Genomic DNA, 115,343 nt, shown 5'->3' with positions numbered 1-115,343 from the left:
AAGATAGGACATGACATGACGCGTCTTGCCGCCCACTTCCAGTGACTCGCGCCCCTGGGCAATGTTGTCCAGCACAGTCTGGTCTTCCTCCAGCGCGTTACGGCGCTGGTCGAAATAGGCGATCTGCTGCTTGGTACCCAGGCGCAGCGTGCCGCTATCCGGTTTCAGCTGCCCCAGCAACAACTGGATCAGGGTACTCTTGCCGACACCGTTGGGCCCGATCAACCCCACCTTGTCGCCGCGCATCAAGGTGCAGCTGAAATCCCGGATCAAAGGCTCTGCACCCGGGTAGCCAAACGAGAGATCCGTGACCTCAGCTACCAGCTTGCCGGAGCTCTCTCCCGCGTCGATCTGCAGTTTTGCAGTGCCCTGCCGGGTGCGGCGGGCCTGCCGCTCTCGCCGCAGCGCATGCAGGGCTCGCACGCGCCCTTCATTCCGTGTACGGCGGGCCTTGATGCCCTGGCGAATCCAGGTTTCTTCTTCCGCAAGTTTTTTGTCGAACAGTGCTTCGTGGCGCTGCTCTTCTTCCAGGACCTTCTGTTTGTCAGCCAGGTAGCGATTGAATCCGCAGCGAAAAACCCGCAACCTGCCCCTGTCCAGGTCCCAGACCTGAGTTGCCAGCCGTTCCGCAAGTGCCCGGTCGTGGGTCACGAACAGCAGCGCGCCACGAAAACTGGAAAGAAAGTTTTCAAGCCATTCGACTGCGGAAATGTCCAGGTGGTTTGTGGGCTCATCCAGGATCAGTAGATCGGGGTCGCCAACCAGCGCCTTGCCCAGCGCCGCGCGCCGCTGCCAACCGCCAGACAGACTTGCGATCTCCGCGTCCGCATCGAGCTCGAGGCGGTCGATGACCATATCGATACGCGGCATCAGTTCCCACGCATGGGCTGCATCAACCTCCACGTGAAGCTGCTGCTGGCGGTCGGCATCGCCCTTTTCTGTCGCGCTGCGGTATCCTGCAAGGAGGTCTCCCTTCGGGCCCAGGCCTGAGGCGACAAATTCATATACGGAAACACCCGGCTGGTCCGGCAATTCCTGTTCGAGCGTTGCCAGAACGGTTCCCGGCCGCAAGATGACTTCACCTTCGTCCGGCTCATTCCCACTTTGCAAAAGGCGCAGAAGGCTGGATTTACCCTCGCCATTGCGTCCAACCAGGCAAATTCGGTCACCCTTGTCCACGCGGACACAAACATTTTCCGCTAAAACCTGAGTTCCGTAGCGTAAACCTACGCCGTCGAGCTGAAGTAACATTGATGGATCTAACTAAACTGGATGAGTGTCAAAACTGTGTGCGAAAAAAATCGCAGGCGCATTTTAAGCTCAAAACGGAAATTGTTTCAGTTTTTTAACCAACCACGACAACAACACACCAGGCCCAACCGCATGCACCCTATCGGCTGCAAAGACACCCTGACTATGTCGTCTGTCCGCCCGTGGCTGACAGCCTTGTTATCGCTTGCCATCCTCACCGGATCTGGCTGGGCAGTCGCACAAAAAAATACTGACCAACTATTCGCAAAAGAGCGGGCGAAAATGCAGCAGGCCCGTAATGCGATGGCACGGGGCGACACCCGCGCCTTCAGCCGGATACAGCGTGAGCTGAAAAACTACCCGCTTGCGCCCTACCTCGAATACTGGCAGCTCGAGAGCGCGCTCGAGAAGTTACACCTCAGCAAGGTCAATGCCTTTCTCGACAAGTATGCGAATACAGCGATTGGTGACTGGACCCGGATACGGCTGTTACGTGAACTGGGGGAACGCGGCCGCTTCGACAAATTTCTGGAGTATTACCGCCCTGAACTGGCTGATACCCGCCTGAAATGTTTCCATGCCGACGCGATTTCGCGTCAGGGCAAGGAGGAAGAGGCCTGGGCCGAAGCCGCGGAGCTCTGGGGCGTGGGCCAGTCCCAGCCTGAGGCCTGTGACACCCTGTTTGCAAACTGGGAGAAAGCCGGCCAGCTCACCCCAGAGCTGGCCTGGAAGCGGCATACCCTTGCAGTCGAGAAGGGAAACCTGTCACTCGCCAGCTACATTGCACGCAAGATGACCGCGGAGCAGCAGAAACACGCGCAGCTGATGCGCGAAGTGCATCGCAGCCCCGCCCTGCTCATGAATTTCGACCGCTTTATCAACGCTGACATGGAGTATCGCGACATCGTTTTGCACGGACTCAAGCGACTGGCACGCTCTCAGCCCTCGGATGCCCTGCAGGCCTGGTACCGGTATGAAGCCAGCTATCTGTTCCCTGACGATGAGCGCAACGCATTGCTGCAGCGTATTGCCACAGGACTGGCCCGCAAAAATGACAAGGAAGGCATTGAAAGCCTGCTTGCAAAAACGGAAAACTTCAAAGATCCCGGCGCCATTGAGTGGATGATTCGACGCTCCCTGCGCGATCAGAACTGGCCCCAGGTAGAGGCCTGGATCGAGCGTCTCCCGGAAGAGCGCAAGGCCGATGACCGCTGGCAATACTGGGCCGCACGCGCAATGGAAAAGCGTGGAGAGCCGCGCGAAGCCGCAGCAAAAGCAATCTACGAAAAACTGGCCAGCAAACGAAGCTTTTACGGCTTTCTCTCCGCGGACAAGGTATCCCGGGAGTACAACTTCCAGGACAACCCTGCACCCGTCGACAAGCAGCAGGTGGCCGATATCGCCACGAAGCCAGAGCTGGTGCGTGCACGTGAGCTGAAGGCCATTAACGAACTCTTCCATGCCCGGCGCGAATGGCGTTACGGGACGCGCGAGATGGAAGCTCCAGAACTTCTTGCAGCTGGCAGGCTTGCCAATGAGTGGGGCTGGTACAGGAAGGCGATCCAGTCAGTCATGAGAGCGCGCCACGAGGACGATCTGGAGCTGCGCTTCCCGCTTGCATACCCGGGCATTGTCGATGAGGCTACCCGTAAGGCGGGCCAGAAAAATGCCCTGGATGAATACTTTGTCTACGCGATAACACGTCAGGAAAGCCACTTCGCCATGGACGCGAAATCGAGCGCCGGCGCCATGGGCCTGATGCAGCTATTGCCTTCCACAGCCAAACAGACAGCAAAAATCCATGGTGTGCCCTACCGGCGCAGTTATGACCTGCTGAAGCCACACACCAACATTACGCTGGGATCTCACTACCTCGGCGGCCTGCTGAAGCGCTTCGACAACAACCGCTTCCTTGCGGCTGCGGCCTACAATGCTGGGCCGACACGCGTCAAACGCTGGCTGGCGCAAAGTGACAGCAAACTGCCCTACGACATATGGATTGAAACGATACCGTTCAACGAGACACGCAACTACGTCCAGAATGTGCTCACGTATTCCGTCATTTACGCCTATCGAAACGGGGAGAAGAAACCGCTGCTAAACAAGCACGAGACCCGGACCTCGATGTAATCTTCCAGAGACACATAGAGATCGAGACACCTGGGAATCGAGACACTCAGAAATCAGAGGCGAACCCCAATCCAATCGCCAAGCTCCTGGGCGGTAAAAGGCCAGCCCAGGACGTCCCTCTTGTCACCGAGGCCCACCACCGGAATTCGCGTACCAAACGCGGTAAAAAGCTCCGGGTCCTCCGCGATATCCACTTCCTGCAGGGCCAGGCCATGGTTTTCAATAGCCGGCCAGATTTCCAGTTTTGCCTTTTCACACAGGGAACAACCCAGCGTTGTGTACAGGACAAGCTTTTTCTTTTTACCGATCATTAGACAACGACTTCCGGATAAGGAGGAGTTGCCTGGCCGGCGCCAACAGGCAGCCGGCAGGCATCGAGGAAATATCAGCTGGAATCAGGGCAGCAGGCCCTTGGTTCGCGCGTAGTAATAGGCGGCCGCACCGCCGACCACCAGTAGTGTTGTGATCAACAGGAAGGCGCCACTACGGGGCGCTGGCTCCTGCGCCGACACGGCGCTATTGGTACCAGCCGCAGCTGCAGTTTGCCGCGCGGCCTCCACTAAAGCAGGCTTCACAGGTTGCGGGCTGGGGGCACCCTTTTCGGCCACCCTTGCCGCATTCTTGGCGCCCTTCACTGTCTGTACCTTCAACTCTGCCATTTCAGCACCGAGCGGGCGCACCGTGGTTTTATCCAGGTCATCCGCGGGCCCAACCATGGAAAACGAGAGCGTGTCAAAGCGCACCTCGTCACCGCGACGCAGGCGCGCCTCGGTCACCCGGCGTCCATTGACGTAGGTTCCGTTGGAAGAACCCAGGTCCACGACAAAAAGCAGCCCGCCCTTGAACTCGAAACGCGCGTGGCGCCTGGAAAGATGTGAGGTGGAGAAAACCAGATCACAGTCACTGGCGCGGCCGATAACCGACTGATCCCGGATCGGGAAAACCTTGCCAGCAATCGCCCGGTGATTTGCGCGCAGTGCCCAGGGCTTGGGGGCAACGATGCCCTTGAGGTCCTTCTTGATTGACTGCGGGTCGACTACCGACAGAACACGCTTGCCGAGTTGTACCTCGTCACCGAGACGGATCTCCTTCGCCTTGATCACCGGCTTGCCATTGATGGCGATATTGCCAGTAGGGCTCACCTTCCGCAGGATAAGGCGACTATCATCTACCAGAATCTCGGCATGTACCTTGTCTACAGAGTCGTCAGCGATGGTCAAATCACAACCAGTCGCCCGGCCGATCGTCACCTTGGGGGCTACAAGCCAGACGCTCTGGCTTGCATCGTTCATATCGCAAAGCTTTAGCATTGTTGGTAGCTACTTTATAGTTATGGTCAAACCCAGTCTAACACGCAGATATGCACGGTCCTGTGAAGTTGTTGGCGGTTTGCGCTGTCCGGCGGGTATACCATGGAAGCAGGATATTTGGGTGACACACAATCGTGATTGCTAGCGAGGCGCAGGACGCCGAAGAACAAGACTACAGCAACGTGAGCAGCGCGCAGGTAGAACAGAACCAGCGTTCCGCAGGCATCACCCACCCCGGTTACCTGCGCGACCACAACGAGGACGCAATCTGGCACGATGACCAGCGTGCCGTGTGGGTCGTTGCAGACGGTCTCGGGGGCCATCAGGCCGGCGAAGTCGCCAGCGCCATGGTGGTCGATTCCATCCGCGTGGCATCGGCCGAAGAATCAGGCTTTATACCGGCCCTGAAGGCTGTACACGACCAGCTGCTTGAACGGGACGAGTCCGAAAACGCCATGGGCTCAACCGCAGTTGTTCTCAGCGAATCGGGCCCTGACTACAGGATCGACTGGGTCGGGGACAGCCGCGCCTACCTATGGCGAATCAACGAAGACGGCCCCCTGCTACAGCAACTCACGACAGACCACTCCTATGTACAGATGCTGGTTGCTTCCGGCGCCATCCCCGCCTCCGAGGCCGCCCACCACCCCAACCGCAATGTCATCACCCGCTGTGTTGGCGGGGTTGGCGGCCGGTCCCTCGAGGTCGATTCGGTCCGGGGCCGCTGGCAGCAAGGCGATAAAATACTCTTGTGCAGCGACGGCCTCACCAGCGATGTGCCGGATGAATTGATCTGCACCGCCATCGCGGATGCGAAGGACAATGCAGGTGCTGTCACCAGGCTTCTCCAGGCCGCACTGGATACCGGCGGCCGGGACAACATCAGCATACAGCTGGTTGATGCCCCGGCGAACATACCGGAACCCACTGATACGCCCGGCAACCAACGACACCACAGTGCAGTGAAAGGCTTTCTGGTGATTCTCCTGCTGGCCGCGCTTGCCGCATGGCTGGTCGCCGGGAGCCTGTGATGGATTACGAGGCGCCGCCCAGCTCCGGTACGCTGGAAATCCCCGGATATCGCATCCTCAAGAAGATCAATCAGGGCGGCATGTCTACCGTCTACCTTGCCATCCAGCGCAGCGTTGGGCGGCAGGTCGCTCTCAAGGTGATGTCACCGGTACTCAATGCCGACCCGGTTTTTGGCGAACGCTTCCAGCGCGAGGCCAATATTGTCGGGCAGCTGTCGCACCCGAACATTGTCGGCATCCATGACATCGGCCGCTACCGGAGCCTGAATTACATCGCCATGGACTACCTGTCCGGCGGCTCCATCTCCGACAAGCTCGCTACCGCAATCATCGAGCCACTTGAAGCGCTGCAGTACACCCGTGAAGTCGCCATGGCACTCGACCACGCGCACAGCAAGGGTTACGTGCACCGCGACCTGAAGCCCGAAAACATCCTGTTCCGCGAGGACGGCTCCACAGTCCTGACCGATTTTGGCGTGGCACGGGCTATCGCCAAGACCACCCGTAACACAACCACCGGTATGGTCGTGGGCACCCCGCATTACATGAGCCCCGAGCAGGCACGCGGAGTCGCAGTGGACGGACGTGCCGACCTGTACAGCCTAGGCGTGGTTTTCTACGAAATGCTTACCGGCACGGTGCCTTTCCAGGCGGACGAGGCCGTAGCAATTGCGATCAAACACCTTACCGACCCGGTTCCACGGCTTCCCGCGCGCTTTGCGCTCTACCAGAACCTGATCAACCGGTTCCTGGCGAAAGACCCGGAAAAGAGATTCCAGCGCGGACTGGAGGTCGTGGATGCAATCGATCAGCTGATCGCGGCAATGGCCGGCAAAGCACCGAGCCAGGTCAGCCACCTCAACAACACCTCGATCGGCCTGTCCAGCCTGGTGCGCGCCCTGCTACTGACCTTGCTGGCAACCGTAACCGAACGTATGCGCGGCGCTTTCAGCTACCTGGCGAAAGACCCCCAGGACCAGCAACCGCAACGGGCGGAGCAGGAAACCCTGATGCGGATTCAGGAAATCATCCGCCACGCCCCGCGCAAAAGGAGTCGCCTGAGGGTCGCCCTCACCTCCGTTGCCGTGGTGGCATCTGTCTGGCTATTGCTGAGTTCCGCAAAATACTTTTTCGGCTGGCAGCCCGGCGGCCCGGAAGTTCTGGACCGCCATCTGGCGCAAACCGGTGACTGGCTATACGGCGACGAGAGCACTTTGGGTGGCGCAGAAATCCCGCCCCCGGGCCAGGCAACCCCGGTATCCGCCGTGGGCCCTGTGAATGGCGAGCCGCAAGACAGCATGCTCGCCGCGGGCGTAACTCCCCTCGAAAGTCCATCCGCGGGCGCAGCAGTTGAAGGCACGCCAGACAACCAGGCGGAAAGCACCGACCTCAGCGGCGTCGTGGTGCGTGCACCCTCAATCCCGGATACAGCCCAACCGGCGAACCGCGTGGCAACCGCGCCGGACCCCGCTATCAAAGCGCAAATTGCAGCGACCACTGAAGAAACTCGCCCTGAAGACACAGACCCTGCGGCCGCTGAAACATTGGCCGCTACCCCCTCAGGCGACGGTAGCGCCGCAAACGACGAAACTGGCAGAGACGAGGTTGCAAGCAACGAGGCCGCAAGAGACAAGATAGTCACAGCGCCTGCCGAGGCCGCGGCAGACCCGACCTACCGCCTCACCGTCAAGCCGACACCTGCAGGCGCGCGCGTTCGCATCATGAACATTCGCGAGCGTTACCAGCCCGGCATGGCGCTTGCGCCCGGACGCTACGAGATCGAGGTGTCGGCAGACCTGTTCCGCACCACCCGCAAGTGGGTCACCCTGTCCGACGACAACCTGCAACTCCCAGTGAATCTCGAACCGGAAGCCCGGCACGGCAAGCAAATTCAATCCCGCCTGGCCAGTGGTGGCCGCGGCCCTGAGATGATCGTCATCCAACCGGGCGCGTTTGAACTCGGCAACGAGCGCCGCGCACCGGCATCGCCGCAGAAGCCGGTAAAGATCCAGCAACCTTTTGCCCTGTCAAAAACCGAAGTGCGCTTTGCGGACTACCGCCGCTTTGCCGAGGCCACCGGCCGGCCGCTGCCGGCAAATGCCAACTGGGCTGGCGACGACCGCCCGGTGATCAACGTCAGCTGGGAAGACGCAAAAGCCTACACAGAGTGGCTGTCGAACGAGACCGGGCGCAACTATCGCCTGCCGTCGGAGGCAGAGTGGGAATACGCCGCCCGCGCCGGGCGGCAATCAATTTTCTGGTGGGGAGAGCGTGATGCACGCGGCAAGGCGAATTGCAGGCGCGGCTGTGACAGCGACTTCATCACGCTTTTCGGCGCAAAAACAGCACCTGTCGGCTCTTTCTCGGCCAATCCGTTCGGCCTTTACGATACCGCCGGCAATGTCGCTGAGTGGGTACAGGATTGCTACTGGAGCGGCCACGACCGAAACCCCGGTAACGGCGCGCCAGTAGAGATCCGGGACTGTCGCCTTCGGGCGGTGAAAGGCGGGTCCATGCGCGACCCCCTGCGCAATATCAGCGCGGACTACCGCAAGGGCCTCGACGCCGAAGCACGCCAGAAAGACGTGGGCTTCCGGGTGTTACTGGAGTTGCCGGACTCGGACGGCTAACGGCTAGAAGACCCGCCCGCGCAGGCGCTCGGCAGCATCGCGCACAAAGTCTCCATACTCGGCCTCCAACGCATCCATCTCCTTGAGATATTCAAGCTTCTTGCGGGTTTTGAGTTTCTTCCATTCCTCGAGAATCGGGATGTGCCCGGTTTTTTCCGCGAGGGTAAACATCGCGACAAACTCGCTTTTTTCTGCTTCGGTCACTTGCAGGCTGGCCATCAGCGTACTGATGCGAATTGCCCCTTCAGTGAGACCGACTTCCTCTGAAAGAATCGCCGCGGCCAGGATCTGGATACTGTTGTTGACCCGCTCGCGCTGGGCCTCAGCCGCTTCCTCGATGGCCTTGAGCTTGACTGCCTGCAGCCGGCGCAATTTATGCAGCTTCCACAGGTAATAACCGGCGACTGCACTCAACACAAAAATGATTGCGGCCGCAACGATTAACAGGCTATCGGGTATCTGGTTCATAGAATTTCAAAATTGTTGGTTGGAAAAATACCTGCCCGGGCGATAAGTGAATCTATTCTGCGGGCTCCGGCAGGGTCAACTCTTCTTCCGCTGTCACCGGCGCCTGCTCCAGCGCCTTGTGTGCCCTGTGCGCCTTGGCCCCCAGCTTTTTGAGGTTATCGACGCGTTTCAGTACATTCCCGGGGCTCGTTTCCATGCGCTTGCGCGCCGTATCGTAAGCTGCCTGCGCCGCATCCAGGCGCCCGCCGATTTCATCAAACGCCTGTAGCACCATCACAAACTGGTCGTGCAGCTTGCCTGCTTCACTCGCAATTTTTTCCGCATTGCGATTCTGTTTTTCATTGCGCCAGATGTTTTCCACCATACGCAAGCTCGCCATCAAGGTAGTCGGGCTGACCAGAATCACATTCTTTTCATGGCCGTCGCGGAACAGCGTCGGGTCCTTTTGGAGCGCCAGCATATAGGCCGCCTCGATGGGCACGAAAATGAAAACGAAATCCAGGCTGCGAATGGCCTCCAGCTGCTCGTAGCCTTTCTTGCTGAGACCGGCGATGTGGTTGCGCACGGAAGTCAGGTGCTGCTTGAGCGCAATCTGGCGCTCTTCTTCCGACTCGGCATTACAGTAGCGCTCGTAATCTACCAGCGAGACCTTTGCGTCAATCACGATATCTTTCTCGCCGGGCAGGCGCACCACCACATCCGGCTGCTTGCGGGCACCACCTTCACTGACCGACAGTTGGGTTTCGTATTCGCGCCCTTTCTGCAGGCCGGAGTCCTCCAGGATTCGCTCGAGCACCACTTCACCCCAGTTACCCTGGACCTTGTTGTCTCCCTTCAGGGCCGTTGCCAGACTGAGCGCATCGTTACTGATCTTTTCGGTCTGCTCCCGCAGCGCCTTTATCTGCCCGACCAGGGTGTTGCGCTCCGTGTTTTCACGATCGTAAACGTGCTCCACCCGCTTGCGGAAATCCTGTAACTGGCGCTCAAGCGGGTCTATCGTCTTGCGCAGGTTGGCCTCACTGCTGCGGTTAAACGCCTGTTGCTTCTCTGTGAAAATCCGGTTGGCCAGGTTCTCGAACTGCTCACCCATGGAGACCCTTGCCTGCTCCAGCAACTGGTGCTGCTCCCTGAGGCGAATCTCCTGCTGCTCGAAGCGCGCCTCGAGCGCACGTTTTTCCGCCAGATTCTCTGCCAGCTGGCGCTGCTGCTTCTCGACTGTCACACCGAGTTCCGCGGCCCGGTCCGCCGTCACCTGCGCACGGGCGAGGTCCTGTAATGCCACTTGCAGCTTCTCACGCAGCCGGCTGCCCTCCACTTCAGCACCTGCAGCGCGAGTTTCAGCCCCGTCCAGGGTCGCAGTCAGGGATTCAAGGTCCCGGCGGAGCCCTTCATTTGCTGTATTTTTTTTAACCAGAAACACCCAGAGGGTTATTGTCACCATCAGGGCAAGCAGCGCCACCCCGACCACCAGGATTGACAGCGGGTATTGAAATTCGAGGCTCAGCAGCAGTTCCTGCATAAAAATTCCACAGCATTTAAAGTATCGCGCTATTCTACCAAGCTTGCGGTATTCTTGACATGTAGGCAGTGGATGCCAGCAGACGTGTTTCAGTGGCAGGTTTTCAATGACACAGGCCAATCAGGGCAAGGCGCCACCGGCGAGCATCCTGATCTTCGATTCCGGCGTTGGCGCCATCAGCATCGGCCGGGAGATCAGGCAACGCCTTCCGGATGTGGTTTTGCATTTTGGAACCGATCCGGCGTTCTTTCCCTACGGCGACAAGCCTCAAGGGCTTTTGACCGAGCGAATCGTTACCGTCGCTTCCGCGATGGTTGCCCACGTAACTCCGGACATCCTGGTGATTGGCTGCAATACCGCCAGCACCGTGGCGCTGGATGCGCTGCGGGCGGAACTGTCCTGCCCGGTGGTTGGCGTTGTCCCCGCCATCAAGCCCGCCGCTGCAGCGAGCCACAACAAGGCTATCGCCCTGGTCGCCACCCAGGGAACCGTCAGCCGGGACTACACCAAAAACCTGATCCGGGAATTCGCAGCAGACACCACTGTTGTTAACGTTGCAGCGCCTGAGCTGGTGCAACTGGCCGAACAGAAATTGCGCGGCATCCCTGTCGACAAGTCAGCCATTGCGCCCGTCATCGATCGGATTTTCAACAACACCGAAGGCACCCGAATAGATACAGTGGTGTTGGCCTGCACCCATTTCCCCCTGCTTCGCGAAGACCTCGCCGCACTGGCACCGAGGCCGGTATGCTGGATGGATTCCGGCCAGGCGATCGCACGCAGGGTAGAATGGTGGCTGACCCAGGTCGTGAGTACGAACAAGCGCAACCATGGCCTGCTGCTGAGTACGCTCGATAACACGCAGGACGCGCTGGCCCTATTCCGGGAGTTTGATTGCCGCGAACACCAGTTGATTACTGTAGCCTGAGCCCCGCTCGCACCGCCTGTATCGATAGACAACAACGATAAAATTGAAAGGAAGAGGATTCACCAGCTCGATGGTACGCCCCGCTTTTGACCTGCAAAGACTTATCCCCGGCTCCAGCAGCAGCGACTGCATCGTGATCACCGCGACCAATCGTTTGCGCAACCGGTGCCAGCAGTATGTCGGTTCGCGCCAGCAGAAAAGTGCCTGGTACCCGGCGCCGGTCTTTTCCCTGCAGGAGTGGCTGGAAAACGGCTGGCAAATGCTGCAAAACCAGATGTGGGGGCCGGCATTGAAACAGGTCCTCAATCGCGAACAGCGCCTCCAGCTCTGGCAGGACACGCTTCCGCAAGCCCTGTCCAGCCTCCTCAACAGCAGTGCAATTTGTAAAAACGCCGACGACGCGACTGCCGCACTGCTGCAATGGCGGTTTGATCCTGCCCGGCTTTCAACTGTGTTCCCGGCCCAGACCCATGGTGAACTGCCCCTCGGGGGTTGGTACCAGTCGTTTGCGGAAAGTGCAAATGCACTGCAGGGCTGCACCCCGGACCAGAGAGATACACTCATCCTCGAAGCGTTTGAGCAAAAACTGCTACCCCTGCAATCAGGTATTACGCTGCTGGGGTTCGACCAGATTTCCCCGCTACACAGCGCCATCCTCGAGGCCGCCGCCGACAAGGTGGAGCATGCTGAGCCGGTTCGGCTTATACCGGAAAGCATTACCGCCCAGGGGTTCAACAGCGAAGAAGAGGAGCTTGAAGCCGCAGCCTGCTGGGCTTCCGACGCTCTTACGCAAAACCCATCTGCCAGCGTTGGAATCGTGGTCAATAATCTGGGGCAGAAAAGGGACCAGGTCGCGCGGATATTTGCCGGCGTACTGGAGCCACAAAGCTTCAATCCCGCCCAGCAACGCTACACCCTCCCTTTCAACTTTTCGGCCGGTGTACCCTTTGCCCGCACGGGCATTGGCCAGCAAACCCTGCAATGCCTCGAGCTGTTGCGCGAGCGCTGGCAACCCGACTCGCTCATGAGCACACTTTACAGCCCGGCAATCTGCACCGGTGATGCCGATCTGCACCTGGCAACCACCCTGTGCAACACCCTCGCCAGGTCCCAGCAGGTGCAGGTCACCGGCTCACAGCTGCGCTACGAGGCGCAGAGGGTAGCGGAAAAGCTGGGGAACGACAGTGACCTCCCGGCCAGGCTAAACCGCATTTACACCCTGCAAACTAACTGGAAAGGGGCTCCCCTTGCGCAGTGGGCGTCGCGTTTCAGTGACACACTCCTGGCCCTGGGCTGGCCCGGGCAGAGAGTCGCGGACAGTGAGGAGTACCAGCAATTACAGCTGTGGGAATCGGTACTGGCCGACTTCAGCGCGAGCCAGGCAACGCCTACCCCGGTCTCACTGGAAACCGCACTCAACCAGCTGCGCCAGCTATGCAACCGTACCCCTTTCCAGGCCGAGACCGCGGATAGCCCGGTCCAGGTGCTCGGTGTCCTCGAGGGGGCTTCGCTGCATTTCGACCACCTGTGGCTGGCCGGCTTTGGCCAGAACGACTGGCCCGTTCCGCCCTCTCCCAACCCGCTCATTCCCATCGAGTGGCAGGCAGAAAACGGCTTGCCCCGTGCCAGCCAGGAACGTGAACTCCAGCTCGCGGAGGACCTGACAGATGGTTATCTGGGCGCGGCACCAGATATCCGGCTGAGTTTCTGCGCAATCAAAGACGAGCAACACCAGCAGTTGAGTCCGCTTTTTGGCGGGATCGAGTGCATCACCAGCGGAAAACACCGTAATGCCATCTCGGAGTTCTCAGCCGAAATTAGCAGAGGCGCTGCCTACGAAACCCTGAACGATGCACAGATGCCGGCATTGCCCCAATCCGAGAAAGATCCGGTGCGCGGGGGGGCAGGTGTACTCAAGGCGCAGGCGGTCTGCCCGTTCAATGCCCAGGTTCATTACCGGCTGGGTGCACAGCGCCACCCTGAGCCACAACCGGGCCTCGGACCCGCTGACCGGGGCAACATGGTGCATGAGATGCTCGCGCACTTCTGGGCAAACACACACTCCTACAATGCACTCATGGCACTTTCGCCGGAGCAGTTACAGCAGCAAATGCGGGAAGCAGCCGAGGGCGCCATTACCGCACTACGCCCGAAACTACCGCAGCTTGCCGAACCCTTCTGGGAAATCGAATGCGGCAGGCTGTTGCGTGTGCTGGATGAATGGATACAGATCGAGAAGCAGCGCCCGGTGTTTTCCATCGCCAAGGTCGAGGAGCGGGACAGTCTTTCCATCGCAGGCCTCAGGTTCAGTGTGCGGCTCGACCGTGTCGATACGCTCGGGGACGGCAGCCAGCTCATTATCGATTACAAGACCGGCTCACCCACACGCTCGGCCTGGTTCAGTGATCCACTGCGCGATCCGCAGCTGCCGCTCTATGCGGCGGTGCAGCCGAACGCTTCCGCCATTGCATTTGCGCGCCTGAAGCCCGGGCACTGCAGTTTCACCGGCACTGGCGACCTCAGCGAGCCGATCGACGGGATCGATGAACCGGAAAAAGCCGCTCGGGACAAGTCCCTGTCAAGTTGGCAGGAGGTCAAGGGCCGCTGGCACGCCCAGCTGGAGACCCTCGCTACAGCGTTTGCGCACGGCGAGGCTTCGGTACACTTCCCGAATCCCGCCGATGAGAAAAAACAGACAGAACTCTGGGCCCTGAACCGATTCCCTGAGCGGGACACGATCGCCGCTGGAGGTAGCAGCAATGACTAAACCAGCGGACTTTCTCGCCCGCGAAGCGGCACTCGATATCAGCAGCAGCTTCGCGGTCTCAGCGCCCGCAGGCTCCGGCAAGACCGGACTCCTGACACAACGTGTACTGAAGTTGCTGTCCGCCTGCGAGGCACCGGAAGAAGTGCTCGCGATCACTTTTACGCGCAAAGCCGCCGGCGAGATGCGGGAGCGCATCATCGGTGCTTTACAGGAAGCGGCCAGCACTTCGGAAAAACCGCAGGACCCGCATGCTGCAATCACCTGGGAACTCGCCTCGAATGCGCTCGCCCGGGACCGGAAATTCAACTGGCAGCTGATAAAATCCCCGCATCGCCTGCGCCTGCAGACAATTGATGGCCTGTGTCGCGCACTGGCTTCGCAACTGCCCGTCGAGAGCGGGATGGGCGCGCCGGGCGAACCACTCGAACAACCGGAGTCCGCTTACGAACAGGCCGTGATGTCACTGTACGATGACCTCCGCGATGAAGAGGAAGATGGCCCGCTCCGGCGCCTGCTTGAGCATGTGGACAACGACCTGCCCCAGCTTTCCGCCCTGCTGGTAAAACTGCTGGCCAATCGCGATCAATGGCTGCCAACCCTGATGGCAGCGAGGCACGAGGACGCCAGGGCCTATTTCCAGGCCGTGATCGAGGATATGGCAAGCGAAGCGCTCACCAGTTTTGCGGATGTGCTGGCGCCCTTTGCAAGCGAGCTCGCCCTGAGCGCAGATTTTGCCGGCAATACCCTGAATGACAACGAAAAGAAAAAAGAAGATCCCATAACGCTGTGTGCCGGAATGGTTGCGCTGCCCGCTTGCGAAGCCTCGGCCCTGCCCCTCTGGCATGCACTCATCAGGCTGATATCAACCACAAGCGGAGAAATGCGCAAGCCCGGTGGTGTCAATGTCGGTATCGGTTTCCCTGCAACCGACAAGGAGCGCAAGGCCGCATTCAAGGAGTTGCTCGGCCACCTCGGCGTGATTGACGCACTGCCTGCATTGATGCAAGAAGTCAGAGCACTGCCCCGGGAAATCCTGGAAGAACAGTGGCAGGTATTACAGGCGCTGACAGAAATACTGCCACGGCTGGTGGCCAAACTCACCCTGGTTTTCAGGCAGCTGGGTGCAACCGATTTTATCCAGGTCGCCCAGGGTGCGCTCCAGTCGCTTGGAGACCCCGACGCACCCACTGACCTGACCCTCAAGCTCGACGCCAATATCCGCCATATACTCGTCGATGAATTCCAGGATACCTCGAGTAGCCAGCTCGAATTACTGCACCGCCTGACCGCCGGGTGGCAGCCGGGTGACGGCCGCAGCCTGTTTATTGTCGGGGACGGTATGCAGTCCTGCTACGGCTTCCGCAATGCCAATGTCGGCATATTCCTGAACGCACGGGAAAATGGTGTCGGCGAGCTGCCGCTGAACGCCCTCGACCTGACCGTGAACTTCCGCTCCCAGCGCGGAATCGTCGACTGGGTGAACGAGTGCTTCCGCCATGCTTTTCCGCCTCGGAACAATATCGGTCGCGGCGCCGTGCGCTACTCCGACTCCGTTGCATTCAGGCCCCCCGGCGAAGGGAACCCGGTCCGTTTTCACGGGCAATACAATGACAGTGAGCGGCTTGGGGAGGCGCAAAAACTGGTTGAGCTCGTGCAGCAGGCGCGCACGGATCACCCTGACGACACCATCGCCATATTGGCCCGCAATCGTCCTCACTTGCGCACGATCCTCGCCTCACTGACCGCCGCCGGACTCAACTACTACGCAGCCGATCTTGCACCGCTTGCCAGCAGGATGCTGATCCAGGACCTGCTCAGCCTGACCCGTGCGCTGCAGGATCCCGCTGACCGGATTAGTTGGCTGGCGATCCTGCGAGCGCCATGGTGTGGGCTAACGCTGGCAGATCTGCATTGCATTGCCGGAAGCCAGCAACAGGAAGCGCACCCATTGGATCCCGATGCCCGCCCCATCCTGCTGGCATTGCAGGATCAGGCGCGTCTCGACAGGCTGAGCGAGCATGGCCGGCAGTCCATCCAGCGATGCCTGCCGCTGATACTGCAAGCCTGGAACGAACGGCAGCGCAAACCGCTGCGCCAGACCATTGAGGGGTTGTGGGTTGCGCTTGGCGGACCTGCGGCCACCCTGAACCGGGATGAGCTGGAAAACGCCGGAGACTTTTTCCAGTTACTGGAGAAGCACGATCAGGGCGGCGTCATTCCGGAATGGAAGAAGTTCGAGCGCGCACTCGAGAAACTGTACGCGCGCCCCGCCGTCAATGCAGACCCGCAACTCCAGGTCATGACCATCCACAAGTCCAAGGGGCTGGAATTCGACCATGTCTTTATTCCGGGGCTGGACCTCGGTGGCGGCGGCAGTAAGGACGACCTGTTGCGCTGGGGCGAACGCATCGGGAGTGACGGTGCGGCCCAGTTCCTGCTGGCACCGAAAGCGGCAAAGGGTGATGAAGACCCGCTGTTCCGCTACCTCGGATACGATGCTGCAGAACGCGAACGGCTCGAGGCAACACGGGTGCTCTACGTTGGCTGCACCCGTGCGATCAAGAAACTGCACCTGTTCGCCTGCCTCGAAATGGATGTAGACAAGAAAACCGGCGAAACCCGCACCAAAGCACCCGGCAACAAATCGCTATTACACGCCATCTGGCCAACGCTCGCCGGCGAGGATGGGAATACGTTCACGCAGTATTGCGAACTGATGGACGCCAGCAGCCAGACGGAGCAAAGCCTGGTGGAGCACCAGAATAACCTGTTCCGGCTGAAGGCCACATGGAAACCTCCGGAATTCCCACAGAGTGATCTGCTCGCTGCACACCGGAACAGCTTTACCGGGGATCGGGAGCCCGAGAACCCAGAGAACCTGCCGCCCCTTGGCTCCATCAGGCAGGAATGGATCCGCCATGCGGGAACCGTTGCCCACAGCCTCTTTGAAATTCTTGCGGCCCGCCCGGCTAACGAGTGGCAGGAGCAGGCAGTCGAGCCCTTGCTTGCACTCGGCAAGATCCGGCTGCGACAGTGTGGTTTAAGCGGCCAGGACCTCATGAACGCGCACAAACGGGTGCAACGCGCGGTTTTCGGGATTCTCGGGTGCGATCGCGGACGCTGGATTCTTGACCCAAGCCACCAGGACGCGCGGAATGAGCTGGCGATCTATGCCGGCGGCAGACAGCTGCGGAGGTCCGTTATCGACCGGACATTTATCGACCGCAGCGATGGCACCCGCTGGATCATTGACTACAAGGTTACCGAGCCCGGCAGCGGTCAGGAACCAGGAGATTTCTTCGCTGCTGAACTCCAGGAGTACAGCCCGCAACTGGAGAGGTACCGGCGCCTGTTCGCCGGGCTTGGTGAGAAACAGATACGCTGCGCACTATACTTCCCGCTGCTGGGGCAGCTGCTGGAACCATAGCGCGTCGTGCGTAAAGACTCGTGCCCAGAGTCAGCGGGGAAAGAGTCAGCGGGGAAAGAGTCAGCGGGGAAAGAGCCAGCGGGGAAGTAGTTACAAAAGAAACACTCGCAGAGCCCACAGTCGATCCGCTAGGATAGATCCTGTGCCGCCGCAAGCGGCTGATTTAAGAGTAAGAAACGGAATTAGAAGATGTCCACGCAGCAGTATGACGACATTAATGTCGTATCACAGGAAGTTCTTGTCAGTCCCGCGGATCTCAGGGCCGAGCTGCCGCTGAGTGAAAAAGCGGAGGCCTCGGTCGCAGCAGGGCGCAATGCCATTCGGCGAATTCTGGATCGCGAAGACAAGCGGATCATGGTGGTGGTGGGCCCCTGCTCCATCCATTGCCCCGAAGCAGCACTGGACTATGCCCGCCGCCTGCGCCAACTCGCCGATGAAGTCAGCGACTCCCTGCTGATCGTGATGCGCGCCTATTTCGAGAAACCGCGCACCACGGTTGGATGGAAAGGCCTGATCAATGACCCGCACCTGAACGACTCATTCAAGATTTCAGAGGGCCTGCACATCGGCCGCAAGCTTTTGCTGGATATCGCAGAAATGGGGCTGCCAATCGCAACCGAGGCACTGGACCCGATCTCCCCGCAGTACCTGCAGGACCTGATCAGCTGGTCTGCAATTGGTGCCCGCACCACGGAATCCCAGACGCACCGTGAAATGGCCAGTGGCCTTTCCTCCGCGGTCGGCTTCAAGAATGGCACCGATGGCAGCCTGACCGTGGCCATCAACGCCTTGCAGTCTGTGGCCAATCCGCACCGCTTCCTCGGTATCAACAAGCTGGGACAGGTTGCCGTCATTCATACCTCCGGTAACGCCTACGGCCACGTCGTATTGCGCGGCGGTGACAACAAGCCCAATTACGATTCCGTCAGTGTCGCCGTCTGTGAGCAGTCATTGCACAAAGCGGGTATCGTCCCGAATATCATGATCGACTGCAGTCACGCCAACTCCAACAAGAACCACGAGCTGCAGCCGCTGGTAATGGACAACGTAACCCACCAGATCCTGGACGGTAACCAGTCCATCATTGGCATCATGGTTGAGAGTAACCTGAAGGCGGGTAACCAGAGTATTCCCGACGACCTTTCCAAGCTTGAGTACGGCGTGTCCGTTACCGACAAGTGCATCGACTGGGAAACCACGGAAAAGACGCTCAAGTACATGAACGAGCAACTGAAAGAAGTGCTGCCCACACGAAAATAGCAGCGCGCCACCCGGAAGCGGCCGTAAACACCGGCAACGAAAAAGGCGGACCATTGGTCCGCCTTTTTCGTATATCGTGTTCAGCACTTACTGATCAGTAATAAGCCTGTGACTTATCGGTGTGATCGGTAATGTCGCGGACACCGGCCAGCTCAGGAATCTTTTCCTTCAGGGTTTTCTCCACGCCCTCTTTCAGGGTCATGTCGACCATGCCGCAGCCCTGGCAGCCACCACCAAACTTCAACACCGCGAAGTTGTCTTCCGTCAGCTCCACCAGGCTGACGTTGCCGCCATGGGCCGCGAGGCCAGGATTCACATCGTTGTACAGCACATAATTGATGCGATCCTCGATGGGGCTGTCATCGGTGATCTTGGGCATACGGGAATTCGGCGCCCGAATGGTCAGCTGGCCACCCATCTTGTCTGAGGCGTAGTCCACGCGCGCTTCGTCCAGGTAAGGCACGCTGCGACCCTCGAAATAGGCACGCATGCCGTCCAGCTCCATGACTACATCGTCTTCCTTTTCCTCGCCCGGGCGACAGTACGCAATGCAGGTTTCCGCGCTTGGCGTACCCGGATTGGAAACGAACATACGGATCGCAATACCTTCACAATCCTGCTTTTCCAGCAGGTCCCGCAGATACTCCTGCGCGGATTCAGTAATGGTTACATTTACTTCGGTCATACAAAGCTCTGCTACTGGGTAAAACCCGATTAATTTAGTCGGGTATTCTACGCCCCTTCGCGGCCAAATTAAACTGCCCTGAGAAAAGGGCGATCCCGGCAAGGATTCACTGCGCGAACCGCCGAAACTGCGCGACCGTGCAATATTTGGCGTGATCTGCTGGCCCTGTGGCGCATTTTTGCTAACATAGCGCGCCCGGCGGCGTGCCGGGAACCGGATAGTTACAAGGAAATTGCCCATGAAGCACCGCGAGCAGCGCCTGGCCCAGTTAAAGACGTCCCTCGAGCAGCGCATTATCATGCTGGACGGCGCCATGGGTACCATGATCCAGCGCTGCGGGCTTCAGGAAGAGGACTACCGTGGCGAGCGTTTTGGCGCCCATGGCATTGACCTCAAGGGCAACAACGACCTGCTGAGCCTTACCCGCCCGGACATTATCCGCGATATTCACGCGGCTTACCTCGATGCCGGCGCAGACCTGATCGAAACCAATACTTTTAACGCCACCCGACTGTCCCAGTCGGATTATGCGCTCGAAGACATTGTCTACGAGCTGAACGTGGAATCTGCCCGCCTCGCCCGTGAAGCGGCAGACGCAAAATCGACCCCCGAGCGGCCGCGCTGGGTCGCCGGGGTACTTGGGCCGACTTCCCGCACCGCCAGCATCTCTCCCGACGTCAACGACCCCGGCGCCCGCAACGTCAGTTTCGATGAGCTGGTCAGCAACTACGAAGAGGCGACCCGCGGCCTGATTGAGGGCGGTGCCGACATCATCCTGATCGAGACGATCTTTGATACCCTGAACGCGAAGGCCGCGATTTTTGCGGTGCAGGGCCTTTTCGAGTCACTGGGGTTCGAGCTGCCAATCATGATCTCCGGCACCATCACAGACGCAAGCGGCCGTACCCTTTCCGGGCAGACGGTCGAGGCCTTCTATTACTCGGTGGCGCATGCCAAGCCCATTTCCGTTGGCCTGAATTGCGCCCTTGGCGCGAGCGAACTGCGCCCTTACGTTGAGGCCCTTTCCCGCGTCGCAGAATGCCATGTGTCCGCGCACCCGAACGCCGGCCTGCCGAACGAATTCGGCGAATACGATGAAACCCCGGAAGAGACAGCACAGATCGTTGGTGAGTTCGCAACCAGCGGCTTTCTGAATATTGTCGGCGGCTGCTGCGGCACCACCCCTGAACACATTGAGAAAATTGCAGAACGCGTGGCATCGGAGAAAGCCCGCGTACCGCAGGAATTACCGCAGGCGCTGCGCCTGGCCGGGCTGGAGCCATTTGTTGCGGGTAAGGAGTCGCTGTTTATCAATGTCGGCGAGCGCTGCAACGTCACCGGCTCTGCACGCTTCAAGCGCCTGATCCTGGAAGAGGATTACACCACCGCCCTCGAAGTTGCCGCCGCACAGGTCGAGGATGGCGCTCAGATCATCGACGTCAACATGGACGAAGGCATGCTCGACGGGCCTGCCGCGATGGAGCGCTTCCTGAAGCTGATTGCCTCCGAGCCCGATATCGCCCGGGTGCCCATCATGGTGGACTCCTCCAAGTGGGAAGCCATTGAGGCCGGCCTCAAGTGCATCCAGGGCAAGCCGGTGGTCAATTCCATAAGCCTGAAGGAAGGCGAAGCGGATTTCCTTGAGAAGGCCCGCCTCTGCCTGCGCTACGGCGCCGCCGTGGTGGTGATGGCCTTCGATGAGACTGGCCAGGCGGACACCCTCGCCCGCAAGATCGAAATCTGTGAGCGCTCCTACCGGCTTCTGGTGGAAACAGTCGGCTTCGCCCCGCAGGACATAATCTTCGACCCGAACATTTTTGCCATTGGCACCGGCATCGAGGAACACAACAATTACGCGGTCGATTTCATTGAGGCCACACGCTGGATCCGAACAAACCTCCCGGGTGCGCAGGTTTCCGGCGGCGTTTCCAATGTTTCCTTCTCTTTCCGCGGCAACAATCCGGTGCGGGAGGCAATCCATTCTGTCTTCCTCTACCACGCGATTCGCGCTGGCCTCAATATGGGCATCGTCAATGCCGGCCAGCTGGCGGTTTACGACGAACTGCCCGAAGAATTGCGCAAACAGGTGGAAGCCGTCGTACTGAATACCAGTCCGGACGCCACCGAGGCGCTGCTGGATATTGCGGAAAAGTACCGCGGCGATGGCAGCAGCAGTACCCGCAAGGAAGACCTGGCGTGGCGCGAGCTGCCAGTGGAAAAACGTCTGGAATACGCACTCGTAAAAGGCATTACAACCTATATCACCGAGGATACGGAAGCTGCACGGGCCAATGCCGACAGGCCTCTGGACGTGATCGAAGGCCCGCTGATGGACGGCATGAACGTGGTTGGCAACCTGTTCGGGTCCGGCAAAATGTTCCTGCCGCAGGTGGTCAAATCCGCTCGCGTGATGAAGCAGGCGGTCGCCTACCTGCAACCCTATATCGAAGCGGAAAAGAGCGAGGGCAGCCAGAGCAACGGCCGCATCGTCATGGCAACCGTAAAAGGTGACGTCCACGATATTGGCAAGAATATCGTGGGCGTAGTGCTGCAATGCAACAATTACGAGGTTATCGATCTGGGTGTGATGGTTTCCTGCGAGGAAATCCTCAAGACCGCGCGTGAACAGGACTGCGACCTGATCGGCCTGTCCGGCCTTATCACCCCCTCTCTGGATGAAATGGTGCACGTTGCTGCGGAAATGCAGCGCCAGAATATCGACCTGCCTCTGATGATTGGCGGCGCCACTACCTCCAAGGCACACACCGCGGTAAAGATTGATCCGCAATTCAACCTGAACCAGACTGTGTATGTTGCCGACGCGTCACGCGCAGTAAGCGTGGCCTCCAATCTGCTGTCGGACACGCACCGCGAGGAATTTGTCGGCGATGTGCGTGCCGAGTACGAGAAAGTTCGCGTACGCTCCGCCAATCGCAGCGCGAGTGGTACCGAACTGGCCTACCCCGAAGCAGTGGAAGCGCAACCGGCCTTCAACTGGACCGGTTACCAGCCTCCCCTGCCCGCAAAGCCGGGACTCACCGTGATCGACGACCTGCCCCTGGAGCGGCTCATCGACACCATCGACTGGACCCCATTCTTCATATCCTGGGATTTGGCTGGCAAGTACCCCGCCATCCTCGACGATGCCGTGATTGGTACTGCCGCGACCGAGCTGTTCGAAAATGCAGAACAGATGCTGCGCGACATGATCGAACAGAAGCGCATCAAGGCGCGCGCTGTCGTCGGACTGTGGCCGGCCAACTCCGATGGCGATGACATCGTGATTTACGAGGACGAAAGTCGCAGCGTTGAGAAGGCGAGAATTCCCTGCATCCGCCAGCAGATACAAAAGCGCGGTGGCGACGGGTTCTGCCGCTCGCTGGCGGACTATATTGCGCCGGTCGAATCCGGCGTTGCGGACTATATCGGCGGATTCGCGGTGACGGCTGGCATCGGCGCAGAGGAGCTTGCGCGCGAGTTCGAACGGAAGCACGATGATTACAACAGCATCATGGTGAAGGCGCTTGCGGACCGGCTGGCGGAGTCCTTCGCTGAGTACCTGCACCGTGAGGTGCGCAAGCACCTGTGGGGCTACGCCGCGGAAGAATCACTGGATAATGACGCACTGATCCGGGAGAAATACCGCGGTATCCGGCCTGCGCCCGGCTACCCCGCCTGCCCGGATCACTCCCAGAAAGCAAAACTCTTCGAATTGCTGGAGGCTCACGAGCACACAGGTATCGACCTGACCGAGCATTTCGCGATGACACCGGCAGCTTCCGTAAGCGGCTGGTACTTCGCGCACCCGGATGCCCGCTATATCAATGTCGGCAAGATTGGACGCGATCAGGTTGAGAGTCTCGCACAGCGCCAGGGCCTTACCGCCGAAGAAGTCGAGAAGTGGATCAGGCCAAACCTGAATTACTAACCAAACACAGACGACAGGCAGCATGACGGAAAAAGGGAACGGTAAACGCGGATTCTGGGCGCTGGTCGGCAGCGTCCTGGCCGCTGCAATCGGTGTTCAGTCAGACCGCAACCGACAAAGGGATTTTGAAAGCGGCAATATCAAAACCTTTGTCATCGCCGGCATCGTATTTACCGCACTATTCGTAACCGGTCTGGTGCTGCTGGTTCGCTTTGTGCTGTCGTCCATGGCCGGCTAGGCCGTCGCAGAAACACGGAAAAGAAGCACGAAAAAGAAACGCGGAAAAGAATTGGGCAGGCAGGGAAAGCGCCCGGGACCCCAGACCTGTTACAGCCAGCCAACCGGGCGGCGGCTCAGCCAGGCAACACATCACCTGCAAGCCGTGAGTTACGCGAGGCGCTTACTGGGAAGCCACCCAGTAAATGCAGGTCACTACAAAAACCGCTACCAGCGTGACCGCGGCCACCGCATCGGCAAAGTTATCACTCGCAGTTGGCAAAGTTACATCTTCACTCATTTGAGCACTCCCTATATCGCTTATTTTTATATTTTCGGGCTCTCGCCGCGGGGCCAGGGGCCACAACGACCTCCTAAGTGAATCAAATACCGGCGTGGCGCGCAAGCGAACTCCACGCAAATCCGCACAGAAATCACGCAAAAATCCGGGCACTTCGGCATCAGCCCGCCCGTGGCAGCGCGCCCTCGCCCCCTTATAACCTTTAGGAATTACACTATCGAAAAAAGATAGTATTTCTAGCATAAGGGTGCTGGTATGTTATGCGGCGTCGAGCTGTACCTGACGTGCGCCCTGAGGAGCGACGGCGGCGGCCCGACCCGGAGCTTTACCAGGGAAACCAGCATCTATGTATGTTTACGATGATTACGACCGCAAGCTGGTCACCGAGCGCGTAGCACAATTCAGGGACCAGACCAGCCGTTTTCTCGCCGGCCAGCTGGCGGAAGAAGAGTACCTGCCTCTGCGCCTGCAAAACGGCCTTTATATTCAGCGCCATGCGCCCATGCTGCGCATTGCCGTGCCCTATGGACTGATCAACAGTCGGCAGCTGCGCCGCCTGGCGCGCATCACCCGTGATTACGACAAGAATTATGCCCACTTCACCACTCGCCAGAACCTGCAGCTGAACTGGCCGAAACTTGAGAAAGTCCCGGATATTCTTGCAGAGCTTGCCGAAGTGGAAATGCACGCAGTGCAAACCAGCGGCAACTGTATCCGCAATACGACAACCGATCCGTTTGCCGGCGTAGCACAGGATGAGATTGGGGATCCGCGCCCCTACTGTGAACTCATTCGCCAGTGGTCGACCTTCCACCCGGAATTCGCATTCCTGCCGCGCAAGTTCAAAATCGCGGTCAGTGGCTCAGAGACCGATCGCGCGGCCATTCAGGTGCACGACATCGGTCTGCAGCTGGCGCGCAGGGATAACCAGACCGGTTTCCGCGTATTTGTCGGCGGTGGCCTGGGCCGCACCCCTGTCATCGCGAGCGAGATCAATAGCTTCCTGCCGGAAAAACACCTGCTTTCGTACCTCGAAGCGATCGTGCGGGTCTACAACCTGCTCGGCCGCCGCGATAACAAGTACAAGGCACGTATCAAGATTTTGGTGCGCGCGATGGGGCCTGAGAAATTTGCGGAAAAGGTCAACGCCGAGTGGGAGAAGACCCGCGATGGCGTACAGCAGTTGACGCCCGAAGCCATAGAATGGGCGCACGACTTCTTCACCGATCCCGACTACCGGGCATATAACCGCGAGCAAAGTGATGCCGAGCTCGCGCTACTCGCGAATGACAACAAGGCTTTTGCGCGCTGGCTGGAGCGCAACACGGTACCGCACAAAAAGCCGGGTTACCGCGCCGTCACCCTGTCGACAAAACCGACCGGGGTTCCGCCAGGCGACGTGACCGACAGCCAGCTCGAAGCCATCGCGGACCTGGCAGAGCAATTCAGTTTTGGGGAGGCGCGCATTACCCACGAGCAGAATGCCGTGCTCTCCGACGTTGCACAGGAATCGCTGTTCTCCCTCTGGGAAGCAGCCCGGGCAAAAGGATTTGCCACCCCGAATATTGGCACCCTGACCGACATCATTTGCTGCCCCGGTGGTGACTACTGCGCACTGGCAAATGCCAAGTCCATTCCCGTTGCCGAAGCAATCCAGCAGCGCTTTGACGACATGGATTACCTCTACGACCTCGGAGATCTCTCACTGAACATTTCCGGTTGTATGAATGCCTGCGGCCATCATCATGTTGGCAATATCGGCATTCTCGGCGTAGACAAAAAGGGGGAGGAGTATTACCAGATCCAGCTCGGCGGCGATTCCGGCAATGACTCAAAGCTTGGCAAGGTCCTGGGCCCCAGCTTCTTCCGGGAAGATGTACCGGATGTAATCGAAAAAATCCTCGACCTCTACATCGAGAAGCGCCAGCCGGAAGAGCTTTTCGCGGATACCTATCACCGCATCGGCCACGCGCCGTTCAAGGAGCGCATCTATGCTGCAGGCTGAATTTGCGATTGTCGGCGGCAAGGTCGGCCACTTTGACTGGGTACTGCTGGACCAGGAAGGTCTGCAGGCTTCAGAGCCTGCGCGCCCGGAACTGCTACCCGTCCAAAGCCTGGAAAGCCACAGTCACCTTTTTGACGGAAACAGCAAGGGGGTTTGGTTGGATGAAGCTATTGCCCCGGCCATGCTTGAGGAAAATATTCAGCTGAAGAACCGGTTGCTGGAGTGCCCGGTGATCGCGATCCAATTCAATGCTTTCACCGACGGACGCGGCTTCAGCGTGGCACGCATGCTGCGGGAGCAGTACGGCTATGCCGGCCAACTGCTCGCCACCGGTGCCTTTATCCGGGACCAGTTAAGCTATTTGGTGCGCTGCGGCTTCGATGCTTTTGCTCCGACTGCTGAACAACCACCAACGGCAGAGCTGCTCGCGGAATGGTGCGGATCCATGCAGGATTTTACCGTGTTCTACCAGGATGCCGCGGACGGGGCCGGCCCGCTGTTCCGGCAGCGCTTCAAAACAAACTGACCCCTGCTCCGCCGCCGCACGCAGTCCGGAAGCTCGCTCACACCACCGAGCGGGCTCGTAACGCTTCAATCTCCGCGGAATCCATCCCCAGCACCTCCGTCAGTATTTTCTGCGTATCCTCGCCGAGGGTCGGAGGGGCCTTGTCGTATTGCAGCGGCGTTTCAGAAAAACGCGCGGGGTTGGCCACCGTGCGCACGGTACCCGCCACCTGATGGGGCTGCTCGACAACCATGTCCCGGGACTGCACCTGCGGATCCGCGAAGACTTCGTCGATCCGGTTGATGGGCCCACAGGGGACATGTGCCTCACTCAGTTTTTCCAGCCACCACTCTGACGACTGGCGCCGGGTCGCAGCCTCCACAAGCGGAACCAGGATATCCCGGTGCTGCACGCGGCTGGCGTTGGTCGCAAACCGGTCGTCCTCGGCCAGTGCCTCGACGCCGGCAATCGCACAGAACTTCTCAAACTGGCCATCATTGCCCACCGCCAGCATAAAATAGCCATCCGCACTGGGCACCGCCTGGTAGGGCACGATATTCGGATGCGCCGTACCCTGCCGCTCAGGCACGATGCCCCCGGTCAGGTAGTTCTGTGCCTGGTTTGCCAACCAGGCCACCTGAGTATCCAGCAGGGCGAGGTCGATATGCTGGCCGATACCGGTACGCTCACGATGTACGACCGCTGCCAAAACTGACGATGCGGCATACATCCCCGTCATCAGGTCCGCCACAGCGACCCCTACTTTCTGCGGACCGGAACCGGGATCACCTTCCGGCACGCCAGTGATGCTCATCAGGCCACCCATCCCCTGGATCATGGCATCGTAACCTGCCCTGCTTGCATAGGGCCCATCCTGGCCAAAACCGGTCACAGAACAATAGATGATTGCCGGACTGACCTCGCACAGGCTGGCATAGTCCAGCCCGTATTTTTTCAGCCCACCCACCTTGTAGTTCTCCAGCAGCACATCGCTTTCAGCCGCAAGCCTGCGAATAATCTCCTGCCCTTCTGGCTGGGTAATGTCGATGGTCACGGAGTGCTTGCCGCGATTGGCGGCAAGGTAATAGGCAGCGTCCGCGGAATCCTGACCGTCGCGGTCCTTCAGGTAAGGGGGGCCCCAGCGGCGCGTATCGTCGCCGGTGCCGGGGCGCTCGACCTTGATGACCGTTGCACCAAGGTCTGCGAACACCTGCCCCGCCCAGGGCCCGGCAAGAATACGACTCATATCCAGTACGCGCAGATGGGACAGTGGCCCAGCCATATCAACCTCTCAGATCCATATTTTTTTGAATTTTTGTTTCCTGTTTTCGCCATATCTGGCGATTTCAGTCTGCCAATCCCGCAGTCTATATTTCCGATAGCAGCGCTCCAGCACCCTGCTGGCGCATCCCCGGAATATCGGTACAATTCCATGATCGAAATAACCACAACAACCGATATCACGGAGCGGGCATCGACCATGGCCAACAGCAAGACCGAGCAGGGATTCCGCACATTTGCGGACTTCTACCCTTACTACCTGCAGGAACACAGCAATCTGACCTGCCGCCGCCTGCACTTCATCGGTACCGCCATTGTCATCACACTGATGGTGACCATCGCTGTGACGGGCAACCTGAAACTCCTGATTGCACTGCCGCTGGCAGGCTACGGGTTTGCCTGGAGCGGACACTTCTTCTTTGAGAAGAACCGCCCTGCTACCTTCAAGTACCCGCTGTATAGCCTCTGGGCCGACTTCGTTATGTTCAAGGACATCCTGGTCGGAAAGATCGAGCGCTAAACCGGCAACCGCCGCACCTCAGCGCGTCAGAAAGGAAACACCACCGGCAGTAATGTCAGCACCACCAACGCATAGGTGATGGAAACAAAAATGCCCGCCCGGGCAAAATCCCGGGTGTGGTAGCCACCGATGTTCTGCACCATCAGGTTCGTCTGGTAGCCGAAGGGCGTCAGGAAGCTCGCGCTGGCTCCGTACGCCACCGCCATGACAAATGGCATCCAGCTCACCCCGAAACTTTCCGCCAGGCTCCAGGCCAGCGGGAACATCAACGCCGCTGCGGCGTTGTTCGTCATAATTTCAGTCAGCACCAGAGTTGCCAGAAACACGCCGACAAGTGCGGCCACCGGGCCCCACCCGGCAAAGCTGGAATGCAGGCTGTCCGCAACCAGCTGCACCAGGCCGCTATTGGTCAGCGCCTGCGCGATAACCAGCGCACCCGCGATAATCAGCCACAACTGAAACGGGAAACGCCGCTTGATCTCTGAAGTGGACACCATGCCGGTACCCACCATTAGCCCGAGCAGGCCAACCAGCCCTTTCAGCAATGGAAACCATTCCAGCGCCGCGCCGAGAATCACAAACAGGAAACCGATACCCAGCCAGAGGTTTTGCTTGCGCGACAGGTCCTGCGGTAACTGGGTACCGCTGATGATGTAGAAATTCTTGTCGATATTGCCGTGCTTGATGAAGTCCGGCCCTACCGCCAGCAACAAGCCGTCGCCGGGCCTGAGCGCAAGCTCCCCGAGCTTGGTATAGAGCCTGTCACCGCCGCGGCGAATCGCAATCACCGCCGCATCGAACTGCGAACGGAAATTGGTTTCGCGCAGGGTTTTGCCCTCGATACCGGCGTTCGGGCGCACCACGACTTCCGTGAGATTCAGGGTATCCAGGTCTTCCTTCTCGGCGAACAACTCGATCCCGTCCAGCTGGCGCAGCCTCTCCAGGTGCTGGATATCGCCGCTGAATATCAGCCGATCCCCCTCTTCTATGATTTCCGCCGGGGAAACCGGGCTCAGGCAATGGCCCGAACGAATCAACTCCACCAGGAACAGGGTTTCCAGGTTGCGAAGACCCGCTTCCGTAACGGTCTTGCCGTGCAGAGTGGAACCGCGACTGATCTTGGCCTCGATCAAATAATCCTGCTCGGCTTCTTCTTCAGTCGCCAGTGTGGGCAGCAGCCGGTTGGTCAGCAGCACCACCAGGATGCCGCACACCACGGCCGCGAGACCTATCGGTAGAAAAGCAAAGAAAGAAAGCCCGGGCTCCCCCTGATCCAGTACAAAGCTGTTAACGATCAGGTTGGTCGAGGTACCAATAAGGGTCATGGTACCGCCGAGAATCGCCGCGTAGGAAAGCGGAATCAGCAGGCGTGACGCAGGATAGCGTTTCTGTTTGCGCACAGCGCCCGAAAGTGCGGCGACGATGGCGGTGTTGTTCAGGAAGGCCGACCCGAGTGCCGTAACACCGGTCAACTTCAACAGGCTCGGGTAATAGCCGCCGGCGAGTAGCTTGTCGGATATGGACTTGATCCAGCTGGCCTTTTCCAGCCCGACCGAAACCATGATCAACACCAGCAGAGTAACCAGCCCCGGGTTCACCGCCTTGCCCAGCATCTCCTCCGTCGAGACAGCGCCACTCAGGTAGCTGCCCAGCAACGCGACCGCGAAAATCATGGACGGGCGAAAGCGGCTGAATATCAGGGCCCCGATAACCAGCAGAAACAGGCTGGCAACAACGAACTGGTACGACGTCATGGCGGTTCTTTTATTAATTGACCGGGCTATTATCGACGCTGACCCAGCGCTGGCAAGCAGCACACGGCAATAATCGCGAGACTGCTCACAATTTATACTTTTTCAGTCGCTTTGCGATCGCGGTGTGGGAAGTACCGAGTCGCTCGGCCAGCGCGCGGGTGCTGGAAAACTGCGGTTGCAGCGCCCTGAGCACACTGCACTCGACCTGCTCGATCACCGCCTTCAGGCTCCTGCCTTCCAGCCACTTGAGCCAGGGAAAGTCCGCCTGCTGCCGTGGCAGGGATAGATGACGTGGCAATATCTCCACAGCGACGCCCCCTCCGCTTATTTCCCCATGCGCAGCCTCGATCGCCGCATCTACCACCGCCTGCAGCTGGGTAAAATTACCGGGCCAGTCATACGACCGGACGAGCTCCGCCGCAGCAGCGGACAATACAAAGCCACCACCCCTGTCATCCAGCATCGCCTCGACACAGGGGATAATCGCGCTGCGACAGAAACGCAGCGCCGGCAGCTCCACCACCCGCCCTTCCAGTCTCGCCATCAGGGCCGGCGAATACTCCTGTTGTGTCAGGGGGAGCGCAGACGTGGTGATAATCGAGATACCCCGGGCGACCTTATCCAGCTGCGCCAGCAGCGCCGCCTGCGCGGCATCGGAGAGTGGGCCGGCATTGTCGAGCACCAGAACCCCGGCTGCGCCACGCGCCAGACTGCCGCGCGGCAATGCCATTTCGCCCTCCGCCAGGTTCAGGTAGAACAGGCGCGCGCCCGATCGACTGTGGGCCGGGTTAAGGTAGAACATCTGCCTTGCAAGCACCGTGCGCCCGCTGCCCGGCTCACCGATGATCAACACAGGGCCACCTTCGCGGGCGTGCCTTACGAGCGACTCACAACAGGTGCGCCGATCACCAAAAGACCACAACCGCTGCGGTGCCTGTTCCACGAAATCTGCGGGCTCCCCGTGCCTGCGGCGCAGGGTAATCACCGCGCCCGCTGCGCCCTCACTCGATCCGTCACTCGCTCCCTGCCCGGAGGGCAGCCCGATAGGAGTCCAGCTCATGATGAAGGCATGGCCGCGCAGGGAAACCGGCATACCGAACCGGGGGCCATCCAGGCTTTTCAGCATCCTGCGCACCTCAACGCCCGGCAGGAACCGCTCCAACCCAATACCCGCCACCTTATCGAGACTGAATCCGAAAGCCCTTGCCGCTGCGAGATTGGCGGCCAGCACCTGGCCACTGCGGTTTACCGAAAGCACCGGATCTTCCAGGTTGTCCAGCAAGGTATTGAGCTCGAAAGCGCGTCGCTCACTGGGCATCAGTGTGACCCGGCGCATAGCCCGCACACCTTCAAGCCCCAGAACCGCCCGCTCGATACTGCGGAACTGCGCCTGCAGCAGGCCCGGCGCGTGAAGATATATAGTGCTGCCGTCCTCGCCGCCCAACTCTCCAGACGTGACGTTTATCCGAAAATCGGCAAATATCGCCATAATCTCTTGCAGGATACCTACCCGATTTTGACAGGAAACCTCTACACGCATAGACACTCCGGCACGTTTTCGTTACAAGCAGTCTACGAAGTGCGCCCTGCGACCGTCAAACCGGACACCTTTTCACTCCCCCATCAGCCCGCATCGGGCTAAAAATGAAAGGGAGATAACGATAAACAGGTTCCACCAGGTAGCACTCAAAAGGTGCCGCTGGCAGGTACCGGCAGTACGGAGAATTCGGAAATGGCCACATCAGTCATGAATGCGAATGTCAGCGGCGGCAAAACCGCCGAGAAAGGTAAACTCAGCAAATATGTTGCCCGCACACCGGATGACAGTGGCGAGATCCACTATTCCGCCGTCGAGCACCACACCTGGGAGCGCCTGATCACCAATCAGTTGAAAGTGGTGGAAGGCCGCGCCTGTGACGAATTCATCCATGGTCTGGACCTGCTGAAGCTTCCGATCGACCGTATTCCGCAGCTGAATGAAATCAGCGCGGTACTCAGCCGGCATACCGGCTGGCAGGTAGAACGTGTACCGGCCCTGATCGGTTTTGAAACCTTCTTCCGGTTGCTGGCCAACAAGCGCTTCCCGGTCGCCACCTTTATACGCACCCCGGAAGAGTTTGATTACCTGCAGGAACCCGATATTTTCCATGAAATTTTCGGTCACTGCCCGATGCTCACCAATCAGGCATTTGCAGACTTCACCCAGACCTATGGAGAACTCGGCCTGCGCGCGAGCCCCAAGGAGCGTGCCTACCTGGCTCGCCTGTACTGGCTCACTGTGGAGTTCGGCCTGATCGATACCGATGCCGGCCTGCGCATCTATGGCGGCGGCATCCTGTCCTCACCCAAGGAAACGGTCTATGCCCTGAGTGGCGAACCTGTAGTGAAGCCCTTCAACGCAATCGATGCCCTCCGGACCCCCTACCGCATCGATATCCTGCAGCCGATCTACTACAAGCTCCAGGACATGCAGCAGCTGCAGGAACTGACCCGCATTGACCTGATGGTGCTGGTACACCAGGCCATGGAGCTTGGCCTGTTCCCGCCAATGTTTGAGCCCAAGCCCCAGGCCAAATCTGCCTGATGCCAGGCACTGATCCAGAAACCTGACCGAACCCTGGCCCCGGCGCGATTTCCCCGCGCCGGCGCTATCCACTACTTCTATTTACAGACCTCCACAGGCCATCCCTCGCCCCCTGACAAAACTTCTTCCCTCCCCGCATCCACTGGGAAGGAAATTGGTACTCCAATCTCGGATAACTTCACTACACTGAAATACAGGTGAAACCCTGTTCTAAAAATGCGCCTTGAATTGGGCTATTTGAGGCAAAACTCCCGCTGTAACGAGATTTGTAGAACGATGTCCTCACTCGACGCTATCGATATAGAACTTCTTGCCATCCTACAGTCAGATGTTAGCCTCTCCATCGAAGAGCTAGCGGAACGCGTCGGGCTGACCAAAACACCCTGCTGGCGCCGGGTACAAAAGCTGGAAAAGAGCGGCGTCATCCGGCGCAAGGTAGCGCTGCTGGATGCGGAAATCCTGGGCCTGCCGGTATCGGTCTTCGCCCAGGTCAGGACTAACCAGCACAATGCCGAATGGGCGGAATCCTTTTCCAGGGCTGTGGCCGAACTGCCGGAAGTTGTTGAGTGCTATCGCATGGCGGGCGAATACGATTACCTTCTGCGTATCGTTGTTGCCGACATCCAGGCGTACGACAATTTTTACAAGCGCCTGATTCGCCTCAATGGCATCACCGACGTCGTATCCAATTTTTCCATGGAGCAAATCAAGAGCACCACGGAATTACCAATCCCGCGCGACGGGGACTAGCTCGCACAACAAGCCCTGAAAACACAAAAATAATGCAGGCCGCCTGAATGGCCGCTGCAAGCTTGAGGTAGTTATGCAAGACCTGGACGCGTTACTCGGGAAGATCCGATCCTCTGTCATTGGTGAAAGACTCCCGGTAAACACCCCTTTTGGCGAACGCCCGCTTATTTATGCCGATTACACCGCGTCCGGACGTGGGCTCAGCTTTATCGAATCATTTATCCAGAACCAGGTGCTCCCCTGGTACGCCAACACCCACACCGAGACTTCCGCGACCGGTCGCCAGAGCACGAGCTTCCGCGAGCAGGCGCGCATGGCCATTCGTAAATCGGTCAATGCCGGCGATGAGCATGCGGTAATCTTCTGCGGCTCCGGTGCAACAGCAGCCATCAACCGCCTGATCGACAATCTCGGCCTGCGCGGCAGTAGTGTGGAGCGCTTCGGCGGCACCCCAGAACAGATTCCGGAAGAGCGGCGCCCTGTCGTCTTTATCGGCCCCTACGAACACCACTCCAATGAACTCCCCTGGCGTGAATCGATTGCCGAAGTCGTCAGTATTCCCTTGAATGCGGTTGGCGAGCTGGACAAGGCCGCGCTCGAAGCCGCGCTTTTGCAGTACGATGACCGGCCGCTGAAGATTGGCAGCTTTTCCGCGGCCTCCAACGTCACGGGGATTCGCACCGACGTGGACAGCATTACGGAGCTTCTGCGCAAGCACGGCGCCCTGTCCTTCTGGGACTACGCCGCTGCGGCACCCTATGTGCAAATCGATGCCCGGGGCAACGGTGACAGCACCTGCAAGGACGCACTGTTTATCTCCCCGCACAAGTTCATTGGTGGCCCCGGCACCCCGGGCCTGCTGATTGTGAAAAAATCCCTGTTGCGCGAGGACATGCCAGCGATGCCCGGCGGCGGCACGGTTTCCTGGGTATCTCCCGGCTCACATACCTACCTGCCCCCCGGCGAAAGACGCGAGGAAGCGGGCACCCCGGGTATTGTGGAATCCATCCGCGCGGGCCTGGTGTTCCAGCTGAAAGACCGGGTTGGGGCGCACAATATCGAAGAGCTGGAAGCGCGCTGGCTGGCTTATGCGCTCGACAAATGGCGCAACAACCCAAACATAGAAATCCTTGGCGGAACCGAACTCAAGCGCGTCAGTATCATATCGATGCACATCTTGAGGGACGGCAAGCCACTCCATTACGGTTTTGTGGTGGCATTGCTGAATGACCTGTTCGGCATCCAGGTGCGTGGTGGGTGCTCCTGCGCGGGCCCCTACGGCCACCAGCTGCTGCATCTCACACCGGCACAGAGCGCCGCGATCGAGGAGGCCGTACGCAATGGCGACGCCATCCTGAAGCCGGGCTGGGTACGCCTGAACTTCAACTATTTCTTCGATGAAGCCACTGTCGATTACCTGGTCCAGGCCATTGACCTGATCGCACAACATGGCTGGCGCCTGCTGCCCTACTACCAGTTCGATACCGGCACTGGCGTGTGGCGCTACCAGGGACAGGAAGCCAGCCCGGCAGTCAGCCTGGACCTGTTCAATGAAGTCACTGCAGGCCGCAACGACATGACCTACAGCCAGCTACTCGCGGAGGCAGAGCAGCTGATGCTCGACCCACAGGGAGAACCCTGCACGCAACCACGCCTCTCCGGCAACGGCGAGGACCTGCGCTGGTTCAACTGGTAAGCCTCGTAACTCAGCTCCCGCGTCGCGTCCTTCGCCGGACGCTCTGCGGGGCTGTTAATCCTCGGGCATTGCGCATAAAATTTCCCTATCCAGCAGTCAGTAAAGGAAAGGAAGCCCTTTGCTCGAAGCCTCTCTATTCACTTCTTTTTTCCTGATTTTTACAGGTGCCGCGCTACTCGCGACCATCGCGTTGTTTAGCCGCCAGCCGCTGCTCGTTGCTTACATTGCGCTGGGCGCATTGCTTGGCCCGTACGGTGTTGGCGCCATCGACAACGTCGAACTGATGTCCGAGATGTCTCATGTAGGCATCATTTTCCTGCTGTTCCTGCTCGGTCTCGACATGCAACCGCAGGCGCTGATGTCGGTACTGCGCAAGGCGCTTGTGGTCGGCACCATCAGCAGCATCGTTTTCCTGGCCATGGGCTATCTGGTGGGGAAAGCGTTCGGTTTCTCTGAGGCAGAATGCTGGATTATCGGTGCGGCCATGATGTTTTCCAGCACCATCATCGGCATCAAGCTGCTGCCTACCACGGTGCTGCATCACAAGCACCTGGGGGAAATGATGGTGGGCCTGCTCCTGCTGCAGGACTTCATCGCAATCCTCTGCCTGATGATACTGATCAGCGGCGGCGGCGATGCCCTAAACCTGCGCCAGCTTTCCGCTGCCGTCGGCGCACTGCCTTTGCTGTGCATCGGCGCCTGGCTGCTGGTCCAGTACCTGCTGTTGCCGCTGCTCAGCCGTTTTGACCGCTTTCACGAGTACGTTTTTCTGGTCGCTATCGGCTGGTGTATGGGCATGGCGGAACTTGCCGAAGTGATCGGCCTGTCCAAGGAGATCGGCGCCTTTATCGCCGGCATCTCCCTCGCCACCAGCCCGATTTCCCAGTACATAGCCCTCAACCTGAAGCCGCTCCGGGACTTCTTCCTGGTCCTGTTTTTCTTCAGTCTCGGCGCACAATTCAATCTTGGCATGCTGCCAGAGATCATCGTGCCCGCCCTGGTCACCGCGGCGCTGGTACTGGTGATCAAGCCAGTGACCTATCGATTCCTGCTCGGCCACCAGAGCGAGCGGCCGTTACTGGCATGGGATATCGGCTTCCGCCTCGGGCAGATCAGCGAGTTCTCCCTACTCATCGCCTACCTCGCCACCACCAGCAACCTCATCGGCAGCGAGGCGTCCCACCTCATCCAGGCAACGGCGATCATTACATTCCTGATTTCGTCCTACATTGTTGTATTCAACTTCCCCAACCCGATTGCAATCAAGGAATCCCTGCGCCGGGACTGACCCCTGTTAGCACCAACGGAGAAAATAATGGCAACGTCAGAGCTGAAGGAATACATCGCCGGCGACACCACGCTGGAGGCTTTTATCGCACGCCCTGCCGCCGGCCAGGGCCCGCACCCGGCAGTACTGATTGCCCACGACTGGAGTGGCCGCCGCGCGTTTGCCTGCGAAAAAGCGGAATACTTCGCCGAACGTGGCTTCGTGGGCATCGCCATAGATTTTTATGGCAAGGGGATTTTCGGTGCAGACGGGGACGTGGAGCGCAACAGCAGTTTGATGACGCCACTGGTGGAAGACCGGCAACTGATACGCGACCGCGCGCAGGCCGCGCTGCAGATGGCAAAAGCTCTGGACGGCGTGGATGACGGTCGTGTTGCCGCCATCGGATTCTGCTTCGGCGGCATGTGCGTGCTCGAGCTGGCCCGCAGCGGTGCGCAGTTCAATGGCGCCATTTCGGTACACGGCCTGCTCGGTCAGGGTGACGGGGTTAAGACAGAAACGGTGAGCAGCAGTGTTCTGTGCCTGCACGGTAATGACGATCCCATGGTGCCACCTGAACAGGTATCTGCATTCCAGCAGGAGATGTCCGATTCCGGCGCCGACTGGCAGATGCATATCTACGGCGGCACCATGCACGCCTTCACCAATCCCGCCGCCAACAACCCGGACTTTGGCACTGTCTATAACCAGTGCGCGGAGGCGCGCGCAATGGCCTCCATTGACCGTTTCCTCGAGGAAGTTTTGGCCTGACCCGCAAATTTCTGCGGAAAAAATGCAGAAAAACAGGAGAAAGCCCGCAACAGGGTGGGTTTATGCCACACGACAGGGCATTCGCGTAAAGAATCGCTGCCAGCCCCACGGCGAAAGGGTATCATTAGCTCCCGAAATACCCGTGATCTGCCGTTTGAGTGAGTAGAGAGATAGATGAGTAAGAACCAGCCCCTGGCCCACTGGGACGACCTGCTGTTGCTCGACAAGCAACTGACCGACGAAGAGCGTATGGTGCGCGATGCCGCACATGAATACTGCCAGAGCAAACTGATGCCGCGTATCCTGGAAGCGAACCGCGACGAGATCTTCCACCGCGAGATCATGAGCGAGATGGGCGAGCTGGGCCTGCTGGGCTCCACCATCGAGGGCTACGGCTGTGCCGGCCTGAACTACGTTTCCTACGGCCTGGTTGCACGCGAGGTGGAGCGCGTGGATTCCGGTTACCGCTCCGCCATGAGCGTACAGTCCAGCCTCGTCATGTTCCCGATTTCTGCCTACGGCAGCGAAGCGCAGAAAGAGAAGTTCCTGCCCAAGCTTGCGACCGGTGAGTGGGTCGGCTGTTTCGGCCTCACAGAGCCAGACGCCGGTTCAGACCCGGCCGGCATGAAGACCCGCGCACGCAAGGTCGATGGCGGTTACCGCATCAGCGGCTCCAAGATGTGGATCACCAACAGCCCGATCGCCGACGTCTTTGTCGTGTGGGCGAAAGACGACGAGGGTGACATCCGCGGCTTTGTCCTGGAAAAAGGCATGGAAGGCCTGAGCGCACCCAAGATCGAGGGCAAGTTCTCCCTGCGCGCCTCTATCACCGGCGAGATCGTGATGGATAACGTCTTTGTACCGGAAGAAAACCGCTTCCCGGACATCAAGGGGCTGCGCGGCCCGTTCGGATGCCTGAACCGAGCGCGCTACGGCATCTCCTGGGGTGCCATGGGCGCTGCAGAAGCCTGCTGGCACGCCGCACGCCAGTACGGCCTGGACCGCAAACAGTTCGGCCGCCCACTGGCACAGACCCAGCTGTTCCAGAAGAAGCTGGCAGACATGCAGACCGAAATCGCCCTGGGCCTGCAGGGCTCGCTGCGCGTTGGCCGCCTGATGGATGACCACGAGTGGGACCCGACCATGATATCCCTGGTCAAGCGCAACAACTGCGGCAAGGCACTGGATATTGCGCGCGTTTCCCGTGACATGCACGGCGGCAATGGTATTGCCGACGAGTTCCACGTAATCCGTCACGTGATGAACCTCGAGGCCGTTAATACCTACGAAGGTACACACGATGTACACGCCCTGATTCTGGGCCGTGCACAGACCGGCCTGCAGGCGTTCTTCTAAGCCCCGGAAACAGCATGGATGCGCTGATCTTCTGGTCCGACCTGGTCGGCACCGCGGTATTCGCCTTTTCCGGGGTGCTGGCGGCCGGTCACAAGAGAATGGACCTGTTCGGCGCAGTCGTGCTTGCCTGTGTCACCGCCACCGGCGGTGGCACTATTCGCGATATATTGCTGGATGCCCCGGTCTTCTGGGTGCACAACAATATTTACCTCTGGATCTCCGGTATCACCGCCCTGGTGAGCTTCTACCTGATCCGCTATTTCAACATCCCGCGAAGGGTCCTCGCCATTGCCGACGCCATGGGGCTTGCGGTTTTCGTGGTTATCGGCGCGGAAAAGGCCCTGAGTCTTGGCGCCTCCCCCCTTATTGCAGTCGTCATGGGTATGGTTACCGCCACCTTCGGTGGCCTGATCCGGGACCTGCTGTCCGGTGAGATACCGCTGCTTCTGCGCCGCGAGATCTATGCCACTGCTGCCCTGCTCGGCGCCGCCGTCATGGTATGGCTGGACCTCTATACCAGTGTGCCCGGGCCCATCATTGTCGCCCTTGCCATGGCCGTTACGCTCAGTATCCGGCTCGCCGCCATGCGCTGGGACCTCTCGGCGCCAACTGCCCGTTTCGGTCACAACCGCGATAACTAGCCCGGCGCAGCGGGCGTGATAAACTCCGCCATAGATGGAGCGGAAGTGGTTTTCCGGCCGTGATTTTGTCGAGGGAGTGCAGCAAGTGCAGGTTTTTAGAGTTCTGACAGTCGCGTCTGTGGCACTGTTACTGGGTTGCCAGGCAGATACGCCGCCGCCCGAAATGCCAGCTCCGCCCGTCACCGAGGAAGCCCGGCCTGCCGTGGAAACACCGCCTGCCGCGGCGCCGGATAGCAGTACCTCTGCCCGGGATCCCGCCCCCGCCGGTGAGCTGGAAGCCGAGAACTGCTGGTTCGCCACCGCCAGCAGCTGGCCGGAAACGCGCTGCTACACCATGCAGGTGCCAGAGGATCACCTGAACCCCGGGGGCCGCAGTATCCGTTTTCCCGTAGTGCGTTTCGTTGCCGACCGGCCAGACCCGAATAAACTGCCGCTGTTGCACCTGGGCGCCGGCGGACCCGGCTCCGGCATGGGCATGGAGCCCCAGAACGCCAGCGACTGGCTGTGGATCAATTATGCCGAAATGACCACCGACCGCGGCCGCGACCTGATCGTGATCGATCCGCGCGGTACCGGCATGGCAGAGCCGCGCCTCACCTGCGATGAGTTCATCAAGGATGCACGCACCGCTTTTGCCAGCCCGCTCAAGCCGGATGAAGAGAACCGGGTCTTTGCCCAGAGCCTGGATCGCTGCTACCAGCGCCTCAGCAAGAGCGCGGACCTGAGCCACTACCACAGCAAGGCCGTGGCACAGGACATGGAGGCCCTCCGGCGCGAATTCGACATTGAGCAATGGCATCTCTACGGCGTGTCCTACGCAACACGCTATGCCCTGACCATCGCCCGGGATTACCCCGACACCGTAGCCTCCATGATTCTGAACAGCGCTGTATTTCCCGACATCCGTTACGTGCAGCGCTCCGCGGAAGATTTTGCCAATGCGTTCAAGCGCGCATTCAAGTATTGCGACGACGATGCGGAATGCCGCAAGGCAGGGACGAACCTGCAGTCCCGACTCGAATCACTGGTGGCGGAGCTGGATGAAAACCCGCTCACCGTGCGCACCAGCCTCGAAGAGCACAGCGACAATTTCGATTTTGTGCTGACCGGACAGCGACTGCTGCGGGTCATGTTCCAGGCCTTTTACGACGAGCGCTTCTACCGCAGCCTGCCAACTGTCATCGCGGCCCTGGAAAAGCGTGAAGCCGATCCGGCCGAGCCCATGGTGCGCAGTTTTATGCAACTGATCCTCGACCCTACCTTCGGTGATGCTGCAGGCGTTAGCCATTTCTGTTTCGAGGAAGCACCCTTTATCGATTTCGAGATGGCTGCCGAAAACGCGGCATCGAGCGGCAGCCTCGGCAGCGTCGCCGCCAGTGACCTGCACCTGATGCAGCTGCAGTGCCGTATCTGGGCCATTCCCACTGCCTCCCTGCAGGAATCAAAGCCGGTGCAAACAGACGTACCCACCCTGCTGATGCACGGCGCGCTCGACCCGGTACTCGCCATTGAGGCTGTGGAGGATGTACGTGATCAACTCTCCCGGCACACCTGGATCCGGTTCCCGAAACTCGCCCACGACGTGATTTCGGTAAGCGACTGTGCCGAGACCGCAGCGGCCGAGTTTCTCGACGACCCCGAAAGTGTCAGCGCTGAAAAGACCCTGGCATGCCGGCTTAAAGAACTCGGGAAAAGCGGCACAGACGCCGCTGGCAGTAACTGACAAACACAAAACAGCCACAAGACAGGCCCGCAAGCATGGAACAGTCCACTCTGGTCACTAGCGCACAGCTCGCCCTGATGCTCGACGACACGAACAGCGATGTGCTGGTGCTGGACTGCCGATTCAATTTGCAGGACCCGATCGTCGGACGGCAGGCGTTTCTGCAAGATCATATCCCCGGTGCCCGCTTCGCGGATCTTGAGCGTGACCTGTCGGCACCGGCCGCGCGCTATGGCGGTCGCCACCCCCTGCCAGAACCCGGCGACTTCGAGCGCTTCATGCGCACAGCCGGCGCAGGCGAGAACACTACCGTTGTGGTTTACGACGATCAGCGTCAGGTATTCGCAAGTCGGGCCTGGTGGCTGCTGCGCTATTTCGGCCACAACCGGGTCATGCTACTCGATGGTGGCTACAGCGCATGGCAGGAGGCCGGGCTCCCTGTCCAGAGCGGCCAGGAGCACCCAACGCCGGCAGGTAGTTTCCGCGCGCTGCCGCAACAGGGCTGGACCCTGGCACACGATCATATTCAGGCCCATATCGATAATCCGCCATGGCAGCTGGTGGACGCGCGCGAGCCGCGCAGGTTCGAGGGGCTCGAGGAGCCCATGGATCCACTGGCGGGACATATTCCCACTGCGGTCAACCGGCCGTGGCAGGCCATGGTCGATGAGCAGGGATTTATGAAGGACAAGGCGGCGCTTGAATCATCGTGGGAGGAGATTCCACCGCGGAGAGAAATCGTTTGCTACTGTGGCTCCGGTGTCAGCGCCTGCGTGAACCTGCTGGCGCTGCACCTGATCGGGCGGGAGGCCCGCTTGTATCCGGGCAGCTGGAGCGACTGGTGCGCTCACATTCTCTACCCCACCTCTCCGGAAAAACCGGACAACCCCGCAGAGCCAGATCAGTCCGGACGGTAGCAGGCGCCGGTGCCCGCAAGACCGCAGTAACCTTCAGGGTTTTTGCCGAGATACTGCTGGTGGTCTTCTTCCGCGTAAAAGAAAGTCGGTGCCGGCAAAATCTCGGTTGTAATCTGACCGAAGCCCTCACCACCCAGCGCCTCCTGAAACTGCGCCAGGCTCTCGGTTGCCGCATCCTGTTGCGCAACTGACGCGGAAAAAATACAGGATCGGTACTGCGTCCCCAGGTCGCCGCCCTGACGCATTCCCTGGGTCGGGTCGTGCTGCTCCCAGAACAGCTTTAGCAGATCCTTGTAGGTAACCTGGTTCGGGTCAAATACCACCAGCACCACTTCCGCATGCCCGGTTCCGCCGCTGCAGACCTCGTGATAACCCGGATTCGGGGTGAAGCCGCCGGCATAGCCAACCGCAGTTACATAAACGCCCGGCTGCTGCCAGAACAGGCGCTCCGCCCCCCAGAAACAGCCCATACCAAAGATCGCCGTTTCCATGCCTTCGGGAAATGGCGCCACCATCGAATGACCGTTGATAAAGTGCTTTCCGGAAATATTCATCGGTGTAGCCCGGCCCGGCAGGGCCTCGGCTGCGGTGGGCATGACCTGCTTGTCGAAATGCATCGTCTAAAACTCTCCAGTCAATATCTGCTGCAGTAACCCGCTGTTATTGCGCCGCAATCATAAGGCATCCTGAAGCATTCCAGGGATGCGGGACTGACCATTCTTCGTATACCGCATCGAGCTTTTTCTCCGCCCGCGCCGCCAGTGCCCGGAACGGGTCCCGGCCCGGGTCCACCAGCACAATCAGTTCCACACCCGCCTGCAAGGCTCTGCGGGTCAGGTTGAACAGTGGCGCAGTCATCTTGTCCCAGAAGCAGATATCGGTGCCGATGATCACATCGAACGCCGCCAGGTCCTCTTTGCGCAGCTGCTCATAGCGGCGCTGCCAGGTCTGTATTTCCACCCCGTTCAATTCGGCGTGGTACTCCGCGAAGGGAAACACGCTCGCATCGGCATCCAGCGACACAACCTCCGCATCAAAGTTTTTCGCGCAGTAGATACCGCCCAGCCCCCAGCCACAACCAAGGTCCAGCACCCGCACACCCTTCGGTAGGGGAAACTCCCTGAAATAGTCCATAGTGATACAGGAGCTTTTCCAGAACTTGTTGCCATGCAGGCTTGGATCGCCGGATTCACGCCTGAGCCGACGCATATCCGGGTGGGAATTTTTCCTGACGGTCAGCCCAAAAATTTTTCGGGTGTGTGCATCCACGACGTCCCTGCCCCTTTCCTTGAAGTATTTTATTGTGCTGAAGGCATGGGCTGCCAATGCCAAGGAGCACTACGCCAAACCCGCAGTAGCAGCACAAAGTCAGCTATTTTTTAGCATGCTGTTCCCAATACATAGGCGATGATAATCGAAGCTCCTCGGGCACGAAAGGCTGGTGGTACAGCATCACGAGGGCAACAACGTCGCAGTTGAGAGGTAACCCCGAAGATGTCATCCAGGCCCTTGCGCAATCCCCTACTTTTAGCTCCTGCCCTCCTGCTTGCCTGCAACGCTGCACACGCCGAACTGCGGCTGTTCGAAAACGATGAGGAAAGTGTGACCTTTGATGTCACCGGCTGGTTCAGCGGCCAGAGCTCATGGGCGGAAGGCGACCAGTTCCTGGCCGATGGCCCCTCCCGGATTGGCTGGCGCCTCAGTGTCGATACCTGGAACGACTGGCATGCGGGTGCCTACATCGAATGGGGTACGCGGTTACTCTCTGCCAACCGTACCGTGGCGCTGCAGGGTGCCGCGCAGGCATCAGTCGACGCCGGCAATGACCCAATCTTTTTGCGTCAGGGCAACTTCTTCGCCCAGCACGACAAGTGGGGCGATTTCCGCATCGGCAAGCAATGGGGTGTCTACTACGACGTGGCGGGCATCACGGACTGGTTCCGCGCGTCCGGCGGCCTTGCAGCCGGTGTGTACAATTTTGGCGCTGACGGCGGCGCATCCGGTACCGGACGGGCAGACAGCGCCATTACCTGGCGCCAGTCATTCGATGTACTGCCGGACGGGCAGCTGCACCTAGGCCTGATGTACGCCAGCCACACCGCGGAGATCGATTTTGATATCGAGATACTCGATATCGAAATCGAAGGTCTGGAGGAAAGCCTGCGCCAGACCCGCTTGATCTGCGGCGAAGGAGAATGTGAGTTTGCCTCGGTCAAGGCCATTTCAATTGGCTACAGCCTGGACTGCTGGGATGGGCTCTACTTCGGCGTGGCCTACAATGAGGCAGAAATCGACCTGACCTCGGATCGTGGCAGGTTTATCGACTTCACCGATCCCGACAATATCATCGAAATTCCCGTCGCATTCTCCTTCGACCGCGACGATACCTCGCTCATCTTCGGGGCTATGTACAACAGTGAGCCCTTCCAGAAGGGGTTCTTTGGTGCCATTGTATTCGGTGAAAGCAAGAACCATGAGCTGACCGGGCGCGTTGTCGATGATGCCAGCAATATTTTCGATGCGACTTTTTCCGAGAGCATGTTCAGTTACGGCTGGGATGATTGCTGGAGCGCCTACCTGGGACACAACCTGCTGCAATCGGACGACAGCGAACTGGAGGATGTTTCGAACGGCTACGAACTGGAAATCTACATCGCCGGTGTGAATTACAACTGGAACAAGCGCGCGGCCCTGTTCCTGGAATACGTGCTCGACGACAGCAATACCCTCGCCAACACCCCGGGCGACATCATTTCACTGGGCATGCGCATAGATATCTGATCCGGACAAGCGCGGGCCGCTATTGACCCGCCGGCGCACCTCGCTACACTGCCGGAACCGGTTTAGAGAGGCAATTGTGTGATCAGGATTATTTTTGTTGCAGCGGTGGCGCTGCTGGTGTGGATGGCGGTACAGAAATTCAAGGCCTCGCCACCGGCCATGCGCAAGAAAATGCTGCTGCAGTGGCTGCTGATCGCGTTCGCCGGATTGATCGTGCTGGCGGCCGCAACCGGTCGTATCCACTGGATTGGGGCGGTCATTGCCGCGCTGTTGCCGCTTCTTGGGCGTGGTATGCAACTGCTGGTGCAGGTGGCCCCTTGGCTTGCCCCCTGGCTGGCCAAACGTGCAAAGGCCAGTGAAGACACAACAAAACCCCAGCACCCGCCTGCCGGCAGCATGGACCTTGCGGAAGCGCGCAAGGTGCTCGGGGTTGACGAAAATGCAGACAAAGACGCTGTCATAGCCGCGCACCGCCGCCTGATGCAGAAACTGCACCCGGACCGCGGCGGTAACGATTACCTCGCGGCGCGAATCAACGAAGCCAAGCGCGTCCTGCTCGATTACCTCAACCGTTGATCGTGGCCAGGCCGACCTGCATAGAATGCGGCAAGCCACTCAATGTTTGCCTGTGCCGCTTTGTGCTGCAACTTGAGCACACAGTCCCCATCACCATCATCCAGCACCCGGCGGAGGCAAAGCACCCGAAAAATTCGGTCGCCCTGCTCTGGCGCAGCCTGACGCATTGTCGCGTAGTCGCCGGCGAGCGCCCCGACGACCTGCTCGGCGAAATAGGTGCGCGCTATCCGGAAAGGTCCCTGGCACTGCTGTACCCTGAGACCCCGGACCAGCCTGCTCCCCCCTCAGCGCCCCAACGGACCACGGACATCCACCTGCTGGTTCTCGATGGCACCTGGCGCAAGACCCGGCGCATGCTGTATGAAAACCCTACAACCGCCGCCCTGCCGCGGCTGCAGCTGCGCTCACCTCAATGTGGGCGTTATCGCATCCGCAAGGCAAGCGATCCACACCAGCTGAGCACCCTCGAGGCCTGCGCCCTGGCAATTGCGCAGCTGGAGCCGCAATTTGATGCGGCGCGCCTGCTGAAAGCTTTTGACGACTGGCAGGCACACCTGCTGGAGCAACGCGGTTGAGTCGCCGCTTTTTCACCCAACAGTGCCCGTTTTGTATCCCGCCCGGCAGACACCTCCCCTCGCCTGCCCATAACCGCTAAAATACACGGCAATCCGCGCAAATAAAGAAAGTGAAAGGCCCCGCGGAGCCGCCCCCGGAGACCGTCTGAATGACACCCCATAACGCTTTTGAGTTTGTACGCAAAGCCCAGATTGAATCCCTCGGCGTCGATGTCGAAGAATACCGCCACAAGGTAACCGGCGCCCAGCACCTGCACATAGCCGCGGACAACGACGAAAACGTATTCCTCGTTGCGCTCCGTACCGTGCCCTCCGACTCCACCGGGGTTGCCCATATCCTTGAACACACCGCGCTCTGTGGCAGCGAAAAATATCCGGTGCGCGATCCCTTTTTCATGATGATCCGGCGTTCCCTGAATACCTTTATGAACGCCTTTACCAGCAGCGACTGGACCGCGTACCCGTTCGCCAGCCAGAACCGCAAGGACTTCGACAACCTGCTCGATGTCTACCTGGATGCCGTATTTTTCTCCCGCCTGGACGAATTGGATTTTGCCCAGGAGGGTCATCGCCTGGAGTTTGCGGAAACCGACAACCCGGACAGTGAACTGAAATACAAAGGCGTGGTCTTCAACGAGATGAAAGGCGCCATGAGCTCGGTGGCATCCCAGCTCTGGCACACGCTGTGTAAATACCTGTTCCCGACCACCACCTACCACCACAATTCCGGTGGCGATCCTGAGTCCATCGTCGACCTCACTTACGAGCAGCTGGTGCACTTCTATCGCACCCACTATCACCCGAGCAATGCCATCTTCATGACGTTCGGCGATATCCCTGCGGCTGAGCACCAGCAAGCCTTCGAGGAGCGCGCGCTGCATCGTTTCGAGCGCCTCGACAAGACCATTTCCGTCGGCCTCGAGAAACGCTACCAGGCGCCGGTTTCTGTGCAGGAAGCCTATCCGCTGGGCGAACACGAGGATTCCGAGGAAAAGACCCATATCGTACTCGGCTGGCTGCTCGGTGACGGCACCAGCCTGGAAAACACCCTGACGGCGCACCTGCTCTCCGGCGTACTGCTGGACAACAGCGCTTCTCCGCTGCAGCACTACCTGGAGACCACACCACTGGGCACGGCACCGTCTCCCCTGTGCGGGCTGGACGACTCCCAGCGCGAATTGCTGTTTGTCTGCGGCATCGAGGGCAGCGAGCGGGATCGTGCAGACCAGTTCGAGCAGGAAGTGCTGGCACTGCTCGGCAAGATTGCACGCGAGGGCGTGCCCTATGAGCAGCTGGAAGCCAGCCTGCACCAGCTGGAGTTACAACAACGCGAAGTGGGTGGCGACAGCTACCCCTATGGCCTGCAGCTGATCCTTACCGCCCTGACCGGGGCAACGCACCGCGGTGATGCCATCGGCCTGCTGAATATCGATCCGGTCCTTGCGGACCTGCGCGAGAAAATCAAGGATCCCACGTTTATCGCCCAGAAGGCTCGGGAACTGCTGGTGGACAACCAGCACCGGGTCAGGCTGGTGATGGTGCCGGACAAGCAAATCGCGCAACGCAAGGAAGATGCGGAAGCGGCGCAGCTCGCGCAGATCAAAGGCACGCTCGATGACGCGCAGAAGGAACAGATCATCGAACGCGCCAGGGCACTGGCGGAGCGCCAGCAGCAGGTGGATGACCCGGAAATCCTGCCCAAGGTCGGTGTCGAGGACGTGCGCCCGGAAACCCATGACCCGGAAGCAGAGAATGTTGAACTGCCAAACGGCAAACTGGCGCGCTACCCCACGGGCACCAACGGGCTTGTCTACCAGCAGATGGTTTGCGCCCTGCCCGACCTGACCGAACGCGAGCGCCAGCTGTTCCCGTTCTATTCCGCAGCGCTGACAGAGCTCGGCGTTGGCAGCAAGGATTACCTGGCGGTGCAACACTGGCAGGCGGCGGTCTGCGGTGGCCTGCACGGCTTTTCCACTACCCGCGGCGGTGTAACCGACACCAGCGAAATCCTCGGCAATTTCATTTTTTCCGGCAAGGCACTGGGCAGTAACCAGACCGCGCTGTCAGAACTGATGGATGCGACCCTGCACGATGTGCGCTTTGATGAACTGCCCCGCATCCGCGAACTGCTGCTGCAGACCCTGGCCGGGCGCGAGCAGTCCGTGGTCGGCAATGGCCACGCCCTCGCCATGGCAGCGGCCTGCGCGGGCATGAACAGCGTTGCCGCACTCGGCCATGAAAGTGGCGGCCTCAAGGGCCTGAAGAACCTCAAGCAGATTGTTGCCGGGCTCACCGAGCAGAAGAACCTGGAGGACATCGCCGCTACCTACCAATCGATCCACAACAAAATTCTCGGCGCCAAACGCCAGTTCCTGCTCATCGGCGAACAGGAAAAGCTGGATGAATACAGCCGCAGCCTGGAAAAGATTCGTGCAGACGGCAGTAACGAAGGCGGATTCAATCTTTCGTTCGAGCCGCGCACGGTCAATGAGGTGTGGGTAGCCAACAGCCAGGTCAACTTCTGCTCGCGCGCCTACGCCACCGTGCCCATGTCACACCCGGATGCAGCGCCGCTGGCGGTGCTGGCCGGCTTCCTGCGCAACGGCTACCTGCACCGGACCATTCGCGAGCAGGGTGGCGCCTACGGTGGTGGCGCGAGCCATGACAGCAATATCGGCGCATTCCGCTTCTATTCCTATCGCGACCCACGCATGGCGGAAACCCTTGCCGACTTCGATGCCTCGCTGGAATGGCTGCAAGAAACGAAACACAACGAAAGCCAGGTAGAAGAGGCGATTCTTGGAGTAATCGGCGGGATCGACAAGCCGGGCTCCCCGGCCGGCGAAGCCAAGCGCCACTTCCACTCCGAGCTGTTCGGGCGCACCCATGCGCTGCGCACGGAGTTCCGCTCCCGCGTGATCGGTACAACGGTAGAGGACCTGCAGCGCGTGGCAAAAACCTACCTGCAACCGGAACGCGCTAACACGGCCGTAGTAACCGGCACCGCAGGCCGCAGCGCCGGCGAGGTGCTCGGGCTTGCGCCGCAAGTGCTGGCGCTACAGGACTAGGGCAGATGGCCAGGGGCAACAAGGACAATATCTACTCGAACCCGCTGGGGGATGTCACCGGGTTCCAGTTCGATAACAAGGTTGTGGACGTCTTCCCGGACATGATCCAGCGGTCTGTACCGGGTTACACCACCATCGTGGCGATGATAGGCACTCTGGCGGAGCGCTATGCGCAGTCAGGCAGCCAGTGTTATGACCTGGGCGCGTCCCTCGGCGCTGCGACCCTGGCCATGCGCCACCGCATCCCGGCTGCCGACTGCAAAATCATCGCGGTGGACAACTCCGAAGCCATGGTGGAGCGCTGCCAGACCGTAATTGCGGCGGACTCAGCCCCGGTACCAGTGGAACTGCTTTGCCAGGATATCCAGGATGCCCGCATTGAGAATGCTTCGGTCGTGGTCCTGAACTTCACCCTGCAGTTCATCGCCGTCGAACAGCGCAAGGCAATCCTGCAAAAAATCTTCGAGGGACTCAGGCCTGGTGGTGTGCTCATTATTTCCGAGAAGGTCATTTTTGAAGACGCGGCACATGGCGAGCTGATGATCGACCTGCACCATGCCTTCAAGGCTGCCAATGGTTACAGTGCTCTGGAAATCGCCCAGAAGCGTACCGCACTGGAGAACGTGCTGATCCCCGAGACACTCGGCCAGCATCGCGACAGGCTGCGCGAGATCGGCTTCAGCAGCGTCGATGTCTGGTTCCAGTGCTTCAATTTCGCCTCGATGATTGCCATCAAATGATCGACTACAGCGACCTCTACCGCTTTTTCGCCCATACCCCGGCGCTGCGGCCCTGGCTGGCCCACCTGCCGGCACAGATCGCGGAGGGCTTCAGCCCCGACCGCTGGGGTGACCTGCCCGCATGGGAATCCACCCTGGCCTCGCTGCCCCGGCTCGAGGCCACTGAGGTCGAGCTCAAGGATGCCGTGCGCTGTGCCGGCAATTTGAGCGAGGAACAGAACCGCCAGCTTGAAACAATCCTGCGCGAGCTGCACCCCTGGCGCAAGGGGCCCTGGCAGATTTTCGATGTGTTTATCGATACCGAGTGGCGCTCCGACTGGAAGTGGGACCGGGTGCTGCCGCATCTCGATCCGCTGGACGAAAGGCTGGTCCTGGATGTCGGTTGCGGCAACGGCTACCACTGCTGGCGCACCTTTGGTGCGGGCGCACGCCAGGTTATCGGCATAGATCCGAGCCCGAAGTTCGTGGCCCAGTTTTACGCATTGAAACGATACCTCGGCGCGCACGCGCCGGTTGACCTGCTGCCGCTCGGCATCGAGGATGTCACACCGGAACTGCGTGCATTCGACACCACTTTTTCCATGGGCGTGCTGTACCACCGCCGCTCCCCCATGGACCACCTGCGCGAGCTGCGCGGCACCCTGCGCCGCGGCGGCCAGCTGGTGCTTGAAACCCTTGTGATAGAGGGCGACCTCGGGGAGTGCCTGATACCGGAGGGCCGCTACGCACAGATGCGGAATGTATGGGCGCTGCCAAGCTGCGCGACCCTGGAAAGCTGGTTGCGCAAATGTGGATTCAGCAATACCCGCACCGTAGACCTGTGCAAGACCACCACCAGTGAACAACGCCGCACGGACTGGATGACGTTCGACTCCCTGCAGGAATTCCTGTCCAAAGACGACCCGGACCTTACGCTCGAAGGCCATCCGGCGCCGCTGCGCGCCGTGATCACGGCCTACGCCGACTAGTGGCGCGTTACACCAACCGCGTACAAAGCAAAACAGCAACATTAAAATAAAAATCGAGGAGTAATCGTGAGTACACCGCAAGCGGCCATATTCAACGTCAACCCGCCCATAGCCCATGCTTTCGAAGGCGTACTGCGGGACGCCGGCAGCGCACACGAGGTTGCGGCCATCGCGGCCGGGCTGCACGAGCAGTTTCCGGAGCGGGTGCTGGTCGCGTTCGGTAAAAGCATGAGTGCAGCGCTCGGCATGCAGCCGCCACTGGAAGACTTCCACCCGGTTATCGGCAGCGCTACCGCGCCGGCCTCCCAGGGCGACTTGATGCTGTGGATCCAGGGCAATGGCGTGGACGAGGTTTTCGACTCGGCACTGGCCGTCCGCGACCGCCTGGACAAGTTCGTCAAGTTCAACCTGGAGCAGCGCTGTTTCCGCTACCGTGACAATCGCGACCTGACCGGTTTTATCGACGGCACCGAAAACCCCGTGGGCGAAGAGGCCCTGCAGGCGGCGGTCATCAGCGAAGGCCCCGCTGCCGGTGGCAGCGTGGTACTGAGCCAGCGCTGGCTGCACAACCTTCACGCGTTCCACGCAATGCGGGTCTCGGAGCAGGAGGAGGTCATCGGCCGCACCAAGCCGGACAGCATCCAGCTCAGGGGCGACGCCATGCCGGTCGACTCCCACGTAAGCCGTACCGATGTGGAAGTGGATGGTCAGGCGATGGCAATCTTCCGCAAGAGCATGCCGTTCGGTGACAGCGCCAGGCACGGCCTGTATTTCCTGGCCTTCGCCTGCGAACAGCGGCGCTTCGAGGTGATCCTGCGCCGCATGTTCGGGCTCAGCGGCGATGGCATTCATGACAGACTGACCGAATTCAGTCACCCTGAGAGCGGCGCTTACTGGTATGCTCCGCCCGCGGAGCAGCTGCGCAGCCTGCTGCCCTAGCCCGGCAAACCATGACCATACGGACAGCCGGGACGCACGAGAACGAGTTTCCAGGATGTATGTATGAGCCTCAGTGTTTTCGAACTCTTCAAAGTGGGCGTAGGCCCGTCCAGCTCCCACACCGTCGGCCCCATGGTGGCGGCCTACCGTTTTGTGCAGGAACTGGTTGACCAGGGCCTGCTGCACGAGCTGGACCGGGTCCAGGTGCACCTCTACGGTTCACTCGCCCTGACCGGCGTTGGCCATGGTACCGATATGGCGGTTCAGATGGGTCTGGAAGGCCAGCAGCCGGACCGTATCGATGTGGACCAGATCGACACCCGCCTCGAATCCATCGGCCAGAGCGAGCAGCTGCGCCTCGGTGGTGTGCGGGATATCCCGTTTGTCCGCGACCGGGACCTGGTGTTCCACATGAACGAGTTCCTGCCGCAGCATTCCAACGGCATGACCTGCGTGGCAATGCGCGGCAATGAGGAGTTGCTGCGTCGCAGCTACTTCTCCATCGGCGGCGGCTTTGTACTGGCAGAAGACGAGTTCGAGAACAAGGCGCAGAAACTGCGCCCCCTGCCCTACGACTTCAATTCCGGCGCGGAACTGATTTCCCTGTGCCAGAAACACAACATGACCATCGCGGAACTGGCGCTGGCCAACGAAAGGGCGTTCCGCCCGGAAAAACGCATCTACGAAGGCCTGTGGAATATCTGGCAGGTGATGGATGCGTGTATTGACCGCGGCTGCGCACAGCATGGCGTGTTGCCGGGTGGGCTGAACGTCAAGCGCCGCGCAGCAAGCCTGTTTGCGGACCTCAAGCGCCAGCTGGCGGGTGAACCGGCCCAGGGCCTCGCGGTACTGGACTGGGTGAGCCTGTTTGCGCTTGCGGTCAATGAAGAAAATGCCGCACGGGGCAAGGTCGTCACTGCCCCCACCAATGGCGCGGCCGGCGTTATCCCGGCGGTCATCGCCTATTACATGCGCTTTGTACACGACGACAAGCTGCACGGCAGCGCCCAGGATGCGGTATGCACCTTCCTGCTGACAGCCGGCGCTATCGGCATGCTGTTCAAGAAGAACGCTTCGATCTCGGCTGCGGAAGTGGGCTGCCAGGGCGAAATCGGTGTGGCCTGCTCCATGGCTGCGGCGGGCCTTGCCGCAGTACTCGGGGCAAATACCCTGCAGATCGAAAATGCCGCGGAGATCGGCATGGAGCACAATCTGGGCCTGACCTGCGACCCGATTGGCGGCCTGGTACAGATTCCCTGCATCGAGCGCAACACCATGGGCGCGGTGAAGGCGATCAATGCTGCGCGGCTGGCGCTGCGCGGCGACGGCTCGCACGTGGTGCCGCTCGACAGCGTGATCGAGACCATGCGCCAGACCGGCATCGATATGCAGAGCAAGTACAAGGAAACATCCCAGGGTGGCCTTGCAGTGAACGAGATCAACTGCTGATCAACCCTTCGGCAGAGCCTTCTTTGTATAAATATCAAAGCGGTTGGACTTGCCCTTGAGTTCCAGCGCAGGCGCCTTGCCCGCCAGGTGGGGCGCGCCTTTCGGTCGCTTCACCACCACGCGATAGATGCAGGCCTGCAATGCCGCCGGCAACAGGTCATCCGCATCTTCGTCCATGCCCACCACATGGTGGAAAGCCACCATGTCTTTTTTTACCTTGGCGCTCTTTTCACGGCTCGGGAACATCGGATCCAGGTAGATCACATCACAGGAGTCCGCCGCACAGGACTCAAGCCAGTCCCGCGCGCCCCCCTGTTCCCCACCCTGTTCCCCACCCTGTTCCCCACCCTGTTCCAGAGTCATACGCGCGCCAATGGCGGCCAGTTCCGGATCGTCGCACTGCTGCAGACGCTGTAACCCATCAGCCAGCAATCGATGCACCACCGGGTTGCGCTCCAGCATGGTTACCCGGCACCCCAGGGAGGCAAAGACAAAGGCATCGCGGCCGAGCCCCGCTGTGGCATCTACCACATGAGGCAGAAAACTGCCGCGGACTCCAACCGCCTTGGCTATCTGCTGACCCTTGCCGCCGCCAAACTTGCGCCTGTGATCGGATGCGCCCGCGGTAAAATCTACATATACCGGCCCCGCAGAACCTGCGCCGGTCTGTTTGAGGGACAGTTTGCCGTCGATGACTGCGAGCACAAAGGGAAACGCCGTAACGTCGTCAGGGGATACACCCGGGAGCGGTTCCAGGCTGTGCTCCGCGGCAAAAGTGGCAAGCCATCCGGCAGAGTCGGTCAATACTGCGAGGGAGTCCTTCACACCAGATCTCGGTTTATGCGCGGGACTGGATTCTAGCGCAATTCAGCGACTTGCGGCCTTCCCGGCCCGTCCCAATCAATCAGGCTCCCGCCAGCCATTCAAGCGCGTCGTTGCGCTCGGCCAGGGCAAACGGGCGCACCTCCGCACTGACAAAGTGATCGAGAATCCGCGGTAGCACCCCGAAAACAGGACTGTCCGAGAGCAGTGCGATGCGTCGAATGGAACGATGGTGATCCCTGACAAAATTGAGGTGATCGATCAGTGCGGCGAAACTCTCCCAGCCATCGAACTGCTCCGCGCTGATCATCAGCCCCTTGAGATTGCCTTCGTCAAGGATATGGGGATCCACCATGGACGCCAGCGACCGAAAGTCCGCGGCCTGCAGCGGACCCTGCGGGGCGACTTCGAGAATACTGTTATCCCGGTGCCAGTGATGAATAATCATTTTCCAAGCCAGAACGCAAAAGGCCGCGGTCATCCGCGGCCCCTGCTTACATCAATATTATCCGAAGCGCGCTGGAGACCTCAGGACTGAGGGTCTTCGGTTTTCTTCTCCAGTTCTTCCGCCGCCTCGTTCACGTTGCCGCGTACCTTGTCAACGGCATCCTCCACCGCTTCACCGGCGTCCTCAGCGGCCTCCTTGGCCTTGTCCATTGCGTCGTCTGCCGCGTCTTTCGCTGCTTCAGCGCCTTCCTCGATTACGTCACCGGTAGACTCTGCCGCATCCTTCACATCTTCCTGCATCTGGTCGACAGCGCCTTCAAGCTCGGTGGCGGGCTGCTCTTTCTGCGGCTCCGGCTGCACCGGTTCTGACACCTTGGTATTCTCGCGCGTCATCATGAAGTAGCCGGCGATGATCAGGAGAATTATCAGGGGTAAAAGTAACTTGCGCATAATCAATTCCTTCCCAGGATCCATTCAATAGAGAAACTATAACCTGCAATTAATAACATCCAAGCACTGAATTGCTAACCAGTAAAATTTTTCTACGCCTTTATTCATATCCGAAATAAGCGCACTGGCCTTTACTTCAATATATCCCTAACATGGGCGAATTTATCGCGGACGCTTTAAATTATGTGGAAATTGCCTGGCCAGGTATGGCTGATCGGATTTTTGCAGGTCATGAGTAACGCCGCGATACCACTCATGGTATTTCTCGGCGCCCTGATTGGTGCAGAGCTTGCTCCGGACCCGACTCTGGCCACTGCGCCGATTGCAGTAATGGTGGTTGGCACCGCGCTGGCCGCGGGCATAGTGCCATCCCTGATGCGGCGCTTCGGCCGCAAAGCGGTGTTTGTATTTACCGCCACTGCCGGGCTGCTCAACTGCGCACTGCTCGCGTTCGCAGTGCAGTCCGCTTCCTTCCCCCTTTTCCTGTGTGGGAGCGTGGTGCTCGGCATGTCTGCCGCGGTGGTACAGCATTATCGCTTCGCCGCAATGGAACAGGTGCCGCTGCACCAGCAGGCACAGGCCGCTTCCCTGGTACTGCTGGCCGGCATTGGCGCCGCCTTCGTGGGACCTGAGCTGGCAGTCGCCGGCCAGGAGCTGACAGGCACCCGCTACGTCGGCAGCTTCCTGCTCATCGGGTTTTGCTACATCGTGGTCCTTATCGGCCTGCAGTTCTTTGTCCCCGCCGCCAACGCGGAGTCCACCCCCGCCGAATCCAATACCGAGGGTCGCAGCTTCCTGCACGAGCCCCTGTTCTGGTGCGCCGTTGCTTCCGGGGCCATCGGCTACAGCGTGATGTCCTTCGTCATGACGGCCACCCCGATCAGCATGCATCACATCCATGGCCACAGCCTGGAGACGACAAAGTTCACCATCCAGAGCCATATTGCCGCCATGTACCTGCCGTCCCTGTTTTCCGGCTGGCTGATTGGCCGGCTTGGCATCCGTGGCCTGATCCTGCTCGGCGTTGTCGCCTACGTCCTGAGTACCGCGGTTGCTGCGCTCGATACTTCTGGCGCCGGCTTCTGGACCGCGCTTGTGCTGCTTGGTGTCGGCTGGAATTTCATGTTCGTCGCAGGCACCACTCTGCTCCCGCGAACCTATGGCAATGGCGACCCTTACCGGGCACAGACCATCAATGAATTTACGATTTTCTCCACCCAGGCCGTGGCGTCGCTCAGCGCCGGGCTGGTCCTGAATGCGATAGGATGGCAGGGCATGGTGATCGTCAGCCTCGCACCGCTGGCCCTGATCAGCCTGATGGTATTGCGCTACCGGCAACGACCGGGCTGGCAACTCAATCGCGCGGGGTAAAACTGGCGAGCACGGGTGTCCACTGGGCCTCGGGCACAACAGCTTCACAGCTCTTGACCTCGAGCCTGCCCAGGCCGTCATGGGTTGCGAAAATCAGGTATTCACCACCCGCTTCCAGCTTGCGGTGGCAATCGCTGAGGGTGATACGGAAAGCGACAGTTTCGCCGGCACTGCCCTTCCACACTTTCCTGGTTTCAGCGGCGTATATATATCCCTGAACCGCGGTGATTCCCGGCTGGGAGAGCCCCTCATTCCGTTCCCGGTGAATTTCAGCAATCCTGACCTGGGCAACCAGCGCTGCGCTGTCAAAGTAGCCGGGAGCGGGCTCGGCGCGCGCGAGCAAGGCCGCACTGCCGACGAGTAAGGCAAGAGGTGTCGCGAGGTAGTTCTTCATATCTGTGCCACCTGTATCCGGCGTCCAATGCCAGCTTTCCAGAGATTGTCGAAGTACTACATGCCGGGGAACCGGCTCTTCAATGAATTCTTTTTTGCTTTGCGGGCGTGTTGGCTGCGCTCAGCTGCTCTACAGCGCCCGAAACGGTACGGCGCAGGCATCGCGCCTGCACCGCCCTTAGTTTTAATGCAAGCCGCCTTTACAGGGGAAGCAGTTCCAGCTCTACGCGGCGATTCGCCTGCCGGCCAGCATCGGTATTGTTCTGCTCTACCGGGTAACGTTCGCCATAACCAACAGCCTGAATACGGCCAGCGCTGATATTGCGTGCCATAAAGAAGTCCGCTACCGCGCCTGCGCGTCGCTCGCTCAGCGCCTGGTTGGTGACGTCAGAGCCGGTGCTGTCAGTGTGGCCACCAACCCGGATGGCAGTGCGATCAAATTCGTTCAGGACCACAGCCACTGAATCCAGGGTGCCGTGGAAGTCAGAACGAATCTCGTGACGACCAGTGGCAAAGGTAATGTTACCCGGCATGATCAGGCGGATGTTGTCACCCTCACGCTCAACCTGGACACCGGAACCCTGCAGGCGCTCGCGCAGCAGCATCTCCTGCCTGTCCATGTAGTAGCCGATACCGCCACCAATCGCGGCGCCGCCAAGGGCACCGGTCACAGCGCCCTTCTTGCGATCCTTGTCACTGGCAGTTGCTGCGCCAATGACGGCACCCGCCACAGCGCCAATACCGGCGCCCTTGGTAGCGTTGCTTGTCTTGGTCTGGCCGGTATACGGATCCATGGTGGTACAGCCGGCAATGGTGCTCAAAGCGGCAATCAGGACCAGTTTCTTCATCCGTGTCTCTCCTAACACTTCATTTATGGATTATTTGGAGTACCGGGCCGCATGCTAAGCCCGGCAAGATGTACCGGGGCTGAACGGCCCAATTGCCGGCAAGAGTATTGCTTCTTCCATTTGAATACCAGCGTATGCGACGCAAAATGCAAACCCCGCATCGCAAAAATACAAACATAGACAGCTGCCGCAGTGCCTGCCGGAAAACACGTGGCAAGACGCGCTACGGCTATTCACAGCTTCTGTGGATAACTCTGTGCATGATTCCCGAAAAAATCCCCATACGCCACGCAATACGTGGCATCCAGCGGATTGCGCAGAAATTCAACACAAAATAAAACACCTAAAAAACAAGGAGTTATGGCTCCCCACGGACGTTCAAAACTTCAGCATTCCGTACGGGAAAAACGCGCCAGAATAGTGCCTCAGGTGTGGAAAAATAATGTCAAGCCTCGATTACGGGCAGCATCCGAATTTTTTATAAGGTTTTTAGATAAAAAAATTCAATACGCACTACGAATGGAATAACGGCGCTTTTGGATCCAAACCTCTTCTCAGGCGCGAATTAGACCGATCAATAGTGTGGCGGGCGCTCCTCCTGGCCGCCGCCTCCCTCTCCACCACTGCCAAGCTGAAGCTCCTTGAGCTTTTCGGAGAGATGCTGGACCTGTGCCCGCAAGAGCGCCACCTCACCATCTTGCCTGGTAACCACATCATCCAGCGCCTGCAGGGTATCCTCCTGGAACAGCAGCCGGGTCTCCAGTTCGGCCACCCGCGCCTCCAGTTGCTCAGCTTTGCTCTCGGTCATTATTGCTGCTCCATTTATACTGCTTTTTCAATCCCGGCTATATCAGGCCTCGTAGCTGGCGCACGAGCTGCATCGCGCGCTCATCCATCAGCAAACTCTGCCCCAACCGGGCGGTAGTGTACCCAATACCCAGCCCCTGTTCCGGGTCCGCGAAACCGACACTGCCACCAGCGCCTGGATGCCCGAAAGACAGTGCAGAGCCGTAATCGAGATCCGGTCGTTCACCCTGCAGCATAAAGCCGTAACTGAAGGCCAGTTCCGCCTGCAGGGTTGCATCTTTTGCGCTCGATTGCGGTGTCAACGCGAGCTCCAGCCCGCGTGCGCCGAGCACCTCACCACTGCTGGCCATATCGCCATAGATGCGGGCCAGGTCGCGCGCACTGAAATGCCCATTGGCCGCCGGGATCAGGGCTTCTCGCCAGGCGCGGGAGTTTGTGCCAAGCATCAGGGATACCGGGTTGGTAAAAGCCTTTGCCACCATCCCCTTCCTGTCCGCCCTGATGGCTTCGGCAACCAGGCCACCACCCTGCCCCAGCGCAACTTTCAGAGGCTGCACATCCGCCACAAGTGTCGAGCTGTGGCCGACAGCACCAAAACCGCCATCTAGCTCCAGGGGCTCCGCCATGCTCGCCCTGTACAGGGCTTCCAGGCGCCTGCCTGTCACCCGTTGCAACAATTCGCCCAGGCTCCAGCCATAGAGGAACGGTGAATAACCCTGTACCCTGCCGGGCTCCCAGTAAGGTGCGGTCTGCTCTATCTCCCTGACGGCGTCCGCCCAACTGTAGATCAGACCATCTGGCACCTTGCGCTGGAACGCATTCAGCCCCGAGCGATGTGACAAAAGCTGCCCGACAGTGATTTCCTGCTTGCCGCCAGCCGCAAACTCCGGCCAGTAGGCGCACACCGGCGCATCCAGTGACAGGTTCCCCTGCGCCACTTGCTGCAATACCAGTGCGGCCAGCACCCCCTTGCTGGCGGAAAACACATTCACCAGTGTCTCTTCCGAATACGGCAGGCTGCCGTCGCGGTCGCGTGTCCCCGCCGCCAGGGACACGATCAGCTCACCATGGTGAACCGCGGCAAACGAGGCGCCGGTATCGCCTCTCTGGGCAAAGTTTTCTGCAAAAGTGCTGTACAACGCCTCCAGTCCGGGGGCGCAAAATCCGTATATTTCCAATGAATATTCCTGCTCAGCGGATTCGGGCTGCGACTAGCTCACATCGTCTTCCGGCTCTGCCAGATCGTTGGGCAACTCCGCACCACACTTCAGGCAAAAGCGCGCTTCCGTCTCATGGTTGCCCCTGCCACAGGCCAGGCAATTGAGGAGCATGGTGTCACGTCTCAGTTCTGAGGCCATCTGCGAGGTTATGATCCCGGTGGGAACCGCAATGATGGAATAACCCAACAGCATTGTTGCCGCTGCCAGTCCCTGACCAAAATTGGTCTGTGGCGTGATGTCCCCGTAGCCGACCGTAGTAATGGTCACAATCGTCCAGTAAATGCTCTTCGGAATGCTGGTAAAGCCGTTTTCCGGCCCCTCCACCGCGTACATCACCGAACCGATAATGACGCACATAATCAGTACCGTGCCGAAGAAGACCATGATTTTTCGACGCGAATGCCACAGCGAGCGCAACAGTAAATTGGCGTCCTTCATATAGCGCAATAACTTGAGGACCCGGAAAATACGCAGCACGCGCAGGAGGCGAATCACCAGCAGGTAGCTCGCCTGCGGGAAGATCAGCGAAATATACAGCGGCAGTATCGACAACAGGTCGACCACACCATAGAAACTGAAAATATACTGCTTGCGATCGCGGGCGCTATAGATCCTGAGCGCGTATTCAATCGTGAAAAGAATGGTGAATACCCATTCGGCCATATAGAGGCCGCGGCGGTATTCCTCGGAAATAGCGTCGATTGTGGCGAGCAGGATCAGGACCACGCTGATCACGATCGCCCAGATCAGCGCGAGATCAAAAAACTTACCGGCAGGCGTCTTCGTCCCGAAAATAATCGTGTTGAGGGTTTCGCGCATTCCCTTCTGCGGCATATCACTTCACCGGTATCACTATCGCAGCGCCAAGCTTAGAGATTTTTCGGGTACCTGTAACCCCCTGCTGGACAAGTGCGCACCTGAGCGCAAGAATGCGCGCTGGCATCCAGCAACCCCTATCTGACTGAAATTTAAGCAGACCCCATGGCAAAAGATACCAGGCTCGTATATTCCACCGACGGTGGCCGGGTAAAAGAAGAAAAAGCCGCTCCGGCCCGACACAAGGGCGACGGTATTGTTCGCATCCAGCGCGAGACAAAGGGCCGCAAGGGCAAGGGCGTCACCTGCGTGCGTGGACTCGAGGGTACCGACGCGGAATTGAAGCTGATGCTGGCAGAACTGAAAAAACGCTGCGGCTGTGGCGGCGCCCTGAAAGATGGTGTGATTGAAATACAGGGAGACAAACGCGCCGAAATTCAGGCGCTACTGGAAGCCAAGGGCATGAAGGTAAAACTTGCCGGCGGCTGAGCCGCGTTTTCTCCAGTTTGCTCCTGGCTCGCCCCTAGTTTTCAGCGGCGTAGCTAACGAGGCGCAGGGGCTTGATACCGTGTGCCTTTTCAACCCCCATACACAGGCCGGCCAGCTCTGCGAGCGCCAAGCTGTACTGCTTCCAGACAATTGCCCGCACCGCTTCGCAGCGCCCCGACAGGTCCCGGAGAAAACCGCCCAGGCTTTTGGTTGACAGCGCCTGGCTCATCACCTTGAGCTGGTCATTCTGTTCGGAGAGCAGTCCCGCCAGATTCTGGTGAGAGCCTCGGGTGAGAATCGGGAGTCTGGCGCCAACTTGTATCATCTGGCCGATTTCGTATTGCACTGCCCTTGCCTGCTTGTCGGCAAGGCCCAACATCGCTTTTTCATCGTCCTTCGCGATGCCGCCTTCCGCCACGCGCGCCATCAACAGCGCGGTACGGCCGAAGTCTCCGAGCCTTGCTTCCGATTTTTCCAGCAGCCCATAAGCCCTGACAAGCTTAACGAGGCGCTCGCCGCGAGCCCTGGTCTCACCGGACTCCAGCGCCAGTGCACGCCAGATCCTGAGAAAGAACATCCGGTGGATCTTTTCAATCTGGATGCCCAGCTCATCCGTATTGCGCGTACTGTCCAGGGCAAGTTCACGCGCCTCGTCCGGGACAATGGAGCGCAACCGGAAAACCGCCGGATCGATGCTGACCTGAGCCAGCAACAGGCGCCGTCCCAGCCGGCGCAACTCGGACACGCTGCGCTCCTTGGCAAGGAGACGCTCGAGCTCGCGCAGGTCAACGAGCTTGTTGCGCAGCCAGTCGATTGCGGGCTGCAACCCCATCGAGCGCATATCTGCATCTGAGGGGAGATCCATCAGCAGGAAACGCTCCGGGGTTTCCTTGTTGAAGAATACATCGAGGATTTTTCGCGCTTTGTCGAGCTGAGCATCACCCCTGGCCATCTGCTGGTGATCCACCAGGTCCAGGCCCTCGCGGTACACGCCCTGCGCTCTGTACTCCGCTAGGGTCAATGCGGCACAGAGGCCAGCAAAGTCCGAAACCAGTCGTGCCGGCGCAAAATCGCCAAGCAGAAGCGACTCGCCATTTTTTTCTTTTCCGGAAACCGCTTTGCCCTGCATCGCAGCATCCAGCCAGGCGATCCCGCTGTCATCTGCACCATTCTGCAAAGCATCCTTCGCGGCAGGTTGCTGCCACTTTTTGTTAAATCGGGTCAACACCGCCTGCGGCAGGTTTGCATAGAGGCGTCCCTCGCCCAGGTGCTGGGCGTTCTCTGCCAGAATGTCGGATTCACAGCGCTTTAGCATGGCGAATTTTGCCGGCATCGCTGCAAGCACCTCCGCGCCTGCGACCCGCGCAGCAATAGCGCCCTGATATCGATGCAGGCTGGTAGCCATGGCCTCACAAGTTCGACCATCCACCGCTGCAAGGCGCTGCAAAAATTCGGTGTGGCGTCCGGTCTTACCGTTCCTATGCTGCAGCGCCGCGGCCAGCACCGGCCGTACCCTACCGCTCCAGGGCGCCAGCGCGGCGGCAACCGCCGTACAGAACTCCTTGCCCGTGGCGACCCCGAGAAACGCCGCACCCACATACAGGCAGATATCACCACTCCGGACGCCACTGCCCGCCGAGCGCTCACAGAAAACCCGGGAGCCATTCACCATGCGAATCTCTGCAGGAACCACCAGATCCGCGCGGTCCGCAAGCACGGAAACAAGCAGGTTCAGGCCCGGGGCGTTACCCGAGTCCAGGGCCTGGAATACCTGCTTCTGCGGTTTGGCCCGCCAGAAGGGCCGCGCGGTCAGGCCCGCAGTAGCGGACGCGACGAGGATCCGCCCCACGATGAGCGCCTTCTCCAGCCCGGTCTCTTGCTGATGCGTCAGGCGAGTACTGGTGAAAAGCTGCTCAATGCGATTGAGCGGGCTTTTTATAGCTTTGGTCATCGCTTTGGTCGGAGCGGTGGCCGTAGCTGCCGTCGCAGCTGCGGCCGCTACCGGCTTGCCTGCTTGGGACTCTGTTGCCATTTTCACTTCAGCATTCATTGGACGAGACACATCATTCGTTGAGGTGGGTGTTTAGGTAGCTTTCGAGCTTAATCATTTTGCAGTGGCGGGAAAGCGCACTGGTTCTCAGGTGCGCGAAACCGCCGGTTCATTGGAGTGCTTCCTGGACAGTTTTCACCCAATTGAGCGCAAGCGTACCCACTGCATGGCTGTCGCTCCGCGCCACCAGCACAGGCTCAGCGGCTCCCACTGCAAATCTGCAGAAAATACCATTGCCAACTGGGACGTTCAGCCAAGTCTGCTGGGAGGATTAGGCAACTACTGGCGGCCCTCGCGCTGTTAGTGTTGAGTGGAAAATGCACACACGGATGAAGGATTTCCATGGGCTACCAGAGCCAACTACGTAAAGACAGCTTCCTAGACCAGGTGATCATCGTCACTGGCGGCGGGAGCGGTATCGGACGCTGTATCGCGCACGAACTGTCAGGCCTCGGCGCCAGAGTCGCCCTGGTTGGGCGCAAGGCGGAAAAACTGGAACAGGTACGCCAGGAGATCCAGGAAGATGGCGGCCAGGCCAGTTGCCACATCGGCGACATACGGGATGAGGACCGGGTAAAGCAACTGATCTCGGAAGTACTCGAATGCTACGACCGGATCGATGGGCTGGTGAATAACGCCGGGGGACAATTCCCCGCGCCGCTGGAGCTCACCAGCGCAAAAGGTTTCGAGGCCGTGGTGCGCTCCAATCTCGTCGGCGGTTTCCTGATGGCCCGCGAAGCGTTTATCCAGGCCATGAAGGATAACGGCGGCAGTATCGTCAATATCAGTGCCGACAATGTCGGCGGCATGCCCTCCATGGGGCATTCGGGTGCCGCCCGCGCCGGCATGGAGAATTTCACCCAGACCGCAGCCATTGAATGGGCGCCGCACGCGGTGCGGGTCAATGCCGTCGCCCCGGGCTATATCCTGTCCAGCGGATTCGATACCTACGACCCTGAATTTCTCAAGGCCCTGCTCCCGGGGTTCAAGGAGACCATCCCCCTCTACCGCCTCGGCGAGGAGGCAGAGGTGAGTGCTGCGGTGTGCTTCCTGCTGTCTCCCGCAGCGGCCTATATTACCGGGCAGACACTGCGCGTGGACGGTGGCTCATCCCTCAATGTGGCATCTCCCGCATGGCGCGTCGGCCCCGCTATCCGGCGCAATACCTTTAACGGTTTCCACAGAAGCAAACGCCCCGAGGCAGTTGCCGAGCTGGAAGCCGAAGGAAAACTGTAAAGGGGCAATTCGTGCAGCCATTCGAAAGCCAGATCAACGCCGAATCGGCGGAGTTCGCCTCTAACCGCGCGGCCATGTCAGATGCGCTGGGAGCGATCGTTTCACTTCAGCAAAACCGCACCAAGAACGAAGAACAGCGCGCGCAGCGCTACCGGAACAGGGGCTGGCTGTTGCCACAGGAGCGCCTCGCAAGGTTACTGGACCCAGGCACCCCTTTCCTGGAACTCTGTGCCTTTGCCGGCTACGGCAGCTATGGCGATGAGGACGGCAGCGCCGCCGGTGGGGCAATCTGCGGCATCGGTACCGTGAGCGGTCGGCGTTGCCTGGTGCGGGTGGACAACTATGCAATCAAGGGTGGCACCATCACGCCGACCGGCATGGACAAGGCGTTACGCATGCAGCAGATTGCGATGGAAAACCGCTTGCCGTTCGTTACCCTCGCGCAAAGTGGCGGTGCCAACCTGATGTATGCCAATGAAACCTTTGCCCCGGGAGGGAGGGGTTTCGCAAACCAGGCACGCATGTCTGCCGCCGGTATCCCCCAGGTTACCGTAGTACACGGCAGCGCCACGGCCGGTGGCGCCTACCAGCCCGGGCTCTCGGATTATGTCGTACTGGTGCGACAGCAGGCCACCATGTTCCTGGCAGGCCCTCCACTGCTCAAAGCAGCAACCGGAGAGGAAGCCACCAGTGAGGCGCTGGGCGGCGCGGAGATGCATGCGAGTATCGCCGGCACAGGAGAATACCTTGCCGAAGATGATGCCGATGGCATCCGTATCGCGCGGGAAATCCTGGCAAGCCTCGCGCCATTGTCGGCAGCAGCCCCTGCCCCTGTCGAGGACCCGCCGCTCTACCCTGCAGAGGACCTGCTCGGCATTGTCCCGGCGGACACCAAACAGCCTTACGATGTCAGGGAAATCATTGCGCGTATCGCCGATGGCTCCCGTTACCTGGACTTCAAACCCGAATACGACCGCCAAACCGTGTGTGGCCATATTCACCTGTTCGGTGCACCGCTGGGGGTGATTGGCAATAACGGACCAATCACATCCGCGGGCGCCACCAAAGCCGCACAGTTCATCCAGTTGTGCGAACAGAGTGATATTCCGCTGCTGTTCCTGCATAACACCACCGGGTTTATGGTCGGCACCGAGGCGGAACAGTCCGGCATCATCAAGCATGGATCCAAGATGATCCAAGCCGTTGCCAATGCCAGTGTACCCAAGCTGAGCATTGTCATTGGCGGCTCATACGGCGCTGGCAATTATGCGATGTGTGGCCGGGGTTTTGACCCGCGCTTTATCCTGGCCTGGCCCAACGCCCGCACCGCTGTCATGGGTGGCGCTCAGGCTGGCAAGGTGATGCGCATTGTCACCGAGCAGAAGATGGAGAAGGCAGGCCAGGTAGACGAGGCCGCATTGTCCAAACTCGAAGCCGATACCGCAGCCTTCCTTGACAGCAGTGCCACCGCACTCGCCTGCTCCGCGCGACTCTGGGACGACGGCATTATCGACCCCCGGGATACGCGCAAGATTCTGGGCATGCTGCTTTCGGTTTGCAGGCAAAGCACTGAAATACCCGCGGGCAGGAAAAATACGTTCGGGGTAGCCCGCCTCTAGAATCAAACCACGCTACAAGTCTCCCAAAGACAAGAGGGAAAACCATGTTGTTTACCAATGAGCACGAACAGCTGCGACGCACCGTCAGGCAGTTTGTGGAACAGGAAATCAATCCCCATGTCGAGGAATGGGAGCGCGCAGGCCGCTTCCCTGCGCATGAGCTATTCCGCAAGCTGGGTGAGCTTGGCCTGCTCGGCATTTCCAAGCCCGAGGCCTATGGCGGACTCGGGCTGAACTTCAGTTTTGAGGCGGTATTCCTCGAAGAGCTCGGTGCGGCCTGGTGCGGCGGTGTTCCGCTTTCCATCGCGGTGCAAACCTCCATGGCAACCCCGGCACTGGCCAATTACGCCAGCGACGCCCTGAAAGACGCATTTCTCGCGCCGGCAATTCGCGGTGAAATGGTGGCCGCGATTGCGGTTTCCGAACCGGGCGCGGGATCGGATGTCGCCGCCATCCAGACCCGGGCCCGCAAGGACGGTGATGACTATGTCATCAACGGCAGCAAAATGTGGATCACCAATGCACCCTGCGCCGATTTCTTCTGCGTGCTTGCCAACACTGGTGAAGGCAAACCCCATGAGAACAAATCCCTGATCGTGGTTCCAGCAAAGACGCCCGGGCTCAGCATCGGGGAAAAACTGGATAAGCTCGGCATGCGCAGCTCCGAGACAGCGCCGGTCTACTTCGATGATGTGCGCGTACCCCAGGCGTATCGCATCGGTGATGAAGGTGCGGGCTTCCTGCTGCAGATGCTGCAATTCCAGGAAGAGCGGCTCGCAGGTGCCGCCATCTCAATCAAGGGCCTTGAGTCCTGCATCAGTGAGACCATCGAATACACGCGCGAACGAAAAACCTTTGGCGCTCCGCTGCTGGATAACCAGTCCATCCACTTCACGCTGGCCGAGCAGCAGATGGAAGTGGAGGCTCTGCGCGCACTGACATACAGTGCTATCGAGGCCTATACCAATGGCCAGGATGTCACCACCCTCGCCTCCATGGCGAAACTCAAGGCTGGCCGACTCGCGCGCACGATACCGGATCAGTGCCTGCAGTACTGGGGCGGCATGGGCTATATGAACGATACCCTGGTGAACCGGCGCTACCGCGATTTCCGCCTGACGCCGGTTGGTGGCGGCGCGGACGAAATCATGCTCGGGATCATCTGCAAGCTCATGGGCATACTGCCGCGCAAGCGCCGGGACTGAACATGTTCGACATAGACGCAACACGCCCGGCAAGTCCTTTCTATCAGGAATCCCACCAGCAATGGCGCGAACAGTTGCGCAAGTTCGTCGATCGGGAAATCATGCCGCACATCAATGACTGGGAAGAGTCAGGGGAGCTGCCGGATAGTCTCTGGCATAAAGCCGCCGACATGGGGCTACTGCAGCAAGGCTACCCGGAAGCCTTTGGCGGCATTTCTGAGGGCATCGACAACTTCCACATGATCGTGACCGCGCAGGAACTCGCCCGCTGTGGCGCCGGCGGGCTCTATGCAACCCTGCTGGTGCACGGCATCGCCCTGCCACCGGTGGTGCACTACGCGAGTGACGCCACCAGGGATGCCGTCATCCCTGCGGTGCTCGATGGCCGCGCGCATATCTCACTTGCGATCACCGAACCCGGGGGCGGTTCTGACGTGGCCAACCTGCGCACCCGCGCGGTCGCGGATGGTGACGACTGGATAGTGAGTGGTGAAAAAACCTATATCACCGGTGGCATGCGCGCGAACTGGTTTACCACAGCAGTGCGAACGGGCGAGGATGGCCTGGAGGGCATTTCCCTGCTCCTGATTCCCGCTGACGCAAACGGCGTCAGCCGCACGCCACTCGACAAGAAACAGGGCTGGTGGTGCTCCGATACGGCCACTATTCACTTCGATGAAGTCCGGGTGCCCGCCACCAACCTGGTCGGCGAGGTAAACCGCGGCTTCATACCCATCGTGCACAACTTCAATCATGAGAGGCTCGCCATCGCGGCTTCCTGTATTGAATATGCCCGGGTCTGCCTGCAGGACGCAATCGACTGGGCAGCTGAACGCGTAACATTCGGTCGCCCACTTTCCAAACGCCAGGTTATCCGGCACAAATTCGCAGAGATGCTGCAACGTATCAATGCGAGCCAGGCCTACCTTGAGCTCTGCGCTTGGCAAGACATGCACCTGCAGCTCAAGCCGGCCGATGTCGCACTGCTAAAGGTACAGGCTACGCAGACCATGGAATATTGTGCGCGCGAAGCCATGCAGGTAATTGGCGGTGCCAGCTATATCCGGGGCTGCCGCGTCGAGCGTATCTACCGGGAGGTCCGAGTCAACGCCATCGGGGGTGGTTCCGAGGAGATCATGCGGGACCTTGCGGTGCGTCAGCTCGGTATCTGATACCCGCAACCAATCCGAACGCGGCTCTGGAACCGACTCTGGAACCGACGCTACTTGCGGCCACCGTTCCAGACTTCCGTATCGATGCCCTTGATATTGTATTTGCTGGCATCGAACGACGGCTGATCGATCCCCTGCGCCAGTTGCTCTTCATAGTCCTTCAACAGCTTGAAGGCGACCCCGGACAGCAACGTAACCGCGAAGATATTCAGGGAGGCCATGAACCCCATGGACATATCGGCCATGTTCCACAGCAATGCGAAGTTGGCACTGGTGCCCGTGTCTGCAACGTAGGCGCCAAACAGGATGAACCCGATAAACAACGCACGGTAGATCCAGATCGACGCCTTGCTGTGCCAGATGAAGTAGATATTGGTTTCGGCGTAATAGTAATTGGCGATGATGGAAGTGAAGGCGAAGAAGATCAGTGCCAGCGCGATAAAATCTGCACCCCAGCCACCGACCGCATCACTCAGCGACTGCTGTGTCAGGGTGACACCCGCCACTTCGCTGGTTAGGTAGGCGTCAGAGAGCAGTATGATCGCCGCCGTAGCTGTACAGATCATCAGCGTATCCAGAAATACCGAAGCCATCTGCACATAGCCCTGCACCGCAGGATGCTTGACATCCGCCGCTGCCCCCGCATTGGGGGAACTGCCCATGCCGGCCTCATTGGAAAACAGCCCGCGCTTGATCCCGCTCGCAATCACCGCGCCAAAGGTGCCCGCCCCCGCTTCCCGAATGCCGAATGCATTGGTGACAATCTCCGCAAGTACCCCCGGCAGCTTTCCGATATTCAGGATGATGACCAGAAAGGCGATAGCCAGGTAGCTCAGCGCCATTACCGGCACTACCAGGCCGGCAAACTTGCCGATGGACTTGATCCCGCCAAACACGATCAGCGAAGCGAGAACCGCGATAATGACACCTACCCACATGGGGTCTGTGCCCCATGCCTCGTTGATCGCGTCCGACATGGAATTTGACTGGATCGCGTTGAAGAAAAACCCGAAGCTGATGACCAGGAAGATCGAGAAGAGTACCGATAGCCATTTCCACTGGTGTCCCAGCCCCTTGTCGATGTAATAGGCCGGCCCACCCCGGAAGGTGCCGTCGACCTCACCCTTTTCCTTGAATGCCTGGCCGAGCGTATTTTCGATAAAGCTAGTGGCCATGCCGACAATGGCAACCATCCACATCCAGAAGATGGCGCCCGGCCCACCCGCGGTGATTGCTACGGCCACACCTGCGATATTACCGGTGCCGATTCGCGCCGCAGCGCTGGTCGCGAACGCCTGGAATGAGGACACTCCCCCCTCATTCTCTGCCTTGAAGCTCTGGCGCATCACATGCATCAGGTGCCCGAAGGAACGCAACTGGATAAAACGCGTCTTGACGGTGAAGTAGAAACCGATGGGCAACAGCGCCACAATCAGGATACCCAGCCACCAGATGCCACCGATCCCGCCCCAGGTAATGGAGTTGCCCCATTGGACAATATGCGAGAGTGTTTCCATCTTGGTCTCCAGGCCCCTGTGGCGCGCACCTGACAGGCAGGCGCACGCCCTGTTGCGTAAACGCACGCAACATGACTATCACACGTACAGCAGTCGATAGGACTGCGGCGCAATTAACTGGCGCGCTATAAACCTTAGCCTAGCAGCCCGCCGCAGGGGGATTGAGCCCCTGCCGGCGGACGGGCAAAATAGCCGGACAGAATCCGTGCCTGAATCAAAGTACACTTATGGCAAAGCTCGAAAGCAACCCATCCGATGCGCCTTACGGCAGCTGGCAGTCCCCTGTCTCCGCGGACCTGCTCGCCGGCGCACAGGTCCGCCTCGCAGAGACCCAGATGGTGGAAGACCGGGTCTACTGGCTGGAAACCCGCCCCGCCGAAAAGGGGCGCTGCGTGCTTGTAGAGTTTCGTGATGGCGAGTTTCGCGACATCAATCCGGCGCCCATCAGCATCCGCTCGCGCGCACACGAATACGGCGGTGGAAGCTACCTGGCAACTGCCGGGGAGGTTTTCTTTGTCGCGGGTGAAGACCAGCGCATTTACCGCCTGGCACTGGTACCGGGCGCCGTTCCGGAAGTGCTAACGCCGGAGCTCGAGTGCCGCTATGCGGACCTTACCCTGGATCCGCACCGCAACCGTTTACTTGCCGTGCAGGAACTTGCCGGAGATACCGCACATACAGAAGAAAAAGCGCGGCTCGTTGCCATCGACCTTGCCAGGCCGCAAAGCGCACCGGAGGTGCTTGCAAGCGGCGCCGACTTCTATTCCACGCCGCGCATTTCGCCGGACGGTATGCATTTTGCTTTTTTGCGCTGGTATCACCCCAATATGCCATGGGACGGAACCGAACTTGTTCTCGCAACGCTGGACGCCAAAGGCGCCATCAAGAGTGAACAGGTCATTGCCGGAGACAGTAACGAGTCCATTTTCCAGCCGGAATGGTCGCCACGGGGGGAGCTGATTTTCGTATCGGACCGCAATGACTGGTGGAACCTGTACGCCTGGCGCAATGGTGAGTGTTCCTGCCTGTGGGAACGCCCGGCAGAGTTTGCCACACCGCAGTGGGTATTCGGCATGCGCACCTACGGGTTTACAGGTGAGAACGAAATCCTGTGTTGCTTTACCGAGGATGGCAGCTGGTCACTGGCCCGGCTGAACCTGCGCGATGGCAGCCATGCCATGATCGAAAGCGATTGCCGCGACATACAGTCGGTCAGCTGCAGTCACGCCAATGGTGCGTTTATCGGCGGTAGCGCAACCAGCGCACCTGCCATTTACCGGCTGCACCGTGACACGCCACAACAACCGCAGCCGATTCATTCCAGTGCACGCTTCGAGATAGATCCCGGTTACATTTCCGTCGCCGAGCCCGAAACGTTCGACTGCAACGGGCGCAAAGTGCACGGTTTCCATTACCCGCCAACAAACCGGGATTACCGCATCCGCCAAGACCAGGCACCTCCGCTCATCGTCCTGAGTCATGGCGGCCCCACCGGTGCAACCGAGACTGGTTTGAACCTGAAAATCCAGTACTGGACTAGCCGGGGTTTCGCCGTTTTCGATGTGAATTACTCGGGCAGCACCGGTTACGGCCGCGCCTACCGGGAGCGCCTCGCCGGCAACTGGGGCATCCTCGATGTGGAGGAGGTCTGCGCTGCCGCCAGGATGCTGGTTGAGCGAGGCCTGGCGAACCCGTCGCAGCTTGCGATCAAGGGCTCGAGTGCCGGCGGCTACACCGTACTGGCCGCCCTGACTTTCCACGACACCTTTAACGCCGGCACAGTGCTTTACGGCATCGGAGACCTTTCCGCACTTGCGCAGGACACGCACAAGTTCGAGTCACGCTACCTGGACAAACTGGTTGGCCCCTGGCCCGCGGCTGAGGAAACCTACCGGGCGCGCTCGCCGATCCACCACATTGAAAAACTGGACTGCCCGGTGATTTTCTTCCAGGGACTGGAAGACAAGGTTGTCCCGCCGGCACAGGCACAGACGATGGTGGAAGCACTGCGCGCAAAGCGGATTCCGGTTGCCTACGTACCCTTCGCGGAGGAAGGCCACGGATTCCGGCAGGGCCAGAACATCAAGGCGGCGCTCGAAGGTGAGCTTTATTTTTACAGCAACCTGTTCGACTTTCCGTACACTGGCCCAAAGCCGGATATAGAAATACAGAATGCGGAGTTTCTCCGTGGGTAGGTGGCGCCCGCCGCGCAGGCGCGGCTCTCCCTACATCACTCCCGAAGGTGCAGCGCGCATGCAGCACGAACTGGTTCAGCTGTGGAAAGTGGAACGCCCCAAGGTCACGCAGACGGTCCACGAGGCCGCAAAAAACGGGGACCGTTCGGAAAACGGCGATTACATCTATGGCAAGAAGCGTCTTCGCGAGATTGATTCCCGGGTTCGCTTTCTCAACAAGCGCCTGGAAGAGCTGAATGTGGTGGACCGCCCCCCTGAGGACACCAGCAAAATCTATTTTGGCGCCTGGGTAAAACTGGAAAAAGAAGACGGCTCTCTCGTCGAGTACCGCATCGTCGGCCCCGACGAATTCGACGTCGCCAGGGGCCTTATCTCCATGGACTCACCGCTCGCGCGCGCACTCCTCGGCAAACAGGTCGATGATGACATTGTTGTGCGTACGGAAGAGTCTACACAGGAATATTTCATCGCCGATATACGCTACCCGGAAGCCTGACCCGGCGTGAAAACACGCCGGGTTAAACTCTCCTATAGTTTTTTAGTTATTTGTTGAGAAGTAAACTGGCGAAGTAGTATGCGACAAGGATTGTCCCGCGCCTGTGCCTGCGTCTGTGCCTGCACGATCCCCCTCCTCTTCTGGCACGAGCACTGTATCGCCGATATCACCGATGTCGACAAGATCTATACCCCCCATGTAGAGGCAGACGAGCGTGAGATTGAATACCGCCTTGTCTTTGACGATGACGCAGATGCCGAGGAGCAGGCCTTCCACAAACTGGGCTATGGCCACGCCCTGAATGATGACTTCCTGTTTGAGTTCTATGCCATTGGTATGGATACCAAGGGCGATGGGCTCGACCTGACCGGATTCGAGGCGGAGTTGATCTGGCAGCTGACGGAACATGAGGGCCCGGGGACCAACTGGGGCGTACTGTTCGAACTGGGTCGCAACACCGAGGAAAACGAATGGGAGCAGCGTACTGCCCTGCTCGCCATGCATGAGACCCACCACTGGGCAGCGGTTGCCAACCTGTCGCTGGAGTATGCCTGGGGCAGCGGCATTGAAAACGAATGGGAAGCGGGGTTCGCCGGGCAGCTACGACACCAATACAGCAAACACTTCAAACCAGCGCTGGAGGTCTATTTCGCCAAGGACCAGAAAGGCGCGGGCCCTGTCCTGCTGGGGGAATATGACGTATCCGAAAGCACCGCAGTTGAGTGGCAGTTCGGAGTGATCTTCGGCATGGACCAGGAGACACCGGACCGGCTCTGGAAACTGATATTCATGCTCGAATTCTAAAAGAGGAATGCACAGGTGCCCGCCACTCCTGACGGGCTCCTGGTCAATGCCCTGGTCCTGCTCACTGCAGGACAATTCAACAGATCAGCGCACACCCTGCAGCAGGTGACGGGCAATGATCAAACGCTGGATCTCACTGGTGCCTTCGTAGATGGTGGTAATACGCACGTCACGCGCCATACGCTCCAGCGGATACTCCTTGGTATACCCGGCACCACCATGGATCTGCAATGCGAGGTAGCAAGCCTCATTGGCTTTCTCACTGGCAAACAACTTACCCATTGAGGCGGTAGGCCCGAATGGCAGGCCCGCATCCTTTTCCCATGCAGCCTTCAACAGCAACAGCCGCGCTGACTCGAGCTCGGTGTATTTATCAGCAACTTGCCACTGTAAGCCCTGGAACTGGGCCAGTGTCTTGCCGAACTGCTCGCGCTCCAGCATGTAGGCCCGCGCTACATCCATAGCCTCGAGGCCAATACCCAGGGCAAGGGAGCCAATGCCGATACGACCGCCGGCCAGTTCACCAGCGGCGATACGGAAGCCCTGGTTTTCACCGCCCAGCATATTGGCGGCCGGAACCCGGCAATCCTCAAAAGCCACGAAGTTGGTTACCGAAGCTTTCTGCCCCATCTTGTCCTCAGCCTTGCCGATGATCAGGCCCGGGCTACCCGCTTCCACCACGAAACAGGAAATACCCTTGCCTTTGGGCGCACTGCTGTCGGTCACGGCCCAGACCACAAAACACCCGGCGTATTCACCGCTACTGATATACAGCTTGCTGCCATTCAGTATGTAGTCGTCACCATCGCGGACTGCACGGGTGCGCATCGCCGCGGCATCGGATCCGGAACCAGGCTCAGTCAGGCAAAAGGCACCGGCGGCATATTCGCCACTGCAGATCTTCGGCAGGAAATACTCTTTCAACGCATCCGAGCCAGTCGCCTGAATTACTTCCGCAACCATATTGGTCACCGAAGTGGTGGTTGCCGTCGACGCGCAGCCGCGGGCCAGTTCGGTAATTGCCAGGCTGAAGGCCAGCGTACCCGCACCGGTGCCGCCGTATTGCGGATCGATATTGAGCCCCATAAAGCCAAGCTCTGCCAGCTGATTCAGGCGGTCCAGCAATAACTCTCGATTACCAGTCTTGTCCAGCTCGGCCGCGATCGGCTTCAGCTCATTGTCAGCAAACTGCCGTGCAGTATCCTGAATCAGCTGTTGTTCTTCTGTAAGCGCAAAATCCATAACAATACCAACTGCCTATTTATTTCTCCGGCGAAGCTGCTGCAGCGCCACACCGGCAAGAATGAATATCAGCCCCACGCCAGTGGAGGCCTTGATTTGCTCACCCACGATCAACGCGATAAGCACCAGGGAAATCGGCGGCGACAGGTAAATCAGGTTACTGATCCTGGCCACATGTGATGTATTGGCCAGCGCCGCCTGCCAGAGCAGGAAAGAAATGCCCATCTCGAACAGACCAACGTAAACCGCAGCGAGCCAGCCTTGTAGCGGCATCCAGCTCCAGTCACCGGTGACGGTAAGCGCTAACACGAGCCATGGCAGGCCACACAGGAAACATAGCAACAGGTTTACCGCCGGCACACCCCCCATCCGCGTGTTCAAAAGCCAGTAAGAGGCCCACAGCACAGTACTGGCCAGCGCAAGTGCAACGCCGACAGGTGCATCGAACTTCAGCCCCAGCAGATCGCCGCCCGTTGCAATTACCAGTACACCAAAATAACTGATCAGGCAGGCGGCAAGGTCACGCCCGAGCAATCGGTTGCCGAGCACCGGCACCGCCAGCAGTGCCATGGTGACACCCCAGGAATAGTTCAGGGCCATGGCCTGTTGCGCGGGCAATAATTCGTATGCGGAAAAAAGGACGAAATAATAAAGAAACGGGTTGACGAAACCCAGCACCAGGTAGAACCGCCAGTTTTTCTGCCAGGCCACGCGCACATTTGGCAGTAGCCCCTTGCGCATCACCGCAAAGGCCAGCACCAGCGTGGAGACCAGCGATGCGACGGCCACCAGCTGCAACGGTGACTGGTAGCCGAGCGCGACCTTGAATGCACTCGCCACCGTCGACCAGCCCAGCACAGCCGCCAGGCCATAGATCAGAGCCCTGCGCTCGCGGTCCCTGCCGCCCGCCTCTGCTGCAGCACTACTCACCGGCGAAACTGCCATAGCAACCTTTCCTGTTCGTCAGTCAATTGGCGAGATCGCACTATGACTAGCGCTTGCTCTTGCGTGGCTCCGGATCCGGTACAGCGACAGAGGTCTCACTCTTCACTTCCTGGATTACAACGTAGGTATGGGTCTCCCGCACGCCGGGGATGGACCCCAGCTTTTCACCGAGGAAACGCCGGTACCCCATCATGTCCTTGATGCGAATCTTCACCAGGTAGTCAAAACCGCCCGCCACCATATGACATTCCTGGACCTCGTCGAGCTCGGAGATACGCCGGTTGTACTCTTCCAGGGAGGCGGTATCAGTGTTGGTCAGCGTCACCTGGATATACACTACGAGGCCAGCGTGGACCTTGACAGGATCCAGAATGGCCGCATAGTCACGGATAAAGCCCTCTCTCTCGAGGCGCTTGACGCGCTCAAGGCACGGCGTGGGACTCAGGTTTACCCTGCGCGCCAGTTCTACATTTGCCATGCGCCCTTCCTTTTGCAGGATGCGCAGAATTTGCCGGTCTATCCGGTCCAGGTCTTCCAAAGCTCTCGACATAGCAATATACCCTGCTGGCCTTTAGGAACATGAGCACTATATTTAACCACACTTTTTCCCATTATGGGGATTAATTCTGAGGCTGATACGGCATAATCCAGACCAAAATCCTGTTTGTGTTTTCAGGTTTTGCCACACGGAGCGTGAAATGCCCTACCAGTCAGCAAATGTCATCATCAAGAGTGAGCGTCAAGTGCAGTCCCAGAAAGAATCCATCTTCGATGCAAAAGTACCGAATCTGAATGACCTGAGGGAGCGCGTGCGCGATTACCTGCACGCCGATGAAAACCAGTGCGTTTCAGAACTCCTGACCACCCGCAGGCCCTCAGACAGCCAGCGTAGCGAGATCCTGAAAAAGTCGCGTGACCTTGTACACAAGTCGCGTGAGCACCGCAGCAAGCGCGGCATGCTGGACGCGTTCCTGCAACAGTTCGGGCTCTCCAATAAAGAGGGGGTTGCCCTGATGTGCCTGGCAGAGTCACTCCTGCGCGTGCCAGACGCCGATACGGCTGACAAGCTGATCGCCGAAAAAGTCCACTCCGGTGACTGGAGCAGCCACCGTGGCCAGTCCGATTCCCTGTTCGTGAACGCCTCCACCTGGGGCCTGATGCTCACCGGCGGCATCGTGGAACTCGACCCGGACATCACGGAAACCCCATCCCACTGGATGAAGCGCCTGGTCAGCCGCATGGGCGAACCCATGGTGCGCACATCCATGATGCAGGCCATGAAAATCATGGGCGGCCAGTACGTACTGGGCCGTACCATCGAAGAGGCACTGAAGCGCGGGCCGGCAGAGAATGTACCGGGCACCCGCTTCTCCTTCGACATGCTGGGCGAAGGCGCGCGCACCATGGCAGACGCCAAACGCTACTTTGACGCCTATATGGATGCGATCGAAGTCATTGGCAAGAGCAACAACAAATCCAATGTCGCCGATGCCAACGGCATCTCCATCAAGCTTTCCGCCCTGCACCCGCGCTACAGCTACCTGCAGCGTGAGCGCGTCATGGTTGAATTGCTGCCGATGGTGAAAGCGCTCTGCGCAGCGGCGGCCCGCCATGACATGGGCCTGAATATCGATGCCGAGGAAGCAGATCGCCTGGACATCTCCCTCGACATATTTGAAGCACTCGCCCGTGACAATGACCTTGCCGGCTGGCAGGGCCTGGGCTTTGTACTGCAGGCCTACCAGAAACGTGCGCCGCGTGTGGCGGAATGGCTGATTGCACTGGGCCGCGAAACCCAGCGCAAACTCATGGTACGACTGGTGAAAGGCGCCTACTGGGACAGCGAGATCAAGCATGCCCAGGAAATGGGCCTGACCGACTACCCCGTGTATACCCGCAAGTGCCACACAGACCTTTCTTACCAGGTCTGTGCACAGATCCTGCTGGAAGCGCCGGACGCAATCTATCCGCAGTTCGCAACCCACAACGCCTATACCGTGGGCCTGATCCTCGAACTGGCGGGCAATCGGGACGACTTTGAATTCCAGCGCCTGCACGGCATGGGCCACCTGCTCTATGCCCAGATCGAGGCCGTCCAGGGTCGCCAGCTTCCGGTGCGCGTGTATGCACCGGTTGGTGCCCACAAGGACCTGCTGCCGTACCTGGTACGTCGCCTGCTCGAGAATGGCGCCAACAGCTCATTCGTGAATCGCTTCATGGACGAGAAGACTCCGGTGGACGAACTGGTCCAGGACACCATCAAGCTGAGCGAGGCCTGCGACCCGTACCGCCACCCGCAGATCCCGGTACCGGCGGATATCTATATCGGCCACGAGCCGCTTCCGCGCAAGAATGCAAAAGGCCTGGAACTGACCGACGAACGCGACTCGGATCCGCTGCTCGCCTATGTCGAGAAGAATGCGGGCAAAACCTACAAGGGCGCGTCCATTATCAATGGCGTGCAGCAGGGGGGTGATACCGAAGTACGCAGCCCCGCCACCGGCGAGCTGGTCGGCGAAACTGGCAATGCCAGCAAAGAACAGATCGACCTGGCGCTCAAGGCCGCGAACTCCGCCCAGGTTACCTGGGACCGTCGCGGCGGAGAGGCACGGGCTGCAATTTTAGATGCCGTTGCCGACCTGTACGAAGCCCACACCGACGAACTGATTGCCCTGGTCTCCCGCGAGGCAGGTCGTATCCTGAACGACGGCATCAGCGAGGTACGGGAGGCGGTGGATTTCTGCCGCTACTATGCCAATCTGGCGCGCCAGCACTTCGCCAAACCGATCGAGCTGCCGGGGCCGACCGGCGAAGCCAACCAGCTAAGCCTGCATGGGCGCGGCGTATTCGTTGCCATCAGCCCGTGGAACTTCCCGCTGGCGATCTTTACCGGCCAGGTTGCCGCCGCCCTTGCCGCGGGCAACGCCGTTATCGCCAAGCCGGCGGAGCAGACGCCGCTGATTGCCGCGCGCGCCGTGGAATTGATGCACAAGGCCGGCATACCGACAGATGTGCTGCACCTGCTGACCGGCGAAGGCGCTGCCGTGGGTAAACCCCTGCTGGACGACCTGCGTGTGAGTGGCGTGGCCTTTACCGGCTCCACCGAAACCGCAAAAGTCATCAACATGCAGCTTGCCGCGCGCGATGGCCAGATAGTGCCGTTGATTGCAGAAACCGGCGGCCAGAACGTGATGATCGTGGACTCCACTGCCCTGCCCGAACAGGTGGTGGACGATGTCATCAACTCTGCGTTCCTGAGTGCCGGCCAGCGCTGCTCTGCCCTGCGCATCCTGTGTGTGCAGGAGGAAATCGCGGATAACCTGCTGAAGATGCTGGAAGGTGCCTGCCAGGAGCTGGTCGTTGGTGATCCTGCCAAACTGGCGACAGACATTGGTCCGGTCATCGACAGCGACGCACAGCAAATGCTGTTCCGCCACATTGACCGCATGAAGCGCGAAGCCAAGACCGTATTCGCCCTAGATGGCGACAAGATCCCTTCGCAAGGTACTTTCGTCGGCCCGCACGTGTTCGAGATTGCGGACCTGAACGTGCTGGAGCGCGAAGTGTTCGGCCCGATCCTGCATGTGGTGCGCTTCAGGGCGAAGGATCTGGAAAGCCTGATCCAGCGGATCAACGATACTGGCTACGGCCTCACCTTCGGTCTGCACTCGCGTATCGAAGGCCGTGCTGACGCCGTCTTCAAGCGTGTGAAAGTCGGCAACTGTTACGTGAACCGCAACATGGTAGGTGCGGTGGTCGGGGCCAACCCGTTTGGCGGCCAGGGCCTGTCGGGAACCGGCCCGAAAGCCGGCGGCCCGCACTACCTGTTCCGCTTCGCCACGGAGAAAACCAAGACGGTCAACACTGTGGCCACCGGGGGTAACACCCAGCTGTTTACCCTCGGACAGTAGCTCCACTCAAGGGCATCAGCGCCCAAACAAAAAAAGCCCGGCACTGCCGGGCTTTTTTTATTGCTGCCAGGAAAATTCCTCAGGAAGGCAGGAAGTCGAACGAATAATTCAGCGTTGTCACGCCAACATCCATTGCACCGAAGTTGATGAGGCGGATACGCGCCAGCAACTTGCGCTCAACGCCTGAATCACCCAGCTCACTCTGCACAACCTTCACACCCGACAGGGAGCCATCCGGCTGGATTACCATCTGCACTGTAAGCTTGCCAGCCAGGGCCGGATTCCTGCGCAGCGCGCGATTGTAGATCGCGAAGATCGCACCCTTGTTCCGCTCGATCACCTGACGAATGGATTCATCCGTACGGGCAGACTGCTGCTTGCGGGCTTTCTTGACCTGCTCTGCAGCGACGCCACTGGCGAGATCGCTCTCAACCACCGTCGTCTCCCTGCCGGCCAGCGCCACGCCACCGGTATCAGTGCTGAGACCACCGGTATTGACGCCGCCACTGACGGTGCGTGACTTGTCACTGATCATATTGCGGTTGAGCTTCTTAGCCGTGGCATCGCCACGGGTCAGGCTCTTGCTCGCAATATCACTGACATTGACTGCGTCGCGCATCGCCAGCAGGTCATCCTGGAACTGCAGGACGCCGCTCTTTTTGGCCTTTTCCCGTGCCAGTTCCACTTTGGCCGGTTTTGGCTTCGGCTTTTCCACCTTGGGGTCAGGCTTTTTCTCCTCCGGTTTCTTTTCCTCAGGCTTTTTCTCTTCCTTCGGCTTTTCCACCTTCGGCTTGGGCGCGGGCTTTGGCTTGGGCAACTCCTTCTTCTCCAGCACCACTTTGGCCAGTTGCGGCGGCAGCTTTTCTGCCTGCTCCCGACTCAATTCCGGTACCGGTACGAAGGAAATTACAACCGCCAGCAACGCAAATGCGATCAGGCTGCCACGAAGGATACGCTGAAAACGCGAGTCCTCCTCGTGAGAGCCAGGCCACGCCAGTGAAGCGTAGCCGCCTTGCGGATAAACAGACTGCATTATCCGGCCTCCAGCTCAGTCACCGGCGATTCGCCCTCGATAACCTGCGCTTTGGTCTGACTGACTGCAAAGGCGATATCACGATAGTCGGCATTCGCACAGGTATTCATGATCTGCTTGAGCAGCGCATACGGCAGCTCCTTGTCGCCCATGATGGTGATACTGCGGCCTTTTTCCTGGACTGTTGCCGAAGGCTTCCCCGCACGGCTCGCCAGATACTTCAGCTCAGCTGAGAGCGGCTCGATCTCATCGGCATCCTGCGGCAGCTTGCTGATTTCGGCAATCGCACGGTCACCCACAAACAGGTGGTCCGCACTGACCCTCACAACGACAGTCACATCGGGCTTCTCGGTAGCCACCGAATCTGGCAGCTTGATGGACTTGTCCGTCTGCAGGATTTCCACATCTGAAGAATTAAACAACAGGAAGAACACGAGGATGGTAAAGATATCCATCAGGGAAACCAGGTTGAGTTTGGAATTCCCACCTCGCCTCGCTCTTCTCTGGGCACGCTTCGCGCGCAATTCCGTGTTCAAAATCTATTCTCCGCTTACTGCTCGGGGGCGGCTGGCTCAGGGGCGTCACCCAGTGACACTTCCGGGAAAAGCTCGGCTTCCACAACGCTCGTTACCACGACCGCCTGATAGCTGCGTACTGTGTCCATCGCGGACACCAGTGTCTGGTAGCTGGTATCAGGTTCGGACAGCAACATCACATCTTTCTTGTCTACGCCCTTTTCCCTTAACTGGCGCTTCACTTCCTGAAGTACCAGCGACAGTGCCTTGAACTGGGGCTCGCCCTCTACGTGCTCGATTCGACGCACACGCAGGCCGGCCGGGTAGTTCACATCGATATGTTCATCCCGCAACACCACCTCCAGCAATTTGCTTTCCTCATCACTGGAGCTGCCATCGGAAAGCGGCGGCAGGTTCAATTTGAGGATCGAAGTGTGCGAAAAAACCATGCTCAGCAGCAGCACCGGAACCAGAATAATCATCAGGTTCATAAAGGATGTGATATCCAGGTCGGCCTCAGCATTAAATCGACGTCGGATTCTCATATCGCACCCAATCAGGCTGTCGCGGTGGCACCTGAGGGTGCAGGTGCGGCATTGCTGGTTGCGGCACCGATACGGGACAGCAGGTTCAGACACTTCACACCGGCCATTTCCAGACCATCAACAATCTCATTGGTCTTGGTTTGCAGCATGGTGTGGAACAGCAACAGCGGAATCGCTGAAGTCAGGCCGAATGCAGTGGTGTTCATTGCCACGGAAATACTGGCAGACAACAGCGAAGCCTTTTCCGTAGGATCGGCATTCGCTACCGCAGTAAATGCCGCAATGAGGCCGATAATGGTACCCAGAAGGCCCAGCAGGGTCGCGATATTCGCAAGGGTAGCAAGGTAGCCGGTGCGCTTTTCAAGGCGCGTCATGCTCTCCATCACGCCCTCCTCCATCACGTGCTCGATGTCCTCGCGACGGCGGGAGTACTGCATGCTCTCCACACCCGAAGCAAGCACCGCACTCATGGATGAGGTGTCATCCCTGGCGACTTTGAGGACGCCGGAGAAATTTTTCTTCTGCAGCATCGGCATGATCGCTTCATAGGCACGACGATTCTTACGCTGCGAGGCATTCAGGAAAATCCAGCGCTCGATGACGATCGCAAGCCCGATGACTAGGACCAGCGCGATCGGGTACATAAACAGGCCACCGTCCTGGAAAAAACGCAAGATTGTATTCATAACTTCCTAGCTCTTGAGTTATTGGTTGTATGTTGTGGATTAAGCGTTATTGGTTGTTAGCTACTTGAGTAAATGTTTGCAGTAAATGCCTGCAACTACTCAGCGCTGTCTTTGTCTTTATTTAGCACTGCCTGCGCGGCCGTCGCCGTGATCTCTGTCCGGTATTGGACTTCGCGCTGGAACTCTCCATATTCCTGATGACCAAAGACCTCTTCCGCAGTCACAGCCAGGCTGCTGGGGATCTTTTCCAGGCTCGTCGATTTCTGCCACGGCACTATGTAGAGAATCTTGGGTTGCTCGACATTGCCCGTGATCGTGGACTCCATCGTCACAACCTTGTCTTGTGCGAACGCCGGGGCAGCTGCGCAAAGAGCAATACCCAGCAACAACGTGTGCCGACGCGCCGACTGCAAGAATTTCAGTTCCGATCTCATTGCTGCACCCGCCTCTCGACTTCGACAATCCAGTTGTTTAGCTGCTTGTCTTCATCCTCCGCCTGCGCCTTGGCGGTGCGGAAGTGATTGAGCGCTTTAGCGGGTTGATTCAGGTACAGGTCATACAGAATGCCCAGGTTGCGATGCGCATCAGCGTAAGACGGCCAGATGGCCAGTGCCGCCTGGTAACTCTTTTCCGCATCTTCGAATCGGCCATTTTCTGTCTGCAGGACTGCAAGCTGGTTATAGGCAAATACATTCTTCGGGTTTACCGAAATTGCCTTACGCAGCTTCTGTTCGGCTTCCTGTGGTTGCTCCAGCAAGCCGTGCACAATCGCGGCATTGAGGTAGGGACCGGAAAGGTTCGGGTATTCAGTGCTGACCCCATCAAGGATTTCCAGCACTCGCACAAGCTCTCCAGACTCCTTGGCGGTCTTGGCCTCAGCCATTCGCGCCAGTACAGCTTCCGGCACCGCCACTTGCGACTGCAGGTACGGGTTGGCCACCTTGACTGTTGAAAACTCGGCAGGCGCCTGGGGCTTGGTGGCAACCTGGCCACAGGCGCTCACCAGAACACCTGCGGTGCAAAGCAATAAAAACCTAGTAAACTTCATCGCTCCACTCCAGTGCTTTTTCCTGCTTGTTGTAACGGACCGGCAGCAGCTCACGCAAAGACGCCAGGCTACGCTTCACCCACTCGTCGTACACACCCTCGGCAGTACGCAGCGCATTAACCTGGTGCAGCTCGATGGCAGACTCCTCGAAGGGATAGGCCTGCTCCTCGAGCAGGATTTCATACTGTTCCAGCTCCAGGTCGGACAGGTTACCGGGGCGCTCGCTATCGAGGAGGTCCCGACTCAACTGCTGGTAAATTTCGGCAATTTCGAAGTTTGCGCGTGTTGCAAACGCCTGGATACCGGAGTCCATGACCTTGCGGTTATCGGCCACTGCTACTTCCATCGCGCGCTTCTTGTCTTTGAGGCTCTTCTGCAATGGCAGTGTCAGCTTGATAGCCCGGAACTTCTCGTAGCTTTGCGCCGCCAGGTCACTTAGGGCATAGGCTTTCAGGTACTGCGCACGATCTCCCTCACCCTTGTTGGCCCCAAGCTTTTTCAGCCAGAAATTGCGCTTGTACACATCTCCCTCGGCCTCGTAAAGATTAACCAGCTTGAACTGGACCTCCAGTTGCTGGTCCATCGGCTGCGGGTAGGCATGGCTGTAATCACGATACAGGGCGATCGCGCGCTTGATCTCCCCTGCCTTCTCCAGGTGCTCGGCCGCAACCAGACGTGCTCCTCGACGGGTTTCCTCATCGACATCGCTGTCTGCATAGCGCACCAGTTCACCGGCCGCCGCAACCCAGTCACCGCTGCCTTCGTGGGCAAGGATCATCTTTGGCATCAGCGTGGCAACCAGCTTGTGTTTTGGATAGCGCATGCGGAAATCTGCCACTTCGGCAATCACACGTCCCCAGTCCTCGAGCTCCAACAACAGGTTGATAGCATCGTACTGCGCTGCGGACGCGGTCGGACTATTGCCTGCCTGCCGCACCCGCAACAGTTCAGCAATCGACTCTTGCTTGTTGCCCGCGGCCAGCAATTCCTGTGCCTGCTGGTAAATGGCAACCTGGAGGCGCTCTACGATATCCGCCCTCTTCGTGGCCTTCAGGTTCGGCAGCGCCAGTACATTACTGTACGCCGCTTCGGCTTCGGCGAAGGACTGCAATTCGAAATGGCTGTGCCCGACAATCAGGTACAGTGTTTCTTTCTGGCCTGCACGCGGCGCCGGCTGCCAATCAAGTGCTTTACCGGCAGCCTGCAGCGCCGGCTCATAGGCATTTTTTCGGAACAGGTTGTCCGCAGCACCGATCAGCACCGCCAGCGCCCTGGCGTCTTCCGGGAAGGTATCCGCAAACTTCAGGCTGGCCTCGGTCTTGATGTCCTGCCAGAGCGACGCCTGGGCAGCCGCATCTGATGCCGCCATCCTGTCGGCCGCAAGAATGGCGGCATATCCGGCCTCAGCGGCCCGCTGTTCTGCCCCCTGCTTGCCAAATTCGTAGGCGACTCGGTCGTATGCCTTGTAGGCGCGACCGTGGTCACCTGCCTGCTGCAGTGCTTCCGCACTCAGGAAAACCATTTCTGGCGTAAGCGTATCTGCCGGGAACGTCTCGGCAAACTGCTCGTAATAGCCTGCCGCAGCCAGGTAGGCGGTACGTGCGCCGGCTTTGATCCTGGCGTCGGCACCTTGTCGTTTGCCGCCCGCGCCACTGAGTGACTGCGCACGCGCATGCTCGAACTTCGCCAGCTCCTGCAGGAATGCGTGCAGTGTGGCCTGCAGGCCCGAACGCGCATCCGCTGTTGCTGCAGCCCAGTACGGGCTATGAATACCGTAATTTTCTACGTAGGTTTTCTTGGCCGGAATCAGTTTGGAAGGGAAGTTCCCGCGCCGATACACTTCAATGGCGGCAAGGTGCAGGCCCGGGGCCGCTTCAGAAACAGGATAGTGATTCACGTAGGCCAGGTAGGTATTGGCGCTGTCTTCGTAGCGCTCTTTCTCCAGATACCAGTCACCCAGCGTCTTGTACAGGAGGGAATGGAATTTTCTCTGGCTACCGTTTTTCGCAATACCCTCAAGCTGCTCCCAGCCTCCCAGATAGTTGAGGCTCATGGCCAGTACCCTGAGGCTGTCGTCTACCAGGCGCTGCTTACCGCTTTCCAGCTCTTCAAAGGAACCGCCTTCTGCCAGATAGTCCAGCAGGCGAACAAATCCCTGCGCAGCCGGACGATAATTCTGGGATTTGAACTGGGACCAGGCAAACATGTACTCCGCGTTAGTACGAAAGACGGAGTTCCCCTGGGATAGAACAGACCAGTAGCCCTGTGCGGCCGCGCGATAATTCTTTGCATTGAAATCGGCTTCCGCACGCCGGAATAGCGTCTCGACAAAGAATGGCGACGCTTTTTCCACTTGCTGCACCTGGCCAAGCGCATCCAGTGAGCGCTCCTGGTCACCCTGCATTGCATAGGCCTTGGCCAGCTGGTAGTTCAGGTAGGCAAGGTCAGACTCGGAGCCACCCGCTTGAGCGGTTTCACCTAGCACCGCGCGATATTTCTCGATGGCACTGTCAAATTTTACAATTTGCCCCGGGTTATCGGCCTGCAACTGCTCCAGCCGCTCCGCCTCCAAGTCCGCGAGGCGCAGGTTGATCAGGCGCCTGGCCGCAGGATCCGTGGTGTTTGCAAGCGCGGTTTGATAACTGTCCTGCAGGCTGGAAACATCCAGCGTGGGCAGCTGAACCTCCGGCTCCTCCGGCAGCTCCACGATTGCGAGATCCGCCAGGGTCTGTACCTGTTGGGACGGACAGCCCGCGAGGGCGAGGGTGACCGCTCCAATTGCAACTGCCAACACGCAGCGGCCGCTAGCGGTGCGACTAAACACCATCGACTCTTTCAACTGGGGCGTGCCTTCAAAATCCTTATTCACACTCTTGCTCACTGCATACCTCCGGCCTGCGACGCATCATAGATTCTCGCTATGGCAAGCTGTGACTGGCCGAGATAGTCACGTAATTTTTTTGCCTGGGATTGCACCTCGCCCACCAGTGCCGCTCGCACCCGCTTTTCATGCTGGCCAATGGCCTGGGCCAACGCCTCTTCCTGTGTCCGAAGTGTGGATTCAGCCTGCTGGATCTGGGTACGCTTTTGTTGAATGCTGGGGGCAGTTTCGGCGATCTTCTTTACGGATCGATAAAGCTCGCGCCCTTCCTGAACGGATGAGATTAAGGCCGCGGCCTGTTTGCGTGCCTGCCAGCTTCTCTCGCTGAACGCTTCGCTCGCATTCCAGAGCAGAATGCCACGCGCGCGGCGAATAGTCAGCAGCTGCTCTTCCGAGGCAGCACCCTGCCCGGCCAGCTTTTCATATCTCGCCTCGGCTTCATCCACCATGGACAACAGCTCAAGCATCTCAACGTCGTCCACCAGCGCAAAGTAATCGCGGCTTTCATTGATGCGCTTTATTTCGGCGAGCACCGTCTTCAGTGTTTTCTCCTGAATATCCAGGACCGCATCGAACTGGGCACTCTCGTAAGTCTTCAGGGTCCGTTCGCGGCGGGCTTCACGCTCTCGCAGGTTGTCTGCAAAAAACGGTAACTTCTCCTGCCAGTCCTGTACTACGGCCTGCATCTGCAACAGATTCTGCAACTCGCGGTATTGAAGACGGAACGTATCGCTCAGCAGGACGGGCGACAGGTAAAAGTGATTTTTGACAATGACGGACGGGAATGAAAGTGTCTGCGTAGAGCCATCCGGGCCTGTGGCATATTCAAACTCGGCCTCTCGCAGGCCAGCCTCCAGTTGCTCCAGCTCTCGCAACCCTTGCGAATATTTTTCCGCAGCGCGCCTGTACGCCGCGAGTGCCAGGTTGGGTCGCTTGAGCTTCTCATAACTGTATGGCAGTGCAAAAAGCGCCTCCTGAACCTGAACCGAAAGGGCCTCCCGCTCCGTCAGGTGCTTGAGTACGCCCGCCGCCTGCAGGTACTCGCCGTCACTCGCGGCTGCCCACGCGAGGCCAAGCATGGCCTTTTCTGACCACGGCGTATTCAGGCGCACTGCCTGAAATGCCTGTACAGCAGGCATATATTGCTGCATGAGCGCCAGCGCAAAGCCATTACCCATATTCGCCTTGTCCTGGAGCACCCGCGCCTCGGCGGAATCCAGTTCGGCAACAATATCCAGTGCCTTGCGATAACTAATGGTTGCCGCAGCAAAGTTGCCGACCCGTGCCCGAGCGCCGCCCAGGTTGATGTAGGCCAGCGCGCCGGCCTCATTGGGCAGCAGCGCGGTCTGGATCAATCGTTCGGCGGTTTCCAGCTTGCCTTCTTTCAGGAGCAGATTGAGGCGGATTTGCACTTCACGCCGTTCCGGGTCATCCAGTGCACGACCGCTGATGCGCTCCAGGAACTGGTAGCTTTCCCCGAACAGGCCCTCGCGATAGGTGTGATCTGCGATATTCAGCCAGGCATTATCAGTAAACCTGGAAAGCAGTGCTGACTGACGGGAGGAAATTTCGAACTGCTTCTGAAAAAGCTCCGCAGCACGCCGGTCAAGGCCAAACTCGAGACTGAGACCACCCTCGATCAGCTCGGCACTCTCCCCGTGCACCGGAAGCTGGCCGCGCTCCTGGGCCACCATCAGTTTACTCAGTGCATTGAAGTGGTTGCCCTGGTAGTACTCGAACAGGCTCGCCCCGTACCACAGGTCCTGTGCCGCAGTGTACTTCTCATTCTTCTCTGCCGCCTGCAGGGCAGCCGAAGGGAGCACCAGGGCGGCCAGGGATATTACAAAACCGAAAAACCGCACGTTTAATTCGCCTGGTAACTTAAGGGGTTTGCCATTTGACCACAGAGAAATGGGTCTGCTCTTTGCTTGCCGAGTCCGCGATGCGAAGTTCGATTACCGCCGGCTCATCGTTTTTATCCACCACCAAGGTTGCCGCGCGCTTGTAGTCGCGCCCCTCGGGGCCCTTGCCGGTGAAATAGGCCGTTACCTCGTGCTTGCCACGCGGAAGGTTGCCCTTGAAAAACGGGTGCATACCGCCACGAGCGAGCGCCGTGAGCTGGTGATTGGTGTAGAGGTGTGATGCAACAAGCTTGTTGTTGATATGCAACTTGATGCCTTCCAGCTCAAAGAAGGTGCCGACGTCCATGGAGACATAGACAGAAACCTGGGTTTGCGCCGGATACAGCAGGTCTTCTTCAAGGATCAGCAGATCGCGGTTGAGCTTGAGCACCTCTCGCTTCAGTGCTTCAACCTGCTCACCTGTATTATTTTCGTTCGCATATGTAATCGCACTAGCGGATACCAGCGCGAAAACAGACAACAGCTTAATTAATGTCCGCATTACATTCCTACTAAAATACTCTTGTGTCGCCAATAGTTTGTCACACGCTGTGGCGCAATGAATACTTCGTATGGGCCCCAAAAAAAGTCGATAAACTCAACAACCAAAAATTATTGCTTACTCGCAGGTAATTGCTCAAGTCCACGACTGAAATAAACTTTGCGATCGCTGCCGATTACCATCGCTTCTACGCCGTCAAGTCGATTAACCAGGGCCAGCCCCTTTTCCCTGCCAAGCACAAACAGCGAGGTCGACAACGGATCTGTATCGAATGCTTTTTCGCCAAGTACTGTCACAGCGATCAATTTATCGTCGCCCTCTTCCGTGGGCTCTGCAGTTTCGGGGTCGAAGATATGATGCAGGCGCCTGCCTTCCAGAATGAAATAGCGCTCGTAATCGCCGGAAGTGGAGATCGCAGTATTTTCCAGTGGCAGCAGCACCACGTTCTTTGACTTGTCTCGGGGGTGACGCACACCAACTACCCATGGCTCACCGCGCTTGTCACCAATCAGGCGACTGTCCCCGCCGGCGCTCACGCGCGCGTGCTTCACCCCCGCGGTCGCCAGCAGATCAACGACGCGATCAACGGCATAGCCCTTGGCAATGCCCCCGAGGTCGATACGGGTTGAGGGGTGGGCAAATCGGAGAGTGCGCGCAGCGCGGTCCAACTGCAAATTCCGGAAATCAAAGCCACCACGCGCGGCAGCGGTGGTTTCAGTATCGGGCTTGCTGCCCTCGCGGAAATCGTAGTGCCGCCCTACGGAGGCAAACGTAATATCAAATGCACCTTCGGTCTGCGCACTGAACCAGAGCGCCTTGTCGATTATTTGTACGAATTCCGCACTGATCTCTACCGGGCCTGACGCCGCCTCGCGGTTGACACGGGACAGCTCGCTGTCTTCCCGATAAGGCGAGTAACGCCTGTCGATACGACGGAATTCTGCCATTGCCGCATCCACCAGCGCGGCCGCGGCTTGTCCGCCACTGCCGCTATCCTCAAGCCAGAACTGCACTGTCACCTCTGTGCCCATGACTGGCTGACTGTCGTAATGCCACTCAGCCGATGCAACCAGGCTATGTAATATCAGGCAGGCTGCCGCAACAATTCTTGAGGGATACAGCTTCATCGTAAGAACCTACACGATCGGGGCAAACGCCGTCATGGCATCCATGGTCGCGGCATTCCCGAGACCATGCCCCGGGAACAGGCTGGCAAAGTTGCCCTGCTCGCCGTGCAGCGCCATATAGTTGAGCACCAGGGTTTCCACCAGCAGGTTGACGTTGTTCGCGGCCGGACTGGAGCCCGTTTCCACATCACCCGAGGCGCGCATGTATCCCAGCTGCTGGTGACGCGCCTGCTGCTCCGGTGTACCACCCAGTAACTGCGGCCGCCCGGCAGGGTTGTACACGAGGAAGAACGAGGCTGCAGTCTGCTGGTTATCTCCGGTCCAGACACCCTTCCCGCGCCCGTCAACCGAATCATCTGTCATGCCATTGGAGAATACCGAGCCGTCGCTGAAGACATAAATCATCAGCGGGCGCCCGATACGCGCTGCATATTCGAGGCAGGCACCAATACAGCGGCCGGCACGCAGGTCGCGGCGCTCGCCGGTGGCGCGGTCGCCGGTGTGGTAATCATAACCACCCATGGTGACAGTGCCCGCCCCGGCATAGCCGTTGACCACAAGCTTCATCATGGAAGCAGTCTTTCGGAACTCACTGTCATTATCGAATTCATCGATGGTGAAGATCCCGGATGGACCCACAATATCGGGATCCAGTACCGGATCCAGCGCCGATGGATCACCGAACCGATCGGCAAGATCGGCACTCTTCATGTAACCGCACTTCACCAGATCCTTGATCACCGCATCGCGCGTCACCTGGGTATTTACCCGCCCCAACTTGTTATTGGAGATACGATACATGGACTCCATCACTGCAACGGTATCGTCCTGGCTGAGCAGCCCTACCAGATCGCCAACATCCACCAGGCCGGTCACGTCACTGGGCCTGTCGACCTTGGTCGGACGCACCTCCGGGTTGATCATTGCCGCGGGCGCCATGGAATTGCCACCGGAATCACTGGTACGAGAACCACAAAGCGCCAGCAGAGAGCCGTTGGCACCGGCCCTGTTGATGCCATACATCGGATTGTGCGGATTATTACCGGTGTCATTTTCCGAACGAGCGGGAATCACCGCGCCGTTGGTCGCCAGGGCCGTGCCCCCCGCAACCTTGTCCAGGATCCCCTGCAACATACTGCTGTCACTGTGGAAGGCGAGTCCGAGTGTGGTATCGACAAAGTCACTGCCTCCGTCGACATTGGCAATCGAGGGCAACATATCGCCCGGGAGCCCCTGCTTGGAGTAGCCACTGGCGCTGAGGAAATCGAGTTGGCCACCGCCCTGCCCCACCAGCACATTTGAGCCGGCAATATTGGCCCCACCGGCGAGATCAAAACAGATAAACGGAATCTTGCCAGCACCGGTGGCGCTAACACCACACTGGCTGCGCAGAGCCTCCAGATCACTGGAAAGGCCGGCGTATGCCTTGTTCGGATTGGCGAACAGGGAAAATACAGAACCTCCGAACATGGTGCCAAGGCCCGCTCGCAACCCCATCGAGACAAAATCTCGACGGGTTACAGGCCTGTGATGATCGGGGTAGACGAGCGGCTCGTCCGGCTGAAAACTTTTCTTTTTCATAGTTCCTTACCTTCACCGATCCGTTAGTGGACCAGGATCGCTGCGCTACCCATGGCCGCCGCACAGGCAGCCTTGACCGTAGTCGCTGTCCGGTTCGCGTCACAGCCGGCAACACATGCCGTCATCTTGCCAATCAGGGATTGCAGCTCGGCGCGCATGGCTCCCGCTTCCGGGGCACTGCCAATATGGGCCATACCAGCCGGCCCGCTGACCTGCTCGACCAGCAGCGCCTTCAATAGCGGATCCACAATCAGGCTGTCATTGCCGCCGGCAAACGCGGAATCCGCCGGCGCGGTAAAATCAAAGCCCGGGAAAAACCCGGCACGCTCAGGAGAGTCCACCAACACGCTGCAATACTTGACCGCCAGCTGAGTGATACCCATCTGGTGCGCGGCTACGAACCCATCAATGGCAGGGTCAATCGGCAGCTGCTGCCGGACCTTGTCATAAGTAGCGGCAATATCCGGGTCGGTTGTACTGATACCCGTTGCCCGGGAAAGTGATGCATTGATCTGCGCAAAGCGCCTCAATCCCAAACGCGGCTGTTCAGGCAGGTCGGCGGCCGGTGCGGGCGCCGCTGGTACCGGCTCAACACGCACGAACTCACTGCTCCCCAACCGTTCGAACGTCAGGAAAAACTCATCGTTCTCCGCCCCCAGCTCCAGGCCAATAATGGTACCCAGCGGAGACAACTGCAGCCCCTCTGTCGCTACCGTGCCGGTCTCAACGGAGACATCGAGATTGGCATAGGCCTGACCGACCTCCGCTTCGCGCCCGTTGATACCAATACGCATACCCTCCACCACAACACCGGACAGGTCGGCATCTGGATCAAGGCTCATCAGTTTCGGCAGGCTGAACAGGTAACCGTAATTATCAAACTGCTGCACCTCCACCAGTACATAGCTTTCTGCTACACCGGTATGCTCCTCAACGCTGAACAGCAGGAAATATTTCTCGCCGACACCCGCCTCAAAATTCGCAGTAATATCCTCGGGCGTCAGCGCACGGGAATGAACAGCAACCATACGCACCGAACCCTGCCACGGGTACTCCCCGGAAACCTCGTTGCCCAGCGCAAATGCAAAGGTATCATCCCAGTTGGAAAGGGTATCGGCCGGCAGTGGATCTGTTGAAACCACGAGCTCGCCATTCACATACAGGCGACGACCGTTCAGCGGGTCGTAGCTGGCCACCACATGCTGCAACGTAGCCTGTGCCACCTCATCGGCATCGTTGGTGATCAGCGCCGGCATTCCGTCCGCGTCCGTATTCGCTGCCCGGTTGCTGTACACGTAGTTGTACATATTCTGGCCAAGGGCAAAGTTCCGCGCTTCATTACCACCGGCGTAACTGACGATGCGCACCGGGCCATCCTGAACGACATTGGCCGGCGCGACCCAGGCTTCCAGGGTGTACTCACCGGTTACACTCAGCAGATCAAACAGTTTCTTGCTGGTGACTGTGGCCGCCTGCGCCTTGCCCTCGTTAAAGCGAACGCCCCAGGAGCCAAGCCACTCATAGTTGCCACTCAGGGCAAGGTCCATTGCCGGCTCAACACCAGAGGTGTCGTAGGCCGTGGTACCGCTCCCGGTCTTGAATTCATACAGTGCAACCAGGTGATTTTCCACGCGTCCACCACCGCTGGCGACAATACCGTCGGGCAGGTACAGCGCCTTACTGGTGACCCACGCAGGATCCACCTGCGCCAGGGGGATCGCATTGGCAAAGCTTGTGATTGCCGCGGTCATTTCGTCTTCATTGGCCGCGCAATCGCTCCAGCAGTTATGGAATTCCGCCCCAAGGCGAATGCTGAAGCGGGAGTTTTCCGGCGTTACCAGGTCCATCTTGGTCTTGGCCGCCTCGTAAGCCTGCTCCACGTCGGCACTTGCGAAGTATGGCTGCTGAGCAAAACGGGCACTCTCACTGTGGCAGCTCGCACAATAGGTCGTCAGCAGCGGGTAAACCGTGGTGGAAAAATTACCGCCGTCTGCAGGAAAGGTCTTGCTGGTGCCGATCTCACGAATTGGTGGCGCCGTCAGGACGATCTCGGTACTGAGGCTACCCGCTTCTTTCGCCCAGGCTTCGATGTAATTGGTGATGATCGAGGCGCAGGCGTCGGCGCTGTCCAGCCAACAGTTGTGCCCTTCGGCAACCTTGGTCACCAGACGGGATTCCGCCGGGGTATTGAGGTCAACCAGGGGCCGCCCCTCACTGTAGGCGAGATTGATATCGTCAAAGCGGACAAAGCGCGGACTCTGGCTTTCGTTGTGGCAGCTTCCACAGCGATTGTCCGCGCGCAGGTTATCCCAGATATTGATCTTGTACTGCTGCACATCATCAGACTGCGGCGCCGGGCCGGTATAGGTGGAGGGCGCACTGCTGCCCGTATCGGTATTTGGCTGGCTGGTGGTTTCCTGGCCGCTGCCGCCGCTGCATGCCGCCAATGAGAGCGAGGCCAATATAGTTAGTGCATTGAGTAACTTCATAAATACCTACTCCCCTGCACAGTAAACTGCGGAGTCGGCGTATACCTGCTTCAGGCGATAGCCGCTTGTTTTGAAACTGTCAGTCATCTGCGCGATCCGCGTCCGGTCCGCCGCGTCTTCCGGCTTGCGAATACAGACCTGCTCAAACACCTTGGTAACCTGGCACTGGGCGAACGCCTCGCTGTTGGCCAACTCCTCTCCCAGAGACTTGGCACCATTGCCTCCACCTGGCAGCGCAGCACTCCAGCCCAAATGCATATTGGGCCCCTCGCGCCAGTAGTTGTCCCAGCGATCATCCGGCGTGATAAAACCCAGGGCGAAGGTGCTGCTATTGATATGGTATTTCGCCTTCACCCGGGTACCCGTAGCCGGGTCCGTATTGCCCGAGGTGTTGAAATCGATGCGCCCGTTATCACCCTGAGGGTCATTGTCCGGGTTATAGGAGAAATCGTAGTAAGCAAATGCCTGGGCCATGGGGTCCATGCCGCTGTGGCAGCCCACGCAATTGTTCTGGTAAACGCGACTATCACCACCGGGGCTGCGACTGACATCCTGCCTGACCCGGTCCGGCACACGCGAGGTATCGGCCAACTGCTCCATATCCCGGCAAAGGTGGTTCAGCATCGTGAAACGGAACATTGCGCGATTGGTGCCGGCAATGAAGAACGACTTTGCCGCGGCCCGCGTGGTCATCAGGCCGGCCGTTGCAGAAACTGGCAGACCACTGACAGACGACTGCGTGGTGGCGACAAGGTTGTCCCGCAGGCTGAAGCCTCCTGACTCCAGCGCCGCGTAGTGATCATTGTTCGAAGCGCTGTATGCAGGCAGGCCAAGTGCAGAGTCTGCTGTGTACACAAGATCGGCCGACAACAGCTCGCGAAAATCCCTGTCGTCGCGCACAGCACCTATCACTGTCGCAACGTAATCATTCAGCGGCACAAATACATCGAAATCCCGGTTGGTCCAGGGCGTCGCCAGGTCCTTCAGCGTCACGCTGTAAAATGCCTCGTTCTGCATCGCCAACCATGCAGCACCCTGCGTATCTCCGGATGCAATCTGGTCTGCCATATCCAGCAACACCTGCTCGGATGGCTGGATCCCGGTGATACGACTGTGGATACGCTCGGCCTGCTCCAGCGGCCCCGCCTGGGCAGACTGGAGCATAAATCCGGTCAAAATATAAGCAAGAAAAAGTTTCTTCATCCCGATTCCAAAATACCGTCGAACAGGCCTGCAGCCATTGAATACCAAGCGACGTTTACCGAATACTGACGAATACTAAGGATTCCTGTGTTACAGGCCAGAGATAGTTTGCGGAAGTGTCGAACAGTCCCTCTTTTTCGAAAAGATTTGTTGAGCCTCACCCCGTTTACTGAGAGCATGCAAGCATCTGAATTATTTCAATATTTTGACCAATTGTTTCCGCTTCGAGCGCCGGCCTGAGTGTGCGGCCATCAACTGCTTTGTGCGGAAAAAGACCGACTTGGGGAAAACCAGCATTGAACAAGTTTTGGGCATTGTTTTTTGCCGGATTTTTAACCGCCTGTAGCGGCGGCTCCGGGAGCGACAGCAGCATCAGCGGGGACCAGAAAGCAGATCCCGTCGTAGTCGATTACCCGATCGTTTTCGTGCGTCGCCCGCTACCGTTGGATGAGGAAGGCATGCTGGCAACGGACGACGTGCTGGCACCGCAGGAATTTCGCCCCGGGGCCTCGCTGATTCTGAAAGACCGCGCCAGCGGCGATGCGCCGGAAACAGTCCTGACCGAAGGACTGTTTGAGGGCGACATTGACATCCAGCACCTCAACGTGTCCCCGGATGGAGAAAAGCTGATCTTCTCCCTGCGCGAACCGGAAATCCCGGGCGCCGATGAAGATGAGCAGCCTACCTGGGATATCTGGGAGTACGCACTCGAGAGCGGCGACCTGCGCCGGATCATCGCCACCGACATCAGCGCTGAAGCGGGCCAGGACCTCTACCCCGCCTACCTGCCGGACGGCCGCATTATCTTCTCATCCACCCGCCAGCGCCGCGGGCGTGCACAGCTGCTCGATGACAACAAGCCGCAATACTCTGGTCTGGAAGAAGACCTGGATAACGAAGCCTTCACGCTCCACGTCATGGATGAGGACGGCAGCAACATCAAGCAGGTCACGTTCAACCAGAGCCACGACCTGGCCCCGGCCGTCATGCCAGACGGGCGCATCCTGTTCAGCCGCTGGGACAATATGGGGCGCAGCGACAGTGTCAGCCTGTATACGACAACTCCGGATGGCCGCAATATCCAGCCCTACTACGGATATCACAGCCAGGCCACAGGCAGCGACAACAGTGCCGCCCTGCATGCGCGCCCATGGATGCTGGAAAACGGCCAGACCCTGGTGATCCTGCGCGCACGAGAGAGTAATCGCTTCGGCGGTGACCTGGTAATCGTCGATGGCGAAAACTTCACGGAGGCCTACAGCGAACCGAACCAGTCCGGCACACTGGTGGGCCAGAACACTGTTTCGGTCTTTGAAGTCCTGACCAACAGTGAACTCTCTCCGCACGGCCACTTCGCCTCGGCCTACCCATTGCGGGACGGCTCCGGACGCCTGCTGGTCAGCTGGAGCGATTGCCGCATCATCGACCAGTCCACGATGCTGCCGCAGCCCTGTACCGACGAGAACCTCGCCCAGCCCGACCCGGTCCCGGCAGATCCACTCTACGGCCTGTGGATATACGATTACAGCGACGGCACCCAGCGCCCCGTGGTAGTCGCCGAGGAAGGCATCATGATCTCCGAGGCAGTGGCCCTGGAACCTTCCTTCACGACCGGGTTTATTGCAGATCCGATTGCCGGCGCAGACCTTGAGCAGACACTGGTCGACGAGAACGCCGGCATCCTGGATATCCGCAGCGTTTACGATATCGATGGAACCGACATCGTCGAAGGCGGCATCGCTGCCATCGCGGACCCCGTACTCGCAACCGCTGAAGACAGGCCCGCGCGCTTCCTGCGCATCGTCAAGGCCGTTCCGATCCCGGACGAAAACGTCCGCGAATTCAACCCGTCCGCATTCGGTGTCAACCGCTCCCAGCTGATGCGCGAGATTGTCGGCTACACCCCGATACAGCCAGACGGTTCCGTCCGGGTACGGATTCCGGCCAATATTCCGTTTGCTATCTCTGTGGTTGACCGGGACGGCCGCCGAATTTTTGGCCCACACCAGAACTGGCTACAGTTGCGCCCGGGTGAGATCCGCAGCTGTACCGGCTGTCATGAGCGCGGCAGCGAAGTACCGCATGGCCGTGCCGACAAGGAGCCACAATCTGCCTGGCCCGGTGCGAGCACCAGCGACCTGGCCTTCCCCAATACCGAGCCGGCCCTCAAGGCACAGATGGGGGAAACCATGGCACAGTTGCTGTCGAGGATCGCTGGCGAGGCTTCACTTTCCGGCGACCTCGGTTTCATTGATGTCTGGACCGATCCGCTGGTTCGCCCAAAAGATCCGAGCTGGGACATTTTTTATCGCGACCTGACCACCGCGATTCCGGCAGCACCCGGCTGCGAAACAACGTGGCAGGATCGCTGCAAGGCGATCATCCATTATCCCACCCATATCCAGCCAATCTGGGAGCTACCGCGCCCGGTTTTCGATGCAAATGACATGCTTATTGCCGACCACACCTGTACCGGCTGCCATACCAACCGCGATGCAAACAGCATGACCCAGGTGCCCGCCGGCCAGCTGGAACTGACCGCCGGCCAGTCGGACGTCAACCCTGACTGGATGACTGCCTATGCAGAGTTGCTGCTGGAAGATGGCCAGCAGGAGCTGGTTGACGGCGCGCTGCGCGACCTGACAAGACAGGCCACAGATGACGACGGCAACCCGTTGTTCCAGCTGGACGGCAACGGCGATCCGCTGCTCGACATCAACGGCGACCCGATTCCGTTACTGGAGCCTGTACCTCAGGGCGCGTCCATGCGTGCCGGCGCCGCAGTCGCCAGTCGTTTTTTTGAGAAATTTGAGGCTGGAGGCAGCCACGCCGGGTACCTGACCGCCGAGGAGCTGAAACTTATTTCCGAGTGGCTGGACATCGGCGCACAGTATTACAACAACCCGTTCGAGGCGCCGGTGAATTAAGTGAATATTGCGCACGCTTCAAGACCCTCCCCTCGCACCCGTATTTTTCTGGTAACCGCCGTGCTGACAGTCCTAAGCATGCTTACCTCTCCTGCGCGCGCCATACCCCCTTTTCTGGAGAACGAGCCCGTAACCGAAGTCATCGTCAGCGCGCCCTATGTGGACGTTCACACCGGTCCGGGCCGGGGCTATCCCGTCTTCCACGTCGTCGAGTTTGGCCAGACACTCAAGCTGATCAAGCGCCGCACAGGCTGGGTAAAAATCGAAACCGGGCGCGGCAAGCAGGGCTGGGTGCGCATTTCTGATCTCGACCGCCTCGAAACCCAGAGCGGTGAAACGATTGCAATCCGGCAGCCCGATGCACGCGACTTCAGGGCTTCGCGGGTCCACCTCGGTTTCAGTACCGGCCAGTTTGGTGGCGCCAGCACGCTGGGGCTGACCCTCGGCTATCGCTTTACTGCCAACCTCTCGGCGGAGGTACGCGCAACACAGGCGGTGGGCGACTATTCCAACAGCCAGACTTTCCAGGTAGCAGCGAAACACCAGCCCTTCCCGGACTGGAAAATTTCCCCGTATTTCGCCATGGGCGCGGGCATCAATAGCACTGCGCCCAATGCCACGATCATTGCTGCGGAAGACCGCAACGATACCGCAATGCTTGCCGCAGTCGGCGCATCCATGTACCTGTCCCGGCGCTTTGTATTGCGCGCGGAATACACCAACCACTACCTGCTGACCAGCAGAGAAGAAAACCAAGAGGTGAACGAATGGAAACTGGGAATCGACGTCTTTTTCTAGCGGCGGCCGGTTTTCTAACCACCCTGCTTGCCCCCGCTGCTTTTGCCGATGACACCATCGAGGACATCATCGCGCCGGATATTGAGCGCCGGGAAATCCGTGAAGCCAATATCGACAGCGAGAATTTCGAGGTCTCCCTGCTCGGCGGCATCATGAACATCGAAGATTTCGGGTCCAATGGCGTCACCAGTCTCAGCATCAATTACCACCTGAGTGAAGACTTCTTCGTGGAAGCTGCCTACGGCATGACCGACATGGCGGAATCCAGTTACGAACGACTCAGCGGCTCTGCGCCATTGATGACTGACGAAGAACGTGAGCTCTCCTATTACAGCGCATCGCTCGGCTACAACTTCCTGCCCGGTGAATTTTTCGCCGGCAGCGATTATGCGTTTAACAGCACCTTCTACCTGCTCGGCGGTGTGGGCAACACACTGTTTGCAAACGAGAAGCACTTCACCTTCAATCTGGGCGCGGGCCTCCGGTTGCTGCCAACCGACTGGATTTCAGTGCGACTTGAATTTCGTGACCACATTTTTGAACATGACCTGTTTGGTGAGACAATTCGGACCAACAACCTGTCTGCGCAACTGGGCGCCTCGATTTATTTCTAGGAGATTCATGTGATTCGTTATTTTTTATCCGCCGTTTTGCTTGCAGCCAGCACAGTTGCGATGGCAGCCCCGGACAAGCCGGACTTCACCCTCGCCTCAAACCAGGGCGAAAACCTGCGGCTTTCCGAGCAGCGTGGTGAAGTCATCATGATCAACTTCTGGGCCTCCTGGTGCGGCCCGTGCCGCAAGGAAATGCCACTGCTCAATGAGCTGGACAAGCGCTACAAGCCGGCCGGCTTCAAGGTATGGGGTGTCAACGTGGACGCCAATCGCGCGGACGCCGAGGCAATGCTGGAGAAAATCCCGGTGGACTTCGCCGTCCTGTTCGATAGCGACAGCAGCGTAAGCCAGCAGTTTGGCATCGATGCCATGCCCAGCACCGTATTTATCGACCGAGACGGCAAGGTACGCCATATTCACCGCGGCTATCGTGACGGCGACGATGCCAGCTACAAGAAATGGATCAAGACCCTGATTCGCGAATGAAAAAGATCATCCTGAGTCTGATGTTGCCGGTTCTCGCCGGCTGCAGCACAACCCCCTGGGTGGCGCCATACGAGCGCCACTACCTGGCCGACCCGATCATGCAGTTTGACCGGGATCCGGTCGCGGCGGGCTATATGAACCACGTTTACGAAGCGCGTGAATCGGCCCGGGGCGCAGAAGGCGGTACCGGAGGTGGCTGTGGCTGTAACTGAGTTGCGCAGCTATCTCACTCCGGCGCGTTTGCGCAATCTGCTGACCGGTTTGCTGGTGGTACTCTGCTTGCCAGCGCAGGCAGCGGTATTACCGGAAGAGCGAGTCGACAGCCTCTACCATTCCTATGACGGTGGTGGTGTAACCATCGACGGCCCGTCTATCCTGGTGCGCAAGAATATCGGCGAGACCGTATCACTGTCTGCAAACTATTACGTGGATATGATCTCCGGTGCGTCCATCGATGTGGAAGCCACCGCAAGTGCCTATTCGGAAGAGCGCAAGGAGTACTCCCTCGGGGCGGATTACCTGGTGGATAAAACCCGCCTCAGCGTCGGCTACACCAACAGCAATGAGGACGACTACCAGGCCGAGACCACCAGTTTTTCCGTCAGCCAGGATTTCTTCGGCGACCTGAGCACACTGTCCATGCGGGTCAGCTTCGGTAACGACGATGTTGGCCGCAACGGCGATGAGAATTTCGCCGCGGAGGCGACCCACCGGCGCTACGGGCTCACCTGGAACCAGGTACTCACGCCAAAGCTGATGGCCGCTCTGAGTATCGAGACGGTTTCTGACGAAGGCTTCCTGAACAATCCCTATCGCAGCGTGCGCTACCTGGATCCGACGGTTGAGAAGGGTTTCAGCTATGAACCCGAGCTCTACCCCACCACACGCAACAGCGATGCACTCGCACTGCGCGCCATCTACCGACTACCCTACCGCGCTGCACTGAAGGGCGAAGCGCGCACCTACGCAGACAGCTGGGGAATATCGGCCCGCAATTTCGAGCTGCGCTATACGCACCCGCTGCGCGAAAGCCTGTTACTCGAGGCCAAGTTGCGCCAGTATCAGCAAAACGGGGCGGATTTTTACAGCGACCTGTTTGATTACTCTGAAGCCACCAACTTCCGCGCCCGGGACAAGGAGCTGAGTGATTACACCACGTCCACATTAGGCCTAGGTGTTACCTATCGCTTGCCCGGCAACTGGTCACTGCTGTCCGATCGCAACACCATCAATCTCTACTGGGATTACATGATGTTCGATTACGATAATTTCAGCGATGTACGGGTGCATGAACGCGAGACCAACACCCTTGGCGCGGGTGAAGAGCCCAGCTACAAATTTGCCAGCAATGTGATCCGCCTCTACTGGTCCCTCTGGTTCTAAAAAGCCAGAAAGAGTGAAGCCGGGCATTGCCCGGCTTCTGGTTGGCCTGTGAGACCTCGATTCTGCTGAATTAGATACCCGTCCCTCGGGTAAGTTCCAATTTACGTCAATTTAGTACACGATATCCGCGACCCGCGAGACAGCGGCGCACGATCACATTCTCATCCCGGACCGCGCTGCCTGCCCCGGAAATACCGCCGATTAATGCACCGGCACCGGCAGCCCGCTTGGCGGTACCGCTGTTACCGACAATGGCACCGAGGGCGCCACCTGCCAACGCACCACCAATGGCACCACCGGCTGCGCGGCCACCCTGACTGCGGCGCGCGTTATAGGCGTACATCCGGCAGTCTGCCAGATCGCGCTGGTAACTCGCCATATTCACGCCACGGGTATCGATCATGACATTGCCTGCGCCGGGCACCTGCTCTGGTTGAGTGGCACAGCCGGCCAGCACTAACACCGACGCTGCAGCTGCAATACAAATTCGCACTTTCATAGAAACCCCAAAAAGTTGTCGCGGGATTCTACATGTTTAGACGTCGGTCTAATGGACCGCCAGTTTTGCACCGCCTGCTTTGTGACCGAAAAACGCTTTCAGTTCGCTCCAGCGCGGCATAACTGTCGCAACTTTCGCATCCCGCACATGTCCGTAGCCACGGATATCCAGCGGCAATCCCAGCATTTCCAGTGCCTCATCCAGGTTGGCTTCCTCCAACACGGACGCGATGTGCAGGATCTCTGCTTCCACTTCCCGCGCCCAGGCGCGCTCGGCGCGGCGCTCGGTGGTGTAGCCGAATATATCCATCGGCGTGCCACGCAACACCTTGCCTTTCGCGAGTACCGGCATGAGTTTCGCCAACCAGCCGCCAATTCGCATTTTGCGAATTTTTCCACCGGCATCAGGACGCGCCAGCAATGGCGGCGCCATGTGGAATTCGAGTTTATAGTCACCGCTGAAGGTTTCCTGCAGCTGGCGCTGGAAGTCCTCACCGGAATACAGGCGCGCTACTTCATATTCATCCTTGTAGGCCATGGCCTTGTAAAGGCTGCGCGCGGCGTTGGCGGTCAGGGCGCCCATTGAACCTGAGACCCGTTTTTCTGCCTGCGCGATTGCCCCAACTGCACGCTCAAAGTGCGCAGCGTAGGCGCGGTTCTGGTAAGCCTCCAGCTCCGACGTGAATCGCTTGATCAGCGCCTCCGGGGTTTCGCTGGCGGGTTGCAGGGTGATGGGTTGTGCCGGCGTAAGCAGCACCTCAATCGCCGAGGGGTTGGCCTTCAACAGTCGACCGGCACGGAATGCGCGCAGGTTGGTTTCCACTGAAACGCCATTCAGTTCGATGGCTCGCTCCAGCGCAGAAATGGCAATCGGGATCAAACCACTCTGCGCGGCATAACCCATCACCATCAGGTTCGCCGCCACTGCATCGCCAAACAGTGCTTCGGCATAGCGGCTGGCATCAAAGCCAAAATAATTTTCCTCACCACAGACTTCGCGCAGGGATTGTTTGGTCGCATCCGCCGGGAATGCCAGGTCCTGATCCTTGATAAAGGCGGCCACTGGCACTTCCACGGTATTCACCACAGCGCGTGTATTACCGGCATTGAACTTGGCCCGTTGCGCGGCACCGGTCACCATGTCGCAGGCGAGTAGCAGGTCTGTGGATGCATCACGAATACGCGCGGTGGTGATATCAGCTGGCGTCGCACCAACCTTCACGTGTGCCACCACGGAGCCGTTCTTTTGCGAAAGCCCGGTGAAGTAAAGCGTAGTACTGCCCTTCTGCTCCAGATGTGCCGCCATACCCAGCAGCGCCGCCACGGTAAGCACGCCGCTACCGCCAATACCGCCGACGAGGATATTCCAGGTGCCTTGTACCGCAGGGATCTCTGGCTGGCTTGCGCCAGGCAGACCCGCGATGGCCTCGTCCAGAGCCCTGGCCAGTGTTGTGGTATCCGGCTTCTTCAGGCTACCGCCGACGACGCTGACAAAGCTCGGGCAAAAACCGTCGGCACAGCGCATGTCCTTGTTACAGCTGGACTGGTTGACCTTGCGCTTGCGCCCGAACGGCGTCTCTACCGGCTCAACCGCAATACAGCTGGACTGCGCGCTGCAATCACCACAACCTTCACAGACACGCTGGTTGATCAGCAGACGCTCCTGGGGATCCTCCATCAGGCCTTTCTTCCGGCGGCGACGCTTCTCCGCGGCACAAACCTGCTCAAAAATAATTGCCGTCACGCCGGGCACTTCACGCAGCTCACGCTGCACGGCATCCAGCTGGTCGCGCTCCATTAACTCGACGTCCGCTGGCAACAGGTTGCGATTGGCGCGCCAGTAATCGATATTTTCGCTTAACAGCACCACGCGCCCGACGCCTTCCGCGAGCAGCTGCCTCGACAGGCTCGGTGCCGTCACCTCGCCTTCCGCCGGCTGGCCACCGGTCATGGCCACCGCATCATTCAGCAGCACTTTGTATGTAATATTGACCTTACTGGCGACCGCCTGCCGGATCGCGAGGATGCCGGAGTGGTTGTAGGTACCATCTCCCATATTCTGAAAAATATGGTTCATGGTGGTGAAGCGATGCATGCCCACCCATTGCGCACCTTCGCCTCCCATGTGCGAATAGGTATCGGTACGCAGGCCCTTGCCCAGCGCCATGATGTGGCAACCAATACCGGCGCTACCAGTGCTGCCTTCCGGCAGTTTAGTGGAGCTGTTGTGCGGGCAACCGGCACAGAACACCGGCTCGCGACGCAGCAGCTTTTCGCGGCAGGCTTCCGGCGCGCGCGGCAATGCCTCGAGCGCAGGCACCAGGGATTTACCGAATTCGGTGTCACCGAGCCAGCGTACAATCGCCTCGGCAACCTTGTCCGGGCCAAAGCCCCAGATCTCCGGCAGCAGCCAGTTACCATCGAGGTCCTTCTTGCCGACGATCGCCGGGCGCTGCGCGGACTCCAGCTGGTACATCAGGGTCTTGATCTGGTCCTCGACCATGGGTCGCTTTTCCTCGACCACGAGAACGCGTTCCATACCGGCCGCAAAGCCCAGCATACCTTTTGGCTCAAGCGGCCAGGTCATCGCGACCTTGTATATGGAAATACCCTGCTGCTCCAGCGCTGCCTCGGAAATATTCAGCAGGCGCAACGCTTCGATCAGGTCGCCGTGGGCCTTGCCGACGGTGACGATACCGAAGCGCTTTTGCGGCGCATCCACAATGATGCGATCGAGGCGGTTCTCGCGGGCAAACGCCTGTGCAGCGGGAATGCGTTCCTCCACCATACGGCGCTCGTACTCGAGGCGCTCGGCAGGCCAGTTCAGGTGCGGGTCGTAATTGAGGCCGTGCGCCGGAATCGGGAAGTCAGCGGGCAGCCTGAATTGCGGCATGCCGGGCAGAATGATGGAGGCGCCACTTTCGACGGTCTCGGTAATTGCCTTGAAGCCCACCCACAGGCCACTGAAACGGGACATGGCAATGCCGGCCAAACCAAGGGTGAGGTATTCCTCTACATCCGCAGGAAACAGCAACGGCATCTGCACGGACTCGAAAATGCCGTCCGTGTTGTGGGAAAACATGGAAGATTCTGCCGTGTGATCGTCACCCCCCAGTGCGAGCACACCACCGTTACGCGCGGTGCCCTGCACGTTGGCCTGACGGAATACGTCCGCCGAGCGATCCACGCCGTGCCCCTTGCCATACCAGATGGAGAAGACCCCGTCCTTGTTAGCGGTATTACGGTAGTGCTCCAGTAGCTGCGTGCCCCAGATATTGGTGGCGCCCATGTCCTCGTTGATGCCCGGCTCGAAATGAATATCACGCTCGGCCAGAATTTTTTTGTTGCGCCACAGGGCCTGGTCAAAACCGCCCAATGGGGAACCCCGGTAACCGGAAATGAAGCCGGCGGTGTTTAGCCCGGCTTCAAGGTCCAGCGCTTTCTGCATTAGCGGCAATCTGACCAAAGCATCTATACCGGTCAGGAATACCCTGCCTTCTTCACGCGTGAACGCAGCCTTGAGCGAATATTCGCTATCGAAACCGAGTTCCTGGTCAACACTTACCATCGCCATCGCAATACACCATCTAACTAGCTGGAATCAGTAGCTGGAAAAATCAGCCGGAAAAAGTTGCCGGAAAAAGTTGCCGGAAAAAGTTGCCGGAAAAACAAACGCTAAAACTACCACCGCGCCCGATAGCTAGTCCTACCAATTTTTGTGTAATCCACCGTACTGCGTGACAGGAATGTATACTGTCGGCTATATTTTTGAGAACAAATAGCGCAAATGACCGCGCGAACGAAATTTGTACCAATCACCAGCAGGTCCGACCGGTCAAATTTCCAACAGAAGGATGGGACACATGGCCGCCTACCAACTCGACAGCATCGACAAGAAGATCCTCGAAATCCTGCAGACAGATGCGACCATCCCCAACATCGAGCTGGCGGAGCGCGTTTGCCTGTCTCCTTCACCCTGCTCGCGCCGGGTCAAAAACCTGCACGAACAGGGGTTTATCAATCGCTCGGTTACGCTGCTCGAGGCCGAGAAAGTCGGTTTGCCGGTCAGCGTGTTCATCCAGGTGACCCTGAACCACCAGGTAAAGAAAGAAATTACCCGGTTCGAGGAGACCATCGAGCAGTGGCCAGAAGTGATGGAGTGCTACCTGATGACGGGGGATTTCGACTACCTGTTACGCGTGGTCGTTCCTGACCTGCAGTCTTACCAGCGCTTTCTCGACAAGAAACTCACCGAAGTCCAGGGTATCGACCACATCAAGAGCAGCTTCTCGCTGAAGCAGGTGCGCTACCGCACCGAGCTACCGCTGGACCAGGTCGACGCACCGGACTAACCACCACTGATAACCCCGCAGCACTTTCCGGCGGAACTCCGGTCGGATTTGGCGGGCTTTTTTGCTGCCCAGGCTAGATAACGGCTTTTTACGTATATACATTTTCAAATGCGAAATCACCGGCCGGAAATTTCCTGATATCGCGGCCGATTACCGCCCAGACCGCACACCCGTGCCGGTCCCGATCTGCCAGCAATACTTGCATCCCCGCCCGAACCCGGCAACATTGAACGGCAAAGCGGTACCAGATCCGCCGGCGCGACAGTGCATTCTCAGCACCAAAGCCGACGGCAAAGCAACCAGACAAGAACCTCGACAGGACGGAAGATGGTGCCATCCAAGCGCAGCCCGACCCTCGCGAACAATCTACGATTGCTTGCCCTACCGCTCATCTTGCTTATCTCAGCCTGCACCCCCAGGCAGGAACCACCGCAGACGGATTATTTTTCCGCTGCCAGCCAGCACACCCTGCAACGCAACCACTCATTGACGCAGCAGCTGGCACTCGAGGACCAAAGAGACTTTGAACAGGCCCGCCGGGGGCTGATCGCCACCCCGCCCTCCCTGATTGTGGAGAGCTCTGACGGAAGGCGTATCTGGAGCCAGGACGACTACCGCTTTATCCGGGGCGAGTCACCGGATACCGTCAATCCCAGCCTGTGGCGGCAGGCCGCACTGAACAATATTCACGGCCTGTTTGAGGTCGCGCCGGGAATTTACCAGCTTCGTGGGTTCGACCTCGCCAATATGACCCTGATCCAGGGCGAGACAGGCTGGATCGTTGTCGACCCCCTCACCTCAACAGAAACCGCCCGCGCCGCGCTGGATTTCGCCTTCAAGCACCTGCCTCGCAAACCCGTAACCGCGCTGATCTATACCCACAGCCATATCGACCACTTCGGCGGGACGCTCGGCGTGACGAGCGGAATGTCGCTCGATGACAACAGTCTCCGGGTAATCGCCCCACAGGGATTCATGGCAGAGGCCACCAGCGAAAATATCCTTGCCGGTATCGCCATGGGACGTCGCGCGAGCTACATGTACGGACGCCACCTCGAGCGCTCCCCAACCGGGCATATAGACACCGGGCTCGGCAAGGAACCCGCGCTCGGGCAGTTCGGCCTGAAGCAACCTACGGAAACAGTGCCGCGCGAGGGGCTGCAGACGCGGATCGACGGCGTCCAGTTTGAGTTTTTCGATGTCTCGGGTTCGGAGGCCCCGGCGGAGCTGGTCTTTTACCTGCCACAACACAAAGCTTTCTGTGGTGCAGAAGTGGTTTCCCGCAACCTGCACAATGTGTACACCCTGCGCGGCGCCAAGGTCAGGGACGCACTGGCCTGGAGCCGCCATATCGACAGGATGAAGCAACACGCCGGCGAGGCCGAAGTACTCTTTGCAAGCCATCACTGGCCGGTATGGGACAATGCGGCCATTCAATCTTTTCTGGCCGGGCAACGGGACACCTACAAATACATCCACGACCAGACCCTGCGGCTTGCCAACCAGGGTGCGACCGCAGCAGAAATTGCCGAGCAGATCCGCCTGCCCGATGCACTGCAAAGCCGTTTCGCCAATCGCGGGTATTACGGCACCGTCAGCCACAATGTAAAAGCGGTTTACCAGCACTACTTTGGCTGGTACGACGGCAACCCCGCCAACCTCAACCCCCTGCCCCCTGCGGAATCTGCATCCCGCTATGTGGCATTGATGGGTGGTGCGGAGACAGTGATCCAGCGCGCATCCGAGGCCTTTGAAGCAGGCGAATATCGATGGGCTGCAGAAATCCTCAACCATGTGGTGTTCGACCAGCCCGACCATGAACAGGCCCGCGATCTGCTGGCCGGGGTTTACGAACAACTCGGCTTCCAGGCCGAGTCCGGTCCATGGCGGGACACGTACCTGAGCGCCGCACAGGAGTTGCGGCACGGGGTCATGGCGGCGGTGTCACCACTGCAAGGTGCCACCGAACTTCTGCGGCAGACACCGGTGCCGCGCTTTCTCGACAGCCTCGCAACCCGGCTGAACGGGCCCAAAGCCGCGGACAGGCACCTGACGATCAAGCTGGTAATTGCTGATCGCAAAGAACGCTACCTGATCGAGGTTGCCAACGGGGTACTACACCACCGCGTTACCAGCGAATCTGCACCCGCAGACGCAACGCTGCGCGTATCGCACGACTTCTTCATTCGGATACTGACGGGATCAGTGGGGCTGGGAGAAGCACTGACCTCTGATGAGGCCAGCGTGGAAGGCAGAATACTGCGGCTGGTGGAATTCCTGGGCCTGCTCGACAAACCGGATGGCAACTTTGCAATCGTCACCCCCTGACAGAAAAGCCAGGGGGTTCAGGGAAACACTCAGGCGCGACCTTCGCGCAGCATTTCCGCCACGCAGAATGCCAGTTCCAGAACCTGGTCGGCATTGAGGCGAGGGTCGCACTGGGTACGGTAACAGGTGGCCAGGTCTGCATCGGAAATCTCCCAGGCGCCACCGGTACACTCGGTGACATGCTCACCCGTCATTTCCAGGTGCACCCCGCCGGCATGGCTACCCTCTGCCGCATGCACCGCAAAGAACTCGCGAATCTCCTGTAGAATCTTGTCGAAGTTGCGCGTCTTGTAACCGCTGCTGGCCTTGACCGTGTTGCCGTGCATCGGGTCTGTACTCCACAGCACACTGCGGCCTTCCTGCTGTACACGGCGCGCCAGTGCAGGCAGCTTATCACCTAGCACACCGGCACCCATCCGCGTGATCAGGGTCAGGCGTCCCGGGGCATTTTCCGGGTTGAGCTTGTCGATCATGCGGATCAGGTCGTCCCCTTCCATGCCCGGCCCCACCTTCACCCCAATCGGGTTGTGCACACCGGAAAGATACTCGATATGCGCGCCATCCAGCTGTCGCGTGCGCTCACCGATCCACAGCATATGCGCGGAACAGTCATACCAGTCGCCGGTCTGGCTATCGATACGGGTCAGGGCCTCCTCGTAATTCAACAACAGGGCTTCATGCGAGGTATAGAGCGTGGTTTCACGGATTGCGGGGGTATTGTCGGAATTGACTCCACACACGGCCATAAATTCCAGCGCCTCCTGCAGGCGTGCGGCCAGCTGCTCGTACTTGCCGCGCAGCGGGTTGCCGTCCAGGAAGGCCAGGTTCCACTGGTGCACCTGATGCAAGTCTGCAAGGCCACCCTGCGCAAACGCACGCAGCAGGTTGAGCGTGGACGCCGCCTGGTGGTAGGCCTGTACCATGCGTGCGGGATCGGGCGTGCGCGCCGCGGCATTAAAACCGATGTCATTGATGATATCACCACGGTAACTGGGCAGGCTGATGCCGCCCTGGCTTTCCTCGGCAGAAGAACGCGGCTTGGCGAACTGACCCGCCATACGCGCGACCTTGACCACCGGCATATTGCCTGCAAACGTCAACACCACCGCCATCTGCAGGATCACCCGGAAAGTGTCCTTGATGCGCACGGCACCAAAGTCGGCAAAGGTTTCCGCGCAATCACCACCCTGCAACAGGAACGCCCGCCCCTCCGCCGCATTCGCCAGCTGACGGCGCAGGTCCCGCGCCTCCTGCGCAAACACCAGCGGCGGCTGCGCACGCAGGATCTTTTCCGCGTCGAGTACCGCATCTGCTGAGGGATAAATCGGCTGCTGGTGGGCCGGGTGTGCGCGCCAGCTATCCGGGCGCCAGTCCTTTACCGGTGACAAAACAAAATCCTTACTTCTTTAAAAATGCACAAGGCGGCTTAAAGCCGCCCTGCTCTCCACTGGTCAATGCCAGAAAGGCAAACCAGACCTAGATCACTGAGGCAATTGCACTGGTCAGGTACTGCATGTTCGCCTGGCTCACGCCCGCCACATTGATGCGGCTGGAGTCCACGATATAGATAGAGTACTCCTTTTTCAGGCGTGCCACCTGCTCCGGGCTGATGCCCAGGAAGGAAAACATACCGCGCTGGCGCTGGATGAAGCTGAAGTCGCCGTCCGCACCATTGGACACCAGGTTTTCCACCAGCCCGGTACGCAGGCTGTTGATACGCTCGCGCATATCGGAGAGCTCAGACTCCCAGTTGGCGCGCAGGCCCGCATCCGTGAGGATGGTTTCAACAATGGCACCGCCGTGGTTCGGCGGCATCGAGTAGTTGCCACGGATCACACTCAGCAGCTGGCTCTGGCCCACGTCTGCCTGGGCGGAGTTCGCATATACCACCATCGCAAGACCCACACGCTCGCGATAGAGGCCAAAATTCTTGGAGCAGGAAGCCGCGATAATCACTTCCGGCAGCTTGCTCGCCATCACGCGTGCACCGTAGGCGTCTTCCGCCAGGCCTTCACCGAAGCCCTGGTAGGCCATATCGATGAACGGGGTAAAGCCGCGCTCCAGCGCCAGCTCAGTGACCAGGTCCCACTGCTCGCGGGTCAGGTCCGCACCGCAGGGGTTGTGACAGCAACCGTGCAGAAGCACCAGGTCGCCAGCCGGCACCTTTTTCAGGGCTTCGTACATCTCGTCGAAACGCAGGCTGCTGGTGGCGCGATCATAATAGGGATAGGTCTCGATATTGAGGCCCGCGTAACCCAGCAGCGGTACATGGTTGGCCCAGGTCGGGTCACTCACCCAGATGGTCGCACCCTGCTTGGCACGATTGGCAAACTCTGCCAGCACCCGCAGCGCACCACAGCCACCCGGGGTCTGTGCACCACGTACGCGGTTGTCGGTCAGCGCGGGATGGCCTGCACCAAGCACCAGCTCGGACATGGTAGAGAAGAAGCCCGGTGTACCAGCAGGACCGACATAGACCTTGGATTCTTCGGTGCGAAGCAGACGGGTTTCCGCTTCTTTGACCGCCTGCAGGATTGCAGTGTGGCCAGCCTCGTCCTTGTATACACCTACGCCCAGGTCAATCTTGTTCGGATTGTCATCCGCGCGGAATTCCGCGAGCAAGCCAAGAATCGGGTCCGCAGGCAACGCGGAAAATTGTTCGAACATTTACGTAATCCCCAAAACACAAAACAACAAACAACGTGGAATTAAACTTCGCGGCCCTAGTCTTCGTGCGACGCGAGGCCATGCATCCCCCACTCCAATGCACGGCTCATCAGTTTCTCCAGGATGACATCCAGCTGAACGCGCTCCTCCTCGGTCAGGGAAGCCATCAGGTCGTTCTCATAACGCTTGGCCAGTGGCACGATGCGGTTATATACGCCCTTGCCGGACTCCGACAGGTACAGCATCTGCCGGCGCCGGTCGACCTGGTCTTCCTTGCGCTCAAGGTATTCACTCTTCAGCAGTGCAGAAACTGCACGACTGATCGCAACCTTGTCCATCGCGGTCTGCTCAACCAGCTCCGCCGCGGAAAGGCCCGGATAACGCCCGAGGATCGCCATCACGCGCCAGGCCGGCAACGTCAGGCCAAACTTGGCACCGTAGGCACCGGCAATGGCATTACTGACCCGGTTGGAAAGCACAGACAGTCGATACGGCAGGAATTTCTCCAGCCGCAGCTCCGCCGTCCTGCTTTCCGGGCTCTCGCCAGTGGTTGCTTCCGGTCCTTTTGTTTCACTCATTTCCAGTTACCGACTGAGGCTACTTTTTAGCCAGCGCACCTGCGGAAAACTCCCGGGCGCGGCCTTGTTCACGATTACAAATGTATCTAACATTGGTTTCAAATGTAACCTGTGTGGCCTCGATAGTTGCGGCGGCGGGAAGCAGCATACGTGCGGTACACGTACAGAGGCAGCGCCCACAGCCACACCGGAATGCATCAGCCGAAGAGCACATCACGAAGAAATGCGACCGCGCATTATATGCCCTATGTCCGCCATTTTTGTGATTTATTTTGTAATTTGCGGCAATAAAACCACGCAAATCGGCCAGAAATTTACCAGCTGTGTGACGGCCGCAGGCACAGTGGATGTTTCTCACACCAACCGTACAGGTTTTAACCAGCAGCCAGCGCGGCAGATTGCGCCGCCCGAAAAGGAATGAAGCTCCCGATGGAACTGCACGGATACTTTCGCTCTTCTGCCAGCTACCGCGTGCGTATCGCCCTCAACCTGAAGGGCCTGCAGTACGATTACTGCCCGGTGAACCTGCTGAAAGGCGAACAGAAAGGAGAGGCGTACCGGGCGCGAAACCCTCAGGGGCTGGTGCCCACGCTTGCTTATGGGGACAAGTCACTGACCCAGTCGCTGGCCATCATCGAGTGGCTGGAGGAGCAGCACCCCCAGCCGGCGCTGCTACCGGCGGACAGCTTCGAGCGCGCCCGCATTCGCGCCCTGGCCTACAACGTCGCCTGTGATATCCAGCCCATACAGAACCTCAGGGTACTGAAGTTTCTCCAGACCGAATACGGCATCAGCGACGAACAGAAAGCGGCGTGGGTCAGGCACTGGATCGACCAGGGCTTTGCAGCCCTCGAGCAACAGATGTCCGCCATACCTTTTGCCTCCGGTGCTACGCCGGGGCTATTTGAGGTTTGCCTGATGCCGCAGATTTACAATGCAGAGCGCTTCGGAGTGGAGATGAGCGCTTTCCCAAAACTACAGGCAATCGCTGAAGCATGCTCAGCCCTGCCGGCGTTCGAACAGGCGCGCCCGGAAAACCAGCCGGATTCCACGCTCTAATTGTACGTCTGCCGCTAGACCACCACCCCGAACAGGCGGCCCACCGCCGCCGTCGCCAGCATCGCGGCGCTGCCCCAGAACAACACCCGCAGCGCACCGCGCATCATTGGCGCACCGCCCGCGCGGGCAGCCATCGCCCCCAGTACCCCCAGGCACAGCAGCGAGGCAGTAGCGACGCTGAAGATAACGCCCTGCAGCGGCACCAGCCAGGCCACCAACAATGGCACAGCAGCGCCAATGACAAAAGTCAGCGCAGATGACAGCGCCGCGAGGATGGGTTGCGCGCGCACATTGTCGGAAATACCGATCTCATCCCGCGCATGGGCAGCCAGCGCATCTTTTTCCATCAACTGCCTTGCCACCTGTGTTGCCAGCTCGGCACTCAGGCCGCGCGCCACGTAGATTTCTGCCAGTTCCCGTACCTCACCAGCATAATTGTCGCGCAGCGCTTGCCTTTCGATTTCCAGGTCCGCCTGTTCGATATCGGCCTGCGAGCTTACGGATACATACTCCCCCGCCGCCATCGACATGGCACCCGCCACCAGACCCGCAACCCCGGCGAGCAGGATACTTTCCTGGCTGGTGCCCGCGGCGGCCACCCCAATCACCAGGCTGGCGGTGGAGACGATACCGTCATTTGCACCAAGCACCGCAGCGCGCAGCCAGCCTGACCGATGCACGCGATGGGATTCTGGATGTGTCATGAAATACCCGCACCTACTGTGAAAATGTCCTGAGTCGTGCAAAAGGTTAACCCACAGCCCCGCCGGGGTCACCCGACAGAAAGATCAGGTTAGCAATGCAGAAAAAGGAGGAAAGAAAAAACAAAAAAGGCGGAATCCCCCAGGCGTCCGGGGTTTCCGCCAACAGTGCTCACCGAGAGCAATTCACAACAAAAATAACGACTACATATCTGTCACACAGTACAGGCGGAGTTACCCCCGCCCGTCTGCGGGTCCTAGTGGGCAGTGGCCTCACCGGCGCCTTTCGGGAAGCGGATGTTCGCCACCATCTCCTGTACATCCTGCGGAGATTCAGTGGTGACACGCGCTACCGCCATGGCCACTACAAAGTTGATCACCATACCGAGTGTACCAATGCCCTCCGGAGAGATGCCGAACAGCCAGTTCTCAGGCACATTGCCAGCCGGATTGATGAACTTGAAGTAGATGATGTAGGCCGCGGTGAAGGTGATGCCAGACAGCATACCCGCGATTGCGCCTTCCTTGTTCATGCGCTTGCTGAAGATACCCATGATGATGGCCGGGAAGAAGGACGACGCTGCCAGGCCGAAGGCGAACGCCACCACCTGTGCCACAAACCCTGGTGGATTGATTCCGAGGTAGCCGGCAACACACACTGCCACCGCCGAGGCAATCCGGGCGTAGGTCAGCTCCTGCTTCTCACTGATGTTGGGCATCAGGTTGCGCTTCAACAGGTCGTGCGAGACCGAGGTCGAAATCACCAACAGCAGGCCCGCGGAGGTCGACAGGGCTGCAGCAATACCGCCCGCTGCCACCAGCGCGATTACCCAGGCTGGCAGGTCGGCAATTTCCGGGTTGGCCAGTACCATGATGTCGCGGTCGATCTTCATCTCGTTGCGGTCATCGCCCGAGTAGAACATCTTGCCGTCTTCGTTCTTGTCTTCCCAGCTGATCAGACCGGTTTTTTCCCAGTTGGTGATCCAGCTCGGGGCTTCCGTATAGGCAGTACCCTGTGCATCCGGACCATTGATGGTGTCGATCATGTTCACACGGGCAAAGGAAGCGATCGCCGGTGCAGTGGTGTACAGCAGCGCGATGAACAGCAGCGCCCAGCCCGCGGATTTACGCGCGTCACGTACCTTCGGCACGGTGAAGAAGCGTACGATCACATGCGGCAGGCCTGCAGTACCCACCATCAGGGCTGCGGTGATGAAGAATACATCGATGGTGCTTTTGGTCCCCGATGTATATTCCGTAAACCCTAGCTCAGCCGAGAGCCCGTCTAGCTTGTCGAGCAGGTAGGTGCCACTGCCGTCCGCCAGTTCGGAACCGAAGCCGATCTGCGGGATCACGTTGCCAGTCATCATCACGGAGATGAAGATTGCCGGCACCAGGTAGGCGAAGATCAGTACGCAGTACTGCGCAACCTGGGTGTAGGTGATGCCCTTCATGCCGCCGAGTACCGCGTAGAAAAACACAATGCCCATGCCGATGATTACACCGGTGGTCACGTCAACTTCCAGGAAGCGCGAGAACACCACACCAACACCGCGCATCTGGCCCGCTACATAGGTAAAGGACACGAAGATCGCACAGATCACCGCTACGGTGCGCGCCGTCTGCGAGTAGTAGCGGTCGCCAATAAAGGCCGGCACCGTGAACTTGCCAAACTTGCGCAGGTAAGGTGCGAGGCACAGTGCCAGCAGCACGTAGCCGCCGGTCCAGCCCATCAGGTATACCGCACCGTCGTAACCCATGAAGCTGATCAGGCCAGCCATGGAGATGAAGGACGCAGCCGACATCCAGTCAGCGGCCGTGGCCATGCCGTTCGCCAGCGGATGTACACCGCCACCGGCCACGTAGAAGTCATTGGTGGAACCGGCACGGGACCAGATCGCGATGCCGATATACAGCGCGAACGTCATGCCGACGATGATAAAGGTTAGCGTTTGGATATCCATGATCTACTCCTACTGGCCGAACTTTTCTTCGAGCACCGGCTCGGCTTCTTCAGCCTCGTCGTGGTCCTCGTGAACGTTGTACTTGCGATCGAGCTGGTTCATCTTGTAGGCATAAACCGCGATCAGTACCAGGAATACGTAGATGGCACCCTGCTGGGCAAACCAGAAGCCCAGTTTGAAACCGCCTACCCGGATTGCATTCAGTTCATCCACAAACAGAATTCCACAGCCGAACGAGACCAGGGCCCAGATGCTCAACAATGTGAACATGAGGCGCAGGTTCTCTTTCCAGTAGGCTTCTGCATGATTTTCGCTTTCAAAGCTCATGGGCATTCTCCGTGATTACTTTGTCCGTGTTTACTTTGTCCTTGGCTATCCAAGTCCGTGTTTATTATTGTCATGGGCCATTATTCCTCGGGACTCCGGGTTAGAAAACATATTTGACTGAGAACTGCAGGCGACGCATCTCGCCCTCGTCATCCAGCAGCAGGCCGCTGAAGTTCTCGACCTGCTTGCTCGCCAGGATATATTCCCCACCGAGGGTCATCTTCGGCGTGGGCGAATACAGCAGGTTCACGTGGGTGCTGGTGTAGTCGGCAGCGGTGTTGTCGGACAGGTAATCCGGGTTATCCGCGGTAATGGCGGAAAGCACCAGGTTACTGCGCCACTCACTGTTCCAGAAATGGCGGAATGCCACATAGCCAC

94 protein-coding genes and 1 pseudogene (1 of these 95 running past the window's edge) are annotated in these 115,343 nt (G+C 59.1%); 49 read left to right on the top strand and 46 right to left on the bottom strand.

Translation table 11 applies throughout. The features are described 5' to 3' along the window. Positions 1-1,251 carry the 5' portion of an ATP-binding cassette domain-containing protein gene (locus QSJ80_RS12345; RefSeq protein WP_285764770.1) on the bottom strand. 657 nt of this gene lie to the left of the window's left edge, so 1,251 of the gene's 1,908 nt are visible here — the first part of the coding sequence; the start codon lies at positions 1,249-1,251; its stop codon lies off the left edge, out of view. A 282-nt stretch (positions 1,252-1,533) separates the two neighbouring features. Between QSJ80_RS12345 and QSJ80_RS12340 the strand changes: the two genes are divergently transcribed. Next, on the top strand, positions 1,534-3,381 hold the full coding sequence (locus tag QSJ80_RS12340; RefSeq protein ID WP_285764769.1) for a transglycosylase SLT domain-containing protein: 1,848 nt from the start codon (positions 1,534-1,536) through the stop codon (positions 3,379-3,381). Positions 3,382-3,434: 53 nt separating this feature from the next. Here QSJ80_RS12340 and QSJ80_RS12335 read toward each other — a convergent pair whose 3' ends face one another. Further along, on the bottom strand, positions 3,435-3,692 hold the full coding sequence (locus QSJ80_RS12335; protein ID WP_285764768.1) for a glutaredoxin family protein: 258 nt from the start codon (positions 3,690-3,692) through the stop codon (positions 3,435-3,437). A gap of 84 nt (positions 3,693-3,776) precedes the next feature. After that, a complete protein-coding gene (locus tag QSJ80_RS12330) occupies positions 3,777-4,673 on the bottom strand; it encodes an FHA domain-containing protein (RefSeq protein WP_285764767.1) in 897 nt (298 codons plus the stop codon). A gap of 152 nt (positions 4,674-4,825) precedes the next feature. On the opposite strand from QSJ80_RS12330, the gene QSJ80_RS12325 reads away from it, so the two are divergent. Continuing rightward, a complete protein-coding gene (locus tag QSJ80_RS12325) occupies positions 4,826-5,722 on the top strand; it encodes a PP2C family protein-serine/threonine phosphatase (protein ID WP_285764766.1) in 897 nt (298 codons plus the stop codon). Further along, positions 5,722-8,352 (top strand): bifunctional serine/threonine-protein kinase/formylglycine-generating enzyme family protein, encoded by a 2,631-nt coding sequence (locus QSJ80_RS12320; RefSeq protein ID WP_285764765.1) that lies wholly within the window; start codon positions 5,722-5,724, stop codon positions 8,350-8,352. The genes QSJ80_RS12325 and QSJ80_RS12320 overlap by 1 nt, the downstream gene beginning before the upstream one ends. 3 nt (positions 8,353-8,355) lie before the next feature. Here the strand turns inward: QSJ80_RS12320 and QSJ80_RS12315 are convergent, their stop codons facing one another. Both QSJ80_RS12315 and QSJ80_RS12310 read right to left on the bottom strand, forming a co-directional pair. Next, on the bottom strand, positions 8,356-8,820 hold the full coding sequence (locus QSJ80_RS12315; protein WP_285764764.1) for a DUF2489 domain-containing protein: 465 nt from the start codon (positions 8,818-8,820) through the stop codon (positions 8,356-8,358). A gap of 52 nt (positions 8,821-8,872) precedes the next feature. After that, positions 8,873-10,339: a DNA recombination protein RmuC gene (locus QSJ80_RS12310; protein ID WP_285764763.1), complete on the bottom strand. Its 1,467-nt coding sequence runs from the start codon at positions 10,337-10,339 to the stop codon at positions 8,873-8,875. Positions 10,340-10,445: 106 nt separating this feature from the next. Between QSJ80_RS12310 and murI the strand changes: the two genes are divergently transcribed. From murI to QSJ80_RS12290, 4 genes are all read left to right on the top strand, one after another. Continuing rightward, the gene (gene murI, locus QSJ80_RS12305; RefSeq protein WP_285764762.1) at positions 10,446-11,267 is read left to right on the top strand and encodes a glutamate racemase; all 822 of its coding nucleotides are present in this window, start codon (positions 10,446-10,448) and stop codon (positions 11,265-11,267) included. Between the two features lie 70 nt (positions 11,268-11,337). Then, positions 11,338-14,034, top strand: a complete 2,697-nt coding sequence (locus tag QSJ80_RS12300; protein ID WP_285764761.1) for a PD-(D/E)XK nuclease family protein — start codon at positions 11,338-11,340, stop codon at positions 14,032-14,034. Continuing rightward, positions 14,027-17,461, top strand: a complete 3,435-nt coding sequence (locus QSJ80_RS12295) for a UvrD-helicase domain-containing protein (protein WP_285764760.1) — start codon at positions 14,027-14,029, stop codon at positions 17,459-17,461. Before QSJ80_RS12300 ends, QSJ80_RS12295 begins: the two co-directional genes overlap by 8 nt. A 189-nt stretch (positions 17,462-17,650) precedes the next feature. Then, positions 17,651-18,721, top strand: coding sequence for a 3-deoxy-7-phosphoheptulonate synthase (locus tag QSJ80_RS12290; protein ID WP_285764759.1), 1,071 nt, complete (start codon positions 17,651-17,653; stop codon positions 18,719-18,721). A 94-nt stretch (positions 18,722-18,815) separates the two neighbouring features. On the opposite strand, the gene nfuA is transcribed toward QSJ80_RS12290, so the two are convergent. Next, on the bottom strand, positions 18,816-19,406 hold the full coding sequence (nfuA, locus tag QSJ80_RS12285; RefSeq protein ID WP_285764758.1) for a Fe-S biogenesis protein NfuA: 591 nt from the start codon (positions 19,404-19,406) through the stop codon (positions 18,816-18,818). A 238-nt stretch (positions 19,407-19,644) separates the two neighbouring features. Between nfuA and metH the strand changes: the two genes are divergently transcribed. The 4 genes from metH (at position 19,645) to QSJ80_RS12265 (ending at position 26,382) form a co-directional block, all read left to right on the top strand. After that, a complete protein-coding gene (gene metH, locus QSJ80_RS12280; RefSeq protein WP_285764757.1) occupies positions 19,645-23,334 on the top strand; it encodes a methionine synthase in 3,690 nt (1,229 codons plus the stop codon). Between the two features lie 22 nt (positions 23,335-23,356). After that, positions 23,357-23,572, top strand: coding sequence for a DUF2970 domain-containing protein (locus tag QSJ80_RS12275; RefSeq protein WP_285764756.1), 216 nt, complete (start codon positions 23,357-23,359; stop codon positions 23,570-23,572). 625 nt (positions 23,573-24,197) lie between these two features. Next, positions 24,198-25,856: a nitrite/sulfite reductase gene (locus QSJ80_RS12270; RefSeq protein ID WP_285764755.1), complete on the top strand. Its 1,659-nt coding sequence runs from the start codon at positions 24,198-24,200 to the stop codon at positions 25,854-25,856. Then, positions 25,843-26,382, top strand: a complete 540-nt coding sequence (locus QSJ80_RS12265; RefSeq protein ID WP_285764754.1) for a DUF934 domain-containing protein — start codon at positions 25,843-25,845, stop codon at positions 26,380-26,382. Before QSJ80_RS12270 ends, QSJ80_RS12265 begins: the two co-directional genes overlap by 14 nt. A 37-nt stretch (positions 26,383-26,419) precedes the next feature. Here QSJ80_RS12265 and QSJ80_RS12260 read toward each other — a convergent pair whose 3' ends face one another. Beyond that, positions 26,420-27,643, bottom strand: coding sequence for a CaiB/BaiF CoA transferase family protein (locus tag QSJ80_RS12260; protein ID WP_285764753.1), 1,224 nt, complete (start codon positions 27,641-27,643; stop codon positions 26,420-26,422). A 150-nt stretch (positions 27,644-27,793) separates the two neighbouring features. Between QSJ80_RS12260 and QSJ80_RS12255 the strand changes: the two genes are divergently transcribed. Then, positions 27,794-28,162, top strand: a complete 369-nt coding sequence (locus QSJ80_RS12255) for an Mpo1-like protein (protein WP_285764752.1) — start codon at positions 27,794-27,796, stop codon at positions 28,160-28,162. A gap of 26 nt (positions 28,163-28,188) precedes the next feature. Here the strand turns inward: QSJ80_RS12255 and QSJ80_RS12250 are convergent, their stop codons facing one another. Beyond that, positions 28,189-29,916, bottom strand: a complete 1,728-nt coding sequence (locus QSJ80_RS12250; protein WP_285764751.1) for an SLC13 family permease — start codon at positions 29,914-29,916, stop codon at positions 28,189-28,191. An 85-nt stretch (positions 29,917-30,001) separates the two neighbouring features. Further along, positions 30,002-31,405: a TyrR/PhhR family helix-turn-helix DNA-binding protein gene (locus tag QSJ80_RS12245; protein ID WP_285764750.1), complete on the bottom strand. Its 1,404-nt coding sequence runs from the start codon at positions 31,403-31,405 to the stop codon at positions 30,002-30,004. 243 nt (positions 31,406-31,648) lie between these two features. On the opposite strand from QSJ80_RS12245, the gene phhA reads away from it, so the two are divergent. From phhA to QSJ80_RS12200, 9 genes are all read left to right on the top strand, one after another. Continuing rightward, positions 31,649-32,500, top strand: a complete 852-nt coding sequence (gene phhA, locus QSJ80_RS12240) for a phenylalanine 4-monooxygenase (protein ID WP_285764749.1) — start codon at positions 31,649-31,651, stop codon at positions 32,498-32,500. Positions 32,501-32,776: 276 nt separating this feature from the next. Then, positions 32,777-33,250, top strand: coding sequence for an Lrp/AsnC family transcriptional regulator (locus QSJ80_RS12235; protein ID WP_285764748.1), 474 nt, complete (start codon positions 32,777-32,779; stop codon positions 33,248-33,250). 73 nt (positions 33,251-33,323) lie between these two features. Then, positions 33,324-34,946 carry an aminotransferase class V-fold PLP-dependent enzyme gene (locus tag QSJ80_RS12230; RefSeq protein ID WP_285764747.1) on the top strand — a complete coding sequence of 541 codons (1,623 nt, stop codon included), beginning with the start codon at positions 33,324-33,326 and terminating at the stop codon, positions 34,944-34,946. 118 nt (positions 34,947-35,064) lie between these two features. Continuing rightward, positions 35,065-36,234 (top strand): cation:proton antiporter domain-containing protein, encoded by a 1,170-nt coding sequence (locus QSJ80_RS12225; RefSeq protein ID WP_285764746.1) that lies wholly within the window; start codon positions 35,065-35,067, stop codon positions 36,232-36,234. Positions 36,235-36,261: 27 nt separating this feature from the next. Beyond that, positions 36,262-36,984 carry a dienelactone hydrolase family protein gene (locus tag QSJ80_RS12220; protein ID WP_285764745.1) on the top strand — a complete coding sequence of 241 codons (723 nt, stop codon included), beginning with the start codon at positions 36,262-36,264 and terminating at the stop codon, positions 36,982-36,984. Positions 36,985-37,158: 174 nt separating this feature from the next. Next, complete coding sequence (locus tag QSJ80_RS12215) at positions 37,159-38,340, top strand: acyl-CoA dehydrogenase (RefSeq protein WP_285764744.1); 1,182 nt, start codon at positions 37,159-37,161, stop codon at positions 38,338-38,340. A 14-nt stretch (positions 38,341-38,354) separates the two neighbouring features. Further along, positions 38,355-38,981 (top strand): trimeric intracellular cation channel family protein, encoded by a 627-nt coding sequence (locus QSJ80_RS12210; protein WP_285764743.1) that lies wholly within the window; start codon positions 38,355-38,357, stop codon positions 38,979-38,981. An 85-nt stretch (positions 38,982-39,066) separates the two neighbouring features. Continuing rightward, positions 39,067-40,704, top strand: a complete 1,638-nt coding sequence (locus QSJ80_RS12205; RefSeq protein WP_285764742.1) for an alpha/beta fold hydrolase — start codon at positions 39,067-39,069, stop codon at positions 40,702-40,704. A 35-nt stretch (positions 40,705-40,739) separates the two neighbouring features. After that, entirely contained in the window at positions 40,740-41,621 is an 882-nt protein-coding gene (locus QSJ80_RS12200; protein ID WP_285764741.1) for a sulfurtransferase, read from the top strand. On the opposite strand, the gene msrA is transcribed toward QSJ80_RS12200, so the two are convergent. Together msrA and QSJ80_RS12190 are read right to left on the bottom strand one after the other, a co-directional pair. Further along, a complete protein-coding gene (msrA, locus tag QSJ80_RS12195; protein WP_285764740.1) occupies positions 41,606-42,238 on the bottom strand; it encodes a peptide-methionine (S)-S-oxide reductase MsrA in 633 nt (210 codons plus the stop codon). The two genes, QSJ80_RS12200 and msrA, sit on opposite strands and share 16 nt — an antisense overlap. A gap of 43 nt (positions 42,239-42,281) precedes the next feature. Further along, positions 42,282-42,830 (bottom strand): class I SAM-dependent methyltransferase, encoded by a 549-nt coding sequence (locus tag QSJ80_RS12190; protein WP_285764739.1) that lies wholly within the window; start codon positions 42,828-42,830, stop codon positions 42,282-42,284. Between the two features lie 285 nt (positions 42,831-43,115). On the opposite strand from QSJ80_RS12190, the gene QSJ80_RS12185 reads away from it, so the two are divergent. From QSJ80_RS12185 to QSJ80_RS12150, 8 genes are all read left to right on the top strand, one after another. Beyond that, the gene (locus QSJ80_RS12185; RefSeq protein WP_285764738.1) at positions 43,116-44,402 is read left to right on the top strand and encodes a porin; all 1,287 of its coding nucleotides are present in this window, start codon (positions 43,116-43,118) and stop codon (positions 44,400-44,402) included. 78 nt (positions 44,403-44,480) lie between these two features. Then, positions 44,481-44,978: a DnaJ domain-containing protein gene (locus QSJ80_RS12180; protein WP_285764737.1), complete on the top strand. Its 498-nt coding sequence runs from the start codon at positions 44,481-44,483 to the stop codon at positions 44,976-44,978. A 2-nt stretch (positions 44,979-44,980) separates the two neighbouring features. After that, the gene (locus QSJ80_RS12175; RefSeq protein ID WP_285764736.1) at positions 44,981-45,553 is read left to right on the top strand and encodes a tRNA-uridine aminocarboxypropyltransferase; all 573 of its coding nucleotides are present in this window, start codon (positions 44,981-44,983) and stop codon (positions 45,551-45,553) included. Between the two features lie 149 nt (positions 45,554-45,702). Next, a complete protein-coding gene (locus QSJ80_RS12170) occupies positions 45,703-48,621 on the top strand; it encodes an insulinase family protein (RefSeq protein ID WP_285764735.1) in 2,919 nt (972 codons plus the stop codon). Positions 48,622-48,626: 5 nt separating this feature from the next. Continuing rightward, the gene (gene cmoA, locus QSJ80_RS12165) at positions 48,627-49,361 is read left to right on the top strand and encodes a carboxy-S-adenosyl-L-methionine synthase CmoA (protein WP_285764734.1); all 735 of its coding nucleotides are present in this window, start codon (positions 48,627-48,629) and stop codon (positions 49,359-49,361) included. Next, positions 49,358-50,329, top strand: a complete 972-nt coding sequence (cmoB, locus tag QSJ80_RS12160) for a tRNA 5-methoxyuridine(34)/uridine 5-oxyacetic acid(34) synthase CmoB (protein WP_285764733.1) — start codon at positions 49,358-49,360, stop codon at positions 50,327-50,329. The genes cmoA and cmoB overlap by 4 nt, the downstream gene beginning before the upstream one ends. A gap of 66 nt (positions 50,330-50,395) precedes the next feature. Then, positions 50,396-51,268: a Dyp-type peroxidase gene (locus QSJ80_RS12155; protein WP_285764732.1), complete on the top strand. Its 873-nt coding sequence runs from the start codon at positions 50,396-50,398 to the stop codon at positions 51,266-51,268. 63 nt (positions 51,269-51,331) lie between these two features. Beyond that, entirely contained in the window at positions 51,332-52,717 is a 1,386-nt protein-coding gene (locus tag QSJ80_RS12150) for an L-serine ammonia-lyase (RefSeq protein WP_285764731.1), read from the top strand. Here QSJ80_RS12150 and QSJ80_RS12145 read toward each other — a convergent pair whose 3' ends face one another. From QSJ80_RS12145 to QSJ80_RS12135, 3 genes are all read right to left on the bottom strand, one after another. Beyond that, on the bottom strand, positions 52,718-53,542 hold the full coding sequence (locus QSJ80_RS12145) for a class I SAM-dependent methyltransferase (RefSeq protein WP_285764730.1): 825 nt from the start codon (positions 53,540-53,542) through the stop codon (positions 52,718-52,720). Between the two features lie 79 nt (positions 53,543-53,621). After that, a complete protein-coding gene (locus QSJ80_RS12140; protein ID WP_285764729.1) occupies positions 53,622-53,987 on the bottom strand; it encodes a SpoIIAA family protein in 366 nt (121 codons plus the stop codon). 80 nt (positions 53,988-54,067) lie between these two features. Further along, complete coding sequence (locus tag QSJ80_RS12135) at positions 54,068-54,436, bottom strand: hypothetical protein (protein ID WP_285764728.1); 369 nt, start codon at positions 54,434-54,436, stop codon at positions 54,068-54,070. A gap of 183 nt (positions 54,437-54,619) precedes the next feature. On the opposite strand from QSJ80_RS12135, the gene QSJ80_RS12130 reads away from it, so the two are divergent. Continuing rightward, on the top strand, positions 54,620-55,807 hold the full coding sequence (locus QSJ80_RS12130; RefSeq protein WP_285764727.1) for an MFS transporter: 1,188 nt from the start codon (positions 54,620-54,622) through the stop codon (positions 55,805-55,807). On the opposite strand, the gene QSJ80_RS12125 is transcribed toward QSJ80_RS12130, so the two are convergent. The 5 genes from QSJ80_RS12125 to QSJ80_RS12105 all read right to left on the bottom strand — a co-directional run bounded on the left by QSJ80_RS12125 (position 55,791) and on the right by QSJ80_RS12105 (position 59,909). Next, complete coding sequence (locus tag QSJ80_RS12125; protein WP_285764726.1) at positions 55,791-56,201, bottom strand: hypothetical protein; 411 nt, start codon at positions 56,199-56,201, stop codon at positions 55,791-55,793. The two genes, QSJ80_RS12130 and QSJ80_RS12125, sit on opposite strands and share 17 nt — an antisense overlap. A 199-nt stretch (positions 56,202-56,400) precedes the next feature. Beyond that, the gene (locus QSJ80_RS12120) at positions 56,401-57,048 is read right to left on the bottom strand and encodes a YiaD family glycine zipper/OmpA-like lipoprotein (protein WP_285764725.1); all 648 of its coding nucleotides are present in this window, start codon (positions 57,046-57,048) and stop codon (positions 56,401-56,403) included. A gap of 574 nt (positions 57,049-57,622) precedes the next feature. Next, complete coding sequence (locus QSJ80_RS12115; protein ID WP_285764724.1) at positions 57,623-57,856, bottom strand: SlyX family protein; 234 nt, start codon at positions 57,854-57,856, stop codon at positions 57,623-57,625. A 37-nt stretch (positions 57,857-57,893) separates the two neighbouring features. Beyond that, on the bottom strand, positions 57,894-59,033 hold the full coding sequence (locus tag QSJ80_RS12110; RefSeq protein WP_285764723.1) for a serine hydrolase domain-containing protein: 1,140 nt from the start codon (positions 59,031-59,033) through the stop codon (positions 57,894-57,896). Between the two features lie 33 nt (positions 59,034-59,066). Continuing rightward, positions 59,067-59,909, bottom strand: a complete 843-nt coding sequence (locus tag QSJ80_RS12105; protein WP_285764722.1) for an ion transporter — start codon at positions 59,907-59,909, stop codon at positions 59,067-59,069. Positions 59,910-60,056: 147 nt separating this feature from the next. On the opposite strand from QSJ80_RS12105, the gene yciH reads away from it, so the two are divergent. Further along, positions 60,057-60,380 (top strand): stress response translation initiation inhibitor YciH, encoded by a 324-nt coding sequence (yciH, locus tag QSJ80_RS12100; protein ID WP_285764721.1) that lies wholly within the window; start codon positions 60,057-60,059, stop codon positions 60,378-60,380. Positions 60,381-60,414: 34 nt separating this feature from the next. Here the strand turns inward: yciH and QSJ80_RS12095 are convergent, their stop codons facing one another. Beyond that, the gene (locus QSJ80_RS12095) at positions 60,415-62,412 is read right to left on the bottom strand and encodes a hypothetical protein (protein ID WP_285764720.1); all 1,998 of its coding nucleotides are present in this window, start codon (positions 62,410-62,412) and stop codon (positions 60,415-60,417) included. Positions 62,413-62,772: 360 nt separating this feature from the next. On the opposite strand from QSJ80_RS12095, the gene QSJ80_RS12090 reads away from it, so the two are divergent. From QSJ80_RS12090 to QSJ80_RS12075, 4 genes are read left to right on the top strand one after another with little or no spacing between them, the layout of a single operon-like run. Then, the gene (locus tag QSJ80_RS12090) at positions 62,773-63,666 is read left to right on the top strand and encodes an SDR family oxidoreductase (protein WP_285764719.1); all 894 of its coding nucleotides are present in this window, start codon (positions 62,773-62,775) and stop codon (positions 63,664-63,666) included. Positions 63,667-63,677: 11 nt separating this feature from the next. Further along, positions 63,678-65,285 (top strand): acyl-CoA carboxylase subunit beta, encoded by a 1,608-nt coding sequence (locus QSJ80_RS12085; protein ID WP_285764718.1) that lies wholly within the window; start codon positions 63,678-63,680, stop codon positions 65,283-65,285. 44 nt (positions 65,286-65,329) lie between these two features. Further along, complete coding sequence (locus tag QSJ80_RS12080; protein WP_285764717.1) at positions 65,330-66,490, top strand: acyl-CoA dehydrogenase family protein; 1,161 nt, start codon at positions 65,330-65,332, stop codon at positions 66,488-66,490. A gap of 2 nt (positions 66,491-66,492) precedes the next feature. Beyond that, on the top strand, positions 66,493-67,662 hold the full coding sequence (locus tag QSJ80_RS12075) for an acyl-CoA dehydrogenase family protein (RefSeq protein ID WP_285764716.1): 1,170 nt from the start codon (positions 66,493-66,495) through the stop codon (positions 67,660-67,662). Positions 67,663-67,712: 50 nt separating this feature from the next. Here QSJ80_RS12075 and QSJ80_RS12070 read toward each other — a convergent pair whose 3' ends face one another. Then, a complete protein-coding gene (locus QSJ80_RS12070; protein ID WP_285764715.1) occupies positions 67,713-69,179 on the bottom strand; it encodes an alanine/glycine:cation symporter family protein in 1,467 nt (488 codons plus the stop codon). 227 nt (positions 69,180-69,406) lie between these two features. On the opposite strand from QSJ80_RS12070, the gene QSJ80_RS12065 reads away from it, so the two are divergent. The 3 genes from QSJ80_RS12065 to QSJ80_RS12055 all read left to right on the top strand — a co-directional run bounded on the left by QSJ80_RS12065 (position 69,407) and on the right by QSJ80_RS12055 (position 72,674). Next, positions 69,407-71,374 (top strand): S9 family peptidase, encoded by a 1,968-nt coding sequence (locus QSJ80_RS12065; protein WP_285764714.1) that lies wholly within the window; start codon positions 69,407-69,409, stop codon positions 71,372-71,374. Then, positions 71,367-71,870 (top strand): transcription elongation factor GreB, encoded by a 504-nt coding sequence (greB, locus tag QSJ80_RS12060; protein ID WP_285764713.1) that lies wholly within the window; start codon positions 71,367-71,369, stop codon positions 71,868-71,870. The genes QSJ80_RS12065 and greB overlap by 8 nt, the downstream gene beginning before the upstream one ends. 78 nt (positions 71,871-71,948) lie before the next feature. After that, positions 71,949-72,674, top strand: coding sequence for a hypothetical protein (locus tag QSJ80_RS12055; RefSeq protein WP_285764712.1), 726 nt, complete (start codon positions 71,949-71,951; stop codon positions 72,672-72,674). A gap of 84 nt (positions 72,675-72,758) precedes the next feature. Here QSJ80_RS12055 and QSJ80_RS12050 read toward each other — a convergent pair whose 3' ends face one another. Genes QSJ80_RS12050 through QSJ80_RS12040 form a run of 3 tightly spaced genes read right to left on the bottom strand, consistent with a single transcriptional unit; the run spans position 72,759 to position 75,411 of the window. Beyond that, a complete protein-coding gene (locus QSJ80_RS12050) occupies positions 72,759-73,916 on the bottom strand; it encodes an acyl-CoA dehydrogenase family protein (RefSeq protein ID WP_285764711.1) in 1,158 nt (385 codons plus the stop codon). Between the two features lie 15 nt (positions 73,917-73,931). Then, entirely contained in the window at positions 73,932-74,861 is a 930-nt protein-coding gene (locus tag QSJ80_RS12045) for a DMT family transporter (RefSeq protein WP_285764710.1), read from the bottom strand. Positions 74,862-74,907: 46 nt separating this feature from the next. Then, positions 74,908-75,411, bottom strand: a complete 504-nt coding sequence (locus tag QSJ80_RS12040; protein WP_285764709.1) for an Lrp/AsnC ligand binding domain-containing protein — start codon at positions 75,409-75,411, stop codon at positions 74,908-74,910. Between the two features lie 148 nt (positions 75,412-75,559). On the opposite strand from QSJ80_RS12040, the gene putA reads away from it, so the two are divergent. Further along, positions 75,560-78,772, top strand: coding sequence for a bifunctional proline dehydrogenase/L-glutamate gamma-semialdehyde dehydrogenase PutA (gene putA, locus QSJ80_RS12035; protein WP_285764708.1), 3,213 nt, complete (start codon positions 75,560-75,562; stop codon positions 78,770-78,772). Positions 78,773-78,851: 79 nt separating this feature from the next. On the opposite strand, the gene QSJ80_RS12030 is transcribed toward putA, so the two are convergent. The 13 genes from QSJ80_RS12030 to QSJ80_RS11970 form a co-directional block, all read right to left on the bottom strand. Further along, the gene (locus QSJ80_RS12030; protein WP_285764707.1) at positions 78,852-79,805 is read right to left on the bottom strand and encodes an AgmX/PglI C-terminal domain-containing protein; all 954 of its coding nucleotides are present in this window, start codon (positions 79,803-79,805) and stop codon (positions 78,852-78,854) included. Beyond that, on the bottom strand, positions 79,805-80,341 hold the full coding sequence (locus QSJ80_RS12025) for an ExbD/TolR family protein (RefSeq protein ID WP_285764706.1): 537 nt from the start codon (positions 80,339-80,341) through the stop codon (positions 79,805-79,807). Before QSJ80_RS12025 ends, QSJ80_RS12030 begins: the two co-directional genes overlap by 1 nt. A gap of 14 nt (positions 80,342-80,355) precedes the next feature. Then, the gene (locus QSJ80_RS12020; protein ID WP_285764705.1) at positions 80,356-80,865 is read right to left on the bottom strand and encodes an ExbD/TolR family protein; all 510 of its coding nucleotides are present in this window, start codon (positions 80,863-80,865) and stop codon (positions 80,356-80,358) included. Positions 80,866-80,876: 11 nt separating this feature from the next. Then, entirely contained in the window at positions 80,877-81,551 is a 675-nt protein-coding gene (locus QSJ80_RS12015; RefSeq protein ID WP_285764704.1) for a MotA/TolQ/ExbB proton channel family protein, read from the bottom strand. 95 nt (positions 81,552-81,646) lie between these two features. Beyond that, the gene (locus QSJ80_RS12010) at positions 81,647-81,985 is read right to left on the bottom strand and encodes a hypothetical protein (RefSeq protein ID WP_285764703.1); all 339 of its coding nucleotides are present in this window, start codon (positions 81,983-81,985) and stop codon (positions 81,647-81,649) included. Continuing rightward, on the bottom strand, positions 81,982-82,599 hold the full coding sequence (locus QSJ80_RS12005; protein ID WP_285764702.1) for a tetratricopeptide repeat protein: 618 nt from the start codon (positions 82,597-82,599) through the stop codon (positions 81,982-81,984). The genes QSJ80_RS12010 and QSJ80_RS12005 overlap by 4 nt, the downstream gene beginning before the upstream one ends. Further along, complete coding sequence (locus tag QSJ80_RS12000; protein WP_285764701.1) at positions 82,586-85,480, bottom strand: hypothetical protein; 2,895 nt, start codon at positions 85,478-85,480, stop codon at positions 82,586-82,588. Before QSJ80_RS12000 ends, QSJ80_RS12005 begins: the two co-directional genes overlap by 14 nt. Further along, the gene (locus QSJ80_RS11995; protein ID WP_285764700.1) at positions 85,477-87,342 is read right to left on the bottom strand and encodes a hypothetical protein; all 1,866 of its coding nucleotides are present in this window, start codon (positions 87,340-87,342) and stop codon (positions 85,477-85,479) included. Before QSJ80_RS11995 ends, QSJ80_RS12000 begins: the two co-directional genes overlap by 4 nt. Positions 87,343-87,361: 19 nt before the next feature. After that, on the bottom strand, positions 87,362-87,883 hold the full coding sequence (locus QSJ80_RS11990) for an AraC family transcriptional regulator (RefSeq protein WP_285764699.1): 522 nt from the start codon (positions 87,881-87,883) through the stop codon (positions 87,362-87,364). A 110-nt stretch (positions 87,884-87,993) separates the two neighbouring features. Continuing rightward, the gene (locus tag QSJ80_RS11985; protein WP_285764698.1) at positions 87,994-89,010 is read right to left on the bottom strand and encodes an FAD:protein FMN transferase; all 1,017 of its coding nucleotides are present in this window, start codon (positions 89,008-89,010) and stop codon (positions 87,994-87,996) included. 9 nt (positions 89,011-89,019) lie between these two features. Further along, on the bottom strand, positions 89,020-90,591 hold the full coding sequence (locus QSJ80_RS11980) for a general secretion pathway protein GspF (RefSeq protein WP_285764697.1): 1,572 nt from the start codon (positions 90,589-90,591) through the stop codon (positions 89,020-89,022). Positions 90,592-90,614: 23 nt separating this feature from the next. Next, positions 90,615-93,080 (bottom strand): LamG domain-containing protein, encoded by a 2,466-nt coding sequence (locus QSJ80_RS11975; protein WP_285764696.1) that lies wholly within the window; start codon positions 93,078-93,080, stop codon positions 90,615-90,617. 6 nt (positions 93,081-93,086) lie between these two features. Continuing rightward, positions 93,087-94,283, bottom strand: coding sequence for a hypothetical protein (locus QSJ80_RS11970; RefSeq protein WP_434219181.1), 1,197 nt, complete (start codon positions 94,281-94,283; stop codon positions 93,087-93,089). A 296-nt stretch (positions 94,284-94,579) separates the two neighbouring features. Here QSJ80_RS11970 and QSJ80_RS11965 point away from each other — a divergent pair, with 296 nt between their 5' ends. From QSJ80_RS11965 to QSJ80_RS11940, 6 genes are read left to right on the top strand one after another with little or no spacing between them, the layout of a single operon-like run. Further along, positions 94,580-97,210: an HzsA-related protein gene (locus QSJ80_RS11965; protein WP_285764695.1), complete on the top strand. Its 2,631-nt coding sequence runs from the start codon at positions 94,580-94,582 to the stop codon at positions 97,208-97,210. 60 nt (positions 97,211-97,270) lie between these two features. After that, positions 97,271-98,008: an outer membrane beta-barrel protein gene (locus tag QSJ80_RS11960; protein WP_285764694.1), complete on the top strand. Its 738-nt coding sequence runs from the start codon at positions 97,271-97,273 to the stop codon at positions 98,006-98,008. Next, positions 97,978-98,622, top strand: a complete 645-nt coding sequence (locus QSJ80_RS11955; protein ID WP_285764693.1) for an outer membrane beta-barrel domain-containing protein — start codon at positions 97,978-97,980, stop codon at positions 98,620-98,622. The genes QSJ80_RS11960 and QSJ80_RS11955 overlap by 31 nt, the downstream gene beginning before the upstream one ends. 9 nt (positions 98,623-98,631) lie before the next feature. Continuing rightward, positions 98,632-99,108 (top strand): TlpA family protein disulfide reductase, encoded by a 477-nt coding sequence (locus QSJ80_RS11950; protein ID WP_285764692.1) that lies wholly within the window; start codon positions 98,632-98,634, stop codon positions 99,106-99,108. Next, positions 99,105-99,320 carry a DUF4266 domain-containing protein gene (locus QSJ80_RS11945; RefSeq protein ID WP_285764691.1) on the top strand — a complete coding sequence of 72 codons (216 nt, stop codon included), beginning with the start codon at positions 99,105-99,107 and terminating at the stop codon, positions 99,318-99,320. Before QSJ80_RS11950 ends, QSJ80_RS11945 begins: the two co-directional genes overlap by 4 nt. Then, on the top strand, positions 99,307-100,491 hold the full coding sequence (locus tag QSJ80_RS11940; protein ID WP_285764690.1) for a DUF3570 domain-containing protein: 1,185 nt from the start codon (positions 99,307-99,309) through the stop codon (positions 100,489-100,491). Before QSJ80_RS11945 ends, QSJ80_RS11940 begins: the two co-directional genes overlap by 14 nt. A gap of 106 nt (positions 100,492-100,597) precedes the next feature. Here QSJ80_RS11940 and QSJ80_RS11935 read toward each other — a convergent pair whose 3' ends face one another. Together QSJ80_RS11935 and QSJ80_RS11930 are read right to left on the bottom strand one after the other, a co-directional pair. Continuing rightward, positions 100,598-100,990 carry a glycine zipper family protein gene (locus QSJ80_RS11935; protein ID WP_285764689.1) on the bottom strand — a complete coding sequence of 131 codons (393 nt, stop codon included), beginning with the start codon at positions 100,988-100,990 and terminating at the stop codon, positions 100,598-100,600. Between the two features lie 48 nt (positions 100,991-101,038). Beyond that, on the bottom strand, positions 101,039-104,563 hold the full coding sequence (locus tag QSJ80_RS11930; protein ID WP_285764688.1) for an indolepyruvate ferredoxin oxidoreductase family protein: 3,525 nt from the start codon (positions 104,561-104,563) through the stop codon (positions 101,039-101,041). Between the two features lie 289 nt (positions 104,564-104,852). Here QSJ80_RS11930 and QSJ80_RS11925 point away from each other — a divergent pair, with 289 nt between their 5' ends. Both QSJ80_RS11925 and QSJ80_RS11920 read left to right on the top strand, forming a co-directional pair. Further along, the gene (locus QSJ80_RS11925; protein WP_285764687.1) at positions 104,853-105,341 is read left to right on the top strand and encodes an Lrp/AsnC family transcriptional regulator; all 489 of its coding nucleotides are present in this window, start codon (positions 104,853-104,855) and stop codon (positions 105,339-105,341) included. Between the two features lie 327 nt (positions 105,342-105,668). Further along, entirely contained in the window at positions 105,669-107,669 is a 2,001-nt protein-coding gene (locus tag QSJ80_RS11920; RefSeq protein WP_285764686.1) for an alkyl/aryl-sulfatase, read from the top strand. A gap of 29 nt (positions 107,670-107,698) precedes the next feature. Here QSJ80_RS11920 and QSJ80_RS11915 read toward each other — a convergent pair whose 3' ends face one another. The 3 genes from QSJ80_RS11915 to QSJ80_RS11905 all read right to left on the bottom strand — a co-directional run bounded on the left by QSJ80_RS11915 (position 107,699) and on the right by QSJ80_RS11905 (position 110,914). Next, positions 107,699-109,057 (bottom strand): class II 3-deoxy-7-phosphoheptulonate synthase, encoded by a 1,359-nt coding sequence (locus tag QSJ80_RS11915; RefSeq protein ID WP_285764685.1) that lies wholly within the window; start codon positions 109,055-109,057, stop codon positions 107,699-107,701. An 88-nt stretch (positions 109,058-109,145) separates the two neighbouring features. After that, complete coding sequence (locus tag QSJ80_RS11910) at positions 109,146-110,336, bottom strand: amino acid aminotransferase (RefSeq protein ID WP_285764684.1); 1,191 nt, start codon at positions 110,334-110,336, stop codon at positions 109,146-109,148. Between the two features lie 56 nt (positions 110,337-110,392). Then, positions 110,393-110,914, bottom strand: a complete 522-nt coding sequence (locus QSJ80_RS11905; RefSeq protein WP_285764683.1) for a MarR family winged helix-turn-helix transcriptional regulator — start codon at positions 110,912-110,914, stop codon at positions 110,393-110,395. 247 nt (positions 110,915-111,161) lie between these two features. On the opposite strand from QSJ80_RS11905, the gene QSJ80_RS11900 reads away from it, so the two are divergent. Both QSJ80_RS11900 and maiA read left to right on the top strand, forming a co-directional pair. Continuing rightward, entirely contained in the window at positions 111,162-111,335 is a 174-nt protein-coding gene (locus tag QSJ80_RS11900; protein ID WP_285764682.1) for a hypothetical protein, read from the top strand. A gap of 8 nt (positions 111,336-111,343) precedes the next feature. Beyond that, positions 111,344-111,973, top strand: coding sequence for a maleylacetoacetate isomerase (gene maiA / locus QSJ80_RS11895; protein ID WP_285764681.1), 630 nt, complete (start codon positions 111,344-111,346; stop codon positions 111,971-111,973). A 14-nt stretch (positions 111,974-111,987) separates the two neighbouring features. On the opposite strand, the gene QSJ80_RS11890 is transcribed toward maiA, so the two are convergent. The 4 genes and pseudogenes from QSJ80_RS11890 to QSJ80_RS11875 form a co-directional block, all read right to left on the bottom strand. Further along, positions 111,988-112,677, bottom strand: coding sequence for a VIT1/CCC1 transporter family protein (locus QSJ80_RS11890; RefSeq protein ID WP_285764680.1), 690 nt, complete (start codon positions 112,675-112,677; stop codon positions 111,988-111,990). A gap of 254 nt (positions 112,678-112,931) precedes the next feature. Beyond that, the gene (locus QSJ80_RS11885) at positions 112,932-114,638 is read right to left on the bottom strand and encodes a sodium:solute symporter family protein (protein WP_285764679.1); all 1,707 of its coding nucleotides are present in this window, start codon (positions 114,636-114,638) and stop codon (positions 112,932-112,934) included. Positions 114,639-114,647: 9 nt separating this feature from the next. Then, positions 114,648-114,965, bottom strand: a complete 318-nt coding sequence (locus QSJ80_RS11880) for a DUF4212 domain-containing protein (protein WP_285764678.1) — start codon at positions 114,963-114,965, stop codon at positions 114,648-114,650. Between the two features lie 100 nt (positions 114,966-115,065). Beyond that, positions 115,066-115,343: pseudogene (locus QSJ80_RS11875) on the bottom strand (DcaP family trimeric outer membrane transporter); the annotation flags it as partial.

Source organism: Biformimicrobium ophioploci, from assembly GCF_030270605.1.
Lineage (GTDB): Bacteria > Pseudomonadota > Gammaproteobacteria > Pseudomonadales > Cellvibrionaceae > Biformimicrobium > Biformimicrobium ophioploci.
This window is presented reverse-complemented; position numbering and strand designations above follow the sequence as displayed.

What these genes read in the sequence shown, in the direction of transcription:
- QSJ80_RS12340 (WP_285764769.1), top strand. Translation starts at nt 1,534, where the DNA reads ATGCAGCAGGCCCGTAATGCGATGGCACGGGGCGACACCCGCGCCTTC.
- QSJ80_RS12335 (WP_285764768.1), bottom strand. Translation starts at nt 3,692, where the DNA reads ATGATCGGTAAAAAGAAAAAGCTTGTCCTGTACACAACGCTGGGTTGT.
- QSJ80_RS12330 (WP_285764767.1), bottom strand. Translation starts at nt 4,673, where the DNA reads ATGAACGATGCAAGCCAGAGCGTCTGGCTTGTAGCCCCCAAGGTGACG.
- QSJ80_RS12320 (WP_285764765.1), top strand. Translation starts at nt 5,722, where the DNA reads ATGGATTACGAGGCGCCGCCCAGCTCCGGTACGCTGGAAATCCCCGGA.
- QSJ80_RS12315 (WP_285764764.1), bottom strand. Translation starts at nt 8,820, where the DNA reads ATGAACCAGATACCCGATAGCCTGTTAATCGTTGCGGCCGCAATCATT.
- QSJ80_RS12310 (WP_285764763.1), bottom strand. Translation starts at nt 10,339, where the DNA reads ATGCAGGAACTGCTGCTGAGCCTCGAATTTCAATACCCGCTGTCAATC.
- murI (WP_285764762.1), top strand. Translation starts at nt 10,446, where the DNA reads ATGACACAGGCCAATCAGGGCAAGGCGCCACCGGCGAGCATCCTGATC.
- QSJ80_RS12300 (WP_285764761.1), top strand. Translation starts at nt 11,338, where the DNA reads ATGGTACGCCCCGCTTTTGACCTGCAAAGACTTATCCCCGGCTCCAGC.
- QSJ80_RS12295 (WP_285764760.1), top strand. Translation starts at nt 14,027, where the DNA reads ATGACTAAACCAGCGGACTTTCTCGCCCGCGAAGCGGCACTCGATATC.
- QSJ80_RS12290 (WP_285764759.1), top strand. Translation starts at nt 17,651, where the DNA reads ATGTCCACGCAGCAGTATGACGACATTAATGTCGTATCACAGGAAGTT.
- nfuA (WP_285764758.1), bottom strand. Translation starts at nt 19,406, where the DNA reads ATGACCGAAGTAAATGTAACCATTACTGAATCCGCGCAGGAGTATCTG.
- metH (WP_285764757.1), top strand. Translation starts at nt 19,645, where the DNA reads ATGAAGCACCGCGAGCAGCGCCTGGCCCAGTTAAAGACGTCCCTCGAG.
- QSJ80_RS12275 (WP_285764756.1), top strand. Translation starts at nt 23,357, where the DNA reads ATGACGGAAAAAGGGAACGGTAAACGCGGATTCTGGGCGCTGGTCGGC.
- QSJ80_RS12270 (WP_285764755.1), top strand. Translation starts at nt 24,198, where the DNA reads ATGTATGTTTACGATGATTACGACCGCAAGCTGGTCACCGAGCGCGTA.
- QSJ80_RS12265 (WP_285764754.1), top strand. Translation starts at nt 25,843, where the DNA reads ATGCTGCAGGCTGAATTTGCGATTGTCGGCGGCAAGGTCGGCCACTTT.
- QSJ80_RS12260 (WP_285764753.1), bottom strand. Translation starts at nt 27,643, where the DNA reads ATGGCTGGGCCACTGTCCCATCTGCGCGTACTGGATATGAGTCGTATT.
- QSJ80_RS12255 (WP_285764752.1), top strand. Translation starts at nt 27,794, where the DNA reads ATGATCGAAATAACCACAACAACCGATATCACGGAGCGGGCATCGACC.
- QSJ80_RS12250 (WP_285764751.1), bottom strand. Translation starts at nt 29,916, where the DNA reads ATGACGTCGTACCAGTTCGTTGTTGCCAGCCTGTTTCTGCTGGTTATC.
- QSJ80_RS12245 (WP_285764750.1), bottom strand. Translation starts at nt 31,405, where the DNA reads ATGGCGATATTTGCCGATTTTCGGATAAACGTCACGTCTGGAGAGTTG.
- phhA (WP_285764749.1), top strand. Translation starts at nt 31,649, where the DNA reads ATGGCCACATCAGTCATGAATGCGAATGTCAGCGGCGGCAAAACCGCC.
- QSJ80_RS12235 (WP_285764748.1), top strand. Translation starts at nt 32,777, where the DNA reads ATGTCCTCACTCGACGCTATCGATATAGAACTTCTTGCCATCCTACAG.
- QSJ80_RS12230 (WP_285764747.1), top strand. Translation starts at nt 33,324, where the DNA reads ATGCAAGACCTGGACGCGTTACTCGGGAAGATCCGATCCTCTGTCATT.
- QSJ80_RS12220 (WP_285764745.1), top strand. Translation starts at nt 36,262, where the DNA reads ATGGCAACGTCAGAGCTGAAGGAATACATCGCCGGCGACACCACGCTG.
- QSJ80_RS12215 (WP_285764744.1), top strand. Translation starts at nt 37,159, where the DNA reads ATGAGTAAGAACCAGCCCCTGGCCCACTGGGACGACCTGCTGTTGCTC.
- QSJ80_RS12210 (WP_285764743.1), top strand. Translation starts at nt 38,355, where the DNA reads ATGGATGCGCTGATCTTCTGGTCCGACCTGGTCGGCACCGCGGTATTC.
- QSJ80_RS12200 (WP_285764741.1), top strand. Translation starts at nt 40,740, where the DNA reads ATGGAACAGTCCACTCTGGTCACTAGCGCACAGCTCGCCCTGATGCTC.
- msrA (WP_285764740.1), bottom strand. Translation starts at nt 42,238, where the DNA reads ATGCATTTCGACAAGCAGGTCATGCCCACCGCAGCCGAGGCCCTGCCG.
- QSJ80_RS12190 (WP_285764739.1), bottom strand. Translation starts at nt 42,830, where the DNA reads ATGCGTCGGCTCAGGCGTGAATCCGGCGATCCAAGCCTGCATGGCAAC.
- QSJ80_RS12185 (WP_285764738.1), top strand. Translation starts at nt 43,116, where the DNA reads ATGTCATCCAGGCCCTTGCGCAATCCCCTACTTTTAGCTCCTGCCCTC.
- QSJ80_RS12170 (WP_285764735.1), top strand. Translation starts at nt 45,703, where the DNA reads ATGACACCCCATAACGCTTTTGAGTTTGTACGCAAAGCCCAGATTGAA.
- cmoA (WP_285764734.1), top strand. Translation starts at nt 48,627, where the DNA reads ATGGCCAGGGGCAACAAGGACAATATCTACTCGAACCCGCTGGGGGAT.
- cmoB (WP_285764733.1), top strand. Translation starts at nt 49,358, where the DNA reads ATGATCGACTACAGCGACCTCTACCGCTTTTTCGCCCATACCCCGGCG.
- QSJ80_RS12150 (WP_285764731.1), top strand. Translation starts at nt 51,332, where the DNA reads ATGAGCCTCAGTGTTTTCGAACTCTTCAAAGTGGGCGTAGGCCCGTCC.
- QSJ80_RS12140 (WP_285764729.1), bottom strand. Translation starts at nt 53,987, where the DNA reads ATGATTATTCATCACTGGCACCGGGATAACAGTATTCTCGAAGTCGCC.
- QSJ80_RS12135 (WP_285764728.1), bottom strand. Translation starts at nt 54,436, where the DNA reads ATGCGCAAGTTACTTTTACCCCTGATAATTCTCCTGATCATCGCCGGC.
- QSJ80_RS12130 (WP_285764727.1), top strand. Translation starts at nt 54,620, where the DNA reads ATGTGGAAATTGCCTGGCCAGGTATGGCTGATCGGATTTTTGCAGGTC.
- QSJ80_RS12125 (WP_285764726.1), bottom strand. Translation starts at nt 56,201, where the DNA reads ATGAAGAACTACCTCGCGACACCTCTTGCCTTACTCGTCGGCAGTGCG.
- QSJ80_RS12120 (WP_285764725.1), bottom strand. Translation starts at nt 57,048, where the DNA reads ATGAAGAAACTGGTCCTGATTGCCGCTTTGAGCACCATTGCCGGCTGT.
- QSJ80_RS12115 (WP_285764724.1), bottom strand. Translation starts at nt 57,856, where the DNA reads ATGACCGAGAGCAAAGCTGAGCAACTGGAGGCGCGGGTGGCCGAACTG.
- QSJ80_RS12105 (WP_285764722.1), bottom strand. Translation starts at nt 59,909, where the DNA reads ATGCCGCAGAAGGGAATGCGCGAAACCCTCAACACGATTATTTTCGGG.
- yciH (WP_285764721.1), top strand. Translation starts at nt 60,057, where the DNA reads ATGGCAAAAGATACCAGGCTCGTATATTCCACCGACGGTGGCCGGGTA.
- QSJ80_RS12095 (WP_285764720.1), bottom strand. Translation starts at nt 62,412, where the DNA reads ATGGCAACAGAGTCCCAAGCAGGCAAGCCGGTAGCGGCCGCAGCTGCG.
- QSJ80_RS12090 (WP_285764719.1), top strand. Translation starts at nt 62,773, where the DNA reads ATGGGCTACCAGAGCCAACTACGTAAAGACAGCTTCCTAGACCAGGTG.
- QSJ80_RS12080 (WP_285764717.1), top strand. Translation starts at nt 65,330, where the DNA reads ATGTTGTTTACCAATGAGCACGAACAGCTGCGACGCACCGTCAGGCAG.
- QSJ80_RS12075 (WP_285764716.1), top strand. Translation starts at nt 66,493, where the DNA reads ATGTTCGACATAGACGCAACACGCCCGGCAAGTCCTTTCTATCAGGAA.
- QSJ80_RS12070 (WP_285764715.1), bottom strand. Translation starts at nt 69,179, where the DNA reads ATGGAAACACTCTCGCATATTGTCCAATGGGGCAACTCCATTACCTGG.
- QSJ80_RS12065 (WP_285764714.1), top strand. Translation starts at nt 69,407, where the DNA reads ATGGCAAAGCTCGAAAGCAACCCATCCGATGCGCCTTACGGCAGCTGG.
- QSJ80_RS12055 (WP_285764712.1), top strand. Translation starts at nt 71,949, where the DNA reads ATGCGACAAGGATTGTCCCGCGCCTGTGCCTGCGTCTGTGCCTGCACG.
- QSJ80_RS12050 (WP_285764711.1), bottom strand. Translation starts at nt 73,916, where the DNA reads ATGGATTTTGCGCTTACAGAAGAACAACAGCTGATTCAGGATACTGCA.
- QSJ80_RS12045 (WP_285764710.1), bottom strand. Translation starts at nt 74,861, where the DNA reads ATGGCAGTTTCGCCGGTGAGTAGTGCTGCAGCAGAGGCGGGCGGCAGG.
- QSJ80_RS12040 (WP_285764709.1), bottom strand. Translation starts at nt 75,411, where the DNA reads ATGTCGAGAGCTTTGGAAGACCTGGACCGGATAGACCGGCAAATTCTG.
- putA (WP_285764708.1), top strand. Translation starts at nt 75,560, where the DNA reads ATGCCCTACCAGTCAGCAAATGTCATCATCAAGAGTGAGCGTCAAGTG.
- QSJ80_RS12030 (WP_285764707.1), bottom strand. Translation starts at nt 79,805, where the DNA reads ATGCAGTCTGTTTATCCGCAAGGCGGCTACGCTTCACTGGCGTGGCCT.
- QSJ80_RS12020 (WP_285764705.1), bottom strand. Translation starts at nt 80,865, where the DNA reads ATGAGAATCCGACGTCGATTTAATGCTGAGGCCGACCTGGATATCACA.
- QSJ80_RS12015 (WP_285764704.1), bottom strand. Translation starts at nt 81,551, where the DNA reads ATGAATACAATCTTGCGTTTTTTCCAGGACGGTGGCCTGTTTATGTAC.
- QSJ80_RS12010 (WP_285764703.1), bottom strand. Translation starts at nt 81,985, where the DNA reads ATGAGATCGGAACTGAAATTCTTGCAGTCGGCGCGTCGGCACACGTTG.
- QSJ80_RS12005 (WP_285764702.1), bottom strand. Translation starts at nt 82,599, where the DNA reads ATGAAGTTTACTAGGTTTTTATTGCTTTGCACCGCAGGTGTTCTGGTG.
- QSJ80_RS11990 (WP_285764699.1), bottom strand. Translation starts at nt 87,883, where the DNA reads ATGCGGACATTAATTAAGCTGTTGTCTGTTTTCGCGCTGGTATCCGCT.
- QSJ80_RS11985 (WP_285764698.1), bottom strand. Translation starts at nt 89,010, where the DNA reads ATGAAGCTGTATCCCTCAAGAATTGTTGCGGCAGCCTGCCTGATATTA.
- QSJ80_RS11980 (WP_285764697.1), bottom strand. Translation starts at nt 90,591, where the DNA reads ATGAAAAAGAAAAGTTTTCAGCCGGACGAGCCGCTCGTCTACCCCGAT.
- QSJ80_RS11975 (WP_285764696.1), bottom strand. Translation starts at nt 93,080, where the DNA reads ATGAAGTTACTCAATGCACTAACTATATTGGCCTCGCTCTCATTGGCG.
- QSJ80_RS11970 (WP_434219181.1), bottom strand. Translation starts at nt 94,283, where the DNA reads ATGAAGAAACTTTTTCTTGCTTATATTTTGACCGGATTTATGCTCCAG.
- QSJ80_RS11955 (WP_285764693.1), top strand. Translation starts at nt 97,978, where the DNA reads ATGGAAACTGGGAATCGACGTCTTTTTCTAGCGGCGGCCGGTTTTCTA.
- QSJ80_RS11945 (WP_285764691.1), top strand. Translation starts at nt 99,105, where the DNA reads ATGAAAAAGATCATCCTGAGTCTGATGTTGCCGGTTCTCGCCGGCTGC.
- QSJ80_RS11935 (WP_285764689.1), bottom strand. Translation starts at nt 100,990, where the DNA reads ATGAAAGTGCGAATTTGTATTGCAGCTGCAGCGTCGGTGTTAGTGCTG.
- QSJ80_RS11930 (WP_285764688.1), bottom strand. Translation starts at nt 104,563, where the DNA reads ATGGCGATGGTAAGTGTTGACCAGGAACTCGGTTTCGATAGCGAATAT.
- QSJ80_RS11925 (WP_285764687.1), top strand. Translation starts at nt 104,853, where the DNA reads ATGGCCGCCTACCAACTCGACAGCATCGACAAGAAGATCCTCGAAATC.
- QSJ80_RS11920 (WP_285764686.1), top strand. Translation starts at nt 105,669, where the DNA reads ATGGTGCCATCCAAGCGCAGCCCGACCCTCGCGAACAATCTACGATTG.
- QSJ80_RS11910 (WP_285764684.1), bottom strand. Translation starts at nt 110,336, where the DNA reads ATGTTCGAACAATTTTCCGCGTTGCCTGCGGACCCGATTCTTGGCTTG.
- QSJ80_RS11905 (WP_285764683.1), bottom strand. Translation starts at nt 110,914, where the DNA reads ATGAGTGAAACAAAAGGACCGGAAGCAACCACTGGCGAGAGCCCGGAA.
- QSJ80_RS11900 (WP_285764682.1), top strand. Translation starts at nt 111,162, where the DNA reads ATGTCCGCCATTTTTGTGATTTATTTTGTAATTTGCGGCAATAAAACC.
- maiA (WP_285764681.1), top strand. Translation starts at nt 111,344, where the DNA reads ATGGAACTGCACGGATACTTTCGCTCTTCTGCCAGCTACCGCGTGCGT.
- QSJ80_RS11890 (WP_285764680.1), bottom strand. Translation starts at nt 112,677, where the DNA reads ATGACACATCCAGAATCCCATCGCGTGCATCGGTCAGGCTGGCTGCGC.
- QSJ80_RS11885 (WP_285764679.1), bottom strand. Translation starts at nt 114,638, where the DNA reads ATGGATATCCAAACGCTAACCTTTATCATCGTCGGCATGACGTTCGCG.
- QSJ80_RS11880 (WP_285764678.1), bottom strand. Translation starts at nt 114,965, where the DNA reads ATGAGCTTTGAAAGCGAAAATCATGCAGAAGCCTACTGGAAAGAGAAC.